Consider the following 115,343-nt stretch of genomic DNA (forward strand, 5'->3'; position numbering starts at 1 on the left):
CGGGAGCGTCTTTCACACGTGTTTCGATGCTTGCGGAGTCTTCGAAACGCGAGGTGTTAATTATCAAGTCTGTGGTAATGTTCAAGAGATTGCTGGGATTGAAGCTCATTTGAAGGTGAATCGAACTATCGTACCAGAAACGGCACCTAGTCGCTTTCCGTAGGGCAGGTTCACCCACCGTGGGAGCTATCAGGTTGCGATTGATGGGTGAGCTTGACGGAGTTAGAGCGTACGAGAACGCGCGATTTTCCGCCGACAAGACCACCCATCCTACGAATTTACCCTGTGAAAAACCGCATTGGTAGAAATAAGCAAATGAAACCTACAATCAAGACAACTATCGTCACTATTCTCAGAAGTGGTGTCAAACCGAAGTGCTCGCTGAGCTGGAGCATGCCGATATAGGCTACCAAAACTGTCGCGACTACGATTAATTCCGGCACATCACGCGCAATGGTTAAATGAGCTGACAAGATCGCAATAATAATTAGCAGCGTCTTGAGGCTAAATCGAAATCGACTTGGCTGTTCTTCTTGCTGATTCACGGTAGCCGAAATGTCGTCGAAATACGGAGTAAGGAACGGAGCAAGCAAGAGATGCGTGCATCTCACCTACGAAATTATTGTACCAACTCCTACCCCAACGCCGGCACAAACTCCATGCGTGTCTGCCTGATCGATGCCGGCTCCTTCTCCTGGCATCCCTTACACATGAGCAGCACGTACAGCGACGGTGCGAACAGCAGCGCCATGATCGTGGCGCCGCTCACGCCGCCGGCGATGGTCGTAGCCAATGGGGGCCAGAAGCCGCCGCCGCTGATGATGAGCGGTAGGAAGCCGGCCACGGTAGTGAGCGTCGTGGATAGCACGTGCCTCGTAGCACGCAGCACCACATCACGCACCGCGGCTGGGTCGCCGGTTCTTGCTTGTTCATCTTCGCGCAATGCGGCAAGCACTACGATAGTATCGTTGATCGCTACGCCAATCAGGCCCATCGTGCCGACAATGCCCATGAAGCCAAACGGGAAGCGGAACAAGGCCAGCGCGCCAAGGCTCAAACCCACGGAGAGGAATGCCACGGTGCCAACAATGCCGGCCATGCGGAAGCTGCCGAAGCTGAGCACCAGTGTGGCGACCATCATCACGCCCAGCACGCCAACGCTGGAGAGTAGGTTGCCGATGGCATCGTCACGCTTGGAGGCTTCGCCGCCGTACTCGTAGCGATAGCCGGGCGGCAGCCTGAATTCGGATGCTTCCAGCCGCTGCTGAAAATCGGCCAACACACCCGCGGGCAACACCTCGGCAGTGAGGTACGCCTTCACTTCGTTCATGCGCTGGGTGTTGATGTGCGGGACGACCGAAACTTCAGGCTTGAGATCGATGGTAGCGATTGTGGAGAGGGGGATGCGGGCCGCTGAGCCGGATTGGCCATTGGGGGAGGGTTGGGAAGGCGTTGCTAGGAGGTCTAGCGAACCGACGGTGCTCATGCGTCCTCGGTTGGCGTTGCTCATGCGTACTCGCACGGGCAGTTCCTCAGTCGCTTCCAGTAGAGAACCGCCAGTGGCTCCTTCGAGCGACGCATCGAGCTGTCGCGCGATAGCGGCGTTGTCGAGTCCCACTAGGCGAGCTTGCTCTTCATCGATGTTGATTGCCAGTTTGGGTAGTGCCTCGGCAAGACTGGCCGAGGTGTGCATAACCTCGGGCGTTTGGCTGAGTACCGTACGTACTTGGTCGCCAAGCTCGCGCAGTACTTCCAAGTCAGGCCCGTAGAGTCGCATTTCGATCGGCGCCCCAAACGGCGGTCCTTGGGCCAATTGGCGCACGAGGAAGCGGGCCTCTGGAAATGCCGCGTCGAGTTCCGCTTGCAGCGAGTGAATCAAGGCGCCGACATCCCGGGGAGAGTCTGCTTGCACGAGTGCCTGGGCGTACTGGGCGATCCCTTTACGATCGTAAAGCATGTTGTAGTAGAACGGCGGGGCACTTTCGCCCACGAACCACTCGATATCTAGAACGCGAGGGTGTTCGAGCAACATATCGCGCGCCGCAAGGGCCGTTTTTTTCGTGTAGCCGATCGATGACTGCGAGGGCAGCGTGAGTTGGATTTGAAACTGGTTGCGATCAGCCGGCGGAAAGAATTGATCGGTAAGTGTGCTTGCAGAGATAAACCCGGCAATCGGCAATGCCACGCCCAGAGCGATGCCAATGAGCGGTCGATGAAAGACTCCGTGGAGGAACCGGCAATACCAGTTCGTTAGCCACTTATTGGAGAAGCCACTCGACCACCAATGACGATGACTCTTTGGTTCTTCTGTGGTAGTGTCCACGGTACCGCTCATGAGTGCGATCAGTGAAGGCGTCACAGTCATGGCCAGCAGGAATGAGCTGAACACCGCCAGAATCACGCTTGTGGCGATTGAGCCCACAAACTCACCCGCTGGCCCTGGCATGAGCGCAATCGGTGCAAATGAGAGCGCGGTCGTCACGGTGGAACCCAGCAGCGGCACTGCCAGATGCTTCACGCTGGCAGAGACCGCATGGCGTGGTTGCTCACCGCTCGTGATGCGTTCGCGCACTTCGTCGACCATGACAATGGCATTGTCGATCAACAAACCTAGGGCGATGATCAGCCCGGTGATAGACATTTGATGCATGGGCAGTCCCATGAGACGCATGCCAGCGAGCACCATGAGCGAGGCGAGCGGCAGGGCCGCGCCCACGACCAATGCACTGCGCCAGCCCATCATGAACCACACCACGAGAATCACCGCCGTGGCACCGATGAGGAGGTTCCCCAGCAGCGTGGCAAGGCGAGTCTCCACATATTGGTTTTGCTCGAACAGCACTTTTAGACGCACACCACTGGGTAGCTGAGATTCAAAGTCGGCGAGTGTCTCTTGCAGCGAGTCGGTCCAGTGATCGACCCGCCTCTCTGCTTTGACGAGCGTTCCAAGTGCGACCGCTGGCTTGCCGTCCACGATGGCGAGCGAGCGTTGTGGCTGTGCGAACGCCTTCGACACTTCGGCGATATCGCCGAGTGCGACAAATCTCCCCGATGATTGGTTGCCCGCGCTCTGGCCACCCAAAGCGATAGGCAGGCTGCGCACGCGTTCTACGGAGTCGATTTCCGCGTCGACCTCTAGGACAAGATTGCGATCTTCCGATCGCAACAACCCGGCTGAGACTTTCGCATCGCTGGCGGAAATGAGCTGGGCGACTTGGTTGACTGTTAGTCCTAGAGTGGCCAGCTCGTCCTGGCGTATCTCGACGACAATCTCTTCTTGCGGATCTCCAAAGGTGTCGACTTCCCGCGTGCCGTTAATAGCCCGGAGTTGGTCTTCGAGCGCCTCGGCTTGGCGACGAAGGATCGCGTAGCTCGGCTCCTCCGAAAGATCCCACACGAGCGCCACAATCGATGCGTAGGCTGTCACCTCCAACAGATCGAAGTCGGGGTCGCTCGCTCCGATCGGTAGCAACGGCGTGGCATCGTCGATTTTGTCTCGCACACGCGACCATACTTCATCGACTGCGTAGACGCTGTCTTTTAACTCAATCGTGATCGTGGAAATGCCGCTCGCACTCGACGAGCGAAGTTCTTTGACCTCTTCGATCTCCTGCAGTTCGGTCTCGAGTTTCTCGGTGATCAGCGCCTCGACACGTTCCGCACTCGCACCGGGAAACTGTGTGTTGATGATTGCCGCCCGCTGAGAGAGTACCGGGTCTTCCATCCGCGGCAGGACGTAATAAGACGATAACCCGGCGACAGCAATCAGCGCAATCATCAGCACGAGCAGCCGGTTGTTGTCGAAGAACAGACTAGAGAGCTGCGGACGAGTTGTATTCTCTGATTGGGCCATGGCAGTGTTCTTGAGGATCTAATCATGTCATTCATCGGAATGACATGATCGCTACTGATTTTCTCCAGCTCTCATTGCCATTGCGTCGTCATCCGTGGTGACCCGTTGCCCCGTGACGACCCGGTGCGTACCGCTGGAGACTACGCGATCGCCAGAGCGTAGTGTGCCGCGCACGAAACATTGTTCGTCCACCGTATCGAGCAGTTCCACATCGCGGCGGGCGATGATGCTACCTGGGGTGTTTTCACTTGACCCTGAGGTAGGTGTTTCAACTTCTTCCGCAGGCACAACCACATAGACGGACCACAACCCACGTGTGCTACGTGTGAGTGCAGTAGTCGGCACCCAGAAGCCGCTTTTCTCGACGCGTTGCTCCGCAGCGAAGCGGAACACCTGGCCGGGCAGTACACTGCCTTGAGGGGCTGCTGCTTGGTCGGCACTCAGCTTGAAAATCACATTGCGTGTTCGCGTGGCACGATCGACCTCGGGCGCCAGTGAGTGAACGGTTGCTTGCACGGACAATCCATCGACAAGCAGTGTGTGAACGCTTCCTGGAGAAAGGCCCGCGGCCGTGGCGACGGGTAGACCCACCCACGCTTCGAGATTGGTGCTATCGACTAACTCTACGACGGGAGCACCGGCTTGGATGACGGCTCCCTCGTCGATCATCCGCGCGGCAACACGTCCGGCATAGGGTGCCCGAAGCTCTGCGTCGTCCAGGTCGTGCTTTACGTCCGCAAGCATGGCGTCAAGCTGATCAATCCGGGCCTGCTGGGCAGCTTTCTGTTCCTCGCGGGTGCCTGTAACGAGCTCGTCGAGCTGTCTGTTGACCATGTCAACACGTGCTGCCGCTGCTTCGGCTTGGTGGAGGTACGATTCGTATTCCTCGCGTGACACGGAGTTTCCCTGCACGAGCTTCTCCCGGCGGGCGAGTTGCTTCTCGAGCACTTTCGATTGCGCGCGGAGTGTCTCAAGTTCTGCCCGCTTGGCGGCAATGGTTTCACTGCGCGGCCCATTGATCAGTTCACGCAGCACTGCCACCGCTTCAAGGCGTTGCGCTTCAAACTGCTGTTCGCGTGCCTCAATGTGCCGCGTATCGAGCTTTGCGATCACTTGGTTGTCGGAGACCGCTTGTCCTTCATCGACCAATAATTCAATGACCTCACCAGCACGTTGGAACCCAAGTTGGCTGCGGCGCGCTTCTTGGAGAATGCCGGTGTAGTCGCGTTGGCGGAGGTAATTATTGAATCGTTGCACCTCGAAGATGCTGACTGGAAGTGGCTTGGCGCTAGGGGAAACTTCGTCAGTTGAAGCAGTCGAGGATTCCGACCTAAACATGACGATAGCGACAGCCCCGGCAGCAACGGTAAGCAGCAGCAGGAGGGAATTGCGTTTCGTCAAGAAATGACGTTGCGTCGATCTCTTGGTGGAAGAAGACGATTCTTCGGTAGCAGTGGCGGATGCTTGCTCACTCATCGCTGAAGACCTCGCGTCGGACGCGATCCATCAGGGCAGGGTAGTCCGCTTCGTGCGAAAAAGGACGCCAGCCGTAGCCGTCTAGCATGAAAGATTGATTGTCTCGCAGTGCGGCCACGGGGTCGCCAATGCCCACTTCGCCGAGCGAGTTGCTGCTCGCCATGATGATGTAGGAGCCGAAGTTGAGCGACCACAGTCCGAACACTAAGTCCTCAGGGGCGCGGTTCTTAGGCATCGTCAGGTCACCATGTGCGAGCGCATCGCGCACGATGCCGCTGATGATCTGCATGCAGCGCTGCTCGCAAGAACGCATGAATTGCTGCCGTTCGTCACTGGTTTTTTCCCAAATAGAGCTCGAACGCACGATTTGCTCAACGGCAAAGTAATGCGGATAGCGCTCGACGAACTCCTCAGCCGCAGCGCCAATCGCCGAGATTCGTTCGCGTGTGTTGCCCGGCCAAGTTGCGGCTTGTTCAAAGAGTTCAATCCGAGCTTCCAGTGCTTCGTTTGCGAGTGCGAGTATGATCTCTTCTTTGTTGCGAAAGTGCTGATAGATCGTGCCCTTGGAGTACTCCATCTCCGCGGCAATGCGATCCATGCTCAAGCCGAGATAACCTGACTCGCGCAGCATGCCCCGTGCTAGCTGCAGGATCTTTGCCTCGCGCTGCTGTCGTTCGCGTTCTTTGCGTGTGAGAGTGGTGAGCATGCTTGAAGTATAACTCACCGTCACAAAATGACAAGTTGTCAAAAATGGGGCAGTCTGTACTGGATTGGCCTCTCTGGGGGCCCTTTAAGCGGGAAAGCACCGAGGTGGAGTCACCGATCGACTGTTCACCGAGGCTTAAGTTTTAGAAGTAATAGACACATCGATTCCGCACCAGAAATGGATCTGCAGGTCACATTGCCCCAGTGCTTGAAGCGAGGATTTCTGCCTCCAAGTGTCATGCCACGCTCTCCGCAGTCAGGGCTCACTGGATACAGACGCTTTACCTGCCAGAAGCAGCAGTTGTAAAATCGCACGGCAACGACTTCATTCTATTACTGCCCTAAGCGTCTATGAGTATCCCGCCTGTACCTTCCTGGAGTTCTATGTGATGGCAAAGAGCATTAAACCTCACTTTTCTCGAATTGCGGACCCGAAATTCAGTGTTCCGGTCGCTATGCTTTTGCTCCTCAGCGCTTTGCCGATGGTCGCCCATGGTGACGAAGCAAGCAAGGTGCTCATCGTTCTTGCAGGTGACTCGACAGTTACCGATCATGCCGGCTGGGGACGAGGTTTCGCTGATAGCTACGGTCCAGGCGTGAAAGTGATCAATAGCTCGGTAGGAGGCCGTAGCTCGAAGAGTTTTCGCGACGAGGGATTGTGGCATAAAGCGATCAATGCCAAACCGGACTACGTATTGATTCAATTCGGCCACAACGATCAATCCGGGAAGGGCCCCGAACGCGAAACCGATCCCGAGACAACCTATCGGGTAAATATGACACGCTACGTCGACGAAGTAATTGCCATGGGAGGCCAGCCCGTGCTTGTTACTTCCATCAGCCGGAGATTATGGAGCGAGGATGGCAAGATTCGTTCGACTCTAACCCCCTACGCCGAAGTGGTTCGGAAGATCGCCGTCGAAAAGAAAGTGCCGCTGATCGATCTGCATCCTCGGTCGATCAAAGTCTACGAAGCGTTAGGACGGGCAGCGTGCCTGACGATCTCTCCCAAAGAGGATGGTAAGGTCGATGCCACGCATCTTAATACGGCGGGAGGTCAACTCTTTGGGCCGATGGTTGCTGAGGACCTGCAACGCGTTGTCCCCCAATTGTCACAATTCTTCCTGTTGCAAGATTGATGGATGCGCGTTGTTAGCGGGAGTGTGCGGCACTTGGGCTGAACGGACAACTCTTGACGCACGTGGCCGATGAAGGATCATGTGGAGGGAGATTCATCGTAGGTGTCATGTCCATAACGAACTCGAGTGGGATCGAGCACAAGCTGAATGTCTCCTCCATCAAGCAAAGGTGAGAAAGTTGGAGACGTTGGTGCATCGAAAGTCACTGCCGGTGCTGACACGCTGAAATCAAGGTTTAGCGAGCTTACCAGAGGTGGCGTAGTGAGCTGAGGTTCTTTCAACGGAATGTCTACAACAAACCCGCCGCTAATGTCATTGACCCATCTCCTTGGACAGTGACTTCGGGCAAATCAATGACCAACTCGGCGTACACAGGCATTGAGTCCTGCAGAAAATCACAGAAACACAATGCAGCTAAGAATCGAGTTCTTAGAGGGGAAAGTTCACGAGTCGTGCCGAAAACGTACATCCATGGTTCTCTACTCAAACCTGACCAAGTGCCGTTCGAGCCTCGGGTCGATGCGCAACCACAGCAGATAGACTACCAAGTGGCGACGTAATCAGTGGGAACGAAATTCCAGGCTTGCCCGTAGGTATGAACTTCTTTAATTTGTTCGCCAGCTTGGTCTTTGAGTGAACCGCCAAGTTGAATCCAACGAAGAATACCACCTCGTAGGTTAACGGCGTTTTCTCCTTGTTGGCAAAGCTGCCTTGCGACTAACGCACTCCGATAGCCGATGGTGCAGTACACAACGACTTGGTGGTTTTTGTATTGGCTGCGATTCGCTTGATATTCTGAATACGAAATGGATCTAGGGATAACAGAGACTGCTCTCTCTTCCTGTGTACGTACATCAACTAAGACAAAATCTCCTTGAGTGACATCTTGGCTGATTCTTTGCCATTGAGCTGGCTCGATATTACGCACATCAGAAAATTGAGGTTCGAATTGAAGAATCGCCTCCTCGATACTCTTAGCACCGAGCATTTGCTGGGCACCACCAAAAGGTCCCGTCACTAGGAAAGCCAACAGGCTTAGGCTCAAAAATATTGATGCTAGAACCTTGGTGCTTTTCTTAGCTACAAGCGTAGAAACTTTGATCTTTAGGATATGAATTGCGCTCATATAACTAGGATCGCCTGAGGAGCGATTTTTGTCACGTTAAATCCGTTCCGTAATCAGATTATTGAAGAAGCGATTTTCCAAGAATTGATGCAAACGGTCATTCATAAGCGTGCAAGAATAACACGAATGTGGACAGCACCCTCAGTGCAGGCGCTGGCCTGGTTTCGCCCCTTCGTCGGGCGTGAGGAGGTAGACTTCACCGCCGCCAGGACCGGCTGCAGCGACCATGCCTTCGCTGAGGCCGAACTTCATTTGCCGTGGCTTGAGATTGGCCACGCACACGACTAATCGGCCGGTGAGCTTCTCTGGCTCGTAAGCGGCTTTGATACCTGCGAACACTTGCTTGTATACGCCGCCACCAAGACTCAGTTTGAGTTTTAGTAGCTTGCGCGCGTCGGGCACTTCTGCGGCTTCGACGATGCGTGCCACGCGGAGATCGACTTTCATAAAGTCGTCGATAGTGCATTCTTCGGCCAAGGGCTCGTTTGCGAGCGCTTCGCCACCGTCGGCCCAAGCGTCCGTAACAGTCACCTGCTCAGTGGCGGCTTCGGCTACGTTCTCTTCTTTACTTTCTTCAATCATGGCGTTCACTTTCGTTTCTTCGATACGTTGGAGCATGTGTTTGAATTTGTTAACCGGCGTGCCCACTTGTGGCTTCGCCGCTTGGTCCCAATGGGTGATGGGCTCACCCAACAGCTCGCCTGTTTGCTCCGCCAGTTTAGGTAGCACCGGGGCGAGGTAAATTGCCAGTTGGCGAAATAAGTTGAGCGCAATCGTACACACATCTTGCAATCGCTGTGCGTTTTCAGGGTCCTTGCGCAATTCCCATGGTTTGTTGTCTTCAACGAACGGGTTTGCCCGATCCGCAAGGCTCATGATGAGCCTCATGGCTTGGCTGTAGTTGCAGGACTCGTAGGCCACGGCGATTTCGTCGCCCAAATTCGAAGCATACTCAAACAGTCCACCATCATCTGGATACTTCTCTGAGAGCCCCGTCTTGGCGAGGAACTTCGCAGAACGACTCGCCAAGTTGACGACTTTACCGACGAGGTCCGTGTTCACCTTGGCGATGAACTCTTCGATCGACAGGTCAATATCGTCGACTTTGTTGGAAAGCTTCGAGGCGTAGAAATACCGCAGGTAAGCCGGATCGAGTTGTTTCAGGTAGGTCCGCGCGTTGACAAATGTTCCCTTGCTCTTGCTCATCTTCTCGCCATCGACGGTTAAGAAACCGTGGATGTGAACTTTGGTGGGCAGGCTGTACCCGGCTGTCTTGAGCATGCCGGGCCAGAAGAGTGTATGAAAGTAGGTGATGTCTTTGCCGAGGAAGTGATGTACCTCGCAGTCATCGTTGCGCCACCAGTCGTTAAGGTTTCCGCCCGTGCGATCACACCACTGCTTCGTGGAAGCGATATAACCGATCGGGGCGTCGAACCAAACGTACCAGTAGTTGCCAGGACTGTCAGGAATCTCGAACCCAAAATACGGTGCGGGTCGCGAGATGTCCCAGTCACGAAGCGGCTCGATCTCTCCTTGGTCGTCTTTCGATTCCAGGAAGTGCCCCTTCAAGTAATTGGCGATCTCCGGCTGCAATGCATCGCCGGACTGGGTCCACTCGTCGAGGAAGCCGTGCAATTGCTCCAGTTCAATGAACAAGTGCAATGCATTGCGTACTTCCGGGGTGGCACCGCTAAGAGTGCTGACCGGATCAATCAGTTCTGCCGGACTGTAGGTGGCGCCGCACTTGTCGCAGTTATCGCCATACTGATCGGGCGAGTTGCACTTCGGACACGTACCTTTCACGAACCGATCCGCCAGAAAAGTGCCCGCTTCAGGGTCGAACAGTTGCTCGACGTTTTTTTCTTTTACCAATCCCGCTTGGCGGATCGATTCCCAGATTTCGTTGCAAAGCTCGCGATTCTCCGGGCTATTCGTACTGCTGTAGTTGTCGAACTCGATGCCAAAGTCGGCGAAGTCCTGCTCGTGTTCGGCTTGCACAGCAGCGATCAATTCTTCTTCGCTGCGGCCTTCCTGTTTGGCGCGAATCATGATCGCTGTGCCGTGGGTATCATCAGCACACATGTAACGGCACTCATGGCCGCGGAGTTTTTGAAAACGTACCCAGAAGTCGGTCTGTAGATATTCCACCAAGTGACCGATATGAATCGAGCCATTGGCGTAGGGTAGTGCGGAGGTGACAAGAATGCGGCGTTGTGACATGGCTGCGATTGGTAGGGTATCAGAGTGCTAGCAGTGCTGGCGATTTGGAAATGGTTGAGACCGTATTGTATTTGAACTGCTAAGAACGCCAAGGATGTTTGTAGTTGGGTGGCATAGGTAGCTTGCTACCCTTGTTTTTGCAGAGAACTTGCCTTCAGGGTGATTGGAATCCTCCGTACTTAGATATTCGTTAATGGATAGCCGCGGGAGAGATACAAGAGTAGCAAGCTACCCATGCCACTCCTAATACGCGCAGGCTGCTATTGCGTCTGGCGTCCAAGTACCCCACACTCCGCCGCGACTTGCCCTACTCGTCGGGCTGGTTATTTGACGCTCTTAAGGGAAGCTTCCTATTCGAAGAAGGATTCTTCGCAGAGAAGGTTCGCGGCGTTGAAGTCTCGCAATCCAGTTTTATCGGCGATCGACCCAAAGATCGCAACGAACCCCACACGTCCATGGAGGGACGCAATGGTCCGTTGTACAGCTTCTCTATTGCTCACGCTGTTGACACTCGTTGTCAGCGAGCAGGCCCAAGCACAGAACCCGGCACCCGGCGTGGTGATGCTGGAGTTTTCTTCAGCCAGCTGCGGTCCGTGCCGTTCGATGCGCCCGAAGATTCGTCAGCTGAAGAACGCGGGCTACCAGATCGAAGAGATCGATGTCAACTCTCAGCGTGACTTGACAGAGCGATATCGCGTTTCGAGCCTACCGACATTCATCACGGTTGTCGATGGGCGAGAGCATGGCCGATTAGTTGGCGCGACTACGCAGGTACAGCTGCAAGAGATGATCCACAAGACGGCACGCGCTGCCGCGAGCAATCCAGCGCGGCAAGAGCAAGCCGCCGGACTGATGGCTGTCGACGCACGCGGACGCTCGGCGGATGCATCCAACGACCAGCCAATGCCGGGCCGAGTTGTGCCCACCCAACCGCCGCGTAGCGAAGCTCCTCCCTCCCATGCGCGACAGGCAAGTAATCAGCGAGCAGTTCCACAGAGGCAGGGCAACCAGCCGAATTCAGTAAACACAGACAAACTGATTGCCGCGACTGTGCGATTGACGGTGGAAGATGCAGAGGGGCAATCGACTGGTACTGGTACGGTGGTTGACTCTCGCGATGGTGCCGCGCTGATACTTACCTGCGGACACATTTTTCGCGATTCGCAAGGCAAGGGGCCGATTCAAATCACTTTTTTCCAGCCAGGGCCGACAGGCGCGGTTGCTAAGGAAACACTCAGCGGCGAACTCATCGACTTCGACCTGGAACGCGATCTGGCGTTGGTGAGCGTCTGGACCAAGAATCCTGTCGCTGTGGCAGCGGTGGCTTCCACAGAAGTTCGCCTGCAGAAAGACCTGCCCGTGACAACTGTTGGCTGTAGCAAAGGCGCCAATCCAACGGCAATCAACACGCGCGTCACGGCCATCGATCGCTATCAAGGTGCTCCGAATGTGGAAGCGGCCGGCGCGCCGGTCGAAGGTCGCTCTGGAGGCGGCATGTTCAACGCGGCTGGGCAGCTGGTGGGTGTGTGCTTCGCTGCGGATCACGAAGGGGACGAAGGGCTCTATGCCTCGCTCGATTCCATCTACTCCAAGCTGGACGAACTGCAGCTCTCGATGATTTACCAATCACCAGCCACGGGCAACTTGGCAGCAGAAGATATTGCCGATGCTTCGTCGCAAACGGCACCGCTAACACCACTGCTGGCAAGAGATGAAGACTACACATTCCGTGGCCAAACGCCTGCGGAGCTTCCCGCTTGGCCAAGCCAAGAAGTGCCAGCGAATGATTATGCGGCCACCAGCGGAGCCGGCCACCCAGTGACGTCTTTCGAGAGAACTGGCCCGCCAGTCGTCCCCACGGCCGGTAAGTCAACCTTACCCGGGGGAGCGGGGGCTCTCTCAGCCGTGGAGCAGGCGGCCCTACAGGAAATCCAGCAGCGCGGCGCTCAGTCCGAAGTTGTTTGCATCATCCGCCCCAAAACACCGGGTGGCAAAAGCCAAGTCATCACGCTCGACAACGCTTCGGAGGCTTTCGTTGGTGCCCTAGAGCAACGGGCCGCAAGCGTACCAGCACGGCACTAGTTGCATGAAGGTGCGGTGGTGTAATCGTTACCTTCGTTACAGGCGATCGCCACTCTCGTAGTGAGGCCCGCATGGCGGCGGCTAATCTCTGCAAAGCCCGTTAGTTTCCTGCTTCCCGCAGGCACGCTGACTCTCAGCAAACTACGCTTAACTACGCTTATTCTTACGCACAGCGTGCAAGACAGGCGTGGATATAGTAGTTCCCCCCCTCTGCTGGTAACCCGCGTGCTTACATTCTTCTTCATTGTGTCCGTGCTGAATCTGGCTCTCGGGTACGGCCTTGCGCTGTACCTGGGCAATCCGATTGCTGCGCGAAGCACCGCGGTCGCCTTGCCGACTGCAGACCAAGAAGTGTCGCAGTCTGAAGAAGAAATTCATGCAATTCTAAACCAGCACGACGACGAAGCAACGCACCAGGAAGAGTTTGTAGAAGAGAAACAACCTTCCGGCATTGAAGAACCCGTAAAACAGACCGTCGAGGCTGTTCCCGCTGTCGCTGAAGCGAGCGTGGCGGACGAAGTCGCCCAACTAGAAACAACACAGCCGGAGCCTGCTGCAGAGTTTGCCTCAGACCCAGACGCGATCAAAGCGGCTTTGGCAAGCGCTGACGCTGGGGTGGCTGCCAACGAAGGGCAAGTCGCAGCGCCTGTTGCCAGCGAAGAGCCTGCCGAGTCAGAAACAGAACAGCCTGCACCGGTCGACGAAGTCGCCGAAAAAACGGCGGATTCAACCGTCGTAGTCGAAGAGGCAGCCGAGGAGAGTCCAGGGGTGGAAACTGAAGTCTTCGCTGGCATCGAAGCCTTCCAGGAACAGTTGGCCGCTTCCACTGAGAGCGTTCCCGAAGAAGCAGCGGCACCAACCACGGTGGACGCGACTTCGGAAGCAGCGAGCGTTGAGGAACCACCTGAGGTAGAGAACGTCGATGCCGATGTCATGGCCGGCATTCAAGCCTTTCGTGAACAGTTGGCTGCAATGCGAGTGGGCTAGCAGAACTCTACACCAACTCGAAGATCGTCTCGATCTCGACAACCCACCCGCCGGGAAGCGATGCAGCTCCGACGGCACTCCGCGCGGCAATGCCCTGCTCTTCTCCAAACACGTCGCGCATCAGCTCGCTGAATCCGTTGATCACCGCCGGTTGATCTTTGCAATCGCCCGCGGTTTGTACGAGCCCAAAAGTTTTCACCAGGCGAGCAACCTTGTCGAGGCTGCCGCAATACTCCCGCAACGAAGCAAGCACGGCCAGCCCTGTTTGCCGCGCGGCCGCCTGTGCTGCGGCAACGTCCAGATCGTCCCCCAGTCGTCCGCAGGTGAACGAGCCATCCGTATGCAGCGGCCCATGCCCCGAGAGGTACAACAATCCACCGCACTCCAGCACGGGCTTGTAGAGTCCGATGGCTTTCGGGGCGGGAGGTAATTCAAGTTTTAGAGATGCAAAACGGGCTTCGTGGGACATGATGGTTTCCTTTTTGAATTCATGTTGCTCAATCGGCTTTTTCACTGCGATAGACCTCACCGGGATCGAATACACGCTCGCCTTCGACAACCCATGAGTCGCCTTCGCGCCGGCGGAAGAAGCAGCTTACGTATCCTTCGTGGCAGGCGGCGCTGCCGGCTTGGTCGACCTTCAACAGGATCGTGTCGGCGTCGCAGTCGATGTAGATTTCTCGCACTGTTTGTACGTTGCCGCTCTCCTCGCCCTTCCTCCAGAGTCGATTACGACTGCGACTGAAGTACACGGCGTTACCGGTGGCGAGCGTTTGTTCCCAGGCAGCACGGTTCATGTACGCGAGCATGAGCACCGCGCCGCTGGTGGCGTCTTGGGCGATGACCGGCAGCAGGATTTGGTCGTCGGTAAAAGCCGGTTCGACGGAGACAGTGAGCGACATGGCAATCGTGCAGATGATTGTGTGAAGGAGAGTGGGCGTGAGTGGAACAATCCGCGCGAGCCGTATTGCCGGCGCATCAAGGAAGATTTTGCCAGTGGTTGAGGGTTACCAGCGGTCGTGCCGAAATGACAGGTAGCAGGTGAGTTTTCTCCCGCTTGCCGATTAGACACCGTGCCCATCATACACAAGGAGCCGTTGCTGTGGACCACCCTGCTACTGTTGTCTTGCCTATTCACAATGGAGAGCGCCGGATCAACGCGCTCGTGCTAGAGATGTTGGACATTGGAGAGACGCTCAGTTGCAATCTCCACGTGGTGATCGTGGACGACGGCTCCACGGACGAGACCTTTGAGGCGGCCTGCGAACTGGCAGTAGCCTACCCGCAGGTACGCGTGCTGCATCAGCCGGTGCAGCGTGGACTAGGGGCGGCGCTGGATCGCGTGCGACGGATCGTGAATTCCGATCGCGTGATCGTGCACGACGGCGTTTCCCCGTTAGTCGTTAGCGAGCTGGTAAACATGCTGCGGGAAGACCGTGCCGCGAAGGAACAGAACATCGATCCCCAACAAGAGCCAGCGAGTCAACAAGCGCCCAATCTACAAGCACCAACTCAGCAGGCACGTGGTTCACGCCGGTTTGCGGAGGTCACTGCCCTGCATCAAGCGATGGAACGTGCTCACCAACCGTTGACCGCTTTCCGTTGGTTGCAGCTGAGTGACTATCTCTCCCCTCGCCGGCTGACAACGGCCCAGGTGCCGCATCTCGATGCAGCTAGCGATGGGGCTAATAAAGCGGATTTAGTCTTGAAATAAAGCATAAGTAGAACTCACAACGATTTGCGGCGTGCTGCGAATCTCTCTTTTGCGCCTTGTTTTCTCGCATTTTATTGCGATTTTCTATTCTTTAATTGCGCCAGATTTGTTGACAAAATCTGTGAATAGTGAAATCTTCTTGCCCCACCTCGTGCGTACGTCTAACATGCTGTTGGCGTTGAGGAGAAGGATGATGCTTTCGGGCCAGGAAGCACACCCTTCGAGATTGTGCTCTAGCAAGTACAACAAGACGCCATCAGCCACTGCCAAGGCAAGGCTTTGTTTTTTAGAACGTAGGCACTTCTAAGAAGCTGAGCTGGTAGGTGGTCGGAACAACCAATGGCTTTGCAGCGAGAGTACCGCACAAAGCCAAGCGTATCTTTTCTTATATTGCCAGCGACATCTAAAGAGCTTCCGTGAAAGCGCTCTCATGACGAGCAGTGTTTCTCAGGTGGCTTGCGGGTGGGGGCATGTTGGCTAACTTGGAGCTTGCGAACAGCGAGCAGAGGAGACGCAACTCTCATGGAGATGCTAAATCTTAGTTGTAATGGAACGCCACTGGGTAACGGCAACCCGGTCGCCGGTGGCAACTCACTATCGAACGGTCGCCCACTGGTCAGTGGTAGCCCACTAGGTGCCATCGTCAATGAGCAGGACCGCTCTGGGGAGTCTGAGGCGATTCTGAAGATCGCAAAGCCTCCTGAGGTCTCTCAGCGACTCTCAGAGGTCCGCCAACAGCAAGGGGTTTCCGTGCGTTCGGTTGCCCGCAAGCTGGGTGTAACCATGCAGGAAGTCCGGCAACAAGAGCAGCCTGATGCCGATATTCGGCTCTCGGACTTGCTTATGTGGCAGCAAGTGCTTGATGTGCCTTTGGCGGATTTATTGGTCGATGACGGAGCGCCGCTCTCTCCCTCGGTCAATCAGCGGGCAAGCCTGCTTCGTGTGATGAAGACGGCCAAAGCCTTGAGCGAGAACGTCAAAGAGGCGAAATCGCGGCGCATGGCCGAAATGCTGGTCGATCAACTCATCAAAGTCATGCCAGAACTAGAAGAAGTTTCAGCTTGGCATTCCGTGGGTCAGCGACGTACGCAGGACGAAATCGGTCGCACCGGCGAACGAACAATTCCCGACAGCCTTTTTAACGACTAGCAGCCAAAGCACGTTTCTAGTTCGTTTAGCAACGTCGCTTTGCATCGAAGTGCAGCAGCGCGGAATATTTAGCGCAATGGTTGCACCGCGATTGGCAAAGAAGTTAGCGAGCAAGACGCGGCGAGCGGACCCCTCGCCAACCGTCGCAGGGCAGGAAGTCGATTTTGGGACTACGATGATGGAGTCGCCTCAGGGGCCTAGGGCGACGCGGGCTGGTGAATCGTGCTCCCAGAGGTAGGGCGACGTATGCGACGACGTCGTACGAATAACTGACGAATGAGCGAAGCCGCTGCAATTGCGGAGACCACCAGTCCCAGCCAGCTAGGGCTAAGCAACCACCACCAGAACAAGCCGACCAAAAGGCCTGTCGTTGGTGAAACCGGTGAAAGCGTTGCCAGTGACTGCGTTACTGGTCCCCATGTGGCGGTCTCCCTTTGGAAGCGTTGTCGCAAATTCGGTGCTTTGCGAACTGCAATCAACCCAATGAGTACCAGCGCCGCCGCAGCGAGCCACTTTGACCAGCTAGGCAAGCTGCTTGTATCTCGCAATTTTAATTGATTGCCATTCTGTGTCTGGAAGTAATAGTTGATTCCGCTAGCGTCGCGAGAGTCGAGGAATTGGGACGTTGCCCTTTCGGTTGAAAGCGGTTTCTGTTCTGGGGACTCTTTCTCTTCTAAAACTTGCTGAAGCATCTCCCAGTTTTCCCAATCGCCACCTGTAGGCGAAGCACCACCCGCGGCAGATAGGTCAGCAGCAATGTTGCTACCTTCTGCCATTGCCGAAGTGTCCAGTGACCGGCTGATTTTTGCTTTCCAAGGAGCAAACCATCCACGGGCTTCCCAGGGATGTAACTGTAATGCCAAAGGAGTTGCGTCCGCCAAGGTAGCAAGACGTGCTTTGACGCCATTCATGCGATACGTTTTGGAGTCGATCGAGCCTACGACTTGCTTGTTCAAGTGATCAGTTGTCCGAGAGAAAACCAGCGATGGGTCGTTCGCAGCGACATGCCACTGCATTTTGTTGATCGGCAGCGTGCGACCCGCCATGACGAGCTGTGGAGCACGTAAATCCTTCGCGGAAAAAGCCTTGCCTGCGGACTGCTGGTACGTGATCGAAATTTCTAATGGTAAATACGGGGGGCCAAAGTTGAGTACTGCGGTCCCCTCTTTGGTGAGCTGCGGGAGAGAACGCCGGCCTGCTAGTTCCAGTGCCAATAACTTGCTCCGCGGCGGCATTTTCAGCGTACAGGACGTGGCGCGGGCCGGTTGCAGCACGAACCGCGTCGTAGCCGCCCAATTGCCGTGTTCATCCAGCACGCCTGAATTTTCAGCAAAGCGGATCGCAGCATGTCGCATCGCCTCGGGGAATACGCGTTGCTCGACAAGCGGATTCTGTAGCACGGCACGGAGCGATTGTCCGTGAGAGATCTCAGGAATCATCCCGTCGAGCGGCGCCGGTATCCGCTCATGGTGCAACCCTCGGATCTGCCAGTCGACCAGTACATCGTTGAGTTTGGAAGGCACCACAACGTAGTGGGCCTGGGTGTGCGCTGAGAGCAGCTTTATGTCGGGGACGCGAAGTGGGTGATTGCCAGCCGGGGTGAGCTTTCCGGGAATTCTTAATACAGTTCGACGATCGGCATCTAAGGGAGTCGTGAGCAGGAATTCAAGGCGGTGTCTGCCATCAGCATCCGTACTACGATCATACAGCAGGTACGATTCGTCCGAACTGTCCTGGTGCTGCCACTCCGCTGGTGCCAAGAACGAAAACCGCTCCAAGCGTCCGCTGTTAGTTTCTAAACTCAGTACAAAATCTACGGCCGTTTCAGAAACGAGTACGGTAGCAGTCGAAGCGTTGAAGTTGGCCTCCACAGGAGCGACGCGAAGCTTTGCCTCTGGGTAGGCACTACGTGTCAATTCCAACTCGACGACTGGTAAAGCAGGCGTTTCCGTTTTTTGAATAAGACCTACTGAACTACTTTCCCTCTCCACCGGTACGCCGAGAAGCTCGACGTTAACATCAAAGCTGCGAGTTACCCTCAAAGTGAGCGGACTTTGTTCCGCTCCGATCAACGAGATGCGTGGCAGCAATAATTGTGGCGACGGCTCGTAACTCAAGCTGCCCTGGAGTTGAAGCTCGCAGGAGGCGGAGAGACGCCTTGCGGTAAAGATTTCAACGACGGCTGCTTCTGGTCGGGTCCAGCGCAGGGGGATTTTGCGGAGCTGACCATTAACGAGGGATAGCTCATCGATCGTTAGTGATTCGGGGACACTCAGCCGAAGGGAGAACAATCCGTCAGAATTAGCGATCGTTGCCTGGTAATTTAGGTCGGCCCGTACGCTTCGGCAGTGCAGGTCGAGGCGTTGGCTCGCTACTACTAACTCGTCCGCAGGGCTCACTTGCAGAGTCCATTCGGGCGTGCGGCTGAGCAGCACATACGCTAGCGTAGGCAACCTAGCCTGATCGCCCCACAGCGAGGCGAACTCAGCTGCCGAGAGCGACCGGAGTTTACTGCGCTGAACTTCTTGAAATTCAAGGTCCGATGAAATTGTTGCAGCAAACAATCGCCGCACTCGTACTGCGTCGTTCACGTAGAAGTAAGGGAAATGAATATTGCCAACGACGGGGCGCGATATTTGGAAGTTCAGATCTATTTCCAAAGGCAAGGATAGTCCCGCAGGAAGCGGGAGCACCGATCCGCTGGCGTGTGGTTTTGTAATCAGTTGCCCGCCATTCCCATCCGTGGCGGTGGTCAGCTCCATAGCCGAGGGGTGAGCGAGGTGAAGCTCTTCGGGAAGTTCATCGCCCGTCAAGCGGAGCTTCACTTTGCCGGTGATTTGGTCCTTATCAACCGTCAGCCACTCCAATTGCTCCACGCGCAACGCTTCCGAGGCTTGCGATGCGACTGGTTTCCAAGAAATTGCTAATTCGTTAGTTGCGCCCAGAACATATCGTGCGGGTAGTTGCTCGGCCCGCTCAGGGGAGAAATCTATGGGTCGTTCGATTCCACCTTCGATTTGCAACTCGGGTAGCTCACCGGAAGTCGTTAATTCAAGTTGTGTACCGGTGAGCGGAGGAACTGTCAGATTGAGCATCGCTCGACCATCTTCCCGCTTTACCAGTGGTGTGAAGTAGAGCCGGACCTCGTAGACCCCCTGTTCTGGAATTTGCAACTCACACCCGGCAGAGCTTTTAGACCAGCTTACTGGCAAGGGCCTTCCATTCAGCGTATGCTTCTTCCCAAGCCATATGGCTTCGCGTTCGTCGAGCGGAAGTTGAACAGCTACTTCCGGGGCAAATGTTTGGATGCGGAAGGCGAGCACCGATTCGCGGCCTTCGACGGGTTGATTGGCAGACACTTGATCGAGTGAAACAAGATGCCTTGCGGCCAACATGACCCAGCTCGCGCCGTCTGACTTTTGCAACTCCACGGCGCGCTGCATTTCGCGCAACAAGTTTGTCGGCAGGTAGACCTCGCCTGTGGGTTCTTGAGTCGTTGGCTCAACCGGAATCAACACAGTAGGCAACGCTTCCTTCGCGAAAACACTTTCAGGCGTCAGGCACATGCTACAGCCCAACAGTAGCGAGGCGACGACTGTCGCGCGAGTACCGCGTAGTTCAGGTACCGGCGGCTCAGGCATCGACGATTTCGCAAGGCTCAAACGGAATATGCCACACAAAACCATTCCCGTAAGACATCCCAGGAAACAGGCCTGCGGGAGTGCGATTGCATCTTCTGGCAATACCAAGCAAAGTAGGGAGACGATCCCCAAGGCGATGATTACATAGCGCAGCCATCGCCCGAGCGAGATGCAGGCCAAAACCGTTGACACTAGCCACACCGCGAGCCAGAGGCCGCGCTGGTGAAGAAGCAGGGAGATTTTTACCGGCAGCGGAGTCTCAGTAAACTTGCGTTCGTGAAGCCGCCAACCGCCGAGGCTAACCTGATCGCCAGCTCGAGTAGCGAGTTTCGTCGATGGGTTAACAGATACGGGATAAGCCTCCATTGGGTCAATCGTACGCAGCTGACGGATATTTGAGTCACCGGCAAAGGGATCGAACCTACGCGATATTCCGCTTCGTGCGAGTGGGCCGAAAAGTCGCTCGGCGATGGTCAGCTCTTGGGAGATCGGACTACTGTGCTTCGAGGCGTAGAAAGTGTCTTTACGGTGCGCTTTGGCGATCGAAAACCCCTCGGGTAGCCAAAGATTCCATCGTCCCTGTGCAACGGTGAAGGATGGGGTCGGCGCGTGAGCCGAGATTTCCTCTCCGCTGCTCAGCTTCTCGGCTTGGGCTGCGTAGTGCAGTTTCAAAATGCCATGCTTAGAAACGGAAACTGCAATACGGTAGAAAGTGGATGACTTTGTCGAAGGGAGCGAGACTTCATCGACGGCGATGGGTTTGCCATCGTATTCAGCGGAGTGAAGTTTCGTGTTTCTTGCCAGTTCGAAGGAGAGAGAATCCGAAGTAGGTGAATCACCAAGGGGGAACAACTCATAGAGAACCGTGCCACGCACGAGACCTGATTCTGAATGGGTTGTCGTGACAGTTGCCTGCGCGCAGTCAATTCCTGAATTTCCTTGCGTCTTGTTCGATTGCTTACGAGTGGGCATGTAGATGATCGCGGGCGACTTCGAGACGCTAAGGGGTTGGTCGATATCGAATCGAAAGCAACCAAGCAACTCGCTGACATGCCTGGAGTGGAAGCTCCGTTGAGAAAGCCCCCAAGGCGGTGTGACGGGAGTACTCCCTCTTTGGTCGATTGAGTAAGTGCCATTGCTTCGCGTGTCATTGTTCTGGGCATCGTCACTTGGCACATCGTGCTTCACGTCGATCAATGCCCAGGCTTGCCACTGGGTGGCTTCAGGAAGGAAGAATCCGTCAATGGGGTGCTCTGATTCCGCAGTAGAAATATCGAAAACTCGACGATACTTCACTCGTAATGTGAAGGGATCGAGTTGAAGTTGCGGCAGTTTCACCAAATAGCTACCTGCTAGTCCGTTCGATGATCTTTCAGACACCTCCACGGGTAGAGATTCCTTTTCGGAGCCTAGCATCCACTGCGCCTTTGGTGGAAGCATCACCGAACTATCGACGACAAGTGCTTGCACCCCTCCCTGCGCAGGCTGACAGGCTAGTTCCACTTCGTAATCCATGCCCGTGGAATTTGTGGCCACTCGTACAAATCCTTGAGCGTCGAATTCGGGAGCTTGGGTGGCAGCGACGATTTGGATGTCTCGACTCAAGTGAGTCAGATCAATCACAAGTAGCCTCTGGCTGAGCTGGTTGAGCCCAAAGTCTTCAAGCTCGTACTGCTCTTTGGGAACAAGTGCTTCGGTAGACTGCGAAGACAGCCGCGCAACAACTTCGGGCAAAGTTTGTACAGCCAGCCATTCTTGCGTGAGCTTTGCGTCACCCAGGGAGAGCCAATCGAATTCTCCGAGGGCAGCTGGCAACTGAGCTGCCGCCGGAGCACGACGCGCATCAACAATCAGTCGAACGGGTTTATTTGGGCTGGGCGAACGGTGTAGCTGCAAGTGGAGTAATTCGTGGTCCTCTGAAGTGGTAACATGCCAATGGGCAAGATCTGATGGGTTTTCTGCTTGGACGGCTTCTATTTGCCACCCACTGAGAATCTCTCCCATCAACTGAAAAGTGTTGGCGTACTTACTATCAAGTGTCAGCGTGATACGCGAGGTTGAAGACCGTTCCCCTAGTTTTACGAGAGTCGTCTTTTCGAGAGAAAGTTGCTGAGGGCGGGAACTCAGGGTCACTTCGAGACGAGATTGCTCAGCAGCGGCTAGCAATTCGTAGATTTCATCCGAGGGCAACTCCGAGTCGATGCCGGAGGTGTTCACAAGACGAAATCCCGAGGGCTTCATCGATTGAAGAACAAGGTGCCGATCGACATGTAGTCGGCAGGTTCCTTGGCTCCAGACCTGGGCTTCGGGGCGAAGGACGGGCAGACGCCATCCGCGATCTTTCACAAGCCGAGCGCTGCCTATTACTTTCACTTCGTAACGGCTTGCCTGTTGGGGAAGGTCGATCACTAGCCGTTCCTCCTTCGGGCTAAGCCAACGCCAAGTGGCTGGCTGGCCATCGACGGCAATTTCAAAGAGGTCGAGCAATTCGCTCCGCTGTAGCACGACGGAGTTGACAAGAGATGCTTCATCGAGGAGTAGGGTCGTGGTGTAAGTAAGCCCTCGACTTTCCAGTTGGTAGTCCTCCTTCTGAGTGACGCGCAATTGAGTATGTACAGAGCCTCGTTCGGCTAGGTCCCCTGGCGCGATGGTCAGCCTCTGCACTGCCCCCCCAGCAAGCTGGAATTCCCAGCGCTGCTGTCCGTCCTCTTGTGATACCGGAGCGACTTGCTCGGCCGCTGATGAGAGCTTTGGCTCGTACCCACCAGGCAGGGAGAGTTGCAACGATTGCCGAGCGGCGCCAGAAAGTTTGAATCGATAAACGATCCCAGTGCTGAGTTGCTTCTCAGGCAACTGTTTCCAGTGCAATTCTATGGGACCGGAGCGATTGGCTAGCAACCCATAGATCAGTGTGTCCCGGTTCGGTTGCTTCCAGAGGGCCAATTGGGGCGGATCTTCCGGTGCCCCATGCCAGCGAGCGGAGAGCAAGACAATGCCGACATTTTCTAATGCCAGTAGTTGAGGCGTGTCGCTGTACCGCTTCACGGTCACGAGGGATGTGCCTGTGAATCCCTCCTCGGGAGTCCAGAAGGCAGTATGAACAGCCGACTCAAATTGTGCTGATTCGGTGCGTTCTTTTTCCCGACGGTCATCCAAAGATTGGGCGAGTTCTTCAAACGCCTTCAAGTCCATAGGCAGAAGGCGTTCGTTGTTCGTAGGCCACGCTTCGAGGCGACTTTCAGGCACAAAGATTTTGCGAAACTCTAGCGATTGCTCAACATCCTCTGCCGAACTGGTGCTTTCACTTAATTCAGCCCAGGTGATCTCTACGCACAGCAGGCATATCAGCGCAGAGCCCAACGCGGCCCAGAGAAATCGCTTGGCGGTTTCCAGCGTGTCTGCAATGCGACTCATGGGTCGATTCCGCTTTTGGGCATGTTCGTGGGTGGCATGCTTGCCGTGGGGAGATCGGATGAGGGTAGAGCGGAACCCGGGGCGACTGTTGCGGCCGGATCGATGTGCGACGGTTCTCTCCAGATATCTGTGGATACAGTACGAATATCGATTGATTCGCTCGATTGTCTCGATGCAGGCTGCGGCATTTCCAGCACGAGCCAGCGTCGCAGTAAAGCCGCTGCTGCAACGAGCGTTCCGGCGATGAGAATTCCCTGGATCATCATGACAGCAAATTGCGGCCAAGCGAATGCTAGCATCAGGAGCACACTGCTAACAATCAACCAAAAAAGAGGGCTTCGCCAAAAACTACTATAGAGCGAGGCCAACCCGATGCCGAGGAGCACGGCAATCGTCGACAACTGTATCCAAAGCTGGGGTAGCACCGTAGCAGAAACAAAACTTGGTGTTCTCCATGAGGCAAACACGTACTCGTTCGAACCAGCACCAGGTTGCTGTCCAAGGGGCGAGGCGCTGGTCCAATTTTCGAGGTCACTTTGCCGCTGAGTTGGCTGACGACCCCACTGATAGCCTCTCCAACCAATTCTGTACTCGCCAACCATTTCCTTAGGGCCTCGCAATAGACTTTGCGAAGCCGGCACGACGAGTTGCCAATAGAAAGGCGCGGTCGTGGTTGTCCCCACGATCGTGGGCACCTCTGTAGTGAGCGTATTCCATCCGCCGGCGGATGCACTTCGCTGGGTACGAAGTTCTAGAGTATTGCGCCCTTGGTTCTCGGACAGTTTAAAATCAAGGGCCATTTGTCCTGGCGTAAGCCGGGTGTTGCCGACTCTTTGGCCATTCAGGAGAACTTCAATCGCTTGTCCTCGCAGTGGCACCGGCAAGTCCACGGTGACTTGTGGTCGCGTGCACTCCAATAGATACACGAATCGATCTTGTCGCTGGGAGCCCACGATCCAAGTTTGCGCCCAAGCGCGATCAAGGCGCAGAATGCCTGCGTCTCGTCCTGAATTTTGTTGAACGGATAACGGGAGAGACTCTGCTGAACCTTGGTTGAGTAGAACAATATCTGGGGAATTGCCCGCGAGCGCGCTGGCAGGGGTCCAATGGTTGCCATTAGTCGTGTTTCCAAGCGTCACGGAGTAATCGCTTGCAGGTGTGACTTCAGCCACGCCGCCCGTTTGCAAATCCACTGGCTGAGCCAATAGTAAATCGATCTTTACAGGTTGATCACCCGTAAAGGCGGGCAGGTTATCCTCGTATTGCATCGTAAGTTGGCCGGAACCGAGGACTCGTCGAGGCAGCGTGATTTGCAGAGGCTTGTGACTCTCATCCGTGGCATTGGTGCTGGCTGATTGATCTTCTTGCGGTTGAGGCTCGCTAATAGCGTTTCTTTCTAGCGGCAGATCATCCCAGTAAAGATTCAGTTTGCCCGCTTCCCAGAGTTCTCGTGGTACCTTCAGGGAAATGAATGCTTTCGATTCATACTTCATCTGATATTCGAGTCGCTGCTGAAGTTGCACGCTCGACTCCCTAAGCTTCACCGAGGTGCGGCTGAAGGCTTCGATTTCGCCAGGTCGCTGAGTCAGTACGAGTCCTAGCGCAGCGCTTCCAGAGTAAACATTGTAGGACAGGCTTGAGTCCTCAGGCGCGTCTGACTCGCCCTGGAAAGAGCGATCTGCCTCGATACTAGAAGGGACTGCTGCACTGAGCGTTAGCCCACGTGTAGTGCTAGGGCTGGGGGTCATCCGCAGGGCAGCAATGCTCGTTGCTGTGAGCTTCCCAGGACGATTAAATGCCCCCAGTGGCTCGGGGAGGAACAAAGTATTTTGCCCAGTCGCAAGTGGGCGGCGGAGAGTGAATCGCACCTTGACCGAATCTTCGGCTGGATTCACTAGCGGAAGGATCAGCACATTGTCGCTATTGGTATGCAGCCTGCTGCGGTCGACGAGCCCACCCGACTCAACAAGGTCTTCGGTAAGTTGCCAATCTTGAAGATCAACACGCAAGGTGAACAGCCGGGCCGACGAAATTTGATAGTTAAGTTCCACTGCCAACGTACATTCATCTGAATTGATGGCGAGTTGGTACTCCGGTCGGACACGTACCCGTTCAATGCGTGGCTGGGTATGGGCGAGCAGTTCCCCATCAGTCCCCGCATAGAGGAACGCGGCAGTCACGTTCGGCCCGGCAAGCGTTTCGGGCAATTCGCTGACGGCCACCTGGTCGATACTGCCCGTTAGGTCGTAGTAGCTTTGCAGCTGGTCGCTCGTGGAAACTGCAATGGCACCTGATTGGCGGTACACCTCCAACACACGCGGCACGCTGAGGCGATGTTCCACTGTACTCTTGTCGCCGGTTACTGGTCGCGAGAGATTGAAGTTGATAATCGGAGGCTTGGCGGTCGCGGCTGGGAATCGAATCTCAATCTGCATGCGATCTGCGGCACGATCCTCTACACGCCGCACCTCAAAAGATTCGTCAGCCGTCTCTTCACTCAGTTCGAAGCCCGGAGGCAACTGAATCTTAAACGTCTCGACCAATTGACCGAGTGTGACTGCCTGAAACCGGCAGCGATACCCAATGCGATCGGGTTCTAGCTCGGCCAGTACATCGAGAACGGCAGAGATGCGTTGTTGCTTGTCGCGTACCACTGTCGGCGGCAGCCAAGTGATCTCCGTGATGCCGGCTGCGACTGCTGCGGTTACTCGAGTACCACTCTCCGTAGCTTGCTGCTCGCTGGGTACTTTCATTCCCGTGGCATTCACTTCCACGTCTTGCCCTTCGATGTCCAGTGTGAGTTTCGACTTGGCGGCCCTAGGCAACGGCAGGGATAGACGCCGCTGGCCAGCCACGCGATCAATTCTGTGGGCCAGTTTCAGAGTGATTTCATTCCGACCGACCAGTTGCTCGCTGAGCCAAAGCACATAGGCGTTTTGCTTGCTATCGAAAGCAACGGCGTTTTCGAGCTCGTTGCTCTGGGCTTCGGTTGCTTGAGTGACTTTGGGAAATACTACATCTTGCAAAATTGCCGAACCGAATTCGATTGGTAGCGACTGCCGAATTCGGTCTGGCTTGATAACCGTGAGGGTCACCTCAAGCTCGGCTACCTCGCCAGCTACTTTGCCAGTCACCACCAGCGATTCCAGGACGACGCCCTCTTCGTGTTGTTTCTGATGCAGCCCCTGCAATTCCAGAAAGTCTTCATAGCGGAAGCCGATTACGCGGCGTAGCTTCCCCTCGGCATCCGGCAGATAGTATACGGGCGGAGCATCGTCGGCCTGGGTGTTCACACCTGAGAAACCGCTTGGCGCATCCGATTTCAAGTCACTTGAATCACTTTTCAAGTCACTTGAATCACTTTTCAAGTCACTTGAATCACTAGAGTCGCTGGCGGTAACTTCAGCTTCCGTATCGCTTGGTTCTTGAGCATTCGCATTCTGAGAAAACCACAGCGCAGGGGAAAGCACTAAGCAAAGAACGCCCAAGCGGGGAACGTTGCCTAGTATGAAGCGATACAATTGTGATAGGTTGCGAACCTGCACGAGGCTTCCACAAGGGAATGCAGCTGAAATGCGAATGCGAGGAAAAGAGCGTCCAACCGTGATAGTCTCTGGCGAGTTTGATCTGGTTGTTATCGAGAGCATGGGATGCTCTGCAGATATCTGCTCGAAAAGGCTCCTTAAACGGACAGTTTCTATTGTAGACAGCCCTCACCACGTGCAAAAGCAATCTCCGCAGGGCCTGAACTCCTTGGGCGGAAGCTCAAAGGGCGACCTGCATAACCCCTACGACCAAACCGCTTTCAGGGACATTGGTAACAGGCGGAGTCTGGCTATGCTTTCACGAGTGGCATCAGGTGTTTGTGTAGTTCAACGTTGGAGCAAGCAAAATAGTTCGCTTCGGCAAGGTCGAATTCTCCGCCGCGGCTGGCCGTGACCATGCCTCCTGCTTCCTGAACCAGTAACACCCCCGCAGCCGCATCCCAGGGATGGATCTGATGGGCCCAATGGGCATCGAGACGGCTACTGGCTACATAAGCCAGATTTAAGGCAGCCGAGCCTGTCCGTCGCACAGCGCGACATTGCGTGGCGACATTCAGAAAAGCCTGTAGATCGGGGGAATCGGGCGCGAGATTGGGAGGAAAACTGATTGCCACCAGCGAGGATTCCACTGCCGTAGTATCGCTCACCTGGAGGGGGGCGCCGTTGAGAGTCGCACCACCGCCGCGACTCGCGGCGAATTCCTCTCTTAGCAACGGGTCGATGATGACGCCCGCTTGGAGGATGCCATCGGCTGCGACAGCTACCGAAACGCCGAAGCAAGGGAATTGGTGTAAGTAGTTCGTCGTGCCGTCCAATGGGTCAATCACCCAACAAAAGGGACGGCTGAGTAGCTCCTTAGCCGGGGCGGACTCCGCAGCCGACTCCTCGCCGAGAATCGCGTGGCTTGGGAAATGCTGGGCAATAACGGTACAAACGGCCTTTTCAGAGGCAATATCCGCGTCGGTGACAAAGTCGCGTGCCCCCTTTTCTCGGGTCTCGAATCGACCTCGCCAGGAGAGCAATTGCTCAGCCCCAGCACGGGCGGCAAGCCGGCAAACCTCTAGTAATTCAGCAGAATTGGGCATGTTTGATGATCCGCTAGCTGGTTCTTGAAGGCCAATTACGCAGTAAGCATCAGATTGGAGGTGCCGAGCCTGCGCATTTGTTCACATCTGACACAAAAACTCCGCTCGCATTCGACGTAAGACATTGTGGGTTAGGTAATAACGACGAGAAGGGCCATTTAGGGCGAGAAAAATATGGAAAGTTTCTTGCAAAGCTGAGCGAAAAAGCTGGACACCGCTTCGGAAACGGGTAGGATGCATTAGAGAGCAGGAAGGGTTGGGATGCTTGCTCAGACGTGACCCGCTGCAGATTTGCAGCAGGCGATTGCCTGATCTTCTTTATCCCCCCACAGCAGACATTCGGCCTCTTCTCTGTTCCGGCCCCGTCGCTTCACCTTGTGTGTTCGACGGGGTTTTTTTTGTGCTCTGTTATGACTGCGCAAGTTTCTTTCTGCAGTCTTCTCAAAGAATCGCAACCTTACCCACAGCACGCGATTGAGTGCGTGAAGAAGATAGCCGCGAGGACAGCAGCCTTTGGTGCGAGGCATTACCACAGAGTAGCAGGCTGTGCCGAGAGAATCTCAAAGCTACGCCGCGGGAGCAGGCTCTTGTGGCAATTCTTCCTCTGGGTTGGGTGGCGGCAATTGCTCAAGGTCCGCTGTCTCTTCTTCGGCTTCCTTAGGCTCGCTGACGGGATTGATTTCGACTATCGCCTCACCCAGGAAGGGCGACGGCCAACCACCGCCCAGCGCTCGGTAAATAGCGATCAAGCTCTGCGCGACCTCGCCTTTGGTGAGTGCAGCGGATAACTCCTGCTGCGTCTTGAAGTTCTGGACGTTGAAGACACGGTTGATATCTGCTTCGCCTTCCTTGAGTTGCAAAGTGATCAATTCATTCGTCTTATCGGCTGCCTTGGCGGCTTCCAACTCGAGCTTCAGCTGCACTTGCGATTTGAGGAATTGAATGATCGCATTCTCGGCCTCCAGATTGGCCAGCAGTACGGATTGCCGGTACCGGTGAACCAGTTGTCGAAGCCGCGCATCTTGCACATCAATGCCGTTGAGAATGCGACCATAATTTAAGATGTTCCAACGCAGCGAAGGGCCAATCGATCCAAACGAGGAACCGTTTCGGAACAAGTCGTCGAACTGGTTCGCAGCAACTCCCACATTGCCCCTAAGGGTGATGATTGGATACAGTTCTGACTCGGCGACCCCAATCAGTGCGCTTTGTGCTGCCAGCTCGCGCTCTGCGCGGCGGACGTCTGGGCGTTGCAACAGTGTTGCTGCGGGAATGCCTAGGGCCACATCGGGTGCGACGGTGGGGATATCGCCTTCGCCAAGCCGAGCAATAAGGTCACGTGGCGGGATACCTAGCAGAACGCAAAGTTGATTCTGCGTCTGACGAAGCGTGACTTGCAGCTGCGGAATCAGAGTCTCAGTTTGCGCGAGACTCGATTTTGCTTGCTGCACGTCAATATCGCTCAACTCACCGCCAAGAAATAGATTCTCCGTCAGCTCGTAAGTATTCCGTTGATTCTCCACATTGCGTTTGGCCAGTTCCAAACGCGTTTGCAAAGTTCGAATGTCAACGTAGGTCGCGGCTACATCGGCAACCAAGGTCACCACAACGTCGCCATAGTCGTAGACAGTCGATTCAAGATCGGCGTCAGCCGCATCAACCGCACGGCGATATCGGCCCCAGAAATCTAGTTCCCAGGCGAGATTGAACGAACTGGTCCACGTACTGAAATGTCTATCGAAGCCAGTTCCGGTCGGCAGATTGTGCGAATAACTTGCTGAAACATCCTGTTGCTGTGGGAACACGTTTCCAACAGTGATAGCCCTGAGGGCGCGCGCTTCGCTGATCCGCTCTCCCGCCTCGCGAAGCGTCAGGTTTTGACGGTAAGCTTCGGCGACCAGTTGATTTAGGACCGGGTCGTTAAAACTGGTCCACCAGGCTGCATGATCAACTGGATCGCTCAGGATACGGCGATCATCCGCGTCGATCCAATCTTCGGCGACTTCGACGCACGGAGTGCAGTATTCGGGACCGACCTTGAAGCCATTGGCGATCCACTCTCGAGGGCTCGTGCAGCCGACGGACAATAGTGTTAAACAAACTAAAACGAGCCAGAAATGGTCCACCATCCGGCAAAAATGGACCGGGGCTTCTGCAAATGACTTTCTTCTTCGCTGCATTTGCTTGGCTTTCGAAAAGTAGCAGTTTTCTGCTTAGTCGTCGTATCCCCTATGCTCAGATTCTTCGTTACTTTAGGCAGGACTCATGCAACCTGATTTCCAAGGGCGGAAAACTTTAACGCTTGCTAGCTAGCGGAGGTAGGTTTTTCGATGGAAAAGCTAATGTCGCACTGTTTTCGACGGAGCCAGCACCAGATTCCCGGCGTGCCAAGAAATCAGAAGTACGTGGTTGCTTCAAGCCATTTCGGGCTCCGTAACCCGCCTAGAAGTAGAGGTTCCGGCGTGCCAAAGTCCCATTTCCGAGGTAAAAAGTTGCCAGAGATGCGCAGCGATGGGACGGTTTACTGAATATAATGAGAGCTCCCGCCCCCACCTCGCCGAATAGTGGCCGCCCACATGCCACCCTCACGGCAGCCCGATTAGTTAGCTTCACTCTCTATGGCCACCTCGAACCGTTTGTATGGGAGTCTTGCTGGATTGTGCATACGTGCCGCCGTGCCTTGCGCGATTCTTGTGGGTGGTTGGGTCGGCTATTCCAAACTGTCAGTACAGGAAGAGGACGCCCCGATTTCGGTGGTAGAGAAGCGCATTTTGCGAACCCGAGTCGTGGAACTAGAGGTAACGGACTATCCCGTTCTCATCAAGACGCAGGGAATCGTCCAGTCGCATAACCAAGTCACCTTGACTGCCGAGATTGCCGGTATCGTGACAAAAGTGAGCCCATCGTTCGAGACGGGGGCCTATTTCAAGGCAGGTGAAGTCCTGGTTGAAATTGACCCACGGAATTACGAAACGGCCCTCTCGATAGCCGAGTCGCAGTGGTTGTCTGCCAAGTCGGCCCTGAAAATTGCCAAGTTGAATGAAGAACGTAAGCTGCGGCTGATTCTATCGAACGCTGTCCCCAGAGCAGAAGTTGAAGAAGCGTCAGCCACACGCGAGCAAGCGGAAGCAAACGCGGATCTCGCTGCAACGCAGGTCGAGCAAGCGAAACTTGATCTGCAGCGAACAAAAGTACTGGCACCCTTCGACGGACGTGTGGAGGCGAAGAGCATTGGTCTAGGCCAAATGGCCAATCCGAATTCGCCGTTAGGAGTGGTGTTTGCTGTCGAGTTTACGGAAGTCCGCCTGCCGATTTCGGGCTACCAGCTCCCCTACCTCACTCTACCGGAATTTGCGGACGATCCGCCGGTCGATGTCGTCTTACGGGACGCGATCAACGACGCTTCGTCTGCGTCGTGGCACGCGAACATCGTTCGTACCGAAGGCGTGCTTGATGAGAATTCACGAGATCTGTTCGCTATTGCGCGTATCGAAGATCCTTTCGGCCGCGAGACCGGTCGCGCCCCTTTGCGAGTTGGCCAGCCTGTTGTGGCATCCATCGAGGGCGAAGTATTGCGAGACGTGGTTGTATTGCCGCGGGCTGCTGTACGCCAGCTAAACAAGATTGTGTTGGTCAAACCGGAAGATCAAACCTTGCTACCGATTACCGTGGACTCGATTTGGTCTGATTCGGAGCATGTCATCGTCAAGAGCTCCGCGATTCCCGAAGGCATGTGGCTTGCCACGACAGCCATGGTCTATGCCCCGGAGGGCACCAAAGTCGACATTATTCCTGAAGCATCTGCGACGTCGTCGCTGGCCGATTCCACATCGAAGGATGCTGAGGCATCCATCCCCCAATAGTGTTTGCACGATGATTCGCTGGTTTACAATCAATGGGATAGCCGCGAACTTTCTCATGCTCGCAATCCTCGTAGGGGGGGTCTATACGGCCGTTTATCGTATCCCGCTGGAGGTGTCGCCCGAGCGTAGTTTTGAAATGGTGGTTGTCGAAATGCCCTATCGAGGGGCTACCGCCAAAGATGTCGAACGTGCAATTTTGATCCCCATCGAGGAAGCACTTGAAGGGGTTAGCGGCATCAAGCAAGTTAATGCCGAAGGGCGGCGGGGGGAGGCAAAGTTCTACCTCGAAGCGGTCCCCGGAACCGATCTGCGGGCATTGATGGACGACGTAACGGCGCAGATCGACACGATCACCACATTTCCCGATGAGACCGAGCGTCCGCGTATCTTTATTCCTGATTCTTCGAATTGGTGGGAAGTGCTGAGTGTCGCTGTCACCGGGCAGCTAAGCCCGCATGAATTGCGCGAAGTTGCTCGGCGAGTTCACGAAGATATCTTGGCACTTCCAGGGGTTAGTCGGGCTCAGATTCAAGGCGACCGGCGCTATGAAATTTCCGTCGAGGCGAATCCCCAGAAACTGCTTGCCTATGGATTGAGCTTTCAGGAGCTGGCCGATGCCATTCGCGAATTCTCGGTCGATCTGCCGGCGGGTGCGATCGACAGCGCAAGTGGCACGTTTATCGTCCGCACACGTGGCCAGGCCTACACGGAGCGTGAATTCAACGAAGTGCCGATTCGCGCAGCCAACGGTGCCGATGTGCTGCTGGGCGACGTTGCCACCATCAACGATGGGTTCGAGGAAGGTGAGAAGCTCGTCACCTTCAACGGCCGGCCGGCCTTGTTCGTGGAAGTCTTACGAACTGGCAATGAGAGCGCGATCGATATTTCCAATAAAGTGCGAGAATACGTTCGAAATTCTCGCAAAACCTTTCCAGAGGGTATCGAGCTATTCGTTTGGGACGACGAGTCGATTTCCATCCGGGGTCGGTTAAGTACGCTCACCCAATCGCTCTTGCAGGGTGGCGTCCTGGTTATGATCTTGCTTGGCTTGTTCTTGCGTCCCGCTCTAGCTTTTTGGATCGTGATCGGTATCCCCGTTGGCTTTGCAGGCGGAGTGATGATGATGCCGTGGTTTGGCGTCACGGCCAATGTCATGAGCCTCTTCGGATTTATCATCGTCGTGGGTATCGTGGTGGACGATGCGATTGTTACAGGCGAGAATGTGTATCTGAAGATGAAGGCCGGCGTGCCACCACTTGAGGCCGCCATTGAGGGTACTCAGGAGGTCACAACCCCCGTGACTTTTGGAGCAATCACCACGATCGTGGCTTTCATACCGTTGCTGTTTTTTGATGGCACGTGGGGAGATTATGCCAGACAGGTCCCCCCGGTGGTTGCTCCGGTCCTGCTCTTTTCGCTGATCGAATCCAAGCTGATTCTACCTGCCCATTTGAAGCACCTCCGACTTGTTCCGCGACAGAACATTCTGACTCGATTGCAAACGTCGGTCGCCAACGGCCTGGAGTATTTTATTGAGCGAGTCTATCAGCCCACGCTGGTTGTTGCGGCTCGTCATCGCGTTTCGGTATTGGCAGGTTTTGCAGTCTGCGGACTGTTGATGCTCGGGCATTGCCAGAGTGGGCGCATGGGATTTATCGCGTTTCCCTCAATTGATCGGCAGCGCATTTCCGCCTCGCTTGACATGCCCGACGACACCCCGCTTGCGGTGACGGCTATGTACATGGACCGGATCGAAGCCGCTGTGCTGGAGCTGCAAAAAGAATACATCGACCCGGGAAGCGGGGAATCGTTGGTGCAGGATATTTCTAAGATTACCGGCGCCGGAAGAATTCATCGGGACTTTGACAAGTCGAGAGGTGCGATTGCGTTTGAGGTGATGGCACCCACAATGCGTAGCGAGCCTGGGCCACGGAACAGCGAACTGGTGACTCGCTGGACCGAACTGGTTGGCCCTATCACTGAAGCGACGGAATTTCGAGTCCGCTCGGAAGGCAGCATTAAGAACGATCGTGATTTCGACAATGAGAACCTCAACATCGAGCTCCGCGGCCCGATGTCTCCGGAGAAGGCTGAGGTGGCCAGAGAAATACGCCGTGTTCTCCAAGGCTACGAGGAATTTAGCTCCACCTGGGCGAACATTAACTATGGGCAGGACGAGTTAGAAGTCACGATGAAGCCGCTGGCTGCCGAGTTGGGACTGACCCAGCAATTGCTTGCCCAGCAGATTCGTCAGGCGTTTTTTGGAGAGGAGGCCCAACGTGTGCAACGTGGGATCGACGACATTCGTGTGATGGTTCGTCTGCCGCGTGGTAGTCGTGAGTCCTTACACACGCTCGATCGAATGAGAATTCCTACGCCCCGTGGAGCCAACGTGCCGCTCTCAACGGTCGCAGAGATTGCCTTCACGAAAGCCCCGTCCTCGGTCGATCGCAAAGATGGTGCCGAAGTCCTGCGGGTTGGTGCCCAACCGGTCGATGAAACGGTCGATGTGCTGGGGATCGCCAAGGAGCTCAGCCCGCAGTTCGACAAGTTGTGCCAGCCCCACAATCTCACTTACCAGTTCATCGGCTACGTTGCCGAAGCGGAGGATGCACGTTTCAAAACCATGTTGGGCTCAGCGCTGCTCGCCTTCACGTTGTACGGACTTCTGGCCATTGCACTGAACTCATTGGGGCAGCCCTTCTTCGTGCTTCTGGCCGTTCCGTTTGCCTTGATTGGTGCGCTCCTGGGGCACATTATCTTGGGCATTACTCCGTCCTATCTGTCCGTTTTTGGTATGCTCGCACTGGCCGGAGTCTCGGTCAACGACACGCTTGTGTTGGTTGATTATGTGAACCGACGGCGTAAGGAGGGGAGCAGTTTATATGAAGCGGCGATGGAAGCCGGGGCCAGACGTTTTCGCCCCATCATGCTCACCTCGATTACCACGTTTGTCGGGTTAATGCCGCTGCTGGTAGACCGTTCGCTACAGGCTCAATTCCTCATTCCCATGGCGGTATCTCTGGCATTTGGCGTCATGTTTGCCACTGTTGTCACTCTGTTTCTGATTCCCTGTTCGCTCCTTGTATCGGAGGACTTGAAGCACGCTTCGATTCAGTTCAAGGATTGGTACGTTCGCCCGTTCTTAGGGAAGGCAACTCAAGCGGCAACGGATTCTCCATAGTCTCAGCAGCTCAGCAGTTCTCTTCGACTGGGGCGAACCAGATTTCGGCATGGCATCGGCCGGCAGCATTTTGGTTTAGTCTGTGGCGATGCAATACAAGTGGTTCGCGCCGCGAATGAATATCTCCTTGCCGACAATGGCGGGCGTTGCGTCAATCGACTCGCCGAGCTCGTTCTCTGCCAGCACTTCAAACTTCGGCCCGGGTTTAATCACGTCGGTCATGCCGTTGCGGCCGGCGATATAAATGCGTCCCGAGGCGGCAACCGGCGAGGCGTAGATGGAGTCCATTCCAGGCAGTCGCTTGCTGCGGTATTGCACTTCGCCTGTGGCGGCTTTGACGCATGTAAGCATGGCACTGTTGGTTTTGGTGAAGTAGAGCAAGTCGTCGTAGATTAACGGGGAGGGGACATAGGGTGTGTCACGGTCCAGCTTCCAGGCGATCTTGTCTGAGCCGGTAATGTCGCCGCGCGCGCTGAGCGGAATGGCGTAGAGCGCCGATCCTCGATGGCCTGTCATGCAGAAAACAAGGTTGTCGTGAACCACTGCCGTGGGCACGGGGCCCGAAGCTTGTCCGCCGCATTCCCAGATGACTTCACCCGTTGCCAAGTCATAGGATCTGGTCCGGTTCATTGCGTTGACGATCACCTGGACAACACCCTCATGCTCAACAATGAGCGGCGTGCCCCAACTGGTTTCCTCGTCCCGGAGTGTCTTCCAGCGGGGTTCACCGGTATTGGTATCCAGCGCTTCGATAAACGATTGCTGCTCATGGTCGCTATTTACGACCAGAGTATCACCATATAGTGCGGGCGAAGAGCCCTCGCCAAAGCTGTTGCGTGTGTAGAGCGGAGGCATTTCGTGTTTCCAGCGAAAATTGCCTTCCAGGTCGTAAGAGTAAACACCGCGCGAACCGAAAGAAACGTATAGGTTCTTCCCATCGGTCACTGCGGATGTTGATGCGTAACTCGCCGTTGCATGATGTCCTTCGTGTGGAACCACTTCGGCGGCGGTCTCTTGCCAGAGAACATGGCCCGTTTTACGATCCAGGCAAAGCACGACAAACTGGTGGAAATGCGTTGGATTAGCGGCCCGACCGCTCCCGCCTCTCCGACCGCCGCGACGACGCTCACCTTCCGGCCGCTCACCTCGTGGGCGTTCACCATCCGGGCGCTCACCGCGCGGTCGTTCACCTCGCGGGCGCCGATCCGACTCGGTTTGGACAAGTCGAAATGGGCTCGCCGGGCTGCGGTCTGAAACTGCCTCGTCAGATTCCTGCGTGCGGTCGGTCTTGATTGCGGACAGCAAGTAGATCTTATCATCGAATACAATCGGCGAGCCACTCCCCTGACCGGGGATCGGAACTTTCCATTTGACATTGGTGTCCTCGTCCCACGTCATGGGTGGATCGCCGTCGGGTGCAACGCCCGTGGCAATCGGCCCGCGCCAGCGAGGCCATTGAGTCGTCTCTTGTTCCTGAGCGAGTGAGGCACTTGCACTGAAAATGTGCGAGCAAAGAAGTACGGCAATTGTGGATAGCTTGTAACTCATGTTTTCTCCAACGGGGCTATGAATTGAAGTCTAACGCATGTCTACAATCACACGATCCGAGTCGGTCCAGCACATGGGACGCGAGATTCTGTGAGATCACCCTCTGAGTTGTTGTCGGGTCGCCAATTGCAGGTTGAGTCTCATACAATGTGGAGGCGAGAACGTACAGGCTTGAAATGGTCGTCCGTAGTGTCCTCCTAGGTTTTCACAAGAATCTGCAGCCGCGCCACGAGGTGGTTGAGCACGCGCAATACGTGGCCGACCGGCGAGTGGCGCATGTTCGGAGCATCGTGCAGGATAGGCGACTGCCTGCTGCGAGAAAAGGGACCTACACTTTTGAGTCTCGTTCACTTGCTACGCGGTCATGCGTTGCGGTTGAGGGGCCAGTGCATTATTCTCTAGCTTCAATCTTTGGCAGTTCAGGAGTCGTGATTGTGCTGATGAGGTCGTTGCAAAGAGACTCCTGTGACCTGCGCCTGAGGAACGATCTCCCAGAAAGCGGTTCCCAGCTCTATGAACGGAACAACGTGGCAAATCAATGGCAACAAGGCCGAGTTCAGTGGCGAAAGCTTCTCGGCAGGCGTTGACCTAACTCGGCCTGACCTTGGGTTGCAGAATATCTCCCAACGTCGCTCAGCCATCCAGGGGCATGTCCTGGGGGTCGCTATCGAGAGTGGTGTCGCAGGCCGTACCGCTGACGAGAAACACAATGAAGCGCCCACAGAAGCCTACGCCCGTGGCAATGAGTTGGTGGCGACGTACGCTCCGACGGTCGATCACCCTGTTGGCTTTCAAGTCTACTGGGAAGTTCAAAACGAGGACGGGGAAGCGGTCGTTGTCGATGTAACGGTATCCGTGCAGACGCCACTACTGGAAACCTATCCGAAGGTCCTCGTTCGTTCGACAGTCGATTGCGTCGACTGCAAGTTCCATCCATCCAACGCAAGCGATGAGGAACAAGCACCTGCGGCAGGTGAAGAATGGATTGTTCTCCAGCGCGGGTTTTCGTTAGTTGAGTTGCCAAGCGCCGAAGACGAAAATTCGGTGTTCTATGCGGAGATGGTACACCCAACGGATTTTCTCGATTGGCGCCAATCGTCCGCAGGCGATGCCGAATCTCGCACCCAGTGGAGAATGTGCGATCACTTCATGGAGAAGGGCGTGATCCGCCGATTGCGGGCTCGCGCGTTGTTCACCATATCTACGTTAGAGAATCGCGCGCCTTACTCTATTGCGAAGCAAGAACTCCAAGAGCTGGCAACTGAGCAACCACCGCTGACCACCTAGTCGCTTGCGGCTTAGCAGCGCGTTTGCCGAACGGTTAGGCGCTCGTAGCAACTTTGGCGAGCTTTGCCGCAGGTGCTTGGCCCGTTTTCCCGTTGAGCGTTGCCGCTGGTAGTGGAGTGAGATTGGTGAGTTGGCCGATGGGAATCAACTCGGCGAGACCTGCATCGGCCATTTCTTGGCCGCTCACATAGCGGCCCGGATTGATCCACTTATCCATCATCTCGTGATCGACACCAAACAAGTCGGACAGCAGCCCGTCCATGTCTTTCTCTAGCGAGGCAAAGTGGCGAGCCCACTCGGCAGCTTCTGCGAGGCCGACATTCTCTTCGCTTTGCCAGCGCATGGGATGGAAGAGTAGGACGCTGCAGGGGGTTACCAATCGGCGACGGCAAGCCGCAAATGGCCACAGAGCTGCCGACGAACATTCGCCCGTCACGATGCCCGTGGCCTGGATGCCGCGCAGACGAATCAACGTCATGAGCGAAGTCGCACAGTACGGCGACCCGCCAGGGGAGTCGAAGTAAATAGTGCACTCACCGCCCGGCTCGATATCGAGCAATCGTTCGGTCAGCTCGGTCTCGTGTTCGGTAAGATCGCCCACGATGGCAATCTCCCGGCGCTCGTGTTGTTGATCCTGTTGCATATGCTTCCCCAACCTTCATTTAACCATTTCTGTGCCCACAGCCCCATTACTATGCCTCCATTGTAAAGAGAAACTAGCAAATCGCCTAGCATTTGCTCGCAGAAGGCAGACCGGCATTTCTGCTCTCCAAAGCCATCAGAACACTATAAATCAAGCCTTTTGGCACTCCCAGCTGGGAAGTGCTGGCGGTGCCGAATGTGTGGGCCAGGCAGGGTTATTCAGAAAGTCCCGATAACTAAGCGCGGATAATTAAGCCCTGAATCGCGATGTTGACCACCGCGGAAGTTACGCCCGCTGGATGAGGGCGGTAAGATAGCTGAGCCGTAAGCGCCCTGACGACTCATTTCTGCACCAAGATTCCACATGGGTTACCACAGTCTAAGCCAATGTACTGCCGATTTAGAGCAGCAAGGCGAGTTGCTACGTATCGACGTACCAGTCGATCCGCACCTCGAAGCGGCAGCCATCCAGCGCCGTGTTTTCGCCGCTGGCGGTCCTGCCCTCTTGTTTACTAACGTCACCGGTTGCCGGTTTCCCATGGTGAGCAACCTATTCGGCACCATCGAGCGCGCTCGCACCATCTTCCGCGATGGGCTTCCCGCGGTCAGCCAATTGGTCGCCGCGAAGGCCGACCCGCAAGCTGCCCTGCGCAAGCCGTGGAAGCAGTGGAAGCTGCCGCTGCACGCACTCACCATGCTACCCAAGTATGTGCGTAGCGGTCCTGTGCTGGCGAACGAAACCACCCTCTCGCAACTTCCACAAATGCAAAGCTGGCCGGAAGATGGCGGGCCGTTTATCACTTTGCCAGCGGTCTACTCCGAAGATGTGCGGCAGCCTGGGTTGAGTAGTTCCAACCTAGGCATGTACCGTGTGCAACTGGCAGGTAACGAGTATGCAGCCAATCGCGAGGTCGGGCTGCACTACCAAATCCATCGCAGCATCGGCGTGCATCACCAAGCAGCAATGGCTGCGGGTAAACCGTTCCGCGTGAACATCTTCATTGGTGGTCCGCCAGCGCTGCCACTAGCTGCGGTCATGCCGTTGCCTGAGGGCATGAGCGAGTTGACCTTCGCAGGGGCACTTAATCGCCGGCGCGTACGCATGATTCGCCAACAAGATGTACATGGCAATCCAGCGCCAGCGATTCATGCCGAATGCGACTTCTGCATCACCGGTACCGTCGACCCTAAGCGACTGCTTCCTGAAGGACCTTTCGGCGATCACCTCGGCTATTACAGCCTGCAGCACCTGTTTCCCGTGTTGCAGGTCGAGCACGTTTACCATCGCGACGATGCGATTTGGCCCTTCACGGTTGTCGGTCGTCCGCCCCAGGAAGATACGATGTTCGGTCAACTCATCCACGAAATGACCGGCCCGCTGATTCCCACGGTATTACCAGGTGTAGCGGGCGTCCACGCGGTTGATGCGGCAGGTGTGCATCCGTTGTTGTTGGCGATTGGTAGCGAGCGCTACATGCCCATGTCGCCCGCAAGTGAACCGGGCAACCCAGCCCCGCAGGAGCTACTCACCCAAGCCAATGCGATTCTCGGGCAGGGGCAACTTTCCCTGGCAAAGTTCTTGTTGATCGTCAACGGACAAGACGATCCGCAACTCAATATGCAGGATGAGACTGCCTTCTTGCGTCATTTGCTCGCCCGCTGCGACTGGCGACGCGACTTGCATTTTCAAACGGCAACCACCATCGATACGCTCGACTACTCGGGCGACGGGTTGAACGCAGGTTCGAAAGTCGTCATGGCTGCAGTCGGCCCGGCAAGGTTTGAACTAGCTACAGAAGTGCCTGCTGGCTTGAGCCTGCCCGATGGGTTCCGCGTTCCGCGTGTTGTCATGCCAGGCGTGTTGGCGATCGAAGGTCCACCCTGCCCTGCCCCGTCGTTTCAATTTGAAGTCTCACCCGAGGTTCGTCAGGCCGCTCGACAGGAAACCGCTGCGACCATGCAGTGTTTTGTGGATTATTTCAATGCGGACCAACCGCTCAACAAGTTCCGCTGGTTGGTGATCGTGGACGATAGCCAGTTCGTGAGTGAGTCGGTACGCAATTTTCTCTGGACGGTTTTCACACGTACCAACCCGGCCAGCGATCTCTACGGCATCGACGCCACAATCGTCAATAAACACTGGGGCTGTCGCGGATCGTTGGTTTTCGACGCACGCATCAAGTCCCACCATGCTCCTCCACTGGAGGAAGACCCCTCCGTAACACGCCGCGTTGAGGGGTTGGCGGCCGAAGGTGGGCCGCTGCACGGCATCCTCTAGCGTGTTTTCGAGTTTGCTGTAGCGAACCTCTCTTGCGACTAGCCTGAGAGCTAAGCCTCGCCCGGACTCCGGGACTGCTTCACTGTTCGCGCAAACTGCTCTGGTCCCTCCTCATAACCCTCCCAGTCGCTACGCTGGGGCCAGTGGGCAAGCTCGACCCGGCTTTTCTGCTGCGAGTAAATTGACGCACCTGCTCCCCGATTGCCATACTACAAGGCGGGTCGGCCTTATGTGGCTCGTCATCAATTACCTGGAATCAGCGCAAACCTTTTCGTAGCAGAGATTTATGAGTAACAACACAATTCGCGCCGAGCGCGATGGCAAGTACTACCTGCGGTTTCTGCTGATGGCACTCGGGGCACTCGGCTTTGGGCTTTGGTCCCTCTACGACGGCATGGTCACCTATCCAGATCAGCTCAAGCGAGATCAGATGTTTGTGCAGCTTGCTAAAGAGGAGGAGGAGACGGGCGAATCTCGGAAGCAGGAGTGGGAAGCTTTCGCTGCGGAGAATGGCTACGACCCGGCAGAAAAGCCCGACGCGGAGCACCTCATGAACCCTGGGAGAATCCAGGGCCAGTTCATCATGGCCGGTGTCTGCGGCTTGGCGACGCTTGGCCTACTAGCCTTCGTGCTGCGTTCGCGCGGGCGTTGGATCGAAGGGGACGGCACTTCGCTCAATTCCAGTTGGGGGCAGTCTCTCAAGTTTGCCGACGTGTTCTCGATCGACAAGAAGAAGTGGAAGAACAAAGGCATCGCCAAGGTGCACTACAAAGAGGACGGCCGCAAGAAGATGTTCGTGATTGACGATTTCAAATTCAAACGCGAACCGACCGGCGACATCCTGCGTCAACTGGAAGCGAACATCGACAAAGGGCTGATCGTCAACGGCAAGCCCGAGGGGCCCAAGAAGCCCAAGGCCGAGGAAGCTCCGAAGTAAGCTCCTGCCGATCAAGCTTAGGATTCAGGGAAAAACAAGCTCGGCATGAAAGGTTGCTTAAGTCACCCTCCCTCTGGGGGTCGCTCGACAGTAGTAAGCTCCGGCGGTCTCTCCTGTCCGCTCGATAGCACAAGGGAGAGTAGTTCGCAGGCGAAGTGGACCACACCACAATGCGCTCAGGCAAGTACGTAGCGGTAATCCGCGGTACGCCTCCCACACAACCGTTACGACTGGTCGTTGCCGTTCCGCTCGTAACGGCCAAACACCATGCGACCGGCACTGGTCTGGAGCACGCTGCTCACCACCGCGGCGACGCTTTCGCCCACGTGATTGCGGCCCCCTTCGATGACAACCATCGTGCCGTCTTCGAGATAGCCGACGCCTTGCCCGCTTTCTTCGCCCGCCTTCATGATGCGAACCTCCAGCGTTTCGCCGGGCAGAAAGATCGGCTTGAGGGCGTTGGAGATGTCATTCAAGTTGATGACGCCCACGTCATGCAGCTTCGCCACTTTGTTGAGGTTGTAGTCGTTGGTAACGACTTTACCTTCAAGGTGCTTTGCCAGGAGTACGAGCTTTTGATCGACCGGCTGACCCGCGAACTGAGGTAGATCGCGATCGTAGATCACAAGATCGACCTTGGGATCGGAACGCAACCGATTGAGAATATCCAGCCCACGCCGCCCGCGCCCGCGGCGCAGCTTGTCGCTGGAGTCGGCAATGGCTTGGAGTTCGGCTATGACAAACTGCGGCATGATCAGTTGGTTGTCGATCATGCGCGTATCGACCACGTCGGCTATGCGACCGTCGATCACCACGGAAGTGTCGAGCACATAGGGCTTGAGGCCTTTGATTTCCTTCGCAAATTCCACGTAGGGAATAATGAAGCGGAAATCATCCTTGGTCTGCATCAGGATACTAATGCAGGAATAGCAAAGCACCATACCCAAGATCAGCGGCACCCAAGTCGCTTGTAGCGTGTCGGGCGCGAGTACCGGACTGAGAGCAATCTTCAACACGTACGTCAAGAACAACCCGATGAGCAGGCCGAAATAGACGGCGGTGATCGTATCGAGGCGCTTCTTGCGTGCCCACATATCTACTGTAATCACGATGCCAGCCAGCAAGATCATGCCGCCGATGACCAGCCAAGGTACGTAGGGTTCCTTGGGCAACGCGTCAGACTGGATCAGCTGTACGCCTAGCCCGGCTGCGACGAGCACGAACACACAACGAAGAACGATCAGAGCCATAGTTAATATTTCTATTGCGAAACGATAAAGACAATAGCTTGAATGATAGCGCACCTTGAATCGCGAATCTAAGGACAGAGCGGACAACTTTCGCCACACTCGTGCTACCGCGGAGTATCCCGAGTCATGATCTACCCCCAGCTACGCGGTATTTCAAGTCTAACACTGCTGCGGCAAACAACCAGTGCCAGCCCCTAACTTCTCGGTCAACGTACGATCTTTCAGCTATTTCTCTAACCCAATCGTTGCGACAGTCACATAGTTCTCCCGATCGCCGTATTCCCGGCCATCGAGGGCGCTGCGATCAGTCATGCTTGCCAAGAAGTCGGCCACGACCCGCGGGAGTCCCTCGTTCGGCACGAGTGCCAGATAGTTTTCTGGCAACAGGATGTGCCCACGAGTGAGTTCCTCGAATCGATGCTGAAGGGTTTCTGTTGCCCTTTTACGTTGCTGGAGTACTTCAGGATGTCGATAGACACGCTCGAATAGCAGCGACTCTAGTTCCCGTTGTTGTTCCACCAACTCCGTCGAGCCGGCAACAAGTAGGTCAGTTTGTGATTGAACCTCAGTGGTCGAGCCGGGCTGTAATTTGCCGATTCGCTCTTGAGTTGCAGTGAGTAAGTCGCCCGCCAGTCGATCAATGACTGCGTGCACCACTGCGCGGCGAGTCTCGTGCTGGTCAAGCGCCGTGTACCGCTGCTGGGTAGCTTTGGTTGCATCGCGCCAAAGTTGGGAGTCTGCCAACTCGCCGAGGGTGAGCAGACCCATCTCGATTGCGTCGTCGGGATCGTGTGCGTCGTAGGCGATGCTATCAGCCGCATCAACGACTTGCACTTCGAGCAGAGGGCTTTCTTGGCCACGGTCTTCTGAACGAGATTTCTTATTGGAACGCATTCGTTGCCCAGAGAGCACTTCGCGGGTGAGATTCAAGCCCGGGAAGTTCGGGTAGCGATGCTCCAAGAGTTCCACTATCCGTAGGGCTTGAGCGTTGTGATTGAATCCGCCGTGCTCAGACAGGCATTCGTTGAGCACGTCCTCTCCGGCGTGGCCGAACGGCGGATGGCCGATGTCGTGCATGAGTGCGAGCGGTTCGATCAGGTCCTCGTTCAACTGCAACGTGCGGCCGATGGTCCGTGCGATCGATGTGACTTCCAGGGTATGCGTCAACCGAGAGCGATGGTAGTCGCCCATCGTGCCCAGGAACACTTGCGTTTTATGCGCCAGTCGACGGAACGCGCTGGAATGGACAATTCGATCGCGATCGCGTTGGTACGCATTGCGATAGAGATGAGCCGATTCTTGATGCACGCGCCCCGCTGAGTCGGCAGAATGCATTGCGTAGGGAGCGAGCAGTAGTCGCTCGCGCTCTTGTTGTCCAATTTCTCTACTAAACATCATTATCAGTTAACGCTTCCCACAGTGCTTCTAAGGATTGAGGAATCACTCGAATCCCTGCTGTTACTGGCATGAAGTTCGAGTCGCCCGGCCAACGAGGAACCAGGTGCCAGTGCAGGTGCCCTGGCACGCCGGCACCTGCCGTGCGGCCCAGGTTGAGGCCAATGTTAAAGCCTTCCGCACGGATCAGCGTACGATAGCGTTCCGTGTATCTTGTAAGTAATTCTAGACATTCCCGATTCTCGTCGGCAGTCAATTCAGCCAAATCGCCGGCATGACGGCGCGGACAAACCAGCAGGTGCCCGTTCGCATACGGGTAGCGATTGAGGATCGCCACGGCGTGCTCACCCACTTCCACTACCAAATGCTCCCGATGAGCTTCCGACGGGGCAGCAAATTCTCCCGCAGCGCGGCAGACGAAGCACTCCCGCGATGCTCCAGCCAGCCACTCGCGGGGAAGCGTCGGCTCGGCGGGCTGATCGTCGCCGGCTACGTAGCCCAATCGCCAGGGCGCCCATAGGCGTTGTTCATCCATCGGGTAAATCTCTTAGGAACAGTAGGCTAGCAGTGCCAGCAGCGAGTTTAGGTTGACTGGGAAATACGAGCAAGAGCGGCTAAGCCGCAAGCGGCCTGCTCTGGCGTCAATTCTGTATGCTCGCCATACTCTTGCCTCCATGGCCTCGCCTACCAACACTGCTGCGCGATTTCGAATTCAGCTCGATCTGTTTGCCGGTCCGTTTGACCTGCTGCTTTACTTGGTGCGCAAGCACGAACTGGACGTGCTGGAAATTCCGATTGCTGTTGTGACTGAGCAGTACCTGGAGATTCTCGCAGTTCTTGAGCATATCGATGTCGACGCCGTCGGAGATTTCTTGGAAGTGGCCACCAAGTTGATGGAGGCCAAAAGCCAGTCGATGCTGCCACGCCATGAAGGCGAGGTAGAGACTCTGGAAGAACCGCGAGACGATCTCGTTCAGCAGTTGCTCGAATACAAACGCTTCAAGCAAGCTGCCAGCGAATTGGAAGCTCGCAGCCATCAGTGGCAACTGAGATACACGCGGCGGGTGAATGATTTGGAGGCAAACGCAGCTGATCCGGCAGAGCAGCCCATCCAAGATGTGGAACTCTGGGACTTGGTAAGCGCATTCAGCCGCGTCATGCAGCACAATACGAAGACCAAACCAGCAAAAATCTCGTACGACGAAACGCCGATCGAAGTCTATGTGGAGCGGATTGAGAAGCGTCTGCAAAGCGAGCCACGGATTTGCTTCGTCGACTTCTTCGAGCCGGGCATGCATCGCTCGCAATTGGTTGGGCTGTTCTTGGCGATACTCGAACTGATTCGTCACCGCGGCGTTCGTTGCCAGCAAGAGGAACTGTTCGGGGAACTGTGGGTACTCGCAGCCGAGAGCAAGCAGGAAGCATCGAGCAAGCTCGAAGGCTAAATGGCCCTGGGATCCTGCGCCTTATCTTGGAGCGAGCGACGCCTTACACTGAAGGGCTTGCCTTCAAACTTGCCCTTTTTGACGCTTTCCGATGGTCGATAACGCCCCCCTGATCTCGCACACCCACGGCGAACTAACCGTCGAGGGCTATTCGCGCGCCGCGGTTCAGACGTATTGGCGGATTCCGGAGCTGAAGTTGGGCTTCGACTTGGGGGCCCACCCGTGGTCGTTTATGGGTACGGACACGTGGTTCGTCTCGCACGCGCATCTCGATCACATCGCGGCACTCCCCTTGTATGTGGCCCGGCGTCGCATGATGAAAATGTCGCCGCCAACGATCTACATGCCCCCTGAAGCGATTGAGCCCTCACGCGAAATGCTCAAGCAGTTCACTCGGCTTGATCGAGGACGCATGCCGTGCGAAATCTTGCCTATTTATGCAGGCGCAGAGATCGAGCTGTCGAGAGAATTGGTCGTCACGGTGAGCGAAACTAAGCACTCGGTCGCCTCCTGCGGATTCGTAGTGTGGCAGCGACGGAACAAGCTCAAGGCCGAATATGTCGATCTCTCTGGCGACCAAATCCGCGACCTGCGCACCTCGGGCACGGAGATCACTGAGGAATTACGCACACCGCTCGTTGCGTACACGGGCGATACGGCTCCGGTGGGTCTCGACCGTTGCCCCGCGATGTACGAAGCAAAGATCCTGATCACCGAGCTCACTTTCGTTTCGCCTGAGCATCGCAAAGAGAAGATCCACAAGTTTGGGCACATGCACCTGGACGACTATGTGGATCGTCGCGACAAGTTCAACAACGAGCTCATCATCGCCGGGCACCTGAGCACGCGCTACCATCCTAACAAGGTCCGACGCATGGTTGAGAATGCCTTGCCTGGCATGCTCGATGGTCGGCTGAAGCTGTGGCTGTAGGGCGAACCCCCTGTTCTCGCTTGCGTCACTTCAATTCCAGCACACTGTTTCGATAGTACCCGCGCTGATTCGCATTACCCGGGTCGCTTTTCCAGGCTTTACCGTTCTCGATGAATTTGTATTCGTGGGTGCCGGCGGGAAGTTCTTGTTGGATTGCGAACCTCCCTTCCTCGTCGGGGCCCTGCATTGCGATATCCTCTGGCTTCCAACCATTGAAATCGCCGCCGAGATGAACCGTCTCCACACTTTTGCTTGGTAGATACGTGAAGGTTACGAGGTAGTTACCTGAAGGAAGCTTCTCTGTCTGGGGGCCCGCAGCTTGCAGATTTTCATCGGCGAGGCTCATGCCCAAGGAGCCGAGCATCATTTCTTGCCACGTTTGGTCGCCCCAATGCACGCGTGCTGAGGGGTCCGGATTGAGCGGGTTCTCAGCCGAGTTGTCGAAGTGCGCGACCATGTCGATCGATGTGCCCGCGGGCAATTGCTTTGCCTCCTTGAGCATGTAGACATTTTGCCAATTGAAGTCGTAGTTCGGCACGTCGAGCAATACTTCCTGCTTGCCATCAGGATAGCTGGCGGTGAATCGGAAGCTCTTGCCACGATAGTGCATGTGCGGAGCCAGCGTGTAGAGCAGCATTTCCTCGGGCAGTTTGTAATTGGCTTTGACTACGTAGTCAGGATCGCCTGGTGGGATGAGGAAGCGAAAGTTCAAGCCAGCCTTCACAAAGATTTCCTTCTTTACGTCGCTAGGCTCTGCGAATAGGAGGCCCGCTTCGCTGATGTCGCTCTGCCGAGTGCCGTTGGGCGTGTAGTGAACTTGGAATACGAGTTTCGAGCCGGCAGGGATGCGCATCGCGTGCCCCGGTCGTCCCTTCACGGCCGGCATGCCTGGAGCGAATCCGGCGATTAAGTTGAACAACGCGTCCTCAGGCCGGTGCCGTTTCTGGTCGGGTGGCACGTAGAACAAAATAATGTGATGAACGACTTCCGGATTGCCCGGTCGGGCTTCGGCACCGCTGATCCATTTGTCCTCTTTAAACTTTGGATCAAAATAAAAGTGCTGGTAATCGACAACACCGGTGGCGGGCACCATGAACGGCTCAGGCATTTGATAAACGACATCCGGCTCTGGGATTTGCCAACCTTCTGCGAACTTCGGCGGCTCAGGCAAATCACCCGCATCTCCCTCAGGCAAACCGTTGGTGACCCAACTGCGGAAGAGTTCTTTTTCTTCGTCAGGCATGCGGGCATCGTTAAGGAAGTCGCCATGCTTGGGATTCGCATGCCAGGGTGGCATGCGTCGGTTGTCGATCACTTCCAGCATGGTCTCTGCCCAGGCGGACGCATCGTCGTAGTTCTCCAACGCGAACGGTGCGATTTGACCTTGGCGATGACAGCTCACGCAGTGCTTTTGCAAGATGCGAGAAATCTGCTTCGAGTACGTTACTTCGCCGGTTGGTTCGACATCAAGCGGCATGCTAATCAGGCAGCCGACTGCTTGGGTGTGCGGCTTCTTGATCGGCTCACCGGCGAGCATTGCGTCCAAAGCTTCTTGAAGCTCAGCAACGCGTGGCTCGTTTCGCGCAGTGCCCACGCCGTACTGATCGTCAATGCGGCCTTGATAGTGGATCTTGCCATCGCCATCCAGAAGAAATGCCTCGGGCGTGCGCGTGGCACAGAATTGTTGGGCAACTTTCCCACCCGGATCCTTGAGCAGGGGAAACTCTATCTTGTGTTTCTTGCCGTAAACAGCCAACTCCTGCAGCGTGTCTTGTCGGTTCGAGTTGATGCCCACAAACTGCACGCCCTGCTTAGCATACTCTCGGTTCATCTTAGCTAATCGCTTCCCATAGAGCTTCGCCAGAGGACATTCCGTGCCGAGGAACACGACAACGATCGCCCGCTTCTCTTTCCAGGCTCCGAACGAGTGCTTAGCCCCAAGCGAATCATTGAGCGTAAAGTCTTCAATAATCACAGGGTTAGGCGAAGAGGGCGTTGGCGACGCTAATACCCAGTTAGAGTGGAGGGACAGCAGGCACAGAATGGTGGTGCGAAGAGTAGGCATAGAGGGGGCCGTTGCAAAGATAGCTCTGGGAGGAAGCTAAGCGGGGAAACGTCACCGCTATAGGGTGTGTGATTATAGACGATTCGGTCTGCGGAGACGATTCTAGGGGGATAGTTTTCTCTTCGACGGGCAAATATAGTAGGGGCCTGCTTGGCTTCGACTGCTCCCGCAGAAGTTATCCGCTCCTCACCAATTTCAATCGCTATTCTCGGAAAAAAGTATGTCTGATCCTGTTGTCGATGTGCCCTCAGACCAATCTCCTGAATCAGCAGCCGTGGTGCCGAAAAAGTACTTTTTCATTTTCTGCCTAACGACCACCCTGTTTGCCCTTTGGGGTTTCGCGAACGACTTTACGAATCCATTGGTAAAGGCGTTTCAGCAAATTTTCCAGATCAGCACCAGAGAAAGCAGTTGGGTTCAAATGGCTTTCTACGGTGGTTACGCGTCGATGGCGATCCCCGCGGCACTTGTGATTCGTAAGTTCGGCTACAAGTTTGGAATCATCGTTGGCCTCGCGCTGTACGCAATAGGCGCGCTCTTGACGATTCCTGCTAGTATGCAGATGCAGTTCTCAATTTTTCTCGTGGGTTTCTACGTCCTGACATTCGGATTGGCATTCTTGGAGACCACCGCGAATCCATTTATCCTATCCATGGGGCCGCCGGAAACGGCAACGCGGCGATTGAACTTAGCACAAGCGTTTAACCCCATTGGCTCTTTAACGGGAATGTTAATTGCCAGTCAGTTTGTATTGCCTCAGCTGGGAATCAACGATTTCGCAGAGAAGGAAAAGGCAGCCCATCCTGAATATGAACAGATGCTGCCTTCAGAAGTCGGTGGGCTGATCAACGAGGCATTCTCTGAGTTCGCGGAAACAGAGAAAGACGAATTCCAGGAAATGCAAGCCAAAGATCTACGTATTGTGCGGATACCCTACGTTACCGTCGCCGTAATCCTCATTGCTCTACTATTGGTCTTTGCATTTAGTAAGTTTCCTCAAGCCGACGTTGAGCACGATCAAATCGAATTGGGGCAACTAGTAGGAGAACTGACCACCATGCGCTACCTAGGCGGAGTCGTCGCCCAGGCCTTCTATGTGGGTGCGCAGATCATGTGTTGGACTTACATTATTCACTATGGCATGACCCTGCATGGCATGTCCATCGACACGGCGCAGAAATGGAATATTGCCGCGATGATTATTTTCTTGTGCAGCAGATTTATTTGCACTTTTCTTCTTCAATATTTAAATGCGGGTGTCCTGTTGGGCATACTGGCCATAGGCGGCCTGTTGCTCACGCTTGGTACAATTTACATTGAAAGTATTGTTGGGATGTATTGCCTCGTAGGCATTTCGGCATGTATGTCGTTGATGTTCCCGACGATCTACGGGCTTGCACTCGATGGGATCAATCCTGAGGACGCGAAGCTAGCCTCAGCAGGTTTGATTTTTGCCATCGTAGGTGGAGCTGTTATGCCCTTCTTGCAGGCGGACATTATCGACAAGGGGACGGTTGAGCTGTTTGGTAGTACGCTGGAGTCTGTCCGAGCATCCTTCTTTCTCCCCGCAATCTGTTTCGTAGTTATTGCGATTTACGGCTTCGCCTCCAGCAGGCCGCGGACTGCCTAGTCGAGCAACCGGCGCTCGATGCGAATGGTGGGCGCGACCAGTAACCCGCGTTCCATTCTTCACCACCCGGCTTAAATGACAGCAATGACTGAAAACGAATATGAGTCCCAAGAGTCTTGGCTTGACTTGTCCGCTTACGACAACAGCGACTACGATCCAGGGCGGGGGACACTCACACGTACCTTGTGGTACTTCTGCAGCCTGTTGTTCGTGGAAAGCGTTTGGTTTCCATTCGGCGGTTGCAAGCTGTTTCTACTGCGTATTTTCGGGGCTAAAATTGGCACCGGCGTAACGATTAGATCCAATGTGCGAGTGAAGTACCCTTGGCTGTTGGAGGTGGGCGACCATTGCTGGATTGGCCAAGACGTATGGATCGACAACTTGGTGCCCGTTAAAATCGGCAGCCATGTTTGTATTTCCCAGCGTGCCTATCTTTGCACGGGAAGCCACGACCATCGCAAGCGCACTTTTGACTTGCTCACAGGCCCAATTAGTATTGGCAACGGCGCGTGGGTGGGGGCAGTTGCGATACTATTGCAAAACGTTTCCATTGGACCCAACGCTTTGGTAGCTTCAGGGAGTATTGTCGTGAGCGATGTTCCCGCCGGAGCAATTGTCGGCGGGAATCCGGCCAAGCCAATTGGAAAGCGTGAACGGCCGATCGCTTAGAAGCCGTTTTTGACGCACAGACACGAAGCACGCAGAGAAATATATGCCCATCAACCAACGCACGGTACTTGTGACCGGCTGTTCCTCGGGCATCGGGCGCGCCATTGTCGAGCGGCTAGCGGACGACGGATTTCATGTTTTCGCAGGACTTCGGGGCGAACCTAGTGAGTCCGAGTGGGCAGAGCACGCTTCGGTGACGCCGGTTCGAGTGGATGTAACTTCCGACAAACAAGTGCAGCAAGTTGTTCAGCAAATCGACCAATCCTCGCCTCAAGGATTGTATGCACTGGTCAACAACGCCGGGCTGGCGGCACCTGCAGCTACTGAACTCACTTCGGTCGAAGAACTTCGCCAGTTGCTTGAAGTGAACACAATCGGAGTGCTGCGAATGATTCAGGCCTTTTTGCCAGCGCTCAGGCGTGGTAGCGGACGAGTGGTGAACATCTCTTCCATGAATGGCATTGTTGCGTTGCCCATGGTGGGGGCTTACTCGGCCAGCAAGTTCGCAATGGAGGCTCTGTCCGACACGCTGCGCGTTGAACTGCGACCGTGGAGCGTACCGGTCGTCGTGATTCGCCCAGGCCAAATCCGCACCGCCATTTTCGACAAAGCGCGTGAGGCGCTGGCTGAGCGGGCTAGCCAAGTTCCTGCCCATCTGGAGCCAGGGTACGAGAAGTTTTACAGAAAGTGCGCACAGTTCAACGAACGCGGCGCGAAGACGGGTGGCCAGCCGGAAGCCGTTGCTGCCGTGGTGGCGAAGGCGCTCACCTCACGCCGTCCGAAGCCGCATTACTTCGTCGGCTGGGATGCTTGGGGTTTGGCGGCCCTAAAGTGGGCCGTTCCACAACGCCTGCTCGATCGCCTGGTGGCGAGAGCTTCGGGATTGATGAAAAAGGTTTGAGCAGGAGGTCACACTGGGAACGGAGGGAATGATAAGCAATGAACTCCGTTCTCTCAGTTATCTCCTGTTCAACGATTCTTTCCTACTGTTGCTGAGAACCAACCTCACCTCGATAGACTTCAAGATTCTTCGCGAAGAACTTCTTCGCAGCAAACGCGTCCAACGGATTGCGATTCCAGAGGTTCGCCACCATCGGCTTTAACGTACTTGCCGCGCGGCGTTTGGTCTCGTTGTTCAGGGGCCCCATGCTTACGGTCTTGAGTTCGTGCTTCAGTGCAAGTTTTACGGCTGCCTGGATGAGATTGTGGTAGGCCAACACTTCATGAGAGCGTTGATAGTCGAGCCCGCCGTGGCATTGCATGAGACGATTCTCGGTCATGAGAAAACTCATGAATCCCACGACTTGGGAATCGACCCTGGCAACCAAGATCGTTTGCACTTGCTGCGAGAATGCCTGCGGGTTGGTGAGTACGTCGTTGTACGGAACGGCAAACTGGCTGTGGGAGGCGCTGGCGTCTAAGCAGGCGAGCAACTCATCCAGTAGCGTTCTGTCGGCTGGGCTGGAGAGTGTCGCCTGATGGGTTTCAATCTCCCCGCCTGCTTCCGCGAATACTTCCCGCTCGTGCTTCAAGTTGCGACGGCGCTTTTTTGACAGCGAAGCTACGTGTTCTGCAAAACTGGCCGAATTGCCTAATTCTATTTGAGCCATCGGCAACGTGTAGAACTGCTGAAACCCTTCGTCGGCTGCCCATGTGGACTGGCTCTCGGGCTCGGTGATCCACAGAGTATCGATGCCTTGGATCTGCCTGGCGAATTTGACAACTTGGCGTTTTATTTCTTCCGGTTCCAGCAGCCCGCCTTCGCGTATGTAGAACGGCGACGAGTCGTCGTAGGCTAGGAAAGCCGTGTCGATAAGCAGCGTCGTTTTCTTCGCCAGCGGTCCCAAGGTGGGTCCCAGCCAACGGCGGAGTCCGTGGCGGAGCATGTCCGTCGCGGGTCGTTTCACAAGCCTCACGCTTGGCACTAGCGCGACGGTCTGGCCGCCCTGTGCGACTCGAATCCAGGCGAGTTGCGTCTTGGCACTGCTGAATTGCTCGCAGAAAGCGAAATTGTCCAGCAGCGGGCTCCTGAAGTGTGCGAAATCTGCCGGGGGGAGTTTCTCCACAAACCCGATTTGGCAGTCCACTGCGGCCACTGGTACGCCCTCTGGTGTAGCAGTGGCAGGCGAGGCAGCGGCTGGGGAGCTTGAGGGCACGGAATTGAACTGTTTGAGGCAGTGATTTGGCTGCAAAACGCATTGCTGGGGCATCGGGGTCCTAGCTCCAATCTCCATTCCTCCACATTACGCACGGCTAGCGCCCAAAGCAAATCGATGACAAACCGGTCAATTCCCTGCCCCAAAGCAACTGGACCGGTTTGACCCTTCCCCATGACATGAGTATTCTATTACAAGTCAGGCAGATTAGGGTTTATTTAACGACCAGAACTGTACCTAACGATAACGCTCACAGCTCGGTATGTGAGCGGCCTGACTCCTACCCGCAATCGGTTCTGCGAAGGCCTCTCAAACTGGCCTGGGGAACGCAGAGCATTCTACATGGAAGTTCCGATACCGACTCGCGCTGCGCTTGATGCTGCCGCGCGATCCATACCGGGTGGGACCGTCAACTATCGACTACCAGTAGAGGAACTCCCCCCGTGGGTGCCATCACTAGCTTTACTAGCGAAGAGCTAAACAGCCTGCGCGAGAAACGCACGCTGCCCAGATTGCTCTCGATTCCGCTGGCCGGGTTGAGCATGGGGCTGGTCGATATGGGCTTTGCGACAGGCAACGTGTGGCTGTTGACTCTGCTGACGGTATTCACAGCGTCGATGATGTTTTGCTGGACCAGCGCTCTACACGAAGCTGCTCATCAAACACTCTGGCAATCACGTAATTTGAGCGTGTGGTCGGGCCGTTTGCTCGGCACGTTCATGTTCACGCCATACAGCATGTATCGCGAAGTTCATATTCGCCATCATGCCTATCTGAATACGCCGCGCGATTGGGAATTGTGGCCTTATTGCGATCCCCAAACCTCGCTTGGCTTTCGCCGAGTATTCGTCTGGTTCGATCTACTACTTGGGGTCATAGCTGGTCCAGTGATATACGGGCGGATGTTTTTTAAGAAAGACTCACCGATCGACTCGCCGGAGCTACGTCGTACGATTCGCAACGAGTATCTTGCCATCGCAGCTGTCTGGGGAGGCATCTGGCTGTTTGTAACCATTGCCGGGCTTTGGCCGCGTCATGCTTTGGCTGTGTTGCTGCCAATGTATTTGGCAGCGCTCATGCAAACGATTCGTAAATTTACCGAACACCTGGGCATGGCCAGCTTCGATCCACTACGCGGAACGCGGACTGTGCTGCCACGTCAGTGGCTTTTACGCCTGAGCTCGTTCCTAAACTTCGACATCTTTGTTCACGGGCCGCACCATCGTCATCCACGGATTGCTCATACTACCTTGGAAGATAAGCTTGAGGAGCATCAGGAAAAGAATCCTGAAGCGGATTACCCCACCTACGAGCGCTACTGGCAAGCGACCTGGGCAATGCTGCCAGCATTGTGGAACCCTGGCTGTGGAGTTAACGCCGGCGCGGCAGAACCCACGCCAGCCGTCGCAGTGAACGATTTCGTGCCCGATGTGGTGGCCGAGCGGGGTAAGCCGTCGAATCGTCAGACGGCAAGAGTCTAATTCGCTATCTCGCAGTGCAAGCACCGCGGCGAAAGGTGCCGTACGAATTCCACGTCGCTTTAGGCGGCGTCGTCCGAGGATTGCTTGCCCGTCAACCGTCCTCGCAGCGCTGCCAAGCGGCTGTGAGGCGTGCTAAGCTTGGGCTGCGTTGCGATTCCCATATCGATGCCTTCGCCAAAGTAATACTTCCGGGCATCTGGGTTTTGTAGTACGGCATCCGGCGTGCCGTGGCAGAGGACTTGCCCCTCGCGAATCACGTAACTGCGATCGGTGATTTCTAATGTCTCGCGGACTTGGTGATCGGTGATCAGAATCGATATCCCTCGCGATCGTAAATCGCGGATGATGTTCTGGATGCTCGAAATCGTCACAGGATCGATGCCCGTAAAGGGCTCGTCCAGCAGAATGATCTTCGGGTCGGAAACCAGACAGCGGGCGATTTCTAAACGGCGGCGTTCACCGCCGGAGAGCGACATCGCCTTGCTGCGACGCAGCTTAGTGATGCCGAACTGTTCGAGCAGTTCCTCGCAACGGTTCCGCCGCGTCTTTCGATCCATACCCAGCATTTCCATGACGCCGAGCAAGTTGTTTTGTACCGACAGCTTGCGAAACACGCTGGACTCTTGTGCCAAGTACCCCATGCCGCCATCGCGGGCCCGAGCGTACATGGGCCACTCGGTCACATCCTGCTCGCCGAGCGTTACCGTGCCTGCGTCCGGTTCGGCCATCCCGCAGGTCATACGGAAGGTCGTCGTTTTGCCAGCCCCATTGGGGCCGAGTAGGCCGACGATTTCGCCCTGCTCAACATGAAAGTCCACGCCATCTACCACGCGGCGACGACCGTAGTTCTTGACAAGGCCAGAGACTCTGAGGAGTGACATGCAGTAGCTCTTTTTAGTGAGTAGTTAGGCTGTTAGCTGTTCGCCCTAAATTGGCGGCCCTCAGCTAACAGCCTAGTACTAATAGCAAAGATCCCGCTATCTCACCAACCTCATATCGCCGAAATTCGGGAAGCCGGGCAGTTTGGGCAGCCCGGGGATCGATCCCCAGGAGTGCGGCCAGAATACGCAAACGGCCTTGCCGATGAGCAAGCGACGGTCGAGATATGCCCCGCCTGGCTTACTATTTCCGCTGGGGGACCCGCCGCTCCAGAGCCGAGCATCCTGGCTGAAGGGGCTATTATCGCCCATGACGAAGAACTGATCTTCGCCCACTTTGAACGACACCTCGCGTCGTTTCAAGAACCGGGGCCAATGAGCTGGATCTGATAGCAGTTCTCTCAGACTTGAAAGCGGCTGGTAGATTTTCCCATCGACAATTACTTGGTCGCTGATCGATGGATAGTCTGCACCACTATCGCGTGGGCTGTTTGCCAGATAGTAGATGTCTCGCATCACTTCCAAACGAGACACCACCAGCTTCGCGCCAGTGGAACCTACGCCGGCTGGAGCCAGATCGCCCTGATCTTCGTCGGCCGTTTTCCCCGTCCAAGGGATCATTAGCTTGCGCTCGCCGAAAAGTGCAACCGGATCGTACTTGGAACGATCGAACTCAACCAACTCGTCGTCGATCCATAGCAACAGCTGATCGTCCACGTTGGCGAATAGCAGCGTGTACGAGCCTGCAGAGGTCATTGCGGTTTGGCCTGTGGCAGTGAAGTCGAGCTGTTCTCCAGTGGCACTATCGACGACCTGTAATTCGACAGCTCCAGATGCGAGATCGATCACCGCCCGAAAGTGCTTACCGGCCTCCACAAGATCGAGCGAGAGTTGCCCGGCTGCTTCTTCGACTTCCACGTGGCAGCGTAGCGCGAGATCTCCAACCCAGTGCAGCCCTTGGTTGTACGTCGCCACCTCCCACTTCGATCCAGGGCTGCTTATGTCTCGACGGCTAAGCTTAGCGTTATAGGGATTGAAGTCGGCAATGAGCAGGGGCTTTGCCGAGTCGAGGAATTCCTCACGATTGGCATAGTCACCGTAGCTGCTGTTCTTGCTGTAGTCGCGAATCGCCTGCCACTGGTCGGCTGAGGGGACGAGGTGGCGATAGCGCAACCAAGCGGTTGCCGCTGGGTCTGCGCCGACGGTAGAGCGAAAAACTTGCTCGACGGTCTGCTCACCCGGTTCGACTTCCACTTCCCATCCGTTGTCATCTGCAGGGGCCCAGCGCAAGGGCCAGCCCGCCTCGTAAGCCTCAGATGCTTCGTAGTCGGTGTCGTGTACCGGCTGCAGCATGGCCAGCACTTTTTCGGGCGGTTTTTGTTGAATGGTGTATGCGCTGTCATCGTCTAGTGGTAACGCAAATAGATCACCCTGGTAGACTCTCAGCCGCTCATTGGGCAAGCCGACCAACCGTTTAATATAGTTCATATCCGAGTTGCCGGGATATTTGAATACGACCACATCCCAGCGCTCAGGATCGTTGAAAGTGAACCCGTATTTGTTGACGAGAATACGATCGCCAGGATAGGAAGGTGCCATCTCCACATCTTGAAAATCGACTTGATCGGCCAAATCAGCCGGCAAGTCGGGGCGTACGGGCATCGTATGGCGACACATCGGGCACACGCCACCCACAACCTGCGTACCGGCAACGGCTCGCTCCATGTCTTCGCGACTAATCCTCCTGCCATCCCTCGTGAAACCCGAACGGGCTCCCGAGCGTAGCTGACTCCGGAGGGCGACGATTTCGTCATTCTCCTCTTCGCTATCCGTGATGCGAAAACGATAGCCACACTCCGGGCAATCCACGTCTTTGTGCCGTCCCAGTAATGACGGCGACATCGAGCCCGTGGGAATCACAAACGCCTCTGCCTCGAACGTGCGAAAGAGGAACGCCAGCACGAAGGCAATGACGATGGACTCTAAGCTCTCGCGAAAGGTGTGAAACCCGCCAGTGGCAGATTGCTTTTCGACCATCTCAGACTTGCTGTTCTTGCGTGTCTGCTTGTTCTTCCTATTTTTCTTGCTCATAGAATTTCAATTTTATTGTTTCGACTACAAATAGCCCCCAGCGCAAGCTGTGGGGTTGAATGAGATTGCAGGAATTGGAAAGGATAGAACCCCACGGCTTGCGCCGGGGGCTAGTGTAAATTGATACCGGAACTCAATTGTACGCCAAATAGTGCTTCGTTGGACATGCGGAAATATTGCCACGCTGTGTGGCAACTCTTACCGAACGCCCACCGGGATGCCGACGATCAGACGCTCAGGAATCGGCCCCCAGGCGCGGCTGTCGATCGATACGGAGCTGTTATCTCCCAGGACGAAGTACTCGTCCTCTTTCAGCCGCCAAGGTCCCTTCCGCAAGCGTTGCCCAGAGGCACGTGGCAGGTAGTAAATCTCTGGAGTCTCGTCATTCCTGGGGGCACCCCACGCCTGGGGTGTGGAGAGTGGGTGCGTGAGCCTGCGACCGTCGACCACAACAGACCCCTGGCGAATGTCGATTTCCTCCCCCGGGAGTCCGACAATCCTCTTGATACAAAGCTCTGCCCCCGCAGGTGAAAGCAGCACGACTGTTTGCCAGCGGCCTGGAGTGCTCCACAGGCAAGCAGTGCGATCAATCAGCAGAGCATCGCCTTCCTGAATGAGCGGCGACATCGAATTACCCAAGACCCGTACCGGCTCGACAACGCCGAGGGCGACCCACGTGCGCAGAATTAAAGACAGGCACAGGATTCCGACGGTATAACTAATGACTCTACGCATGGTCGTGACGCACGATCTGCCTCGCCATTGAATCGGGGCCGCTTGCGGCAGGAGGCCTATAAACTCTTTACGCACGACTCCAAGACCTCCTGTGCATCGCACACCGACACTTCTCCCTTGCGAGGCAGTCGAAGTGGCAGCGTGAAATGAGGAGGAAGTGTCGGTGCTATTCAACTTCCTAGTCGTTACTTCTCGTCCTTCTTTGGAGCCCGTACGGCAAAGTGATGTTCGTCGAAGATTTTGCTACCATCGCCTTCGTCCAACAGCACGACACGGTACGTAATCGACTCCGCATCGAACGAAAGCAACTGCACGTGATGCCCCTCGCCCGCCTTTGCCTCTGGCGGGCGCAGGTACCAACGATCCATCTTGGGTGCGCGTTGTCCAACGCCCAAGCCCCCTTCGCCAATGTAAACCACGCCCGTCGGGTCGATCACATTGTTGCGGATCGGAGGAGTGCGCTTAATGTTGTGCCCGTCCCCTTCGCATACGAGATCGACATCGTGTTTTTCGAATAGCGGCACCCAATGTACGAGCGCCCGGCCGGGCACTTTCACTGCCGGGAACGCCGGACGATGATATTGCGGAACGATCCAGCGGTACTTCGGCCGCGAGGCGGCAAGTTCTTTGTCCAACCACTTCGATTGGTCCCCAGCAACGCTGGTCTCCGAATTGAGCGTGATCCAGCGAATTTGCGGGCCGACATCGATGGCGTAGTAGTCCTTGTCTTTGGGTGGAAAACCAAAGATTTCGTTGAACAGTGGGCCGTGATCGTGATTGCCGCGCGCCGGTATGATGGGCAGCATGAGTCCATCGGCGGTTGTTGTCAGTTCGTGGTCGGTCATCCATTGCGACCATTGTGGCAGGTCGGTACCGTTGAGCACGTAGTCCCCGCCATGAGCAAACGCAATAATAGGCGTACGGCCCTCCTGCTGAGATTCGGCCAGCATCCGCGCGAGCATCGCGTTCATCTGTCGTCGTTCCTTCAAGCCAGATCGCGAATCCGCACCAAAGATGACTGCCAGTGGGCGGTCTTCACTGGGGGCCGTCTTGAACTTCAAAGCAGGCGAACGCCGCCCGTCGCTTTCCATGACCACCTCGTAAGTCGCGTCGGGCTGCAAGTCACTTAGCTTCACATGGTGATAATACAGATCGAGTCCTCGGCCAGAATACTTGCCGTCACGTTCCGCCTTGCTGATGAGAGGCGTTTGCTCCTCCGCTTCCAATAGTTGCCGGTAGTGCACTCGATGTTGCTTGCCGGGGACCGTTGTGTTCCAGGAGATCAATGCGGTGGTACTTGGATCCGTTGTCCAAATGCAGCGCCACTGCTGGGGTCCGGGCACGAGGTCAACGGTTTGCTCTTCTGCGGCGATTCCATCTTCGGCAATGGGGCCGGGGAGAAAATAAGTGCCTGCCAGCAAGAGTGCAGGCAGGAATATCCACTTTCTAGTTGTCAATGATTTTAACACGTGATTGCCTTACCGAGTTGGGCCTTACCTAGTGGTGGTGACTTTCAAAGAAATACCTGTAAATCTCAGCCTTATTTCTGGCGCGACCTTAGCACCTGCCAATACATTGCCAGAGCCAGCGGCACGCAACAATGCGACGCACGCCAGAGCGTCTCATGCCAATGATACTCCAGACCGCCTGCGGTGACACGGCTAACAGCGGTGATTGCTCCCCAGGTGGCCATCCACAGGAAAACCGCTCGGGAGCGAGTCAGCAGGCAGGCTCCGGCCAGGAGGAGGTCCGTCACGCCAATGACGAAGAGTGCTTGCTCTGCTTGTGACTGAGGCAAATCCCAATGAAGCAATCGCTGGGCAGAGTCGATGAGCAGATCGACAAAGGTGCTCCTTTGCAGCATTGCTTCCATGCCATGCGTCGCGAATGTAGCCGCCACGGCCAGTCTCAACAGCTGCATGCCAAGGTAGGAACGAATGGTCGTAGCGTCCTCGGATCCGCCCTGGTGCCTGAAGCCTCGTCGCCAAAATCCCCAGAAGGGGTCCACGAGCATTAACCCCAACGGTGCGAACACGCGGCATGCATGAGCGGCCACCGGGTACCAGCGTTCCCAATGAGGCGCTATGAACACGGGGTGAAGCGTGAATCCGTAGTCGGTCTTCCAGGTGCCATAGACAATAAAGGCTTCGACGAGTACCAAGGGCCCCGTCGTCAGCAGCGAGGGCCGTACCAAGGTGAGCAGACCGCAAGCGAGTGCGACCCAACCAACCTGGCGTTGCAGCCCCAGGGCCTCTGCTTCGCTCCAGCCTAGCCCGCCCCCCTCTTCGCCCAGCCACAGCCATTCGAATATGGGAGTATCGTCGTAGCCTGTGAGCCAACGCCACGCCCCGATCGCTTGCAAACAAACGCCCACTCGCAGCGTCCAGCGGGCTATCTGCCACCCGAGGCTCTCGGTGTTCGGTCCGGTGGATAGTTCGCTAGCAGTCACCCAACCATCATACCGTGCCGCCTCCAAGTCCGACAAATGGGCAAAGGAGGCAATTATTGCTTCGTAGGGCACTAGCCCGCTAGCAGCGTCGATTCGATGGTGTGTGAGGAGCCTAGTTTTGCTACCCTCCGCTTCGAATCTGGAGCAATCCAAGCACCCGGCAACAAGCCCCTCCATAACTAGCCACTGTCGAGACCCACGCCATGTCGCTGAGCCGACTCATCAAACGTCGTGATAAAGTTCCCTTTGCCCAATGGGGTGACGAACTGAAGCATTTCGAGCTGCCCGTGGATGGTCGCGTGGACTATGCCCGCTGGTTGCATCCTTACGAGATGACCAAGAGCATCCATCAAAGCGAAGTGGAAGGCCTGCGCCATTTCATCAAACCGGGCGACTTTGCCATCGATATCGGTGCCCACACAGGCGATACCACGCTACCGATGGCGTTGGCAGCCGGCAAAACGGGCTGCGTGCTGGCCCTGGAGCCCAATCCCTACGTCTATGAAGTGCTCAAGAAGAACGCCCAGCTCAATCCTGAAAAGACCAACATCGTGCCGCAATGCCTAGCCGCCACGGAGTATGACGGCAACTTTGTGTTCCACTACACGGACGCGTCGTATTGCAACGGCGGATTTCGCTCGCAGCAGCTTTGGCCACTATTTCGCAGGCAGCATGCTTTGACGGTTCGCGGCAGGGTACTCGCGAATTTGCTAGAGCAGGACTTCGCTGAGTGGCTGCCCAGGCTTACCTACGTGAAAGTCGATGCGGAAGGTTACGATTGCGCGATCCTCAAATCGATTCTGCCCATCCTCGTTGAGACGCGCCCCGTGATCCGTACCGAGGTATTCCGAAAGCTCTTGGCCAGCGAACGGCGGGACTTGTTCGATCTTCTGGCCGACAACGGCTTCGACCTCTTTCGCTACGAGGAAGGCGCCCAGCCGCGGGGAATTCCCATGACGCGAGACAAGCTCACCGCTGAGAAGCACTTCGATTTGTTGGCGTTACCTCGCGAAAGAGACTTGGCGAAGGCCGCATAATAAGCGATCTTACCGCGGTTCAGCCAGGAACTAGCAGTTTGGCCATGCGAGCATTCGGAAGCTCTACGCCGCTCACCACCGCTATTTGCCGCTGCTCGATTTCAAAGCCGAACTTGCGGAAGAAGGCTTCCGCCGTGAGGCTCACGTTGGAGTGCAGCTTCGCGATGCTCTTCTCCTTCGCTACTTCCAGCAAGCGGTTCATGAGCAGCGTGCCGACTCCCTGCCGTACTGAGCTGGCTGCCACAAAGAATTGATCGATCAGTCCGTTTGATTGTAGATCGGCGAAAGCGATCAACTGGCCGTCGCTCTCAACGACAAACGGTTGGTTGCTGCGAAGCCGCTTGACCCAATCCGACTCGCAATACTTAGCCGGAGCCCAGGCGGCAATTTGTTCTGGCGTGTAGTCGTGACAAGCGATCTCGTGAATGGCTGAGTAGAAAATTGGGCGAAGGGTGAGTTCTTCGCCAGGGTCTAGTTTGCGGATGAGCAAATCAGTCACGTCAGGAAATAAGTCGCTGTTGGCGGGGCACCGGCCGAGGTGTAGCTCGGCTATTACCAATTGATTCCGCTTAAACTACGAGCGCTCCTCCTCCCCTGTCTCCAACACCGCCAGGAACGCCTTCTGCGGAATATCTACTGAGCCGATGGACTTCATGCGTTTCTTGCCCTCTTTTTGCTTTTCCCACAGTTTGCGTTTGCGGCTGATGTCGCCGCCGTAGCACTTGGCGGTGACGTTTTTGCTCATGGCGGAGATCGTCTCGCGGGCGATGATGCGTGTGCCGATAGCTGCTTGCAACGCGACTTCAAACATGTGGCGGGGGATTTCCTTCTTGAGCTTCTTGATCACCGCTCTCCCGCGATTGTCCGCATCGCGTTTGTCGCACACGATACTCAGGGCGTCCACGCGTTCATTCTTCACCAGAATGTCGAGGCGTACCAAATCGCCCGTTTCGTAGCCGCGCAGCTCGTAGTCCATCGTGCCGTAGCCACGCGTGGTGCTCTTGAGCTTGTCGTGCATGTCGTAGACGACTTCCGCTAAGGCGAGGTCGTACACCAGCATGACACGCGTGGGAGAAAGGTACTCTTGCCGCACGAATACGCCGCGCCGGTCGGCACACAGCTTCATGACGCCGCCCACGTACTCGCTGGGCATCACGAAGCTCACGCGCACGATGGGCTGTTGGAACTCTTCGATATCACCCACGTCTGGCACGCGTGTTGGCGTGTGGACCTCTTCCCAGTTGCCATCCTTCGTTTGAATGCGATACGTCACGTTGGGTGCCGTCTGCACGAGATCGATGTCCGCCTCTTGCTCCAAGCGTTGCTGAACGATTTCCATGTGCAAAAGTCCGAGAAAACCACAGCGGAAGCCGAAACCGAGGGCGTCGGAGGTTTCGGGTTCGAACTCGAAACTCGGATCGTTGACCTGTAATTTGCTGAGCGCTTCGCGGAGTTGCTCGAATTCCTGCCCGTCCGAAGGGTACAGCCCGCAGAACACCATGCGATTGGGTTCCGCGTAACCAGGTAACGGCTTGGCTTGCTCGCCGGTGGCTACCGTCACCGTGTCGCCCACGTGTACCTGGCCCAGCGACTTGATATTGCAAACCATGTAGCCCACTTGGCCTGCCGACAGCAAGTCGCGCTGCGTGCGCTTGGGAGCGAGCTGGCCGATCTCCACCACTTCATGCACGGTACCTGCTTGTAAAAACTGAATCCGCTGTCCCTTACGAACCGTGCCGTTCATCAGACGCACGTATATTATCGCGCCGCGATACTCATCGTACACACTGTCAAACACCATCGCCTGCAGCGGAGCATTCGCGTCACCACGGGGAGGAGGAATCCGATCGATCACTGCCGCGAGCACTTCGTCGCACTTGAGGCCCGACTTCGCACTACACCCGAGCACCTCATCAGGGTTGATCCCGAGCGTCTGTTCCATCTCCTGCTTCACTTCTTCGGGGCGGGCGTGGACTAGATCGATCTTGTTCATCACCGGTACGATTTCCAAATCGTGTTCGATAGCGTTGTAGGCGTTCGCAACGGTTTGTGCTTCCACACCTTGAAACGCGTCCACCAGCAACACGGCCCCTTCGCAACAGGAAAGCGAACGCGAGACCTCGTACTGAAAGTCCACATGGCCTGGGGTGTCGATCAGGTTCAGTTCGTACTCTTTGCCGTTGTGCTGGTACTTCATCGAAACGGCCCGCGACTTGATCGTGATGCCGCGCTGGCGCTCGAGATCCATATCGTCGAGCACCTGGTCCTTCATCTCCCGTTTGCTGATCGTTCCCGTCACTTCCAGCAACCGGTCCGCCAGAGTGCTCTTGCCGTGATCGATGTGAGCCACAATAGAGAAATTGCGCACCAGCGCAGGGTCGACAGAGCCCTTAGGTCGGGGTTTGTTTGGCTGGGGAGCGGCAGCAGGATCACTTTGTGGCGAGGCGGTCGACATTCTAGTTTCTTGGAGGACTTTCTAGGAAAGGCCCGGGTCGGGATCAAGAGGCGGGAGGAAGGGTAGGCCGAACCTCCCATTATCGCCTGAAACGTCCTTTCACGAAAGCCCGCGGGAAAACCGTTCTGGCCAGGCATTTTTTGAACCGCAAAGGACGCCAAGATTGCCAAGCGGTTTTCAGAAGGGGAAAACAGGCAATAATGGACGGGTCAACAGGGCTACATGAAATTGAAATAAGAAATCCAGTTCATCCTCTTAACCCAGCCTACTTTACAGTCGAGTAGTTTTCGCTGAGAGAATCGTCGCGCCCTTGGCGGTTCAAAACAGAACCGCCAGTCAGGCAAAATGCTCTCTGCGGGCCAGCCCGGCGGAGCCTATGTAGCCGGCGTCGCCACCGAGACTGGCGAATTCGATGCTCACTTTGTCTTGCAGGGTTTTGAACATGTTGTCGTAGGCTACTTCGCGTACGCGTCCCAGAAAACGCTCGCCAAGCGGGTGCCCTGCCCCGCCGAATGTCACGCCGCCACCGATCACGACGCTCTCCGGGTCGATGGTATGCACCGTGGAGGTCACTCCGATACCCAGATAGCGAGCCGTTTCCATGACAATATGCTCAGACAGTTCGTCGCCCGCCTCGGCTTCTTCAGCGAGCAGCTTGGGCGAGAATTCTTCCCCCTCTTCGAGCCGTTTGCGCACGCTACTTGCATCGCCGGCCGCCAACGCTTCGCGAACGCGGCGCTCGATGGCGTAAGCGCCGCAGTACCCTTCCAGCGTTCCACGGATGCCGAGTGAATTCTCAGGAGCATCCTCGCTGCAATTAATAATGATGTGGCCCAACTCCGATCCGCAACCGTGATTGCCTTCGATGAGATGTTCTTCCACGATGATGCCGCCGCCCACGCCGGTGCCGAGTGTGAACATCACCATGCTGCGATACTTCTCAGCAGCCCCGCGCCAGTACTCGCCGTAGGCCGCGGCGTTAGCATCGTTGGCAAAGGTCACCGGTAGGTCGCAGGTGACGCTCACGAGGCCCCGGATCGGGCAGTTGTGCCACTCGGGCAAGTTCCCTGGGTTGAGCAACAAGCCCGCGGCAATGTCCATAGGACCTGGCGTGACTAGGCCAGCACGCGCCAAGTCGGACCTGACAGCACCTGCCTCGACAATCAACTCCTGAAGCGTTCTTCCAATGCGGAGGGCGGCATCCTGGGGTCCCTTGTGCGATTCGGTCGGTATCGAGCGAAATGCGAGCGTCGCCCCGTGATTGTCAACAATGCCCACCTTCGTGTTCGTGCCACCCACATCGATCCCAACAAAGAAGGGACTTTGGGCATCGTTGATTGAAGTTAGTGTTTTTTTACCAGGCATAGGCTTGTCAATCGGGCATGACGGATTAGTTGAGTTCTTCACTGGAGAATGGGGTGAGTATAGAACCGCTGGGATACTCTCGCAATTGACGGTAGTAAGTGCAAGTCAAAGGAACCTGGGAAGACGCTGGCCAAGCGAGGCTGATTCATGCAAACTAGAGGTGTCAGGCAAGGCCATCTCAGTCCTGGGAAAATCCAAAACAACAGTATGAGCTGCCTAGAAGACAAACCGAAGAAGTGGGTGCTCCCGGGTAAATTCGCCTGCGAGAAGTGCTTTGCTACGCACGACAAGAAGGGGAAGTTGTGTAAGCCGGCAAAGAACAAGAGCAAGAAGCCCCGGAAGCCGAAGTAGCGGCGTTTCGATTTTCTGGATGCTTCTGCGCCGGTCGCGCTCACCAGAAGACTCCCATTAGCCGACAAGCTTGCTCGCCGTGGAGATAAGTACGAGTCCTCAGAGATCAAAACCTCGCGGCAACCAAGGTCGTCGGCTAACTTTTCCAGTAGCTAGCTTCCCAGCGCGGCCCGTGCTTCACGCACCAATCGTTCTGCCTCTTCGGGCGAATCGGCTAGCGCCGTCAGGTGCCCCATTTTTCGGCCCGGGCGAGGCTCGGCCTTGCCGTAGAGGTGCAACCTCAGTTGAGGGCTAGCGAGCACGGCTGACCAATTGGGCTCGCGGAGCATGCCATTCTCGAACCACAGATCGCCCATGAGGTTTGCCATTGCTGCCGAAGGACCGATCAAATTAAAGGAGCCTAATGGCACGTTGCACACGGCCCGGACTTGCTGCTCGAATTGCGAACACTGGCATGCTTCAATCGTGAGGTGGCCCGAGTTGTGGGGGCGCGGGGCGATCTCGTTCACTAAGATTCCGCCGCTCTTAGTGAGGAAGAATTCGACGCAGAGTAGCCCAATGGCATCGAGTCGTTCGGCAACTGTGCGGGCAACGGTTGCTGCCTTTTCTGATAAGCCGGCAAGCGGTCCGCTCGTCGGCTTAGCCGACAATGTGGTGACGTCGAGAATATGATTTGCGTGATCGTTCGCCAGTGGTCCACAAGTCTTCACTTCCCCACTGGGTGAACGAGCAACGAGCATGGAAAACTCGCACTGGAAATCGACCAAACCTTCTAGGATGGCCGACTGGCGGTCCATCGCCTCCCAAGCAGCAGACAATTCGTCCAGCGTGCGGACAAGCGTCTGCCCCTTGCCATCGTAGCCCCAGGCGCTAGTTTTGATGATCCCGGGCAGCCCCACGCTCTCGACAGCAGCTTGCAGTTCTTCATCGGTGGTGATCGCAGCGAATGGCGTGCAGCCGATGCCGGCTTCTTGTAGGAAAGTTTTCTCACGCAGCCGATCTTGTGTCGTATGGAGGACTTGGGCGCTAGGGCGAACGAGCGCGTGGATAGCCGCTGTCTCGACGGTTGCCGAAGGGATGTTCTCGAACTCAAGTGTCACAACATCCACACTACGAGCGAATTCCGTCACTGCGTCCAAGTCGTCGTACTCCGCAACCGTTTGCCACTGAGCAACGCCACCAGCGGGCGAGGGTTCCTTCAGCAGGCGACTCTCCGGTGCGAACACGCGCACGCGATAACCCATGCGCGTAGCCGTGTGAGCGAGCATGCGACCTAACTGGCCGCTGCCGAATACGCCGATCGTTGCGCCGGGGAGGATTGCCTGTGACTCTTCGCTCATCGCTCCAGCTCTTTCATTGCTCTTGGTCACTCCTTGGGTAGCACTACTGAGGCAATGCAGTGTCGCGGACTTGTTGTGTTTGATTCTCTTGATAGGCATGCAGCTTCGTTCGCAAATCAGGTTGCGAATTCGCAAGTATCCTCACTGCTAAGATCCCCGCGTTTTTTGCTCCGGCTGTTCCGATGGCCAGCGTACCGACCGGCACGCCACCGGGCATTTGGGCTATCGAGAGTAGCGAGTCGAGCCCGCTGAGAGCCTTGCTTTGCACGGGCACACCCAGCACGGGCAGGACTGTCATCGAGGCAACCATGCCTGGCAAATGCGCCGCACCGCCAGCACCAGCGATGATCACTTGCAGCCCGCGTTCTTCCGCACTGGTGGCATACTCGACCATCCACTGCGGCGTGCGATGGGCAGACACAATTTCACATTCGTGAGCTACGCCAAACTCGGCAAGGATGTCGGCAGCCCCGCGCATGGTATCCCAATCGCTACGGCTGCCCATAATTACGCCGACAGAAGGGGAAGCGTTTGCCATTGGGTGGATCCTAGGTGGGGGACGAACTGTTCGTGCAAGAATGGTATTGTAGCTGGGTGTGATCGGTACCAGTAGGCCCCACAACCCGCCTGAAGTCGGAACTACGAACAACAGAGGCAAACCTACGAAACTTTGTTACTTCTTGTTCCAAAAAGCATCCATGAAATCTGAGTCATCCGAGGCTAGTAGTCACAACTATTCACTCTATTTGTTGCTATGAAACCGGAACTAGGCTCGAGTCCTACAAACGCTTGGTCACTAATCAATAGGAAGCAACGCTCTGCACCTTGTCGAAGTGGATGGAGTGTTGCCCCGACACGGCTTGGCACGAGCCGTAAGCAAATTTTGATGTTCTACCAAGTCATGTTCCACACCCTCTTCTCTACCGACCTCTACTTGGGAGAAGACGTATCATCGCAACGTGAGCAGCCATTTCACTTGGAACACGCGAGCACTTTCAAAGGGTACGAAGAAATCGGTGGCGGGTTGCAGCAGCGAACCTATGAAAAGCCGTTTATCAGCGACTACTTGCAGCATTGCCGAGTGAAGGCCAAGTCCGTAATCGCAGCGGAGACCGCCAGGACCCTTGCTCAGCTTCCTGGCTTCAGTTGGATAAAGGACTTTGAGACCAGAGATGAGTTACACGTGTACAGCATCCGACATCTGCAGCATCACGCGGCACAACTGAGTCTGCGATTGAAGCTCGATACCGGTAAAGGCATCGGTTGGGTCGGTTCTGGTTGGCGAGGTGGCAAATAGCGTGCTTGCAGTCTCAATATCACAGGGAGCGACAGGAATAGGAAATCTAGCCGACGGAAGCAAAGAATTTCCATCTAGCGTGTTCGAGTCGACGAGAGACCTGTTCATATTTCGCAATGCGGGCAACATCGCGCCGAAGCACTCCGCCCTCTCGGTCCCTGGGGAGCCGGCGACCATCGAAAATGCCGTGTCTTCTCTGGCATTAAAGATATCATCGCGTGTGGCCACTCGCAATGTGGCGCCATAGGTGGACTGCTAGACCCCGACGGGCTTGATCCGTTGCCCACGGTCACTAATTGGCTTGGAGCCGAAACGGACGCTGCGTTACGTGGAAATTGCTCACCCTGAGGCGAAGGGCGACGCTCTCGGCGCTCACACGATCCAACCCAACGCGCTCACTAGGTTGGAGGATATCGAGGCACACACTTTAGCCGCCAATGCAGTGATGGCCGATAAGTTTTAGACCACCCGGCCCTGTCTACCGCCTCGGATCGGGTGAAGTATTCAAGTTCAATGAAGACCCGAGCACTTACACTTTGGTGTAGGGCGATGACGGCGATCTGCTGGCTTAGCTTTGGGCGTCGTCTCGCACGACGTACCGGCCGGGGTCTCTTCAATCACACTGTCAGTGATAGCTAGAACCGGATAGCATGATGGCTGCATCAGCCTCTACCACCTATTAGCTGGGAGGGAATTCCCCCCCAGCTGTGTTTCTAATGTCCGACGACCTATCTCAATCTCAGTACGACCTCGCCGCGATTATCGTGCAGATCACACGTGAATTGGGCACTGGTGTCGAGCACCTCCGCGCGGAGCAGCTGGTAGTGGAATCGCGCAGTTCGTCGCCTGGCGATTTTGAAGCTAAGTGGCAAGATTGGCTCACAGCCGCCGTCAAGAGTCTCGGCTTGCAAGTCCGGCAACTCGAGATAGCTAGAGACGAGGCATTTTCTCTAGCAGAGAATGGGGCACTCTTGGTAGGCCGTATAGGCGAGCGGTCAACTCCTGCGCTACTTATGAAGCAGGCAGGAAATAAGGCTAGTATCTTCGTTGCGGCACAGGATGAGTCATCGCAACTTTCCGCTGATTCATTGCCGCCAGACTACTCAATAGACGATGCGAACGGAGAGCCCGAGAAATCCTCGTGGCTGCTGGTAAGTGACGCGGAATTTAGCCACGAGCATGCCTCGAAATTTGAAGATAACCCAGTTCGCAGGTTCTTTGCGCTATTGCGTGCTGAGTGGTCAGACGTTTGGGTAGTGGCAGTATTCGCCTTTTTCGCGGGACTACTCAATCTGGCGACACCCATTGCCGTTGAGGCATTGGTCAATCTAGTTGCCTTTGGTCGCCTGCTGCAACCGCTCTTGGTGCTCTCCATCCTCTTGTTCGGCTTCCTGAGCTTTGCTGCAATGATGCGAGCACTGCAAACTTTCGTAGTCGAAATCATTCAACGGCGGCTATTCGTTCGCATTGCGGCGGATCTCGCCTACCGCTTCCCGCGCATAAATCGAGAGTCGCTCCACGAGCACTATGGCCCTGAATTAGCCAATCGCTTTTTTGATGTCGTGACACTTCAAAAAGTAGTTGCTCAATTATTGCTGGATGGCATGGCAATTATCCTGACCACTTTCATCGGCATGGCGGTGCTGGCCTTCTATCACCCGTGGCTACTTGGTTTCGATGTGCTATTGCTCGTAATAGTTGTCGGTGGTGTCTACCTATTGGGACGCGGAGCGATTAAGTCGGGCATTGACGAGTCGAAAGAAAAGTATCGCTTAGCGGCTTGGCTGGAGGACGTGATCCGCTGTTCTGTAGGCTTCAAGCTAGCTGGCGGTGCTGAGTTTGCCATTGATCGAGCCAACCTGATAACAGCTGAGTACCTTGCCGCACGCCGGGCACACTTCGCCCTTTTGTTCCGACAAATGCTCTTTATCCTCAGCCTCCAAGCGATCGCTGGTACTGTTCTTCTGGGGTTTGGAGGATGGCTTGTGATCCAACGACAACTCACCCTAGGGCAGTTGGTCGCTGCCGAACTCATTGTTGCTACGATTCTCGGCTCGCTAGCAAAGTTGGGCAAACATATCGAGGGCTTTTACGATGTTATTGCCTCGGTGGACAAACTGGGGCACCTCTTCGATATCGAGATCGAGCCTCAAGACGGCGTGCTTGCCCTAAATCCAGGAACGGGAGCGCGCTTGAGGCTGACCGAAGTCAGGCACTCGGCTGGCGGACCGCTGCTGAACCGAGGGCTAACGCTCAGTGCGGAGTCGGGAGAGCGAATTGCATTGCTTCTCCCCTACGAAACTGGTAGCTGCGTCTTGTTCGACGTGCTCTATGGCCTGCGATTACCCGAAGGGGGGCATGTCGAGATCGAGCACTCCGACCCGCGTGATCTCAATCCTGAGACGCTCCGCAGCGCAGTGGCACTGGTGCGCGGGGCAGAGATATTTGAAGGCACCATCGCAGAGAATGTTCACCTGGGAAGACCCGGGGTTAGTATGAGCGATGTGCGCTGGGCACTACACTTGGCGGGTATACTGGATGACGTATTGCGACTCCCCGAAGGCTTGGATACACCTCTCAATGCTACGGGGCTTCCGCTACGCTATATTCAGCAGCACTTGCTGATGCTTGCTCGAGCCGTGGCAGCTAAGCCACGCGTCTTGCTCATTGACGGCCTTCTCGACTTGCTAGGTGATGTGCAGTTTCACAGCGTTTACGAAGCATTGTGCGATCCTTCGCGGGAATGGACGCTCTTGGTTGCCACTGCGAAGCCAGAAGTGGCGAGTAGGTTTGAGCGTACTGTCGAAATTGATTCGGAGGCGAAACGATGAAAACCACGGTCGACGCTTCTCAAGGTGATGGGCCATTGGCGAAAGTGGCTTATAGTGAAATCAGCTTCCCTACGTTGCGGCTTACGAGATCCTTGCGAGCTGCGCGCCGGATCGCGAAGTGGCTATTGGCCGCGCTTGGATTATTCTTGCTTGCGATGTTGTTCGCTCCCTGGCAACAGACGGTTACCGGTGAAGGTTCCGTCGTTGCATTCGACCCGATGAATCGCCCCCAGGCTGTGCAGGCGCCGGTGAAAGGTGTCATCGCGGAAATCGGCGATGAGATTTACGAGAACGCAGAAGTGAAGAAAGGACAGCTCGTCTACAAGATTGTTGATCAAGACCCCAATTACCTCACTAGGATTCAGGAGCAGGTCAAGAATACCGAGGATCAGCTTGCAGCCGCTCAGCAGCGTCTGGCTAGGACTGAAGATCAGTACCGCGCGATGTCGCTCGTGATGGCTGCTAAAGAGCAGGAAACCAGTTCTCTACGCGGTGCTCAGGCCGAGTCACTCTCGGCTGCTGATGCCTACGTCTTGATGGCCGAGAACAAACTGGCTGCTGAACGTGCAGCGCTGAAAGCCACTGAAGATACCGTTTGGCAGGCCAAGCTTGACTTCGAGCGTAAGAAAAAACTTCAAGAGAAAGGCTTTGAATCAGGGCTAAAGTTCCAAGAGGTCGATCTCAAGCTCCGTCAAGCCACGGCCAAGCAGTCCATGGCCGAGCAGTATGTGCAGGCAGCACTCAATGACGTTGAGGGCAAGAAAAGCGATCGGAAGGCAAAGCAACAAGAATGGCAGAGTAAGATCGATAAGGTGAGCTCCGAGCTGGCAAAATCACAGAGTGAGTCCTCCAAGGCTGAAGTCGATATTGCTAAGACTCTCGAAGAGACAAGCAAAATCAAGAACGATCTGGCAAAGCTGCGAACACAGCTGGCACGGCAGGAGACCCAGGAAGTACGTGCTCCCCGCGATGGTTACATCATGCGACTAATTGCGAACAATCAAGCCGCGATTGTGAAACAGGGAGACATACTTTTCACGATCGTCCCGCGTACAGAAAAACCAGCCGTGCAGATTTGGGTCAGCGGCAACGATGCCCCGCTGATCTCTCCAGGTCGTCACGTTCGCCTCCAGTTCGAAGGCTGGCCAGCGGCGCAATTCTCTGGTTGGCCGAGCGTCGCTGTGGGTACCTTCGGCGGAAAAGTAGCGATCGTCGATCCAACCGATGATGGAATGGGGAAATTCCGAGTGGTGGTCGTCCCTGACGAGGAGGACGACGCCCCCTGGCCTGACTACCCCTACTTGCGGCAAGGCGTACGAGCCAACGGTTGGGTGCTGCTCGACCAGGTGGCCCTGGGTTACGAAGTCTGGCGTCGCATGAATGGCTTCCCGCCTTCGCTCAAGTCCAAGGCGGACGCGAAAGCCGCCAAACCGCCCAAAATTAAGCTCTAGCCGGTTCGTGCTACCTTCAAACCGAGCACAACGAATTCGGCGAAATCGACTCGATTCGCCACTTCAAAGCGGTGAGCGGGCCGATAACTCCTTTAGCGCCCTTCCGTACTCTTCTTATGCACGCACCTTTCGAGTGCTAGCAGTGGATGCTTCCTGTGTGTTTCCTTCGCCCTGCCATCGTCGCTATCTTGTTGCTCGCTGAAGCAGGATGCCGCACTACAGGCAAGCAGGAACGCCATGAGGCATCGGACATGCCCAATCTCCAAGCCACCGCAGTTGAGCCAAAGCCGGAGGACTACGTTCAGCAGGCAACCTACTTGGCAAATCCAGCAGCTCCTCCCGAGGCCGGAACTCAGAACCAGGAAGTCGTGGAGAGCACAGAAGAGTTATTGCCAGCAGAAGAGGACGAAACTGACGCAGAGTTATTGCGGCTTCCGCCCTCTGATCCGACTGCTAGCAGTGTGGAGATCGCTGAAGAATCGCCTGGCGCAATGGACCTCGAACTCAGTGCCGTGGTCGCCTCGGTTCGTAGTCACTTCCCGCTCATCCAGCAAGCGGCCGCTGGGAGGGCGATTGCGTCGGGCGAAATTCTCTCCGCCAACGGCGCGTTTGATCGGAAGCTGGAAGGATTCACAGAGTCCCAGCCTCTGGACTACTATGAAAACTATCGCCACGAAATTGGCTTGAAGCGAGATACTCGCTGGGGTGGTCACACTTTTGCCAAATATCGCAACGGTCGGGGCGTGTTCGAGCCCTGGTACCAGGAACGCGCAACCAACAAAGGGGGCGAATTCAAAGCAGGCTTTATGGCGCCGGTGATTCGCGACCGCTGGATCGACGCCAATCGTGCTGAACTTTGGCGTGCCCAATTGGAACGCCGTCGTCTCGAACCGGTAGTCTTGCAGCAGGTGATCACATCAGTGCGCGATGGTAGTGTAGCCTATTGGAACTGGGTTGCTGCGGGAGCTAACTATCGCGTGATGCAGGGTTTGCTGGACTTGGCTATACAACGCAATGAAGGGCTCAAAGTACAAGTAGAATTACAAGAAAAAGCTCCTATTGATCTTGTTGATAATCAGCGGATTATTGTTTCTCGTGAAGCAAAGCTGGTTGGTGCGCGACGCAAGCTTGAGCAGGCGGCAATTAAGCTTTCACTGTTCCTCCGCACTGATGCAGGTGCTCCCTTCCTGATCGACGCGCAGCGTCTACCCGCAGAGTTTCCGGTGCCTAGCGAGACTGCTGACGACCATTCCCTGGGTAGTAATCAAACTTCTGAGTTGCTGACGGACGATGTCGAGCTGGCTCTTGCCCAGCGCCCCGAACTTTCAGAGCTTCAAATCATCCGTCAACAAATCAACATCGCTATGCGGCAAGCGTGCAACGAAATGCGGCCCGATATTGATGCGGGTGTGCTTGTCGGGCAGGATGTGGGCGCTCCAACAAGCAGCAAGCGAGATAAATCAGAATTAGAGCTCGAAGCACTCATCACACTGAGCGTGCCGTTGGAACGACGCAAAGCCCGCGGCAAGATTCGCAGCCTGCAAGGCAAATTGGCGAGTATTTCCGCCAAGACGCGATTCACTTCTGACAAGATTGTAGCCGACGTACGCATTGCTCGAGTCGCCCTGACCGCCGCTGGAGAGCGTGTCACCAAAGCAACAGAAAGCTACTCGCTCGCAGATCAAATGCTTGAGGCAGAGCGAGAACTCTTCTCCGTGGGCCAAAGCACATTATTCGAGCTCAACGCCCGCGAAAAACAAACTGCCGAAGCAGCCGTCCAGCGCATCTCCGCCTTTTTTGAGTACCACGTCGCGAAGGCCGACTACGCTGCGGCAATGGGTTTTGGCGCGCCGCTAGCAGAGCCGGTGACTCCTGAATCCGTTAAAGAGCCACTTTCCTAAAACGCTCCCGCTAAACGCCAGTTCACTGGCAGCCAGCAATCTGAAGCTCACCGGTTGGGGCTATCGTTTTGAAGCCGGCGAGGCGTTCAAGTTCTGCGAGCAAACGAGCACTTACTCGTCAGTGTTCGAAGACGACGGGGATTTGCTGGCCTACCCTTTTTAACCACGAAGGACACAAAGGGCACCAAGAAAATATCGATTTGACACCGTCTTTTCAAAACCCCCACGACCGAACTTTGTGCTTAGTGGTTGAAAGGTTTCTACACTGGATGATACCGCTCGTACACCGTTTTCAACCCCACCGGCTCAATCTGCAATTCAGTGACCGCTTGATCAGAGAGCCAGCCCAACAGCGGTGCGAGGTCTCCGTCGGTGAGGATGGTAACGCGGCCGCTATCGTTCGTTTCTATCTTCATTTGTTTGGCAAGTTTCTCGCTGGGCAGATTCAACTGACCCCGGAGGAGGGCTTGAATGCGGTGCTGCCTTTTTACGTCCGCGATGCGCACCGTGTCCACAAGCCGGCCTTCGCGTAGCAGTATGGCACGATCGCAAACTTCCTCGACTTCCGACAAGACGTGCGACGAGAACAGCACCGTTCTACCGGCATCGCGCGTCTCGCGAACTAGGTCCAGTACGTCGCGCCTTGCGTTGGGATCAAGGTTGGCGGTCGGCTCGTCGAGAATTACCAGTTTCACATCTGCGGCCAAAGTGGCGGCCAGGGCCAACTTCTGCCGCATGCCTGTGGACATCTTATGGACTCTGCGCGAGAGGTCGAGCTTCAACCGGTCGGCCAAGGCAAGAGAGCGTTCTAGCGAGGCTCCTGCTCGCAAACGCGTGAAGAATTCCAAAGTCTGACGGCCTGAAAGCTCGCGGGATAAGCGGGCTTCGCCAGGCAGGTAGGTCAAATCGTTGTGGACGGCCACGGAGTCGTGATAGCAATCGAGATCGCCAATCTTGGCGCTACCCGAGGTCGGCTTGAGGAACCCGAGTAGCAATCGTAACAGCGTTGTTTTTCCCGCACCGTTGGGGCCGAGTAGCCCGAGTATTTCACCTGGCTCGGCACTGAAGGAGCAATCACTCAGTGCGGATATCTTGCCGTACCGTTTCGTCAGCGATTGGGTTTCTAGTAGCATGATTTCTAGTCATTTCGACAGAAGTCAAATCGAAGTGCCTCGCCCGGTATCTTACTCAGAACTGACCGGCTGTACCGAGTCATCAAGCTTGACCTTCGCCGCTGTCATAGCTTTGGGAGCCGCTTCAAGGCTCGCCAGCGGTTCGCCGAGTTGGTCCCTTAGCAAATCAACCAGATGCTGCTCGCGGGCGTGGGTGTCAATCACATTTCCATCACGATCAATCAGAATGGCGAACGGTATGCCCGTGACGCCGAATTCGACGGCACGCGGATCGCTCCAGCCGCGCTTGCTCTTCTCGAAGCTGTAAAGCGTGGCCCAGGGGAGTCGTTTCTCGGCGATGAACTTACGTGCTTGCTCTGGCTTATTGTCGAGATTGATGCCGACGACCTCGAAGCCTTTATCATGATACGCCCGATAGAGCCGCGAAACATTGGGCAACTCTGCACGGCACGGGCCGCACCACGACGCCCAGAAGTCGATCAGTACGACCTTGCCTCGGTACTTCCCCCAATCGAACTTCTCTCCCTCTTCCTCTTTGCCTAGCCGCCTGCCAGTGAGCTTGAGCGATTTCCCGGGCAGATTGATGCGTCGTTGAATACCTTCCAGCACCTTGGCCTGCTCGCGGATCTCAGGCGATTCGGCATCCTTGAACTTAGGTAGCGTTGCTTCGATTAGCTCGGTAGCAAGCTTGGTATCACCGGAAACCGCAACGAAGTCCGCCACATTGATGGCAACCATCACATGTTGCGGAGCCAGATTGGCTGTTATCAGATGGTTAGTGATTTTGGCGACGACGCTCTTGCGCCCTTCTTCTCGCAGCGTAGGCCATCGGTCGTACGCGTCTTCAATGAAAAACTTCATGCCGATGCCAGCCACTTCGCTCGACTTGTGTTTGCACGCGGCTTCAATCGCTTTACTTAGCTCGGCTTCGATCTTCGGTTCTTCCAACTGTCGGAGAACGCTCAAACCTTGCAGGAGAAAGAAATGCGTTTGTACGGCTTGCTCTCCTGTTGGCTTTTCTTCAAGTGCCTCTGTAGCAGTTGCTACGACACTTCGTGCAACCTTTCGCTGGTGAGCCAGTTGCTGCCGTTGATCGCCCTCGGGCGGTTGCCGCGTCACAAGTTCGTCTATGAAATTGAGCTTCGCTGCAAGATCCCCTTGGGGCGACTTGAAAAGCTCGACGGCCTGTTTGGAGATTTCCGGTTCTGCCTGCGATTGTGCGGTAGTCTCAGCTGCCTGAGTGGAGCTAGCGAGCAGGAGCAGGGTAGAAAGTGTACGCAGTGGCTTTACAGCGGAGAACGACATGAATCTAACTCGGTGGGTCGAAGCAGGTAGGACCGATTACGGAGAGAGGCTAGTTGCCAGAGGCAGGCTGCCTAGAAGAACCATTATCGCGACCTGCTAGCCCACTGCAAGCCGCCCGCTAGGCGGGGGCTAGCAAAGGACTTGACGGGATTTACAGGGTTGCCTGGAGGCAGTTTGCGGCGACGCGATCCACAATCCGGTGTCTCCTCTAAATCCTGTCTGAATCTCTTGTGAGGATTCGCTAATCCTTGTCCTCAGGCTTGGCTTTCTCAATCGGATCGCCCAGCAACTCTTGCAGCTTCGCTCTCAAGTTTCGGCCGCGGGCGTTCATGTGGACGACCTTGCCGTCGCGGTCAACGAGGATCGCCGTTGGGATGCCGCTGATACCGTAGTGGCGAGCCATGGGATTGTTCCAGCCACGGTCAGCTTCTTTCTTCGAGAAGATCGTCGCCCAGGGGATGTCCATGTCGTCGATGTAGCTTTGAGCGTCCTCGGCCGTTTCATCGAGCGAGATGCCGAGCACCTCGAAGCCCTTCTCATGATACGCGTCGTACATCTTTAGTAGGTTGGGCACCTCGTCGCGGCACGGACCGCACCAGGTTGCCCAGTAATCGACTAGCACGACTTTACCACGGTAAGATTTCCAGTCTACCTTCTCATCGGAGAGCAGCGTGCCGAAGACTTCCATTTGGTTGCCAGGCAATTCCATCCGGCGGAGCGTGCCCTCAAGTCTGCCGACACTATTGCGAAGTTGGGGGTTATCGCTGCGTTTCATCAAGTCAATCGAGCCGCGGAGTACAGCCCCGGCGTATTTGGGGTCGATATCTTGCAGGGCTTCGCTGGTCATTTGCAGCAGTTGGGCGTGCACAGGGCGAAAGCCATCCTCTTGCATCTGCTTGAGCGTCTTCTTTACGAAATCCTGCTTGCTTTTTTCGTTGAGGTCTTCCCAACTCTCCAATTGGCCGACAAGTTGGAACTGCCAACCAAGGCTCGCGATGCCGTCCACCTTGCTTGCTTTGGCTCGCGCGACTTCCTTGGGCAAACGTTTAGCTGCCTGCTGATCACCCATCTCGGCAAGACGTTCCAAAGAGATGAGCAGTACCCGATTGCCGAGAGTGAGTTCCTGCTCGTCGGGTTTCTTTTTCAACAGCGCGTCTGCGGAATCACGCATGGTTTCGGTGAGTTTCTTGATAAACGCGTTTCGATCTTGACCTTCCTCAGGCTTCAGCTTGCTTAACCCCTGCATAAATTCGATGATCGCATCAGCACTGCCGTCAGGAACTGTGAACGGGTCAATGGTCGGTTCGTCAGTCGTTGCCGCATCCTCAACTTTGGTCGCAGCCTCCTGAGCGATCGATTGCTGCGTACAAGCAACGCATAAGACTATGTTCGCAATTGCTAAACAGAAACACTGGAAGAGTCGGGCACAGTCACTACGCATTACAAAGCATCCTAGAAATTGTATTATTTTTGAAATTTTACTTTTTGGGATTCGATTAGCCCGCGAGCTACGCGTTGTACGGAGCCTCTGAAACGGACTCAGCTCGATTAGCTGAATCTCGACCGGCCCCTCAGCATAGCGATCCGCTTCACACTACAGCGAATTATTGCATTCGCTTGGGCCAAGAGCTGTAAGATTTACTACGTAACGCAGGCAATGCCTGTTCGATGGGAACTGAGTCTTACGCTCAATCGACCTGATGGAACTCGGCGATGATTCGCCACGCTTCCTCGGGGGAATCGGCGAAATGGAGCAAATCGAGGTGCTCGTCAGCAATAACACCTTCGTCGGCAAACTGCTGGAAGTTGATCAAATTGTTCCAATACTCCGTCCCATACATGATGATCGGAATTTCCTGCATGCGTCCCGTTTGACGTAGCGTGAGCGTGTTGAATAGCTCGTCGAGCGTGCCAAAACCGCCCGGAAATACCGCCAGCGCTGCAGCACGCAGGATGAAGTGGAACTTCCGCATCGCGAAGTAGGAAAACTGAAAGCACAGTTCGGGCGTGATATAGTGGTTCGGCTCCTGCTCGTGAGGCAATTCAATATTCAGACCGCAGCTCTTCGCGCCGATTTCGAACGCTCCGCGGTTGGCTGCTTCCATGATGCCGGGGCCGCCGCCCGTGGTGATTACAAAGTCACACTTACCATCTTTTTGGCAAGAGGAAGAGACGATTTTGGCAAACTCCTTCGCTTCGTCATAGAAGTGACTGTTCTTCAGCACCGCTTCAGCACGTTCGATTTCACGCGCAATCCGAGGGTCATCGGGGCGTTTCTCTTGATGGCGCTTTGCGCCGGCAAGGCGAGCCTCGGCCTCCTCCTTGGGAACAATTTGTGTGCCGCCGAACACGACGACTGTGGTCGCCACATTGTTCTCTCGCAGCAACGTCTCAGCCTTTTGTAATTCCAACTGCATGCGGATGGGGCGTTGCTCGCTGCGACCCAGGAAGTCGATATCCACCTCTGGCAGCCGGTAGCTGTGCGACTCCAAAATCGCACGGCGATTCTTGGCGACAGCCTCATCGAGGTCGAAACGACTTGGTGGTAGTTCAGGCTCGGCAGCTCCGCCACCTGTTTCGGCGACGGGTCGTGGCTTGCTTGCTCGTTGGTCAGACATAATCTAATTGGCGTTCTGTTTGAGTTCTCTTATCGAACCACAGAGGCGATGGAGTTAGGGGAGGGGATTGGACGCGGATCGGGCGGATACAAACCTATTTCTCAGAAGAATCAATAATATCTGAGTTGCAATCTCTTCAACTGGTTCGGTTGACCGCTACCTGGATACTGATCTGCGATCATCCGCCGAATCCGCGTTTATCTACGTTCCATTATCGCCTGTGTCCCCTGTGGTTGTTTAAGAAGTGGTGGTTATACGAGTTCATGCGACTCACCCAACTCGGGGCAGGTGACTTCCCAGCCACGAGTTTCGCGTAGTTCTTCGGCCATTGCGTCGGAACTGTCGGGTTCGCCGTGAGTGAGAAATGTGTGCTTGGGCGCGGGCAAATCTCTCAGCCAGCGGAACAGTCCGCTACGATCGGCGTGGCCGCTGAGACCGGGCACCTTTTCGATGGCTGCTTGCACGGGTACGTCGATGCCGTGGATTCGCAGTGTCTCAGCACCTTCCTCCAGCCGGCGGCCGCGCGTGCCGATGGCTTGGTACCCGCCCATGACGATGGTGGTTTTGGGGTCGGATAAGCGTTGCTTCAAGTGGTGGATAATTCGCCCGCCCGTCATCATTCCGCTGGAAGCAATGATAATGGCCCCGCCGGTCAGGTTGTTCAGCGCCTTGGATTCATCCGCACTGCGACATAGGTGCACAGCCGGGCCCCCGAGTACGGGACGATCGCCGCACAACTCGCCTTCCGACAGATCATGATCGATTGCATGCTCGCGATAAATATCCGTCGCGTTGCAAGACATCGGACTGTCGAGATAGATCGGCAAGTCGGGGATGCGATCTTCACATTTCAAGAGCTGCAATAGATAGATCAACTGCTGGGCACGACCCACGGCAAACGAAGCCATCAGCATCACGCCGCCTCGCTTGAGCGAACGCTGTACAACGTCTTCGAGCGCCTTGACCAAGTCCGAGTCGGGATGATCCCGATTGCCGTAGGTGCTTTCGCAAATTAAGTAGTCGCACTCGGTTGGCGGAGCAGGGTCGTGATAGAGTGGTCCGTCGTAGCGACCAACATCGCCAGAGAAGAGTATGCGAATGGGTTTCTTGCCGGTACGGACTTCACATTCGATCATATTCGAGCCCAACAAGTGCCCTGCGTCGTGGAAACGCATCCAGATGGGACCCGCGACATTGATCCACTTTTCCCGTGATACTTCTTTGAGCAGTTTGAGAGTCCGCTTCACATCCTGACCGTCGTACAACGGCAGGGCCGGCTTGTGTTTAGAGAAGCCCTTCTTGTTGGCGTAGGCGGCATCGTACTCTTGGATTTTCGCCGAGTCGAGCATGATGATCTCCCCCAGCTTGGCCGTGGCTGGTGTGCAGTACACTTTGCCGTTGAAGCCCTGTTTAACCACTCGGGGAAGATAGCCACAGTGATCGAGATGCGCATGCGTGAGCGCGATGGCGTCGAGCGACTTCGAATCAAATGGCGTGTCGGCCCAATTCAACTCACGAAGATGCTTCTGCCCCTGGAACATTCCGCAATCCACCAACACGCTAGCACCGTCGGCTTCCAGTAAGTACTTCGAGCCGGTAACGGTTCGTGCCGCACCGTGGAAAGTAATTTTTGCCATACGTATCTCGGTGTGAGTCGCGGAGTTGGTTGCAGGTAAGGCTATTGAGTGAGAGCGATAGCATAGCCGGTTTTGCGCTGAGATTGAACACGAGTCTCGAGAGGGATCGGCATGGGGTAGCTTGTTACCCTTGAGAATTCGTGGAATATCGCCTTCCCAGAGTAGGTGCCTGGACTAGGCCTCGAAACTCCTTCTAGCAGGCCCTTCTCACCGGCTTCGTACCGACTCCGAACTATTAGGCCCAGCATCTATGCTGGGGCCAGCTTGCAAAAAAAAAGCCCCGACCTTTATCGGCCGGGGCTTTTCGGAGATGTTGAACTCTTCACACTCAGGCCAGAGCCTGAGTTTCAGGGTGTTGCTCAATACATGTCGTCCATGCCAGGAGTGGCAGCTGACTTGCCGCCCTTCTTCGGGGCTTCGGCGATCAGCGCGTCGCTGGTCAGTAGCAAGGTCGCGACACTCGCTGCGTTTTGCAGCGCGGTGCGCGTGACCTTCATCGGATCGATGACGCCGGCTTTGACCAGATCTTCGTACTGGTCGGTCGCGGCGTTGTAGCCGGTGTTGCCTTTGCTCTCGACAACCTTCTCGCACACAATGCCACCATCTTGGCCGGCGTTACCAGCAATGGCGGTCAGCGGGGCACGGCAGGAGCGGACCACGATGTTGTAGCCGACCTCTTGGTCGTGCGACACGTCGCCAGCCTTTACCTTGCTACTGGCACGCAGGAGAGCGACACCACCACCTGGGAGGATGCCCTCTTCGACGGCAGCACGGGTGGCGTGCAGCGCGTCTTCAACGCGAGCCTTCTTTTCCTTCATTTCGCTTTCGGTCGCGGCACCAACGTTTACCTTGGCAACACCGCCGGCAAGCTTCGCGAGACGCTCTTCGAGCTTCTCCTTGTCGTAGTCGCTGGTGGCGTTGTCGATCTCGCGACGGATCTGGTCGATGCGGCCCTTGATGTCCGCACTCTTGCCAGCACCTTCGATGATTGTGGTGTTGTCCTTGTCAACCATGACCTTCTTGGCACGACCCAGCTCAGCCAGACCAATGCTTTCCAGCTTGATGCCGAGGTCTTCGAAGATCGCTTGACCACCGGTGAGCATCGCGATGTCTTCGAGCATTGCCTTGCGACGATCGCCAAAGCCAGGGGCCTTTACGGCACACACGTTGAACGTACCGCGGAGGCGGTTGATTACGAGTGTGGCAAGTGCTTCGCCTTCGATGTCTTCAGCAACGATCAACAACGGCTTACCGGCGTTGACCACAGCTTCCAGACAAGGCACAAGGTCTTTCACGCTGGTGATCTTCTTCTCGTGGATCAGCACGTAGCAATCTTCGAGCACAGCTTCCATCGAAGTTTGATCGGTCACAAAGTAAGGCGACAGGTAGCCGCGGTCGAACTGCATACCTTCGACCCATTCGACTTCCGTGGCGAGCGATTTGCCTTCGTCCACAGTGATGACGCCATCCTTACCCACTTTTTCCATTGCCTGAGCAAGCATGTCACCGATTTCGCGATCGCCGTTCGAAGCGACCGTACCGACCTGAGCCATCTCTTCGGTGCTCTTGATCTTGATGGACATCTTCTTGAGTTCTTCGGTGATGTCCGCGACAGCTTGCTCGATACCCTGCTTCATCTGTACAGGGTTCACGCCAGCCACGACAGCACGCAGGCCTTCGTTGAAGATCGCCTCGGCCATGACGGTGGCCGTGGTGGTGCCGTCGCCGGCCACATCGGAAGTCTTGCTGGCGACTTCCTTCACCATCTGGGCACCCATGTTTTCGTAGGTGTCTTCCAGCTCGATCTCTTTAGCGACCGAAACGCCGTCCTTAGTAACCGTTGGCGAGCCGAAGCTCTTTTGCAGGATCACGTTGCGACCCTTGGGGCCGAGCGTAATCTTGACGGCACGGGCGAGTTTCTGAACGCCGCGACGCATAGCGTCGCGAGCTTCTTGATCAAAGGCAATCATCTTAGCCATGGGGGTGGCTCCTTGAATTGTTGGTTAATGTTTCGGTATTTGGAAGCTTTTGGGTCTTAGAGAGCAATCGTGGGCAGTAGGCAGTGGGCGGTCGGCAGTAAGTCGCATTGCGAAGTTTACTGCCTACTGCCCCCCTGCCGACTTATCTACTCAATCACTGCCAGGATATCGCTCTCGCTCATCAGCAGGTACTCGTCGTCGCCGACGGTGATCGTCTCAGGGGCGTAGCTGGTAAACAGGATGCGATCGCCCTTTTTCACCTGCAGCGAGCCACGGCTGCCGTCGTCGAGGAGCTTACCGGTGCCGATCGCTATGATCGTGCCACGGGAAGGCTTGTCCTTGGCGGAGTCTGGCAGCACGATGCCGCCGGCAGTGGTGTCGAGTGATTCGTCACGTTCGACAACAACTTTGTCGCCAAGCGGCTGGAGAGCGACTTTGCTCTTCTTCTTCGTTGATGGCTTCTTCTTGGTGGCTGCGGCCATGGGGGGAGTCTCCGTGTGTAGGTTTCTGGTAGATGGGGGCTATTAGCTTAGCTGTTGGCTCCGATAGCCGTGGTGCTAGGCACCGCCGGAGCGTCAGAGTTGTTTTGTAGCAGTCTTTTAGAGTCGTATTGGTAAGCAATCAGCGCGCCAAAGCTACGCATTCGCTGCAACTAGAGACTCAGTAAGCGATTACGTGAATTACCGAGAAAAGCGAGGGCTGCCAAAACGGTCGGCAACCGGTTCTCAGGCGGAAAACCCGCCCATGTGAGGTGCCATTATGGCAGAAAGTCTAGAGCTGAGTGTCTAGAGCTGAGTGTCTAGAGTCTAGAGGCGCCTAGCTGGATCTCTAGACTCTGGTCTCTAGGCACTCGACTCTCCTACCACTTCAGGCCGAACTGCTCGCCGCCGCTAGGGCCGCCGATGCCGCCTTTGAGGTTGGGGTCGTGCTTCCGCTCTTTGCGAGGTCTCTGCTCCGCGGCATCCATGGCCGCATCGACTTGCTTTTCTCTGTCGCTTTTGGGCCTTTCTGGCTTGTCCATGAGTGCCTTGAGCGAGAGGCCGATCTTCTGGGCCTCCGCGTCGACTGACAGCACCTGCACTTCCACTTCCTGACCTTCACTAAGTACGTCGCTTGTGCGATGAACTCGGCCGTGGCCCAATTCTGAGATGTGAATAAGCCCCTCAACGCCCGGCTGCAATTTCACGAATGCACCGAACTGCATGAGCTTGGTGACGGTACCTTTGACTTTGGTGCCGACGGGGTACTTGGTCGTGACATCGTTCCAGGGGTTCTCGCCCGCTTCACGATAGCTGAGGCCAATTTTGCCGGTCTCTTGGTTGAACTTCTCGACCTTCACTTTGACTTTCTGGCCAACTTGTAGCACCTCGCTGGGGTGACCAATGCGCTCCCAGCTGAGCTGGCTCACGTGGATCAGTCCGTCGGCACCGCCCAGGTCGACAAACGCGCCAAAGTCTTGCAGGCTGCGGACCACGCCTTCGCGCATCTGCCCGGGGGCAAGCTCAGCCAGTAGTTTCTCTTTGTTCGCTTGGCGTTCGCGTTCCATCAGCGCGCGGTGACTAAGCACGAGGTTCTTACGCTTGCGACTCACTTCGCTAATGACGCAGGTCATCTTCTTGCCGACGTAGTCTTCCGCATTTTCGACGCGGTAGATCGATATCTGGCCCATAGGAATAAAGCCGCGGATGCCGCTGACTTTGCATTCCAGGCCACCTTTGTTTGCCTTGTCGACCATGACGTCGACGACTTGACCTTCGCTGACAGAGTCCCAATCGCCCACGTCAACCGCCGCCGTGGTGATCGACATCTCGTAGATGCCCTGCTCCGCATCGAACTTGCTGACAATGGCTTCCAGCTGGGTACCCGGCTCAGGGACGGTGGATTCACCCTTGTCGTTAGCTTCGAACTGCTTGACTTGAATGACCCCCTGATGGCGCGTGCCGGGGACTTCCAAGAAGAGATCTTCGCCGGCGACCTTGAGGACCTTGCCTGTGACTTTGGTTCCAGCGGCGAGTTCTTCGCTGGCGTCTTTGGTCGAGTCGCCAATCACATCATCGACCGAATCGCCGCCCATGGCCGCTTCGAGTTCGGCTTCCATTTCTGGCGTAAGCTTGTCGCGCACGTTGGGCGGCGGATAGTTCTTGCGAGTTTGTTCCGCTTGCGGCGTGCCCTCAGAAACTTTCATCACCGGATTAGGTTTCGCATCGGAGGCTGATTGCCCATCGCGCTGCGAACCGATTTTCAGTTCTTTCTTCGGTGGCTCAGTCTTAGGTTCACCGACTGGGGGCGAGCCAGAAGCGTCAGCGACCGGAGCAGCTGACGGACCACCCTGGGCTGGAGCAGCCTCAGTAGAAGCAGCTTCAGTCGGAGCAACGCTAGCAGAAGCTTGCGCATCGGGCATCGACGCAGGCTGGGCAGGCTCACTCTTAGGGGGAGAATTCTCGGCAACGGGAGAGGCAACTGGTGCTGCCTCAGCTGGAGAGATAGATTCTTTAGGATGAGCGGTGACTTCCGGCGAGGGGGTAGCCTCGGTGGAGGTCGATTCAGATTCGACAGACATCGGTTACTAGAGACTCTGAGATCGGAGTAGGGGACTCGTGGTTGTGTGGAGAATGCCAGTGGCAATCCACAAGCGTAAAAGTCTACCAGTGTTAGGGGTTGTGATGCAACAAGCGGCAGCTCGGTGCCTCTGACCGGAGTCGTAAGGCGATAGAATTACCAACTCCTAAAGCGTTCCAGTTAAGGTTAAACCCGCCACTATCTTCTCTACTCAGCCTGGAATGCCGAGCTGCTTAGCCGTTCTGCCACGCCCGCAATCAGCTTTGCCGCATTCTCGTGATACACCTTCCTAAGCACCTTATCCGGTAAATCGAGCCCGTAGATGCCCCACAAGCCCTGGGGAGGGTACTGCCCCTCAGCATAGGAAAAGTACTCGTGGTCGGTTTCCAGCAGGCGCCAGTGGGGCCGTAGGCGTCCTGGCGAGCGAGGCCCATCGGTGCCGAAGAGGATGCGATCCTGGTATCTCAGGAAAAAATTACGTGCTGTGCGAGGCTGCCTACCCAGTTCCGCAATTCTCGCAGCAATCTCCACATGCATGTTCGGGTAGGTGTCTAACCACTCCCCCACCTTCGCCAGGTTCTCTGGATAGTTGGCCACGTGGGCAGCGATGAACTGCGTATTCGGGTGCTTAGCGAATACGCGATTGCGAGCGGCCAGCAGTTCATCGTGGCTCGGGCCGGTGTAGTTGTTGGGCGGGCCGCCCGAGAAGCTCCATCTCGGGTGCCGGTTGAGTTCCTCCCAGCGTTCGTTGGTGGCATCAACCGGCTGAAAGAAAGCCACCGGGTCAGCCGTATGAATGAGCACCGGCAAGCTGAGTTCGCCGCACGCTTCCCAAATCGGGTCCCAGCGTGGGTCGTCCACCTTTATGTAAGAGCCATCGGGATTGCGGAAATACAGTCCCAGCATTTTATGGATCTTCAAGCCGGCTGCGCCCCGCTGTTTGGCGTCGGCCAATGCTAACGCCATGCGTCGGCCAAAGTCGGGACGATGGCAATCCCAGGTCGCCGGTTCCTTTCGTTTGCCATCGCCAATCCAGTCGATGTTGGCGAAGATCGTGAAGCGATTTGAGTGCTTACCAAGAAACTTCTTGTGTTCGTCGAACCGCTCCCCAAGTCCGCCATCGAGGGAATTGCAGACGGCAATGTTTTGGTCGTCCATCAATCGTACGAACTCATCGACTACTTCGGGCGACTGCCGCATCTTGAGACGGCAATGAACGTGAACGTCCACCACGGGAAACTTCGCCCGCCGAACCGTCTCCTGCGGCAGCACGAGCTGTGACTTGGGGCGGAACTGGTCGAGTGCGAGGTCGCGACCGCTGGTTCCGTCGAGTTTGGCACCATCGAGAGGTTGCTGGGCATGTGCGAGTGACACAAAGCAAAATAGGAATGCCAAGAATGATGTTTCGCGCAGAGACGCAGAGACGCAGAGAGGACGCATGCCGACCGAACTCTGCGTCTCTGCGTTTCTGCGCGAAACTAATAATTGGTTTGGCTCTGCCTGCATTACTTCTCTAGCTTCTTGTCGAGGATGAAGAAGCCGCCGCCAGAAGATTCGCTCGACTTGGGTTTTTTCTTGCCGCCGTAGGCTGTTGGCTGACGAACTTTTTCGCTATAGAGCAGATTGATGTTGCTAAGTGTCTCTTCCACTTGCTTAAGAACATGAGGAACGTGTCTCGCAATCACTCGATCCTGCATAACGACAAGGAATGCGTCATCGCCACCGACTTCTGAATTGCTTTCCCAATCGACTGATTTCATAACAGCGTCACGGATAATTTCCTGTGAGCGCTCGGGTTGGAAATCGAAACCGTAACTGACTCGAAACGACCTTGTTAGCGGTACATTGGCTGGGGGCTCTTGCCTGACTTGCTGGTTGTCACGGGGTCGATCGGCGTCTATTTGGGCTTTGACGTCCCGCAGGGTATCCAGCAAGGCTTCGATATGGCGATGAACGTGATTGGTCTGCAATACGATCAGTATGCCGGGGCCGAGGTGCCTGATGTCACCCTTGCCGGTTCCGTTTCCTTGCCAACTATCGGGCTCGACGCATTCGGTAATGGCACCGACTATCTTGTCATACTCGGCCCAAGCGCTCGCTGCGAGTGGTCGTTCTAGGTAGTTGAGGTCTAGTAGATCATCAATTTTGTAGACGCGGATTTCTAGGCAATCCTCGGCTTCATCCTCGCTAGTGATTAGTAGAACCTCGTTGTTGACAACATAGGTTAGGTCTTCGACTTCGCGAAACAACAGATTGAGAGCCGATCTCAGCGTGACGTTGCGAAGACTGATCGTCACTTCGGCTTCTTCAGAAATCGCCAGTGCTTCGAGTGCAGGTCGGTCAAACAAAATGGGAATTTCATAATCGAGCGAGATCTCCTGCAGGATTTGATTGAGCGGCCTTTCCCGGTAATCGATTGGTATCGAAAGAGGTCCGTCGAGTGCCGCTTCAATTCGCTCACTCGCGGCCCGGTCTTGAGCAGATGAAATAGCAAGGCCACGGTAAGGATCTACCACGCGCTGTCCAGAACCGGTCACCAAACTAAGGTTCAGCGGTTTCGTTTCTTTGGGTTCAGACGAGTCAGGCTTCGAGTTGGACTGGGATGCCTCGCCATTCACCTCCAAAAACTCGGAGGGCCACGCGCCAAACAGATCTGACGAACCTCCTGCATCAGGCGCTTGTTCTTGGGCGTCGGCTAAGCCGCAAGCGGCGGCAAGAGCTACGCACCCAACAAGTGCGAACACTGCGCAGCGTTGGACATTCAAGCTTCTGTTCATGACACGCCTCCTTTGTTTCGCGAATGAATCGCGAAATTAGAGTTGTTCCCCAGGCGACCGGTTCCGGCGCGGTCGCATGCTTATTGCGTAGTGTAGGCGCAAGTGGGCTGGGGTGTCAAAAAACGTTCGAGGAGGGCTATACCACTCTTATCGCACAAATCTTCCACCGCTGGTGTAGCGGCCACCGGGTTGGTAGCGGCACCAAGAGAGATCGACCTCGGCGTTGAGCTTGCCGAAGCGTGGATCGTCTACCGAGAGCCTCGCTCGACGGTCGGTAATCGGCGCGTCGTGCGTGAACGCTAAGCCTCGCTCGCTGAAATCGCGCAGCTCAATCTCGCTGGGCTCGCCCGGCATGCCGTGGGGGTCCAGCGGGATGATTTGGGCTCGCAAGGTAAAGGGCTCGTCGCAGCCGGCACTCTTGGAACGCAAGAATTCGCGAACACGCTCTAATAGCAAGGTAGCTTCTGAAGTGAGCGACTGGGTGCGGCCAGCCAGGACGTCGAGAGATTTGGCGGCGATCATGGTGAGGGATAGGGAGTCGAGGCGGGATTGGGAGGACAATCGCATAGACAAGCCTTCGCATCACGATGTTCGAGGCGACCGTGGGACAGCGCTGAAAGAAGCCATCACCTAGAACGTCAGGTCGCCGGGAATCTGGGTTTCCGGGAACTACGTTCCCAGAAAAAAGCCCAGCGAACCCATCGGCGGAGGGAGGGGAATCGCCGATGGGTCGCTGAGTGGATGCTGAATTCTTGCCAAGCGGGGATTCGGAGAAATCCTTGTTAGCTATTTGTCGGTACTACAGGATGCTACGCAGTGCGGGAGGGTTAAGTTCGCACAAACAAAAGAATCTTGTTTCTCGACAGCTCCGTGATTGGCAAGTACTTCAGCTATCAAAACTTACCCGACAAGCGGCCAACCGCAAATACGAGTTTCAGATTCTTCTAAGAAATATCCAGGGGAAGTTCGCGCCAATCGTCGCGGAAGGCAAACTTCCACAAAAACAGGGTAGCTGGGTAAATTTGGGGGATTGTAGCTAGGGCTGCCGTAGGGCAGAACGAAGCACCAATTGTTGATTTTGAGTGCAACTGAGGATGAGTGAAGCAGAGTAGCAATAGCCGCGAGATAACATCTCGCAGGAGCGCAGGAGAATGGCTCGCCTCAACAGAGTTCACCGGCGGGCCGTTGGCCCGCGGCTATTGGGGGGTGAATGGCGTGGTGCGGCGCTTACTCCAGCGCTTTGATCGCTTCAATCACCTTCTCGTCGTGGCCGTCGACCTTCACCGCCTTCCAAACTTTTGCGACTTTTCCTTGGGCATCGATGAGGTACGTGCTGCGCTGGATGCCCATTTTCTTCTTGCCGTACATATTCTTCTCCCGCCAAACCCCATACTTTTCCGCCACTTTGTGCCCCTCATCGGCAAGCAGCGGGAAATTCAGCTTGAACTTGTCGCGGAACTTGCCGTGGCTTTCCACGTCGTCCGGGCTTACTCCCAAGACCACGGCTCCCAGTTTTTTCATTTCCTTCTGGCGATCGCGGAACGCACAGGCTTCCTTAGTGCACCCCGGGGTATCGTCCTTGGGGTAGAAATAGAACACCACAGGGCTGCCCGCGAGATCCGCCAGGCGAACCTTACTGCCATCGTCTGCTGTCAGGGTAAATGCGGGGGCCTTTTTGCCCGGTTCAATCCAATCGCCCATGAATGAAGCCTTTCTCAGATGTTCAATAAACCGCAAAGAGCGCTAAGGGCGCAAAGATCGAATTGCGGTAGTGAGATAACCCAAAGGAACTACAGGAACGCATTTTGGACCATGCTCATTTGGATTCCAGGGGGCTCGTTGCACGCATTCATGAAATTGGTTGCTGGGCAGCTGACGATCACTGATAAACCTACTGGACTGAAGCTCAGAAGTTTCTTGGCGCTCTTTGCGTACTTTGCGGTTCCCAGAGTGTGTAGCCCTCGCCTGTTGGGGGCAATCTGGGTAGAATCTGCCGGTTCAAGCACTGACGTAATCAGTCGTACGCAAACATGAAGGTGAGGAGTCCCATCGTCGAAACGAGTTCCCAGAGCACGCCCAACCCTGAAAATGGGGCTTCCGAGCGCAGCTTAGAGCTAGCGATGGCCGCTGCGCGCACGGCCGAAGATAATCGCGGCGAGGATATCGTGATTCTCGACATGCGCGAGATTACCCCCGTGTTCGATTACTTCGTGCTGGCCACGGGCAAGAGTCGCCGCCAACTCCACGCCATGAGCGAAGAGATCGACCACAAGCTAGAGGACGATCTCAAAGACAAGCGCATGGGCATCGAGGGTTACAGCGAAAGCCGCTGGATTCTACTCGACTACGGCAACGTAGTCATTCACCTGTTCGACGAAGAGACTCGTGAATTCTACGCGCTCGAGGACTTTTGGAACGGCGCGAAACGTGTGCCGTTTGGAGATCAAAGTGACGTCGAGGAAGCGAACGACGAGGGAACGACCAATGACCAGGCCTAAATGACCCAGGATTGGTTTCTTCTTCTCTTGGTCATTGTTGATTGGTCATTCGCCCTATGAATCTACTCGCCGAATTACGCAGCCGTTTTGCAACAGCCCTTGAGTCCCTTGATGGCGCGGACCTGTCCGACATGGTCTTGCCAAGCCAAGATCCTAAGTTCGGCGACTACCAGGCAAACTGCGCCATGCCGTTGGGCAAGCGGCTCGGTCGACCGCCGCGCGAAATAGCTACCGAGCTGGTCGAGAAGCTTGGTGTGGCCGACCTGTGCGAACCGCCAGAGATCGCTGGCCCTGGGTTTATCAACCTCCGCGTGAAGACCGCTCGCATTGCCGAGTTGGTAGGCGACGCGCTCGTCGACGAACATCGCTTGGGTGTGCCAACAGCTACCGAGCCACGCAACATCGTGCTGGATTACTCCTCGCCCAATGTGGCCAAGCCGATGCACGTGGGGCATATACGCTCGACCGTCATCGGCGACGCACTTGCCCAGGTGCTGAAATTTCTCGGCCACAAAGTGATCACCGACAACCACATCGGCGATTGGGGCACGCAGTTTGGCATGATCGTGTACGGCTACAAGAACTTTGGCGACGATGCCAAACTGGCCGAGGCGCCGGTGGGAGAGCTCACGCGGCTCTACCGCTTTGTGAACTCGCTGGTCGACTACCACGCGCTGCGCACGAAAAAAATCCCCGAGGCTGAACTGGCCATCGATCAACAGCAGCTCGCCGTTGAGAAGCTCAGTTCGGAGCCCGTTCCAGAGGACCAGAAGGCCCAGAAGAAGGCCGCCAAGAAATTAAGACAGGCTGAGGGCCTGTTGAACGACTGTCGTAGCGATTTAGTGGCACTGCAGCAAAAGCTCGTCGATGCAGAGAACGACGAACAACTGATCAGTGTCGCGAAAGAGCACGCGGACATTGGGCAGAAGGTGCTCGCGGAAACCGCAGCGTTGCATGCGGGCGACGAGGAAAACGTCGCCCTGTGGAAACGCTTCCTGCCTGCTTGCCTTGCAGAGATGGACGCCATCTACGAGCGGTTGAATGTCTCCTTCGATCACACCCTGGGCGAAAGTCATTATCACGACCAACTTGCTGAAACGATAGCAAGCCTCGAAGAGCAAGGCTTGGTGAAAGTGAGCGACGGTGCGAAGTGTGTGTTCCTCGAAGGGCAAGACGCGCCGTTCATCGTGCAGAAACGCGACGGTGCTTTCTTGTACGCCACGACTGATCTCGCCACGATCAAGTATCGCGTTGAAAACTGGCAGCCCGATGCGCTTTTGTACGTCGTGGATCATCGCCAGTCGCTGCACTTCGAGCATCTGTTCGCCACCACGAAACTGTGGGGAGAAAAAGACACACGGCTTAAGGATCTGGAATTAGAGCACATCAGCTTTGGCACCGTCCTTGGCGAAGATGGCAAGCCATACAAAACGCGATCCGGCACGGCTGTCGGTTTGAGCGGACTGCTGGACGAAGCCATCCAGCGCGCCCTGGCAATCGTGAGCGAGAATGACGACGCTCGCGCCGAGCCACTACTCTCCGCCGAAGAACGCCAGACGGTAGCAGATCGCATCGGTATTGGCGCGATCAAGTACGCGGACCTCGCCCACAATCGCACGAGCGACTACGTATTCAGTTACGACAAAATGCTCGCTATGACCGGCAACACGGCTGCGTACATGCAGTATAGTTACGCCCGCGTGAGCAGCATCTTCGGCAAAGCGGGCGTCGATCGGCAGCAACTACGCACTAGCAACCCCACGATCGACCTCAACACGCCCGCAGAACGCTCGCTCGCTTTGGCACTCTTGCAATTCAGCGAAGCGCTCACCCGCGTAGCGAGCGACTATCGGCCCAATCATTTGACTTCCTACCTGTTCGAACTAGCGAGCAAGTACTCTTCATTCTTTAGCGAGTGCCCAGTGCTCAAGGCAGAAAGCGATGAGCTTCGCACCAGTCGTCTCGCGCTGTGTGATCTCACAGCCCGGACGCTCTCGCGTGGTTTGGAGCTCTTGGGCATTGAAGTTGTGGAGCGGATGTAGGGCTGAAGATTGCACTTCAGCATGTGCGGTCGTTCTCATCCACCCGCAACACCAAAGGCACTCGGCGTGGCCGCTTGAGGTCGTGCATTGCGGCGGCAATCTGCTGGGGACTCTCGCGTACGGCCTGACGCTGGCCAGGATTCGTTGCTGAATTCCCTTCCCGGCCGAATTACAATGGAATCACCCAGGGTGTTTCCTCTGCACATCGGGATGGTTCGTCTCGCCTGCTGAACCGACTTTTGCACTCGGTCCGTCCTACTGTCCGCCGCACTTGGGCTGGAATGCGTGACTATCGCAAAGCAAAAGTCGGCAGCGGAGCTAGCGGAGTGTTAGCTCGTTTTGCCTTGAAACATAGTCTGTGCAGGACCTTGGAAGGTCAACTCGCAGAAGACTTTTGCACGCTGAAACGTGGTTAGAGAGCAAAAGTCTTCACGGCACTGCGGTAATCCGGGGTACTTACAGAGTATTTGCTGGCTAGCTAGACTGTGCCGAAAGGTCCCTGCAGCAAGTTTTAACACTGCCAAGTTTCAAGATAGCCCCCCATGAATATGAATCGTTCCAAGCAATCCTGGCTTCTGATAGCTGGTACCCGTACATGTATGGCAGTACTCCTGGCGATTGCTCTCGTCGGGCCACAGCCTGCGCGGGCGCAGGAGGATGGGAAGCCAACGATAGCCCCGTCCGCAGAAGCCACATCGGCGGCGGCAATGCGCGTGGAGACCAAGCTCGACGAGTTAGAAGAGTGGATCGCAGGTGGCGAGGAGAATAGCAAGAAGCTCCTCCACTGGCAGGGCTACTTGAAGCTAGACGACTTGCGTGAGGAGCTTGACGCCGAAGAGCCCGACCCAGCAGTCGTCATGCGCATCTTGCGTCAGTTCCGCACCGAAGCGAAGGGGCTCCATATGGGGCCGTTTAGGGCCGTCCACAATGCATTGAATGTTTGGTCGCAGCAATTGAAAACGCCTAAGGGAAGCGACCTTGCCGATTACGCTCGCGCCGCCCGTGGCGATCACACACCAATCACCCAGGACGAGCTGATTTCCGAGCGAGCCAAACTACGTAGTTCTGTTCAAGCTTTAGAACAATCGCTAAACGTCACCCCGTACGCTGGCACTTGGAAAGAATTCCTGCAGTGGGAACTGCTCGAACCTCAACTGTCAGACGAATCAAAGGTCACACGCGAATCGCTTACCGATCTGGAGATCGTGCTCAGGCGATTCCGAATGAACAAGCCCGGGCTGGAAATCGATGCGTTTCGAAATGTCGCTGATCGTCTCGAAGCGTTCATTCCTACGGTCACTTGGGCCACCACCGCAAAAGTGCGCGATGCGAGTGCCGCCTACGATGGACTATTAAAAAGCTTGGAAGAACAACTTGATCGTCATGGGAGGCAACCCACCGGCGAGACCCAATGGAAAGTAAGCCGCGTGTACGAGTTGGCCAAGCAGTTGGGCGATTCGCCCCAGCTAGTGAGTGCCATGCACAGTCGCTTGAGCCAGCCGAACCTGTTTGTGCGCGTCTCTGAGGGTATGATCAACCGCACCGCGCAACGGCCGGTGACCAACCAACAACCGGTGGTCGATTGTATTTTGGGCACGAGTATCCGTGGCACCGCATGTACTCAGGGCAGGGTCACTTTTCACACGCAGCCTGCCGACGACCAAATCGTGATCCAGACGCTTTTCACCGGGCAAACTGCTTCCAACACCATCGGCTACAACAAGCCGGTGAACATCTACAGCACGGGCACCACGAGTTTCAATTCATTAAAGCAATTGGTATTTACTGATGATGCGTTCTACGTAGGCGCGGCCAGTGCGAAGGCCGTGACACGCACTCGAATCAACCGCATCAGCAAAACGGGAGGACAATTTGGTCGGAAACTTGTCGAGAAGATCGCTTGGAAAAAAGCAGGCGAGAGTAAAGGCCAGGCAGAACGAATCGCCGCCAGCCATGCGGAAACCAAGGTCGCCACGGGGTTCGACGAGCAAGTCTTCCCGGCAATGGTCAATGGTCGTAAGCGATATCTAGAAAAGGTCATCACGCCACTGATGCGACGCGCATTGAAGCCAGAGTATTTGCGCATGCACTCCACGAGTCATGGCATCGGCATTGATACCCTCATTGCCCGGTCAACGCAGTTAGGAGCTTCTGTGCCTGCGCCGCCTTTAATGCCGGGGCACGACTTGTCGTTCCAAGTGCATGAGTCGGCCGTGAACAACTATTTGCCGCTAGCGCTTGCCGGAGTCACAATATCGCAAGACGAAACCGACCTCGCCCCGAAAGTAACCGGCGATGCGCCTCCCTGGCTGAATAGAATTTCCGAAGTGCGTAAGTCGGCGAAGGATGTGACTGATGAGGTGGTCGATACACTTGAACCCGTGTTGGCAGATCCTAATGCAGATTCTGATCCTCAAGAAGGCGACGAGGGCGAGCATGCGTTCCAGCCTTGGTCGATCACGCTCAACAACGATTTCCCCGCGAGCGCTAGCTTTGGTGATGGCAATCTGGCCATTCGTATGCGGGCCTCGTTGCTTGCTTCCGGTGAGCGCGAGTTCAAGAATTGGGACTTCATCGTCACTTACAAGTTCGTAAAGAACGACAACGGCATTTTGCTGCGAAGAGTCGGCAAGATTGAGGTCTTGCCGACGGGCTTCGACCCCGAGTGGGACAAGAAGATGTCCACCACGAAGAGCGGCTTCCGCAACACGCTAGCAAAAAACATGAACGACCGAGCCGACCGCGGGGAGAGCTTTCCCAAGGAAATTCCCATCCCGCCGATCACCATACCCGACCTGGGAACTCTGACGCTTCGCCAAATCGATAGCGAAGCTGGCTGGCTCACCCTCGGCTGGGGACTGCCGTAACCGCCGCTTGCGGCTTAGCTGCGCTCGCCAATACGCGATCACTTGCTAGCATGCGTCCCTAGCCAACACGCGTCCCATCGCCAGCACTGCTAGCAAGCCTTTCTTTGTCGATTTGGCGTGAATGTCAAAGTTTGCCGATTGGGGCGTCGATAACGATTGAGACGTCTCTGCTGCCTGAGCTGCGCGTGGATTATTTCGTGCGTTGCTCAAGCAAGTCGGGCCTTGTCCGGGGGGGCAAGTCGGTCGCAACGCGTGCGACCGGAGTTACGACGCGGCACGCTCGCTTACTTCAGCGAGCTTGCCCATGGCTAGGAAAGCAAACGTATGTCCCCGCTTCGCTCGCTCGCACTAACGAATTCAACCAGCAAGAAATCTCTTGCACTGTTGTTGTGCGTACTCACGTTCGCCACCGGCTGCCAGCCGATTCAGCCTGTGTTCTTCCGCGAGGATGGCGATCTGTCGCATTACCTAGACGTCGCAACAGAGATCGAATACCCGGATGTGTGCGCGGTGCCGCTTGAGGAAGTCACCTCTGCCCAAGCTCCCCTGACGTTGGAGAACGCTGAGAACTTCGACGTCTGGGATCTAACGATGGAGCAGGCGACACGACTCACTCTCCAGAACAGCAACGTCATGCGACAACTGGGTGGCCGGATTGCCGATGGCGGACAGAATATTGCAGCTACTACGCCAGAGACCATTTCCGCCAGCAACGGTGCGAACCTAACGACCACTTACGATGCGGCTATTGTAGAAACGGGCACCGGCACCGGCACAGGCAGCGCCTTTAGCGGCACCGGTGTCGAGGCGGCTCTCAGTGAGTTCGACGCGCAGCTCGATAGTAGTCTTACCTGGAACTACAATGACCGTCCCCAAAACTTCGGCCTCGCTTCAGCACCCGGCTTCTTCGCGCCGCAGTTCCGTCAAGACCTCGGAATCGGCACATTAGGCGTCACGAAGAGCACGGCCGACGGTAGCACGTTCGAAATTCGCAACAACACGAACTACGAACAAAACAATAATGGTAGCCGCACGCAGCCAAGCGACTGGACCACCAACTTCGAAGCCGCGTTCAGTCATCCGTTGCTGCAAGGTCGCGGCACGCAATACAACCGCATTGCCGGCCTTCAGTCCTTCCAGCAGGCAGCGGGCGGGTTAGTGAATAACATCGACGGCGTAATGATCGCCCGTATTCGCCACGACATCACACTGGCGGATTTCGAGGGTGGAGTTCGCAACCTCATGCGGGACGTCGAAGACGCCTATTGGGAACTCTACTTCGCGTATCGCGATCTCGATTCGCGTAAGATCGGGCGTAACAGTGCGCTGGAAACCTGGCGCAAGATCAAAGCCCTCCAAGAAGCGGGTGGCGAAGGTGGCGAGGCTGACAAGGAAGCCCAAGCACGCAGCCAGTACTATTTGTTTACTGCCCAACTTGAGACAGCGCTTACGAATCTGTTCCGTGTCGAAAATCGACTCCGCTACATCATGGGTATCACCCACAGCGATGGTCGCTTGATCCGACCGATCGACGAGCCGACTACTGCCCAGGTTCACTTTGATTGGGCCTCCATCCACATAGAGTCCCTTTCTCGCCGCGTCGAAATCCGCCGCCAGAAGTGGCAGGTCAAACGCCGCGAGTTGGAACTCATCGCCTCACGCAACCACTTGCTTCCTCGTTTGGATCTTGGCGGACGCTATCGCTGGCTCGGTGCGGGCGACCAGCTGCTTCGTTCCGATCGCAACGGAATCGCCCCCTTCGCGGATGGCTCCAATGCGTTTGAAGTGCTCACCGGAGGCGACTACCAGGAATGGCAGGTCGATTTGCAGTTCACGTTGCCTATCGGATTCCGCCGGGCACTTAGTGGAGTGCGTCATCACCAGTTGTTGCTCGCTCGCGAACGAGCCGTGCTGCAGGACTTGGAACTAGAAATCTCTCACCAACTTGGCGATTCTGTGCGGGACGTCGCTCACAACTACGGCGTCGTCAAGACAAACTTCAACCGTCGCGTCGCTACGCAAGACCAGGTAGAGGCTGTGGAAGCTATCTACGATTCTGGTAGCGTCACCCTCGACTTGCTGCTCGAGGCTCAACGACAACGGGCAGAAGCGGAAAGCGCCTACTACCGATCGTTGGTCGATTTCAATCGTGCGATCATGCGAGTCCATTACCGCAAGGGATCGCTACTAGAGTACAACGGCGTTTACCTGGCTGAGGGCCCTTGGCCAGGCAAGGCGCAGTTCGATGCATTGCGACGTGCACGCCAGCGTGACGGCAGCCATCAAATCAACTACGGTTACACGCGACCCTCGGTCATCAGTCGCGGACCGCAAGCCCAAGTCGGCGTGCAAAACCAAAACCCAACGATGAGTCCCGCAATGTCGACACCGATGCCGCTACCAGCGAATGCGGAATACCTGCCGATTGTTCCCGAAAACGAAACCAATGGAGCGACTGATCAGGGAAACGGTACCGATGCACTGAATAACTTGCAGGAAGCCATCCCCGCGCCGGCGCCCGATCCGGAGGCCGCCACATGGCCCCAGGTGCCCAGTGCCGTGAATGAAGTCTTACAAGCCACACACTTGCAGCCGTTGCCGCAGCCCTTGCCGCAGCCGGCGCTTACCAAACAGACATCGGCTACGTCCCCTGAGACACAACCCTCGGCGATTAACTACGGTTCTTCTCAAGCTGCAGGGCTCAGCGGTTGGATATCCGACAATACCCAACCCTCAGCAGCTAGTAGCCTACCAGCGACGCCTCCCACCGATTTCTGAGCTGTTGCAATGAATCAGCACTAGTATCGTTGGAATCGGCTAGCCGGTAAGATTAGCGAGAGACATCCTCTACGCTAGCTTCCGGTTTCAGTTTCTCATGTTCTTTTCATTCGATGGCATCGACGGTGTAGGAAAAACTACGCAGATCGAACAGTTTTGCGACTGGGTACGCGGCATCGAGGGAGAGGGCACTGATCGAGAGGTGGTCTTCTGCCGCGATCCGGGCACTACTGCACTTGGGGAACAACTTCGCGAGATCCTTCTCAACAGCGACGAGCAGACCGCTATTTCCGCCCGCAGCGAAATGCTGGTCTACATGGCGGCTCGGGCACAGCTCGTGGAAGAGATCATCAAGCCGGCTCTCAAAGACGGAAAGACAGTCGTTTCCGATCGCTTTCTGCTGGCGAACATCGTCTATCAAGGCTATGCCGGCGGGCTGGAGGTTGAAGCCGTTCGCACGGTTGGACAGGTAGCGACCGCCGGTATCTCGCCGGACTGCACCTTCCTGCTCGACATGGACCCCGCCGCAGCTTTGGAACGCATGGGAACTGAACTCGATCGCGTCGAAAGCCGGGGGGATGCGTATCGCAAGGAGTTGCGTAAAGGTTTTCTATCCGAAGCTCAATCGATGGGCGACAGCGTGCATGTGATCGATGCCAGTCGTGACATCGAAACAATTCAGCAAGAAATCCGCGCGATTGCGAAGCAACTGCTTTAGTTTAACGGCGGACGATATCTAACGGACGAGCGACCGATGACGCCGAGTTTTCTAGAACCGTTTCCATTGGCTTGGTGTTCGCAATCGCATGTTCCGAACATTAGACGCGGTACATCAGGTGCAACCGTATCGAGGCACCGAGTCCGATATCGGTCGCCCCGGCACTTCTGTGTTGCTGAAGTCGAGAAAGTCATTTACGTTGGCTGAGAAAGAAGGCGCCGCAGCGCTGCGCAGTGCCAACGTCGCCAAGCCAAGAGTTTGAAATCGCATGCGGAGTCTCGTTCGTGAAAGTCCGATTGATCCCTGCCGACTTGCTCGATCAGCGCAACGCTGATACCGTTGTTAGATAGTTTGCGAACGGTCGCGATGAGGTAATGGCATGAACGAATCAATTGATAAGAAACAAAATTGTGACTGTGACAACCAGCGGTGGATTGCCGAAATCGAACGATGGTGGCAGTCACTATGGAACTGAGCCTAGCAGTTGCGGCCGACAATCTTCGCCCAGCACGATTGCAAATGGCGTTTACGCTGGGTTTTCACATCATTTTGGCTTGTCTCGGTGTCGGGCTGCCTCTGCTGATGCTTGCTGCGGAATGGCGATACCTAAAGACGGGAGATTTGCTGTGGAAAACGCTAGCTCGACGGTGGTCCAAAGCATTTGCTGTGATGTTCGCGATTGGTGCCGTGACAGGAACAGTTCTGTCGTTCGAGCTGGGGCTACTCTGGCCCGAGTTTATGGGGCGATGGGGAGCTGTCATTGGTTTGCCGTTCACGATGGAGGGGTTCGCCTTTTTCGTTGAAGCAATTTTTGCCGGCATCTATCTCTATGGCTGGGATCGACTGCCGAAGCGAGTCCATTGGCTGACCGGATGGCCGGTGGCCATTTCGGGTTTCTTCTCGGCGTTCTTCGTTGTAACCGCGAATTCATGGATGAACGCTCCTGCCGGGTTTCGTCTCGTTGAAGATAAGATCATTGATGTCGACCCGTTTGCGGCAATGTTCAATGTGGCGACAGGTGCGCAAGTGACCCACATGATCGTGGCAGCATATCTGGTAACAGGATTCTCAGTCGCTTCTTTTTACGCAGTGCAATTGCTCAAACGAGTCAGTGCATATGATCGCCGCGCGTTTACCCTGAGTCTCCTACTTGCTTTGCCGCTCGTTCCCGTGCAGATGATTGTCGGCGACTGGTCAGCGAAAGTTGTGGCCAAGTCGCAACCAGTAAAGCTCGCCGCGATGGAGGGCATATTCGACACAACGACACGAGCCCCACTTCACATTGGCGGTATTCCTAACGAGAAGACAAAGACAACCGACTTTGCGATCGCAATTCCCGGTGCGCTGTCGTGGATGGCCTACGGCGATATTGACGCAGAAGTCACGGGGCTAAACGATTTTCCCGCTGAGGATATTCCGCCCGTGGCAGTCGTCCATATTGCATTCCAAATCATGGTTAGTATTGGTGGGTTCATGATGCTGGTCGCTCTCTGGTGTCTTGTTGTATTCATCAAAAAGCGAAGATGGCCCGAATCAAAAGCGTTCTTAGGGACCGTCGTTCTATTGGGACCGCTGTCAGTGATTGCTCTTGAAGCTGGCTGGGTAGTGACGGAAGTTGGTCGGCAGCCGTGGATCGTTCAGGGGTACATGCGAGTTAGTGAAGCGGTTACACAAGCTCCTGGTGTCTGGAACGTCTTCTACTTGACGTTGGCGATCTACTCAGTGATAGGTGTTGCGACCGTGTCGATTTTGCGCCAGTTGGCCAAGGTTCCCGTTGTGGAGACCAGCGATGGGGCCTGACGATCTACTACTACTTGTGATGCTTGTGGCACTTACTTTGTACGCATTGCTGGGCGGTGCGGACTTTGGTGCAGGGGTGTGGGAATTTACGACAGCCTTGCAATCGACCGACAAGCAACGACAGCACATCTACAAAGCAATCGGACCCGTGTGGGAAGCCAACCATGTTTGGCTGATATTCGTGCTTGTCATACTAATGAACGGCTTTCCCGTTGCGTTCGCCGCGTTAAGCCGAGCGCTATGGTTGCCGCTGCTGCTCGCTCTTTGTGGGATCGTCTTTCGCGGGGCGGGATACGCCTTTCGCTCGTACAGTCGGGGCACCGGTCGCGAACTTGCCATGTGGGAATCTGTATTCGCGATTGCGTCGACCGCGACACCGCTGTTTCTCGGTGCCAGCGTGGGAGCGGTTGCTTCAGGACAGCTTGCCATAGCGGCAGATGGTCAATACGAAGCGAGCCATCTGACTGGGTGGATGTCGTCGTTTGCTGTCTTTACAGGATTCTACGCTGTTGGAATGTGCGCTTATCTTGCTGCCGTATACCTCGCCAGAGAAGCTGCTGTTGCCAAGGAGGATGACCTCACGCAGCTATGGCGACAACGATCGCTCTCAACCGGGTTATGGATGGGCCTGTTGTCAATCGGCGGTTTGGCGATGGTGTCGATTGAGGCTCCGACTCTGGCGGCAGGATTTGCGCATCGTGGATGGCCGCTAGTTGTCGTTTCATTAGCTTGTGGCATCGGTTCGCTGATTGAAGTCTGGCGAAATAATTTCCTGCGAGCCGTCATCGCATCGTCAGGTGCTGTCGCAGCGGTGCTCTGGGGTTGGGCTGTCTCACAATATCCGTTGATTGTTCCACCGACTATTACCAGCGGAGTTTCCAAAGCACCCGACAATATTCTTTGGACGATGCTGGTGGTAATCACCGTCGGAGCCGTTTTCTTGCTCCCTTCGTTGTCCTACTTGTTCGTGCTGTTCAAAAGTAATAGACAGAGACCCTACTAATCCAAAAGTGTGCCACGAGGATAACTCTCCTCAGCAGTCCTGTGAGCATTGCCTTGGGCGCAGATAGGGCTTGCCACTGCTAGAGAGCACGTCGATCCACAGATCGAAGCAGTGGGCACAAACTGTTCAGAATCCTGATCATGCCTGCCTTTGGTCTGCTTTTGCGAGATTCTGCCTACAGAACGCCTGCGTCGATGTCTTTGTTCTGAAAGACGCCCCAGAATCAAAGCCCCGAGAGAGGCAACTTGTTCTGCCGTCCCAACCCAGCGCCAACGGCAAACACGCCCAGAAGTAGGAGCGCGGCCGGCTCGGGGATTGCTGCGGTGCTGGCATTCTCACTGCTGCTACCCGCTTGCTGCTGCCAGATGAGAAAGTCGAGCCCGTCGCCGTTGCCGTCTCCGTATGCAGCCTGCCATTCATGGAGGTCGTCGCCATCGATGTCCCCATCGAGATCAAAGTCGCCAGCGAGCGGACCAAGGCTGCCGAGCGGATCATGGGCTACCGAATCGAGATAGAACGTCGCTTGGCCACTTCCACTGAACTGAATCGAGTCAATGGTGACTGTGGGCCCAGTAATGATACCTTCTTCGTTGACCCACGCCTCCCACTGGGAGCTATCCTCGAAATTCCATTCGTACAGATGCCACTCACCATCAGCGATCACTAATTGCTCGACTCCGCGATCTGCGGTCAGAGGGTCGTCGATCGCTATCGTTACCGAAATCCCCGCGTCATCTGTTTTCAACCAAAAACCGATGTATCCGGTCGCGTCGAGCGCTAGGTTCGTTTCGGGATTTGCCGATGTACTGCCGATGCCCGAGACGTGTCTCAAGAACCAACCCTCAGGATCGCCATCGATATGGATCTCTTGAGAACCGATTCCTTCATGGGCTTCGGTGGTCACTCGAATTGCGCTTGAGCTAGCCCCGATGCCTTGGTTCGACCCAGAATAATTTGTCGGCCTGTTGAAGTACCCTTCGTCGGTCTCAAAATCGGCTAGCATGATCAAACTGCCAGGGTCCTCACCGATGAGCAATTGCTCTAGCTCGACTAGCGAGCCTTGGTAAACATTTCTATCAACGTTACCGCTTACGCCGTTGACGCTGCCTGTTGCGGTCCATTGCCAGAATTGCCACGGTTCCCAGAGTGCTGTGTCGCTTTGAACGGGAGGGTTGGTTGTGCCCGTGCCTCGCCACCATGCTATCCAGAGATCGTGAGTGGAGGCAACTGGAGATGTGTAGTGAGTGTTAGCACCGGACTTGCTGGTATAGATAATTGGTCGCCGCCCTAGAGTTTCGTCAACCGTGTCGGAGAATATCTGCACCCAGTTCGAAATAAATTCGCGTTCCAGATTAGAGTTGCCGAAATCAGGCAGGCCTTCAACATCAGCCACTGGCGGCAGGTACAGCCCTGTCTCGTAGTAGGGCATGATTTCGTCGAGAAAATCGTTGGCTTCACTTACAGCGTCTAAATAGGGATTGGACCCTGGCGCAAATGCACTGCCATCGTAGTCTGTAAATGGCACACCGTTGAAACTATCGATGCGGGCGAAGTGATAGGGTCCGATGTGGACACCTGCCGCAGTAGCTCCTTGCATGTTTTCGTGAAAACGTGAGTCAACAAAATTGACACCTTCGGTCGCTTTTACAAACGCAAAGTCAATCCCGTCGCTCTTGACAGAGTTCCAATCGACAGAGCTTTGCCAGCGTGAAACGTCGATACCATCAACATAGGCTGCAGCTGGCGCTGTAGCAAATGCCATCACAACAAGTGAGATTGCGAGAGTTCTGCCAGGCATGGAACGTCACCGGTTTCAGAGATAAGTCAGATGAATTATGACGGGCTAAGGGAATGTCACACCAATCCATTCTACCAAGACCAGCAGCAGAGCAAGAAAAAGGAGTGCGCAGAACTCTATCCCCTAAGCGCACAGTGGCTTAAATCGTTCAAGCAGTCGGTGGTCAGTCCCTCGCGTCCCCACGCATGGCATCGACACGTCTGTCGAATCCGACATTCAGAAAGTGCGATAGCCCAATACTTTCGGACAGTGGCGGGAGCCGGAATAATGATTCCCAGAGGAGGTCCGCACATTGGACGAATGAGCGAAGCAGAATCGTCCAAACCGCCAACTTAGCGACCTTTTTAGCGGCCATCGCGCACCGCGAAACAGGTGGCCTGAAAATGTCAAACGAAAGTCGCTCACGGCGAGTCGCGCGACCCCCACAAACCCGCCGGCTTCAGCCGGTGGTAGTTCAGTCAATATCTCCCTTGGAGGGAAGGCGTTCGTCTCATCCCCTCGGGGAAGAGTGTGGATCCGATGACGGATTTTGTACCTTCGCACGGTTCCACCCGTTTGCCGAGAAGAGCCGCGTTAATCCGTGCTAGCCGTGGCTGTCACTGAGCGCTGGGGCGCTAGGCTGCTCAGCTCACTCGATCTCTCGTTTCACCACCGGCCAACCGCTCGACGGCAAGTACCGCAATAAACGCTACAACGGCGAGCGTTAGGCAACTGGTGCATTGGGCAGTCCAACTGCTGGGCATGAACGGCTCGTACTCCTTCAACGACAATCGCTCGACATCGGGAGTCTTGTCGATTTGAAAGGGCCAAATCTTGCGCAGTGAGCCCAGCATGAATCCGCACAGTACGGCCATCGTCAGATCGTGGTAGTGCTCCAGCAACCAGCGCAGCAGTTTGGAGAATCCGATTAGTCCGACCGCGCAGCCCGCAGCAAACACGGCAAGTGTCGTGAGATCTCCGACGGTGAACTCGAAGTGGGTCAGATCCTTGATGATCTTCGTAATCGATTCATACGAGCCGAGAATCAATAAAATGAAAGCACCACTAATGCCCGGTAGAATCATCGCGCAAATGGCGACCATGCCGCAGAGGAAGAAGTAGACCGGGTTGTCCGAAGCTTGAATCGCTTGCAGTCCGACGAGCCAATAAGCGAACGCGGCTCCAGCAATTGCCAATGCCACGCACAGTCCGGCCCGTTGCGAATTCGCAGGCTTGACCATTTTACCAACCAGCAGGGCCGAGGCGAGAATCAGGCCGAAGAATACGGCCAGCGTTGGGCTCCGCTCGTGTTCCAGCAGATAGTGCATGAGCGTGGCCAGCGCTGCGACCCCCGTGAGAATGCCTGCCCCGAGAGTTGCCAGAAATCGGAAGTCGATTCGGGCAGCCGCTGCTCGCCATTGTCGCCCAGCAAGCATTTTTAGCAATTGTCCGTCAAACTGGCTGATTGCCGTAACGAGACGCTCATAGATGCCAACGATCAACGCCACCGTGCCACCGGATACTCCGGGCACAATGTCTGCGCTTCCCATGAGCAGCCCCTTCACGAAGACGGCAACGCTTTCAGTGAACTTGTGATTCAACTTCCTATGGCTCCTAGTCCTACGTGGCTTTCACAATGAGGTTGCAGTGTCCCGATCTCTTCGGCTTTCCCTGCAAAGTGCAGAGTCTAACGGAGCTTTGCTGGGGAAACGACGGTTAATCTGGGCAATTCAGTGAACCCCGCACTTTGTGCGCTTCGAGTCAACCAATCCTGGGGAAAGATAGCATTAAGTTGACCCGGGCTTGCAAACAAATTAAGCTTAGTTCGTTCTGATTTGCATAAGAGTTTGTGGCACCACTATACGTGTTCTCGAAGCCCATCGCAGTTTCGACTACGCACTTATCATTTCTTCCTGTCGCCACAGGTTTTTTTTATGTTTTGTTTTGCGTCATCAGAGCGGTACAAATCGAAGAGAACGAAGCGTCGTTTTTGAATTCTGCTAGATCCCGGCCGGCACGCAACGAGTTACAGGGTCGAGACTGATGTTTTCAGTTGAGATTCAATGGCGAGTGACTGGCGTGACGCGGTTGTTATCTTCGGTTGAAGACGTAGCCGGGAGCAGTGTACACAGATAAGCGGTACAGGACAGGTAGTTGGTCGCGTGGTGTTTGGGGATACATCCACCGCGTTGCTTCAAGAGCGGTATCTACCGACTAGGCCTCGGTGATGCGCGCTGCACAACACGACGAGCACCATGTTTGTCTCAAGAACGACTGTGGGCTGGGAGGCACTGGCTCCCGCCAAACTAAATCTTTACCTCGACGTTTTGGGACGTCGCGCTGATGGTTTTCATGAGCTTGAAATGCTCATGTGCCCGGTGCGTCTCTTCGACCAACTGCGCTGGACATCTAACGACCGCGCCGAGATTCACTTCACAGAAGGGGAGTCTACCGAGAGATTCCGATTTAGCGTCGCAGGAACCGATGTTCCCAGCGATGAGACCAATCTCGCGATGAAGGCGGCACATCTATTAGCAGCCGAGGCCGGCGTTGAGCCTTACGGAAGCTTGTCACTCACGAAACGAATCCCTACTCAGGCAGGTATGGGGGGCGGCAGTAGCGATGCCGCGGCAACACTCCAACTCTTGAACCAGGCGTGGGGTGTGAACTATTCAAAGCAGCGACTCACGGGTCTTGCCGCTCAACTCGGCAGCGACGTGCCGTTTTTCTTCGCGGGCGGGCCTGCGGTTTGTCGTGGACGAGGAGAAATTCTGCAGCCACAGAGCGGGCTACCGAAGTTGCATTTCGTTGTGGTGAAGCCAGACGAGAGCATATCGACCAAAGAAGCGTTTATGCAGCTCAACGCGGGTCAGTTTGACCCTCAGAAAAGTGAGGGCCGGGAGAAACCTTTGGAACGGCTCTTAGAGTTGCTTCGCAACGGCATGCTCACTGCGGCTGCGAAGGCCATGAGTAACAGCTTCCAGTCAGTGATCCTCGCTAGTCAGCCAATACTGGCCAGCTTGCAGGCCCAGATGACGGCACTCAATTCTTGGGGAGCCACAATGACGGGTAGCGGGTCAGCCTTTTTCGGTTTGTGCGGCACTGCCCAGCAAGCACGCCACTTGGCAGGCAAGCTGAGGGCAGTTTTGGAAGACGGTAGTCGTGCGGGAGCTAAGCACGAATTTGGGGAAGGTCACTATTTGAGAGGGAAGACACCCAGGACACACGGGACGGTTTGGACGACATCGACTTGCTATTGAGCGTTGCCCTGCCATTTGCATTATATGGCTGAGGCACGCAGGAAGAGACCACCGTGGAAATCACCGAAGTAAGAATCAAACTCATGGAAGAACCGGGCGAACGCCTCCAGGCGTTTTGTTCGATTACATTCGACAATTGTTTTGTCGTGCGCGATATGAAAATCATCGAAGGCACCAGCGGCCCTTTCGTGGCCATGCCTAGCCGCAAGCTCACTGCGCACTGCCCTAACTGTGGCATGAAGAATCACTTGCGTGCTCCATATTGCAACCAGTGCGGGAAATCGTTGCCACAAGATCGCTTACCAACGGATACCGACGGTCGAACCAAGTTGTACGCGGACATCGCCCACCCGATTAACTCCTCCTGCCGCGAGATGATTCAAGATCACGTGGTCAAGGAATACTACGAAGAGCTTGAGCGCGCCAAGCATCCAAACTACGTGTCGCGCTACGATGACTTCGACGTGGAGTATCGGCCTCAGAAAGCATCCGATTCTGGCTCTAACGCGACGAAAGAAAAGCAGAGCTCGCGGCGAATCGACGAGCCGCATGAAGCCACTGGTCTTACCGAACTACAATCTCCGCAGCGCACCGACTCGAAGAGTTCCGGTTCAGAAGACTTCGGCGAAGGAGTTTTTTAACATCACGGTTTCTTGAGACTCAGTTAGCCGCCGAGCTTGCTCGCCGTGGAGTGTGCGGCGGGGTACAGGAAGGGAAGGCTCGAATCGCGTCGCCTAGGCAGCAGGCATAGCCCAAACAATTGGTGGACACGCGGCGAGCAAGCTCGTCGGCTAACGGGAACGTGTAGAATTGGCGCGATGTCTTGCGACAGAGCACAACTAACTAGCCGGCACCGTTTTGACTCTCGCCGCCGATTCTTGCCAGATTGCCTTTACGAAATGCCTCGGCCATTGCCTTGGGCACTTCTGCTTGGGCGAGAATGACCTCGGCACGGTTTAGCGCGACGTTGGCTTTCATCTCCTGCTCACGCGCTACGGCATTCGCCTTACGCTGTTCTGCCAGGGCTTGAGCCATGCGCGTATCGGCTTCTGCTTGGTCAGCCTGAAGCCGGGCACCGATGTTCTCGCCGATGTCGATATCTGCAATGTCGATGGAAACGATCTCAAAAGCCGTATGTGCGTCGAGGCCCCGCTCCAAGACCGCCTTGGAAATCCGATCAGGATTCTCCATGACTGCCAGATGATCTTCGGCCGAACCGATGGAAGTAATGATGCCCTCACCCACGCGAGCGATGATGGTTTCCTCAGTCGCACCACCAATCAGCTGATGCAGGTTCGTGCGAACGGTCACGCGGGCGCGAATCTTGAGCTCGACACCATTGCGGGCGACCGCGCTGAGGGTGGTTTTCGAGGAGCGATCTGGATCGGGGCAATCGATCACTTTGGGGTACACACTTGTGCGTACCGCATCGAGCACATCACGGCCGGCCAGGTCGATGGCCGCGGCCCGATCGAAGTCCAGATCGATATCCGCCCGCTGGGCAGCCACAATCGCATTGATGACTCGCGGCACATCGCCGCCAGCAAGGTAGTGAGCTTCCAGTCGCCGCGTGGTGATGCCTGTCTCCGCATCGGTACCCACGCCAGCTTGCATGGCTTGAATCTTCGCATCCACAATCGTGCGCGGGTTCACTTGACGAAGGGTCATCCCCAGCAGGCTTAGCATGCTCACACGTGCATTTGACGTATACGCTTGCAGCCACAGATTGCCGAACTTGAAAAACAAGCCGACGATCACCAGGACCAGAATCAGGCCGATGCCAATCGCCCCCAGGAACAACAGGTGCTTGCCTTCGAGGGCCAGGAGGAGCGATGCGTTTTGCATGAGGTAACCTGCAAATCTAGTGTTGAGGAATGATCAGAAACGACGCTGGGCTATCTCTCAGCCACGGCTCTGGTGAGTATATCATGATCGGCGAGGTCAATGTCAGCGGCTTGCTTAAAATCGAGTTCGATTCCGGACCGCTTGGCGGCCACGAGCGCCTGAATGACCCTAGGCACATCGCCACCGAGGATATAGTGGTTTTCCAGCAGATCTGCTGTGATCCCAAACTTGGGGTCATGCATGATGTCTGCCTGCGTGGCTTGGATTTCAGCCTCGATGATCGTTCGCGGATTCACGCGCCTTAACTTCATGGCCAGCAGGCGAATCATGCTGACCGGCACACCCGAGGCAAATGCCTGCAGCCAAAGGGAGCCGAGTCTCGCAAACTGCACGAGAATTGCCAGCGCCACGAGAAGCCCAACGACAATCACCACAAGCAGTAGTATTTGTCCGTCTTGCATCGCAATGATAGGCAAATTGCACGTCATCGATCAGCTGGGAGTTTCTACAAAAACGGCAGCACGAAGCGCAGGATAATCGATTCGTGGGATAAATTGAAGTAGATGCGTAAGCGGAACCAGTGGTAAACGCCCCCCACACTTCAGTCCCTATTCAATCCATCCGCCACCCAGCGTTTGCTCCCCGTGATAGCACACCGCCGCCTGACCGGGGGCTATGGCGAATTGGGGCTCGTCGAATTCTACTGAGAAACGTCCCTCGTCGAGCAATTCCACGGTGGCCGGGGCACTCGAAGCGTTGTAACGGATTTGCACTTCGCAGCGCTGGGGAATCTCCTCGTGCTCGACCAACCAGTTGCAATCCTTGGCAGTGAGTTCCCGGCAGCCCATTTCCTCTCGATCCCCCAGGACGACGTTGCGTGACTCGGGCTCGATGCGGACGACAAACTTGGGCTCGCCGAGCGCCACGCCCAGCCCTTTGCGCTGTCCGACGGTAAAGCCTTCGATGCCGGAGTGCTTGCCCACGACGGTGCCGTCAGTGAGTACCAGTTCGCCGGCGGTATCGATACTGGTTTTTTGGTCGCGTTCGTTGCGTACGAATTCGTCATACCGGCCTCGCGTCACGAAGCAGATTTCCTGGCTGTCTTTCTTCTCCGCGACGTTCATGCCCACTTCGCCAGCAAGTCGGCGAATGTCTGGCTTCTGATAACCGCCCACCGGTAGCAGCATGCGCTCAAGATACTTTTGCTTGATGCCGAACAGCACGTAGGATTGATCTTTTCCGGAATCAATCCCGCGCAACAGCTTGGGCGTGCCGCCCGCTGTCTCAAGCCGCGCGTAGTGGCCCGTTGCGACATACTGCGCTCCCACGCTATCCGCGTAATCGAACAGTTTGCCGAACTTAATCCAATTGTTGCACTGCACACACGGATTCGGCGTACGACCGGCGGTGTACTCATCGACAAAGTAGTCGATGATCTGCTTGAACTCGCGGTCGAGATTCAACGCGTAAAACGGAATAGAAAGCCGATCCGCCACCCGGCGGGCATCCTCAGCATCGGCCGCAGTGCAGCAACCCTGCTTGTGATCGAGCCGGTTGACGACGGGCAAATCGACAAGCGACCCGCGGGCTGGTGCGTCCGGGCTCTCCGGATCGTTGGTGCATGCCACTGGCGATTGGTGCCCGTGACGCATGAAAACGCCGATCACCTCGTGCCCCGCTTCGAGCAGTAAGTGCGCAGCAACGCTCGAATCGACTCCGCCCGACATTGCTAGTACGACTCTTGCCATAGAGATTGAGTCTAGAACGGGCGAGTCAGGGCAACAACCTTGAGGAACCACAAAGAACACAAAGTTCACGCAGAGTCGCCTGAAAATAGCGTTCGTTCTCGAAAAGTATCCCAAGCAGAAATTTCTGCTTGAGTCACAAGCTTTCAGGGAAGAAGTGATTTCTTGGTTAGGAGCCTCCAACAAATCTTTATGACTTCGTGCTCTTTGTGGTTCAAAAAGTCCCATCTAGCCGCATACAATAGCAGTCTGTCTCGATACCTATCTTTAGCACCCAGGAGTCCCGCAACGATGTTGGAAAAGGAATGGCTCGATCGAGCCGAAGCGATTCGCACTGCAATCGTCCAACTTCGGGACTCTCTTTGACTGCCCTAGCAAGCAGCAACGGGTCACGGAAATCGACCAGGCGATGGCCGCCCCCACTTTTTGGGACGATCAGGAGACGGCCCAGCCTCTGGTGCAGGAACGCAGCAATCTCGTAGCGTTGCTCAAGCCCTTGGATGAAGCTCTCGCAGGGAGTGAAGATCTCACTGCCATGGTGGAAATGGCTGCTGAAGACGAAGCCTTCGCCACCGAAGCCCAGGGTGAGATCGTACGGCTGGAAAAGGTGGTCGAGGAACTCAAGCTACAGGCATTGCTCAGCGGCCCGCACGATTCGGCCGGCGCAATCATCACGATTAACGCCCGAGATGGCGGCACCGATGCCAACGATTGGGCGGAGATGCTCCTGCGAATGTACCTGCAGTGGGGCCAGAAAAACGATTACAAGGCCGAACTAATCGACCGCCAAGACAACGAAGAGGCCGGCATCAACAACGCAACGATCGCCCTCCGCGGCCCGATGGCTTACGGCTACCTAAGGGGCGAAACGGGCATTCACCGTCTCGTGCGAATCAGCCCATTCAACTCGGAAGGCAAGCGCCAGACGAGCTTTGCGGCGGTCGACGTGTCTCCGGAAATTTCAGACTCGGTAGAAATCGAAATTGACGAGTCCGACGTGCGTACCGACACCTACCGAGCAAGCGGCGCTGGTGGGCAGCACGTGAACAAGACGGACAGCGCAGTTCGACTCACGCATGCCCCAACCGGTATCGTCGTGCAGTGCCAAAACGAACGTAGTCAACACAAGAACCGGGCGACCGCCTGGAAAATGCTGCGTGCCCAGATGGCTCGCCACGAGGAAGAAAAACGCGAACAAGAAGACGCTGCCAAGTATCAGCAGCAAGCGAAAACCGGCTTCGGCTCGCAGATTCGCAATTACTTCCTACACCCCGATCAACGTGTGAAGGATGCCCGCACCAAGTTCCAGATGGGTAACTTTCAAGCGGTGCTGGATGGCGATATCCAAGGATTCCTCGACAGCACACTCCGCTGGCGCGCCGGGCAACCGGTTGAAGAAGGTGACGATTAGATTTTTGAACCACAGAGAACACGGAGGTTCACAGAGGAACAAAGAGATACTGTAGAGATCGCGTCATGCCATCCAAGACTTAGTGCTTCAAAAGATGTTCAACAACCCACTTCAATCATTTACTCTGTGAACCTCCGTGCCCTCTGTGGTTAAAAAAATAGCAGCTGTGCAGTCGCTCAATCCCCAGGGTGTTGGCGTGCGCGTCGAGTTCGCCCAGCTGGCCGATCGCTATTGCCATAAGATTTACGTCGTCGATGGCGAGCAATCGGTGCTCGTGATGGAGTCTGAAGATTTAGGGTCTGAGGATTTGGAGTCTGAGCATGGCGACAGCGTGGGCTCTGCCTGCCCCGCCTATCAAGACCTCAACGTGCAAGAGATCGCAGACAGGCCGGTGGCGGCGCTGGTCGGCATGTCAGGCGATTGCCACTGGTCGCTGATCGTCGAGCCGACGACCGAGCCAGAGCAAACGGGCATCCTTTTCGACGCCGCCTGCCGCATGAAAGCGGCCGTGGGGAGCGTGAGGAGTGTCTACAAGATGGCGCTCGACGCGGAGCTAGGCAAGAGCGAAACGACGCACGAAATCGATACGCCACTGGGGAAGCTCGCTCTAGTCGCTCAGCAAATCAAGGAGGACGCCGAGGGCACGCCGCCCTTAGAAGTGGCTTACCACGAGCGGAAGTTGCTCGTGAGGCGCGAGGTAGTACCGTCGGCTCGGCTACCGGCTACGGTGCGCTGGCGGTATCGAGTTGAATTCAGAAGTGACTAACCTCGATGACCTCGAACTCGTAATTGCCGTTGTTTTTAGATAATAGGAATCTAGTTTGGCGAATCTTGTTCACGTCTCCCTCTTGGTTTGCTTGATTCTCCAGTAGCCAAAGCTTTTCCTCAACTTCATAAGGGAAGAACAAGAGAATGTACTTACCTCGGTCCGCAATGCCCGCTTGAGTTGCCAGATTCTTGATCAATTCTGCAACCTTCGGATCGTCGGGGATTGTGCGTCCAAATGTATTGAATTCCTTAACGGTGCGACTAACCGCCTTGGGGTTTGAGGTAGTCAATTGTGTTGCAGTGTGGACCCGCTTGTCACGCCCAAGGACCGCTAGAGTTATTTTGTGCTGCTCCATGCACTCAGCCAATTCTTCTTCAGATTCAACTTCGAAAGCAATCTTCCATCGCTCCCACCTCGGCACTCGCTCTACAACCCCAACGTTGGGATAGACGACTTTTTGGAGCTTGCTGCTCTGTTTTCGATCTTGTTTTGGCCAGCTTAACCACTTCCTTTTTGCAACTTTCTTTTCTTCAATCGGCACCACTTTGTCGCCATCCTTCAAACTGGGCGGATGAGCACGCTTGCCCACGGGCGGACTGATCTCACGCACCCAGATATTGCGGAAGCGCACCGGGTTGCCGTGATCTTGCAACTGGATAGGCAACTTGCCGTGTGGCTTGTACTCGGGCGGTCTGTCGTAGGGTGTATCGCCCTGTAATTCAAAGTGATTTTGGAGAAGCACGCCGTTGTGCAGCACAGTGATGTAAGCGGGCGACTTAAGGCTGCCGTTTGCGTCGAAGCGTGGTGCGGTCCAGACGACTTCATACACGTTCCACTCGCCGGGCGGACGCATGGCGTTCACCCAAGGCGGGGTCTGCTTATAGATGGCCCCTGCCTGGCCGTCGTTGTAAGTTTTGTGCTGGTAGGAATCGAGCACTTGAAGCTCGTAAGGACCGAAGAACACACCGCTGTTGCCACGCTGTTGGCCAGTGCGATTGCCTGAATCGGTAGGTGCCGACCATTCAATATGCAGCTGGCAATCGCCGAACTTCTGCTTGGTTTTGATATAACCTTTGGTAGCCACAGCGGTACCGTCCTCAATCTGCCAGTTTCCGCCGTTTTTCCAAGCGTCAAGATTCGTCCCGTCAAACAGCACGATGGCATCCGAAGGGGGCTGATCGTCCGTCTTGCCGGGGGTCACCACCTCGGGCTCCTCCCACTCAATACCGGGCAGGTATTCCTTGGCCTGGATAAGTGATAACGGGGCGAAAAAGACCAGAGAGGCAAGCAGCGGAGCAATATAAGGGGTACACATAGAGAATCCTGAGGGGTGGCAGGCCGGACGGTTATGGCAGTGGGTGAATTATTAACGGTTCGCCGCTCTGCCGCAAGAAACTAGGCTCGACCAGGGATTCATCAGTGGTCATTGTCATAAACCGCATCTTGGGCCAAAATGAGGGGCTGTCGGTTCTGACTGACCACTGCCCATTCAAAACATTCAAAATCCGGTCGGGACGACCGGGGCTAACAATGATCGAACAAATCGAGAAGATAAAGTCTGAGTACACCGACAAGTACGTCGCCGTCGATGCGAGTCGTGCTGAGCTGGCTCGCTTCAAGGACTTAGTCGGCCAGGTGAAAACCGTAAACATGAGCGGTCGGGCGTTGGTCGAGTTTATCGACTACCACCTGAGCACCGGTTGGTTCGATATCGATCTCGATTACTTGAAGGTGGTCGACAAGC

At 55.7% G+C, this 115,343-nt stretch carries 82 protein-coding genes (2 of these 82 running past the window's edge); 35 read left to right on the forward strand and 47 right to left on the reverse strand.

Translation table 11 applies throughout. The features are described 5' to 3' along the window. The 4 genes from HG15A2_RS02950 to HG15A2_RS02965 all read right to left on the reverse strand — a co-directional run. Positions 1-109 carry the start of a hypothetical protein gene (locus tag HG15A2_RS02950; RefSeq protein ID WP_145057680.1) on the reverse strand. It extends 368 nt beyond the left edge of the window, so the window shows 109 of its 477 coding nt (coding positions 1-109); its start codon is at positions 107-109; its stop codon lies off the left edge, out of view. 525 nt (positions 110-634) lie between these two features. Beyond that, positions 635-3,853 (reverse strand): efflux RND transporter permease subunit, encoded by a 3,219-nt coding sequence (locus HG15A2_RS02955; protein WP_145057682.1) that lies wholly within the window; start codon positions 3,851-3,853, stop codon positions 635-637. 51 nt (positions 3,854-3,904) lie between these two features. Beyond that, positions 3,905-5,329 (reverse strand): efflux RND transporter periplasmic adaptor subunit, encoded by a 1,425-nt coding sequence (locus tag HG15A2_RS02960; RefSeq protein ID WP_145057684.1) that lies wholly within the window; start codon positions 5,327-5,329, stop codon positions 3,905-3,907. Beyond that, a complete protein-coding gene (locus HG15A2_RS02965; RefSeq protein ID WP_145057686.1) occupies positions 5,322-6,035 on the reverse strand; it encodes a TetR/AcrR family transcriptional regulator in 714 nt (237 codons plus the stop codon). The genes HG15A2_RS02960 and HG15A2_RS02965 overlap by 8 nt, the downstream gene beginning before the upstream one ends. A 388-nt stretch (positions 6,036-6,423) precedes the next feature. On the opposite strand from HG15A2_RS02965, the gene HG15A2_RS02970 reads away from it, so the two are divergent. Further along, the gene (locus tag HG15A2_RS02970) at positions 6,424-7,173 is read left to right on the forward strand and encodes a rhamnogalacturonan acetylesterase (RefSeq protein WP_145057687.1); all 750 of its coding nucleotides are present in this window, start codon (positions 6,424-6,426) and stop codon (positions 7,171-7,173) included. A 541-nt stretch (positions 7,174-7,714) separates the two neighbouring features. Here the strand turns inward: HG15A2_RS02970 and HG15A2_RS02975 are convergent. Both HG15A2_RS02975 and metG read right to left on the reverse strand, forming a co-directional pair. Beyond that, on the reverse strand, positions 7,715-8,299 hold the full coding sequence (locus HG15A2_RS02975) for a rhodanese-like domain-containing protein (RefSeq protein WP_145057689.1): 585 nt from the start codon (positions 8,297-8,299) through the stop codon (positions 7,715-7,717). Positions 8,300-8,440: 141 nt separating this feature from the next. After that, complete coding sequence (gene metG, locus HG15A2_RS02980) at positions 8,441-10,519, reverse strand: methionine--tRNA ligase (protein ID WP_145057691.1); 2,079 nt, start codon at positions 10,517-10,519, stop codon at positions 8,441-8,443. A gap of 468 nt (positions 10,520-10,987) precedes the next feature. On the opposite strand from metG, the gene HG15A2_RS02985 reads away from it, so the two are divergent. Beyond that, a complete protein-coding gene (locus tag HG15A2_RS02985) occupies positions 10,988-12,601 on the forward strand; it encodes a trypsin-like peptidase domain-containing protein (RefSeq protein WP_218932290.1) in 1,614 nt (537 codons plus the stop codon). A gap of 225 nt (positions 12,602-12,826) precedes the next feature. Then, on the forward strand, positions 12,827-13,588 hold the full coding sequence (locus HG15A2_RS02990) for a hypothetical protein (protein WP_145057695.1): 762 nt from the start codon (positions 12,827-12,829) through the stop codon (positions 13,586-13,588). A gap of 7 nt (positions 13,589-13,595) precedes the next feature. Here the strand turns inward: HG15A2_RS02990 and HG15A2_RS02995 are convergent, their stop codons facing one another. Then, positions 13,596-14,057 carry a RidA family protein gene (locus tag HG15A2_RS02995; RefSeq protein WP_145057697.1) on the reverse strand — a complete coding sequence of 154 codons (462 nt, stop codon included), beginning with the start codon at positions 14,055-14,057 and terminating at the stop codon, positions 13,596-13,598. A 28-nt stretch (positions 14,058-14,085) separates the two neighbouring features. Continuing rightward, on the reverse strand, positions 14,086-14,490 hold the full coding sequence (gene hisI / locus HG15A2_RS03000) for a phosphoribosyl-AMP cyclohydrolase (RefSeq protein ID WP_145057699.1): 405 nt from the start codon (positions 14,488-14,490) through the stop codon (positions 14,086-14,088). A gap of 200 nt (positions 14,491-14,690) precedes the next feature. On the opposite strand from hisI, the gene HG15A2_RS03005 reads away from it, so the two are divergent. Next, positions 14,691-15,302, forward strand: a complete 612-nt coding sequence (locus HG15A2_RS03005; RefSeq protein WP_218932291.1) for a glycosyltransferase — start codon at positions 14,691-14,693, stop codon at positions 15,300-15,302. 522 nt (positions 15,303-15,824) lie between these two features. After that, entirely contained in the window at positions 15,825-16,451 is a 627-nt protein-coding gene (locus HG15A2_RS23765) for a helix-turn-helix domain-containing protein (protein WP_218932292.1), read from the forward strand. 197 nt (positions 16,452-16,648) lie between these two features. Here HG15A2_RS23765 and HG15A2_RS03015 read toward each other — a convergent pair whose 3' ends face one another. The 4 genes from HG15A2_RS03015 to HG15A2_RS03030 all read right to left on the reverse strand — a co-directional run bounded on the left by HG15A2_RS03015 (position 16,649) and on the right by HG15A2_RS03030 (position 30,265). Beyond that, on the reverse strand, positions 16,649-23,506 hold the full coding sequence (locus HG15A2_RS03015) for a hypothetical protein (RefSeq protein WP_145057705.1): 6,858 nt from the start codon (positions 23,504-23,506) through the stop codon (positions 16,649-16,651). After that, positions 23,503-27,153, reverse strand: coding sequence for a hypothetical protein (locus tag HG15A2_RS03020; protein WP_145057707.1), 3,651 nt, complete (start codon positions 27,151-27,153; stop codon positions 23,503-23,505). Before HG15A2_RS03020 ends, HG15A2_RS03015 begins: the two co-directional genes overlap by 4 nt. A 188-nt stretch (positions 27,154-27,341) precedes the next feature. Further along, the gene (locus tag HG15A2_RS03025; RefSeq protein ID WP_145057709.1) at positions 27,342-28,136 is read right to left on the reverse strand and encodes an inositol monophosphatase family protein; all 795 of its coding nucleotides are present in this window, start codon (positions 28,134-28,136) and stop codon (positions 27,342-27,344) included. 566 nt (positions 28,137-28,702) lie between these two features. Beyond that, positions 28,703-30,265 (reverse strand): efflux transporter outer membrane subunit, encoded by a 1,563-nt coding sequence (locus tag HG15A2_RS03030; protein WP_218932293.1) that lies wholly within the window; start codon positions 30,263-30,265, stop codon positions 28,703-28,705. Positions 30,266-30,754: 489 nt separating this feature from the next. Here HG15A2_RS03030 and HG15A2_RS03035 point away from each other — a divergent pair, with 489 nt between their 5' ends. After that, entirely contained in the window at positions 30,755-31,999 is a 1,245-nt protein-coding gene (locus HG15A2_RS03035; protein ID WP_145057713.1) for an efflux RND transporter periplasmic adaptor subunit, read from the forward strand. A gap of 10 nt (positions 32,000-32,009) precedes the next feature. Continuing rightward, a complete protein-coding gene (locus tag HG15A2_RS03040) occupies positions 32,010-35,183 on the forward strand; it encodes an efflux RND transporter permease subunit (RefSeq protein ID WP_145057715.1) in 3,174 nt (1,057 codons plus the stop codon). A gap of 75 nt (positions 35,184-35,258) precedes the next feature. Here the strand turns inward: HG15A2_RS03040 and HG15A2_RS03045 are convergent, their stop codons facing one another. Then, positions 35,259-36,731, reverse strand: a complete 1,473-nt coding sequence (locus HG15A2_RS03045; protein WP_145057717.1) for an outer membrane protein assembly factor BamB family protein — start codon at positions 36,729-36,731, stop codon at positions 35,259-35,261. A gap of 513 nt (positions 36,732-37,244) precedes the next feature. Here HG15A2_RS03045 and HG15A2_RS03050 point away from each other — a divergent pair. Continuing rightward, a complete protein-coding gene (locus HG15A2_RS03050; RefSeq protein WP_145057719.1) occupies positions 37,245-38,018 on the forward strand; it encodes a hypothetical protein in 774 nt (257 codons plus the stop codon). 34 nt (positions 38,019-38,052) lie between these two features. Here the strand turns inward: HG15A2_RS03050 and HG15A2_RS03055 are convergent, their stop codons facing one another. Then, positions 38,053-38,661, reverse strand: coding sequence for an ATP-dependent Clp protease proteolytic subunit (locus tag HG15A2_RS03055; RefSeq protein WP_145057721.1), 609 nt, complete (start codon positions 38,659-38,661; stop codon positions 38,053-38,055). Positions 38,662-39,024: 363 nt separating this feature from the next. Between HG15A2_RS03055 and HG15A2_RS03060 the strand changes: the two genes are divergently transcribed. Further along, positions 39,025-40,938, forward strand: a complete 1,914-nt coding sequence (locus HG15A2_RS03060; RefSeq protein ID WP_145057723.1) for a UbiD family decarboxylase — start codon at positions 39,025-39,027, stop codon at positions 40,936-40,938. Between the two features lie 286 nt (positions 40,939-41,224). After that, positions 41,225-41,875, forward strand: a complete 651-nt coding sequence (locus HG15A2_RS03065) for a hypothetical protein (RefSeq protein WP_145057725.1) — start codon at positions 41,225-41,227, stop codon at positions 41,873-41,875. Between the two features lie 224 nt (positions 41,876-42,099). Here the strand turns inward: HG15A2_RS03065 and HG15A2_RS03070 are convergent, their stop codons facing one another. From HG15A2_RS03070 to HG15A2_RS03080, 3 genes are all read right to left on the reverse strand, one after another. Continuing rightward, positions 42,100-43,125 carry a PIN/TRAM domain-containing protein gene (locus tag HG15A2_RS03070; RefSeq protein WP_145057727.1) on the reverse strand — a complete coding sequence of 342 codons (1,026 nt, stop codon included), beginning with the start codon at positions 43,123-43,125 and terminating at the stop codon, positions 42,100-42,102. A 225-nt stretch (positions 43,126-43,350) separates the two neighbouring features. Continuing rightward, the gene (gene dgt, locus HG15A2_RS03075) at positions 43,351-44,523 is read right to left on the reverse strand and encodes a dGTP triphosphohydrolase (protein WP_218932294.1); all 1,173 of its coding nucleotides are present in this window, start codon (positions 44,521-44,523) and stop codon (positions 43,351-43,353) included. Then, positions 44,513-45,055 (reverse strand): HIT family protein, encoded by a 543-nt coding sequence (locus HG15A2_RS03080; protein WP_145057731.1) that lies wholly within the window; start codon positions 45,053-45,055, stop codon positions 44,513-44,515. The genes dgt and HG15A2_RS03080 overlap by 11 nt, the downstream gene beginning before the upstream one ends. 139 nt (positions 45,056-45,194) lie before the next feature. Between HG15A2_RS03080 and HG15A2_RS03085 the strand changes: the two genes are divergently transcribed. Together HG15A2_RS03085 and HG15A2_RS03090 are read left to right on the forward strand one after the other, a co-directional pair. Next, positions 45,195-45,965, forward strand: coding sequence for a segregation and condensation protein A (locus tag HG15A2_RS03085; RefSeq protein ID WP_145057733.1), 771 nt, complete (start codon positions 45,195-45,197; stop codon positions 45,963-45,965). Between the two features lie 91 nt (positions 45,966-46,056). Continuing rightward, positions 46,057-46,896: an MBL fold metallo-hydrolase gene (locus HG15A2_RS03090; protein ID WP_145057735.1), complete on the forward strand. Its 840-nt coding sequence runs from the start codon at positions 46,057-46,059 to the stop codon at positions 46,894-46,896. 25 nt (positions 46,897-46,921) lie between these two features. Here HG15A2_RS03090 and HG15A2_RS03095 read toward each other — a convergent pair whose 3' ends face one another. After that, positions 46,922-48,961, reverse strand: coding sequence for a redoxin domain-containing protein (locus HG15A2_RS03095; protein WP_145057737.1), 2,040 nt, complete (start codon positions 48,959-48,961; stop codon positions 46,922-46,924). A 220-nt stretch (positions 48,962-49,181) separates the two neighbouring features. Here HG15A2_RS03095 and fucP point away from each other — a divergent pair, with 220 nt between their 5' ends. The 3 genes from fucP to HG15A2_RS03110 all read left to right on the forward strand — a co-directional run bounded on the left by fucP (position 49,182) and on the right by HG15A2_RS03110 (position 52,161). Continuing rightward, positions 49,182-50,591, forward strand: coding sequence for an L-fucose:H+ symporter permease (fucP, locus tag HG15A2_RS03100; protein WP_145057739.1), 1,410 nt, complete (start codon positions 49,182-49,184; stop codon positions 50,589-50,591). Between the two features lie 84 nt (positions 50,592-50,675). After that, complete coding sequence (locus tag HG15A2_RS03105; RefSeq protein WP_145057741.1) at positions 50,676-51,260, forward strand: WcaF family extracellular polysaccharide biosynthesis acetyltransferase; 585 nt, start codon at positions 50,676-50,678, stop codon at positions 51,258-51,260. A 43-nt stretch (positions 51,261-51,303) separates the two neighbouring features. Continuing rightward, complete coding sequence (locus HG15A2_RS03110; protein WP_145057743.1) at positions 51,304-52,161, forward strand: SDR family oxidoreductase; 858 nt, start codon at positions 51,304-51,306, stop codon at positions 52,159-52,161. 82 nt (positions 52,162-52,243) lie between these two features. Here HG15A2_RS03110 and HG15A2_RS03115 read toward each other — a convergent pair whose 3' ends face one another. Further along, entirely contained in the window at positions 52,244-53,416 is a 1,173-nt protein-coding gene (locus HG15A2_RS03115; protein WP_218932295.1) for a peptidogalycan biosysnthesis protein, read from the reverse strand. Between the two features lie 443 nt (positions 53,417-53,859). Between HG15A2_RS03115 and HG15A2_RS03120 the strand changes: the two genes are divergently transcribed. Continuing rightward, on the forward strand, positions 53,860-54,897 hold the full coding sequence (locus HG15A2_RS03120) for a fatty acid desaturase family protein (protein WP_145057747.1): 1,038 nt from the start codon (positions 53,860-53,862) through the stop codon (positions 54,895-54,897). Positions 54,898-54,956: 59 nt separating this feature from the next. On the opposite strand, the gene lptB is transcribed toward HG15A2_RS03120, so the two are convergent. The 5 genes from lptB to HG15A2_RS03145 all read right to left on the reverse strand — a co-directional run bounded on the left by lptB (position 54,957) and on the right by HG15A2_RS03145 (position 61,122). Further along, entirely contained in the window at positions 54,957-55,778 is an 822-nt protein-coding gene (gene lptB, locus HG15A2_RS03125; RefSeq protein ID WP_145057749.1) for an LPS export ABC transporter ATP-binding protein, read from the reverse strand. A gap of 96 nt (positions 55,779-55,874) precedes the next feature. Continuing rightward, positions 55,875-57,866, reverse strand: coding sequence for a signal peptidase I (gene lepB, locus HG15A2_RS03130; RefSeq protein WP_218932296.1), 1,992 nt, complete (start codon positions 57,864-57,866; stop codon positions 55,875-55,877). 198 nt (positions 57,867-58,064) lie between these two features. Continuing rightward, positions 58,065-58,601: a signal peptidase I gene (gene lepB, locus HG15A2_RS03135; protein ID WP_145057751.1), complete on the reverse strand. Its 537-nt coding sequence runs from the start codon at positions 58,599-58,601 to the stop codon at positions 58,065-58,067. Between the two features lie 185 nt (positions 58,602-58,786). Further along, positions 58,787-60,058 (reverse strand): purple acid phosphatase family protein, encoded by a 1,272-nt coding sequence (locus HG15A2_RS03140; protein WP_246117866.1) that lies wholly within the window; start codon positions 60,056-60,058, stop codon positions 58,787-58,789. Between the two features lie 83 nt (positions 60,059-60,141). Further along, positions 60,142-61,122: a hypothetical protein gene (locus HG15A2_RS03145; RefSeq protein WP_145057753.1), complete on the reverse strand. Its 981-nt coding sequence runs from the start codon at positions 61,120-61,122 to the stop codon at positions 60,142-60,144. A gap of 131 nt (positions 61,123-61,253) precedes the next feature. Between HG15A2_RS03145 and HG15A2_RS03150 the strand changes: the two genes are divergently transcribed. After that, a complete protein-coding gene (locus HG15A2_RS03150) occupies positions 61,254-62,087 on the forward strand; it encodes an FkbM family methyltransferase (RefSeq protein ID WP_145057755.1) in 834 nt (277 codons plus the stop codon). Positions 62,088-62,106: 19 nt separating this feature from the next. On the opposite strand, the gene HG15A2_RS03155 is transcribed toward HG15A2_RS03150, so the two are convergent. The 5 genes from HG15A2_RS03155 to purE form a co-directional block, all read right to left on the reverse strand. Continuing rightward, positions 62,107-62,586 (reverse strand): GNAT family N-acetyltransferase, encoded by a 480-nt coding sequence (locus HG15A2_RS03155; RefSeq protein ID WP_218932297.1) that lies wholly within the window; start codon positions 62,584-62,586, stop codon positions 62,107-62,109. 75 nt (positions 62,587-62,661) lie between these two features. Further along, positions 62,662-64,542, reverse strand: coding sequence for a translation elongation factor 4 (gene lepA, locus HG15A2_RS03160; protein WP_145057757.1), 1,881 nt, complete (start codon positions 64,540-64,542; stop codon positions 62,662-62,664). Between the two features lie 336 nt (positions 64,543-64,878). Beyond that, positions 64,879-65,907: an ROK family protein gene (locus tag HG15A2_RS03165; RefSeq protein WP_145057759.1), complete on the reverse strand. Its 1,029-nt coding sequence runs from the start codon at positions 65,905-65,907 to the stop codon at positions 64,879-64,881. Positions 65,908-66,410: 503 nt separating this feature from the next. Then, positions 66,411-67,697 (reverse strand): 5-(carboxyamino)imidazole ribonucleotide synthase, encoded by a 1,287-nt coding sequence (locus HG15A2_RS03170; protein WP_246117867.1) that lies wholly within the window; start codon positions 67,695-67,697, stop codon positions 66,411-66,413. Beyond that, positions 67,642-68,136, reverse strand: a complete 495-nt coding sequence (gene purE / locus HG15A2_RS03175; RefSeq protein ID WP_145057763.1) for a 5-(carboxyamino)imidazole ribonucleotide mutase — start codon at positions 68,134-68,136, stop codon at positions 67,642-67,644. The genes HG15A2_RS03170 and purE overlap by 56 nt, the downstream gene beginning before the upstream one ends. Before the next feature lie 348 nt (positions 68,137-68,484). Here purE and HG15A2_RS03180 point away from each other — a divergent pair, with 348 nt between their 5' ends. The 5 genes from HG15A2_RS03180 to HG15A2_RS03200 all read left to right on the forward strand — a co-directional run bounded on the left by HG15A2_RS03180 (position 68,485) and on the right by HG15A2_RS03200 (position 75,078). After that, a complete protein-coding gene (locus HG15A2_RS03180; protein ID WP_145057765.1) occupies positions 68,485-68,895 on the forward strand; it encodes a hypothetical protein in 411 nt (136 codons plus the stop codon). 301 nt (positions 68,896-69,196) lie between these two features. Next, positions 69,197-69,358, forward strand: coding sequence for a hypothetical protein (locus tag HG15A2_RS23770; protein WP_218932298.1), 162 nt, complete (start codon positions 69,197-69,199; stop codon positions 69,356-69,358). Positions 69,359-69,611: 253 nt separating this feature from the next. Then, the gene (locus HG15A2_RS03190; RefSeq protein ID WP_145057767.1) at positions 69,612-71,726 is read left to right on the forward strand and encodes a peptidase domain-containing ABC transporter; all 2,115 of its coding nucleotides are present in this window, start codon (positions 69,612-69,614) and stop codon (positions 71,724-71,726) included. Then, positions 71,723-73,177: an HlyD family secretion protein gene (locus HG15A2_RS03195; RefSeq protein WP_145057769.1), complete on the forward strand. Its 1,455-nt coding sequence runs from the start codon at positions 71,723-71,725 to the stop codon at positions 73,175-73,177. The genes HG15A2_RS03190 and HG15A2_RS03195 overlap by 4 nt, the downstream gene beginning before the upstream one ends. Positions 73,178-73,332: 155 nt before the next feature. Next, entirely contained in the window at positions 73,333-75,078 is a 1,746-nt protein-coding gene (locus HG15A2_RS03200) for a TolC family protein (RefSeq protein WP_218932299.1), read from the forward strand. A gap of 260 nt (positions 75,079-75,338) precedes the next feature. Here HG15A2_RS03200 and HG15A2_RS03205 read toward each other — a convergent pair whose 3' ends face one another. The 12 genes from HG15A2_RS03205 to bcp form a co-directional block, all read right to left on the reverse strand. After that, entirely contained in the window at positions 75,339-76,211 is an 873-nt protein-coding gene (locus HG15A2_RS03205; protein ID WP_145057773.1) for an ABC transporter ATP-binding protein, read from the reverse strand. A 51-nt stretch (positions 76,212-76,262) separates the two neighbouring features. Continuing rightward, positions 76,263-77,516 (reverse strand): TlpA family protein disulfide reductase, encoded by a 1,254-nt coding sequence (locus HG15A2_RS03210; RefSeq protein ID WP_145057775.1) that lies wholly within the window; start codon positions 77,514-77,516, stop codon positions 76,263-76,265. A 241-nt stretch (positions 77,517-77,757) separates the two neighbouring features. Beyond that, complete coding sequence (locus HG15A2_RS03215) at positions 77,758-78,957, reverse strand: TlpA family protein disulfide reductase (RefSeq protein ID WP_145057777.1); 1,200 nt, start codon at positions 78,955-78,957, stop codon at positions 77,758-77,760. Between the two features lie 247 nt (positions 78,958-79,204). Continuing rightward, positions 79,205-80,134: an LOG family protein gene (locus HG15A2_RS03220; protein ID WP_145057779.1), complete on the reverse strand. Its 930-nt coding sequence runs from the start codon at positions 80,132-80,134 to the stop codon at positions 79,205-79,207. 251 nt (positions 80,135-80,385) lie between these two features. Then, a complete protein-coding gene (locus HG15A2_RS03225; RefSeq protein WP_145057781.1) occupies positions 80,386-81,771 on the reverse strand; it encodes an MBL fold metallo-hydrolase RNA specificity domain-containing protein in 1,386 nt (461 codons plus the stop codon). A 359-nt stretch (positions 81,772-82,130) separates the two neighbouring features. After that, positions 82,131-83,750: a chaperonin GroEL gene (gene groL / locus HG15A2_RS03230; protein WP_145057783.1), complete on the reverse strand. Its 1,620-nt coding sequence runs from the start codon at positions 83,748-83,750 to the stop codon at positions 82,131-82,133. 146 nt (positions 83,751-83,896) lie between these two features. After that, positions 83,897-84,232, reverse strand: coding sequence for a co-chaperone GroES (locus HG15A2_RS03235; RefSeq protein WP_145057785.1), 336 nt, complete (start codon positions 84,230-84,232; stop codon positions 83,897-83,899). A gap of 377 nt (positions 84,233-84,609) precedes the next feature. Further along, positions 84,610-86,310: a S1 RNA-binding domain-containing protein gene (locus HG15A2_RS03240; RefSeq protein ID WP_145057787.1), complete on the reverse strand. Its 1,701-nt coding sequence runs from the start codon at positions 86,308-86,310 to the stop codon at positions 84,610-84,612. A 206-nt stretch (positions 86,311-86,516) separates the two neighbouring features. Beyond that, positions 86,517-87,683, reverse strand: a complete 1,167-nt coding sequence (locus HG15A2_RS03245; protein ID WP_246117868.1) for an amidohydrolase family protein — start codon at positions 87,681-87,683, stop codon at positions 86,517-86,519. Positions 87,684-87,814: 131 nt separating this feature from the next. Continuing rightward, positions 87,815-89,086, reverse strand: coding sequence for a hypothetical protein (locus HG15A2_RS03250; protein WP_145057791.1), 1,272 nt, complete (start codon positions 89,084-89,086; stop codon positions 87,815-87,817). A gap of 147 nt (positions 89,087-89,233) precedes the next feature. Further along, complete coding sequence (locus HG15A2_RS03255) at positions 89,234-89,608, reverse strand: hypothetical protein (RefSeq protein ID WP_145057793.1); 375 nt, start codon at positions 89,606-89,608, stop codon at positions 89,234-89,236. Positions 89,609-90,313: 705 nt separating this feature from the next. Beyond that, a complete protein-coding gene (gene bcp / locus HG15A2_RS03260; RefSeq protein WP_145057795.1) occupies positions 90,314-90,787 on the reverse strand; it encodes a thioredoxin-dependent thiol peroxidase in 474 nt (157 codons plus the stop codon). Positions 90,788-91,116: 329 nt separating this feature from the next. On the opposite strand from bcp, the gene rsfS reads away from it, so the two are divergent. From rsfS to HG15A2_RS03295, 8 genes are all read left to right on the forward strand, one after another. Further along, a complete protein-coding gene (gene rsfS / locus HG15A2_RS03265) occupies positions 91,117-91,584 on the forward strand; it encodes a ribosome silencing factor (protein ID WP_145057797.1) in 468 nt (155 codons plus the stop codon). A 56-nt stretch (positions 91,585-91,640) separates the two neighbouring features. Continuing rightward, entirely contained in the window at positions 91,641-93,626 is a 1,986-nt protein-coding gene (argS, locus tag HG15A2_RS03270) for an arginine--tRNA ligase (RefSeq protein WP_145057799.1), read from the forward strand. Positions 93,627-94,174: 548 nt separating this feature from the next. Beyond that, complete coding sequence (locus HG15A2_RS03275; RefSeq protein ID WP_145057801.1) at positions 94,175-96,493, forward strand: hypothetical protein; 2,319 nt, start codon at positions 94,175-94,177, stop codon at positions 96,491-96,493. 324 nt (positions 96,494-96,817) lie between these two features. Beyond that, positions 96,818-99,271 carry a TolC family protein gene (locus tag HG15A2_RS03280; protein ID WP_145057803.1) on the forward strand — a complete coding sequence of 818 codons (2,454 nt, stop codon included), beginning with the start codon at positions 96,818-96,820 and terminating at the stop codon, positions 99,269-99,271. A 97-nt stretch (positions 99,272-99,368) separates the two neighbouring features. Beyond that, positions 99,369-99,989 (forward strand): dTMP kinase, encoded by a 621-nt coding sequence (gene tmk / locus HG15A2_RS03285; RefSeq protein WP_145057805.1) that lies wholly within the window; start codon positions 99,369-99,371, stop codon positions 99,987-99,989. Between the two features lie 88 nt (positions 99,990-100,077). Further along, positions 100,078-100,251 (forward strand): hypothetical protein, encoded by a 174-nt coding sequence (locus tag HG15A2_RS23775; RefSeq protein WP_218932300.1) that lies wholly within the window; start codon positions 100,078-100,080, stop codon positions 100,249-100,251. A 203-nt stretch (positions 100,252-100,454) separates the two neighbouring features. Next, positions 100,455-101,789: a cytochrome ubiquinol oxidase subunit I gene (locus HG15A2_RS03290; RefSeq protein WP_246117869.1), complete on the forward strand. Its 1,335-nt coding sequence runs from the start codon at positions 100,455-100,457 to the stop codon at positions 101,787-101,789. Continuing rightward, on the forward strand, positions 101,779-102,792 hold the full coding sequence (locus tag HG15A2_RS03295; protein ID WP_145057809.1) for a cytochrome d ubiquinol oxidase subunit II: 1,014 nt from the start codon (positions 101,779-101,781) through the stop codon (positions 102,790-102,792). The genes HG15A2_RS03290 and HG15A2_RS03295 overlap by 11 nt, the downstream gene beginning before the upstream one ends. 223 nt (positions 102,793-103,015) lie before the next feature. Here HG15A2_RS03295 and HG15A2_RS03300 read toward each other — a convergent pair whose 3' ends face one another. Both HG15A2_RS03300 and HG15A2_RS03305 read right to left on the reverse strand, forming a co-directional pair. Next, positions 103,016-104,554, reverse strand: coding sequence for a glycoside hydrolase family 25 protein (locus HG15A2_RS03300; protein WP_218932301.1), 1,539 nt, complete (start codon positions 104,552-104,554; stop codon positions 103,016-103,018). Positions 104,555-105,213: 659 nt separating this feature from the next. After that, on the reverse strand, positions 105,214-106,170 hold the full coding sequence (locus tag HG15A2_RS03305; protein ID WP_145057813.1) for a DUF368 domain-containing protein: 957 nt from the start codon (positions 106,168-106,170) through the stop codon (positions 105,214-105,216). 654 nt (positions 106,171-106,824) lie between these two features. On the opposite strand from HG15A2_RS03305, the gene ispE reads away from it, so the two are divergent. Both ispE and HG15A2_RS03315 read left to right on the forward strand, forming a co-directional pair. Beyond that, the gene (ispE, locus tag HG15A2_RS03310; RefSeq protein WP_145057815.1) at positions 106,825-107,829 is read left to right on the forward strand and encodes a 4-(cytidine 5'-diphospho)-2-C-methyl-D-erythritol kinase; all 1,005 of its coding nucleotides are present in this window, start codon (positions 106,825-106,827) and stop codon (positions 107,827-107,829) included. 53 nt (positions 107,830-107,882) lie between these two features. Next, a complete protein-coding gene (locus HG15A2_RS03315; RefSeq protein WP_145057817.1) occupies positions 107,883-108,470 on the forward strand; it encodes a SpoVG family protein in 588 nt (195 codons plus the stop codon). Between the two features lie 202 nt (positions 108,471-108,672). Here HG15A2_RS03315 and floA read toward each other — a convergent pair whose 3' ends face one another. The 3 genes from floA to mnmA form a co-directional block, all read right to left on the reverse strand. Next, entirely contained in the window at positions 108,673-109,674 is a 1,002-nt protein-coding gene (gene floA / locus HG15A2_RS03320; RefSeq protein ID WP_145057819.1) for a flotillin-like protein FloA, read from the reverse strand. A gap of 50 nt (positions 109,675-109,724) precedes the next feature. After that, on the reverse strand, positions 109,725-110,135 hold the full coding sequence (locus HG15A2_RS03325) for a flotillin-like FloA family protein (RefSeq protein ID WP_218932302.1): 411 nt from the start codon (positions 110,133-110,135) through the stop codon (positions 109,725-109,727). A gap of 147 nt (positions 110,136-110,282) precedes the next feature. Then, complete coding sequence (mnmA, locus tag HG15A2_RS03330; RefSeq protein ID WP_145057823.1) at positions 110,283-111,422, reverse strand: tRNA 2-thiouridine(34) synthase MnmA; 1,140 nt, start codon at positions 111,420-111,422, stop codon at positions 110,283-110,285. 291 nt (positions 111,423-111,713) lie between these two features. Here mnmA and prfB point away from each other — a divergent pair. Together prfB and HG15A2_RS03340 are read left to right on the forward strand one after the other, a co-directional pair. Further along, positions 111,714-112,830 (forward strand): peptide chain release factor 2 gene (gene prfB, locus HG15A2_RS03335; RefSeq protein WP_391483915.1). Its coding sequence is split into 2 segments (ribosomal slippage): positions 111,714-111,782 and positions 111,784-112,830, totalling 1,116 coding nucleotides; the frame shifts between segments, so codons are not numbered across the junction. A gap of 145 nt (positions 112,831-112,975) precedes the next feature. Then, on the forward strand, positions 112,976-113,596 hold the full coding sequence (locus HG15A2_RS03340) for a hypothetical protein (protein ID WP_145057827.1): 621 nt from the start codon (positions 112,976-112,978) through the stop codon (positions 113,594-113,596). Here HG15A2_RS03340 and HG15A2_RS03345 read toward each other — a convergent pair. Beyond that, positions 113,583-114,914: a 3-keto-disaccharide hydrolase gene (locus tag HG15A2_RS03345; protein WP_145057829.1), complete on the reverse strand. Its 1,332-nt coding sequence runs from the start codon at positions 114,912-114,914 to the stop codon at positions 113,583-113,585. The two genes, HG15A2_RS03340 and HG15A2_RS03345, sit on opposite strands and share 14 nt — an antisense overlap. Positions 114,915-115,129: 215 nt before the next feature. Between HG15A2_RS03345 and HG15A2_RS03350 the strand changes: the two genes are divergently transcribed. After that, positions 115,130-115,343 carry the start of a hypothetical protein gene (locus HG15A2_RS03350; protein ID WP_145057830.1) on the forward strand. It continues 536 nt past the right edge of the window, so only the first 214 of its 750 coding nucleotides appear in the window; its start codon is at positions 115,130-115,132; the stop codon falls past the right edge of the window.

Source organism: Adhaeretor mobilis, assembly GCF_007741515.1.
GTDB classification, from domain to species: Bacteria; Planctomycetota; Planctomycetia; order Pirellulales; family Lacipirellulaceae; genus Adhaeretor; species Adhaeretor mobilis.

Coding starts and splice junctions, on each gene's coding strand:
- lptB (WP_145057749.1), bottom strand. CDS start 55,778: ATGTCACTCCTCAGAGTCTCTGGCCTTGTCAAGAACTACGGTCGTCGC.
- HG15A2_RS03210 (WP_145057775.1), bottom strand. CDS start 77,516: ATGTCGTTCTCCGCTGTAAAGCCACTGCGTACACTTTCTACCCTGCTC.
- HG15A2_RS03015 (WP_145057705.1), bottom strand. CDS start 23,506: ATGAGTCGCATTGCAGACACGCTGGAAACCGCCAAGCGATTTCTCTGG.
- HG15A2_RS03020 (WP_145057707.1), bottom strand. CDS start 27,153: ATGCTCTCGATAACAACCAGATCAAACTCGCCAGAGACTATCACGGTT.
- HG15A2_RS03255 (WP_145057793.1), bottom strand. CDS start 89,608: ATGATCGCCGCCAAATCTCTCGACGTCCTGGCTGGCCGCACCCAGTCG.
- HG15A2_RS03205 (WP_145057773.1), bottom strand. CDS start 76,211: ATGCTACTAGAAACCCAATCGCTGACGAAACGGTACGGCAAGATATCC.
- HG15A2_RS03035 (WP_145057713.1), top strand. CDS start 30,755: ATGGCCACCTCGAACCGTTTGTATGGGAGTCTTGCTGGATTGTGCATA.
- groL (WP_145057783.1), bottom strand. CDS start 83,750: ATGGCTAAGATGATTGCCTTTGATCAAGAAGCTCGCGACGCTATGCGT.
- HG15A2_RS03235 (WP_145057785.1), bottom strand. CDS start 84,232: ATGGCCGCAGCCACCAAGAAGAAGCCATCAACGAAGAAGAAGAGCAAA.
- HG15A2_RS03030 (WP_218932293.1), bottom strand. CDS start 30,265: ATGGTGGACCATTTCTGGCTCGTTTTAGTTTGTTTAACACTATTGTCC.
- HG15A2_RS02970 (WP_145057687.1), top strand. CDS start 6,424: ATGGCAAAGAGCATTAAACCTCACTTTTCTCGAATTGCGGACCCGAAA.
- HG15A2_RS03150 (WP_145057755.1), top strand. CDS start 61,254: ATGTCGCTGAGCCGACTCATCAAACGTCGTGATAAAGTTCCCTTTGCC.
- argS (WP_145057799.1), top strand. CDS start 91,641: ATGAATCTACTCGCCGAATTACGCAGCCGTTTTGCAACAGCCCTTGAG.
- HG15A2_RS03090 (WP_145057735.1), top strand. CDS start 46,057: ATGGTCGATAACGCCCCCCTGATCTCGCACACCCACGGCGAACTAACC.
- HG15A2_RS03110 (WP_145057743.1), top strand. CDS start 51,304: ATGCCCATCAACCAACGCACGGTACTTGTGACCGGCTGTTCCTCGGGC.
- HG15A2_RS03250 (WP_145057791.1), bottom strand. CDS start 89,086: ATGAACAGAAGCTTGAATGTCCAACGCTGCGCAGTGTTCGCACTTGTT.
- tmk (WP_145057805.1), top strand. CDS start 99,369: ATGTTCTTTTCATTCGATGGCATCGACGGTGTAGGAAAAACTACGCAG.
- HG15A2_RS03085 (WP_145057733.1), top strand. CDS start 45,195: ATGGCCTCGCCTACCAACACTGCTGCGCGATTTCGAATTCAGCTCGAT.
- mnmA (WP_145057823.1), bottom strand. CDS start 111,422: ATGGCAAGAGTCGTACTAGCAATGTCGGGCGGAGTCGATTCGAGCGTT.
- HG15A2_RS03345 (WP_145057829.1), bottom strand. CDS start 114,914: ATGTGTACCCCTTATATTGCTCCGCTGCTTGCCTCTCTGGTCTTTTTC.
- lepB (WP_218932296.1), bottom strand. CDS start 57,866: ATGAGCAAGAAAAATAGGAAGAACAAGCAGACACGCAAGAACAGCAAG.
- lepB (WP_145057751.1), bottom strand. CDS start 58,601: ATGCGTAGAGTCATTAGTTATACCGTCGGAATCCTGTGCCTGTCTTTA.
- HG15A2_RS02975 (WP_145057689.1), bottom strand. CDS start 8,299: ATGAGCGCAATTCATATCCTAAAGATCAAAGTTTCTACGCTTGTAGCT.
- HG15A2_RS03275 (WP_145057801.1), top strand. CDS start 94,175: ATGAATCGTTCCAAGCAATCCTGGCTTCTGATAGCTGGTACCCGTACA.
- HG15A2_RS03295 (WP_145057809.1), top strand. CDS start 101,779: ATGGGGCCTGACGATCTACTACTACTTGTGATGCTTGTGGCACTTACT.
- HG15A2_RS03290 (WP_246117869.1), top strand. CDS start 100,455: ATGGAACTGAGCCTAGCAGTTGCGGCCGACAATCTTCGCCCAGCACGA.
- HG15A2_RS03180 (WP_145057765.1), top strand. CDS start 68,485: ATGTTCTACCAAGTCATGTTCCACACCCTCTTCTCTACCGACCTCTAC.
- HG15A2_RS03065 (WP_145057725.1), top strand. CDS start 41,225: ATGAGTAACAACACAATTCGCGCCGAGCGCGATGGCAAGTACTACCTG.
- HG15A2_RS03170 (WP_246117867.1), bottom strand. CDS start 67,697: ATGCCTATCAAGAGAATCAAACACAACAAGTCCGCGACACTGCATTGC.
- HG15A2_RS02965 (WP_145057686.1), bottom strand. CDS start 6,035: ATGCTCACCACTCTCACACGCAAAGAACGCGAACGACAGCAGCGCGAG.
- HG15A2_RS03040 (WP_145057715.1), top strand. CDS start 32,010: ATGATTCGCTGGTTTACAATCAATGGGATAGCCGCGAACTTTCTCATG.
- rsfS (WP_145057797.1), top strand. CDS start 91,117: ATGAAGGTGAGGAGTCCCATCGTCGAAACGAGTTCCCAGAGCACGCCC.
- dgt (WP_218932294.1), bottom strand. CDS start 44,523: ATGATGTTTAGTAGAGAAATTGGACAACAAGAGCGCGAGCGACTACTG.
- HG15A2_RS03195 (WP_145057769.1), top strand. CDS start 71,723: ATGAAAACCACGGTCGACGCTTCTCAAGGTGATGGGCCATTGGCGAAA.
- lepA (WP_145057757.1), bottom strand. CDS start 64,542: ATGTCGACCGCCTCGCCACAAAGTGATCCTGCTGCCGCTCCCCAGCCA.
- HG15A2_RS03055 (WP_145057721.1), bottom strand. CDS start 38,661: ATGCAACAGGATCAACAACACGAGCGCCGGGAGATTGCCATCGTGGGC.
- HG15A2_RS02955 (WP_145057682.1), bottom strand. CDS start 3,853: ATGGCCCAATCAGAGAATACAACTCGTCCGCAGCTCTCTAGTCTGTTC.
- metG (WP_145057691.1), bottom strand. CDS start 10,519: ATGTCACAACGCCGCATTCTTGTCACCTCCGCACTACCCTACGCCAAT.
- HG15A2_RS02995 (WP_145057697.1), bottom strand. CDS start 14,057: ATGTCCCACGAAGCCCGTTTTGCATCTCTAAAACTTGAATTACCTCCC.
- HG15A2_RS03190 (WP_145057767.1), top strand. CDS start 69,612: ATGTCCGACGACCTATCTCAATCTCAGTACGACCTCGCCGCGATTATC.
- purE (WP_145057763.1), bottom strand. CDS start 68,136: ATGGCAAACGCTTCCCCTTCTGTCGGCGTAATTATGGGCAGCCGTAGC.
- fucP (WP_145057739.1), top strand. CDS start 49,182: ATGTCTGATCCTGTTGTCGATGTGCCCTCAGACCAATCTCCTGAATCA.
- HG15A2_RS03325 (WP_218932302.1), bottom strand. CDS start 110,135: ATGCAAGACGGACAAATACTACTGCTTGTGGTGATTGTCGTTGGGCTT.
- HG15A2_RS03060 (WP_145057723.1), top strand. CDS start 39,025: ATGGGTTACCACAGTCTAAGCCAATGTACTGCCGATTTAGAGCAGCAA.
- HG15A2_RS03280 (WP_145057803.1), top strand. CDS start 96,818: ATGTCCCCGCTTCGCTCGCTCGCACTAACGAATTCAACCAGCAAGAAA.
- HG15A2_RS03105 (WP_145057741.1), top strand. CDS start 50,676: ATGACTGAAAACGAATATGAGTCCCAAGAGTCTTGGCTTGACTTGTCC.
- HG15A2_RS03300 (WP_218932301.1), bottom strand. CDS start 104,554: ATGGCATTTGCTACAGCGCCAGCTGCAGCCTATGTTGATGGTATCGAC.
- HG15A2_RS03220 (WP_145057779.1), bottom strand. CDS start 80,134: ATGTCTGACCAACGAGCAAGCAAGCCACGACCCGTCGCCGAAACAGGT.
- HG15A2_RS23765 (WP_218932292.1), top strand. CDS start 15,825: ATGGAGATGCTAAATCTTAGTTGTAATGGAACGCCACTGGGTAACGGC.
- HG15A2_RS03070 (WP_145057727.1), bottom strand. CDS start 43,125: ATGGCTCTGATCGTTCTTCGTTGTGTGTTCGTGCTCGTCGCAGCCGGG.
- HG15A2_RS03215 (WP_145057777.1), bottom strand. CDS start 78,957: ATGCGTAGTGACTGTGCCCGACTCTTCCAGTGTTTCTGTTTAGCAATT.
- HG15A2_RS02985 (WP_218932290.1), top strand. CDS start 10,988: ATGGTCCGTTGTACAGCTTCTCTATTGCTCACGCTGTTGACACTCGTT.
- HG15A2_RS03080 (WP_145057731.1), bottom strand. CDS start 45,055: ATGGATGAACAACGCCTATGGGCGCCCTGGCGATTGGGCTACGTAGCC.
- HG15A2_RS03025 (WP_145057709.1), bottom strand. CDS start 28,136: ATGCCCAATTCTGCTGAATTACTAGAGGTTTGCCGGCTTGCCGCCCGT.
- hisI (WP_145057699.1), bottom strand. CDS start 14,490: ATGTCGCTCACTGTCTCCGTCGAACCGGCTTTTACCGACGACCAAATC.
- floA (WP_145057819.1), bottom strand. CDS start 109,674: ATGCAAAACGCATCGCTCCTCCTGGCCCTCGAAGGCAAGCACCTGTTG.
- HG15A2_RS03240 (WP_145057787.1), bottom strand. CDS start 86,310: ATGTCTGTCGAATCTGAATCGACCTCCACCGAGGCTACCCCCTCGCCG.
- HG15A2_RS03050 (WP_145057719.1), top strand. CDS start 37,245: ATGAACGGAACAACGTGGCAAATCAATGGCAACAAGGCCGAGTTCAGT.
- HG15A2_RS02960 (WP_145057684.1), bottom strand. CDS start 5,329: ATGAGTGAGCAAGCATCCGCCACTGCTACCGAAGAATCGTCTTCTTCC.
- HG15A2_RS23775 (WP_218932300.1), top strand. CDS start 100,078: ATGTTCCGAACATTAGACGCGGTACATCAGGTGCAACCGTATCGAGGC.
- HG15A2_RS03165 (WP_145057759.1), bottom strand. CDS start 65,907: ATGCCTGGTAAAAAAACACTAACTTCAATCAACGATGCCCAAAGTCCC.
- HG15A2_RS03095 (WP_145057737.1), bottom strand. CDS start 48,961: ATGCCTACTCTTCGCACCACCATTCTGTGCCTGCTGTCCCTCCACTCT.
- ispE (WP_145057815.1), top strand. CDS start 106,825: ATGTTTGTCTCAAGAACGACTGTGGGCTGGGAGGCACTGGCTCCCGCC.
- HG15A2_RS03045 (WP_145057717.1), bottom strand. CDS start 36,731: ATGAGTTACAAGCTATCCACAATTGCCGTACTTCTTTGCTCGCACATT.
- HG15A2_RS03225 (WP_145057781.1), bottom strand. CDS start 81,771: ATGGCAAAAATTACTTTCCACGGTGCGGCACGAACCGTTACCGGCTCG.
- bcp (WP_145057795.1), bottom strand. CDS start 90,787: ATGGGCGATTGGATTGAACCGGGCAAAAAGGCCCCCGCATTTACCCTG.